General features: G+C 71.2%; 105 protein-coding genes (1 of these 105 only partly in view). 62 read left to right on the plus strand and 43 right to left on the minus strand.

Annotation, left to right across the window (positions count from 1 at the left end; translation table 11 throughout):
• Positions 1–1,347, minus strand: the 5' portion of a protein-coding gene (locus ACERZO_RS38605; protein WP_372670954.1) for a carotenoid oxygenase family protein. It extends 126 nt beyond the left edge of the window; the window shows 1,347 of its 1,473 coding nt (coding positions 1–1,347); its start codon is at positions 1,345–1,347; its stop codon lies off the left edge, out of view.
• A 139-nt stretch (positions 1,348–1,486) separates the two neighbouring features.
• On the opposite strand from ACERZO_RS38605, the gene ACERZO_RS38610 reads away from it, so the two are divergent.
• Positions 1,487–2,443 carry a winged helix-turn-helix transcriptional regulator gene (locus ACERZO_RS38610; RefSeq protein ID WP_372670955.1) on the plus strand — a complete coding sequence of 319 codons (957 nt, stop codon included), beginning with the start codon at positions 1,487–1,489 and terminating at the stop codon, positions 2,441–2,443.
• A gap of 81 nt (positions 2,444–2,524) precedes the next feature.
• Positions 2,525–2,710 (plus strand): DUF5302 domain-containing protein, encoded by a 186-nt coding sequence (locus tag ACERZO_RS38615; protein WP_086858770.1) that lies wholly within the window; start codon positions 2,525–2,527, stop codon positions 2,708–2,710.
• A 141-nt stretch (positions 2,711–2,851) separates the two neighbouring features.
• Here ACERZO_RS38615 and ACERZO_RS38620 read toward each other — a convergent pair whose 3' ends face one another.
• Positions 2,852–3,769, minus strand: a complete 918-nt coding sequence (locus ACERZO_RS38620) for an MBL fold metallo-hydrolase (protein ID WP_372670956.1) — start codon at positions 3,767–3,769, stop codon at positions 2,852–2,854.
• 84 nt (positions 3,770–3,853) lie between these two features.
• On the opposite strand from ACERZO_RS38620, the gene ACERZO_RS38625 reads away from it, so the two are divergent.
• Positions 3,854–4,798 (plus strand): LysR substrate-binding domain-containing protein, encoded by a 945-nt coding sequence (locus ACERZO_RS38625; protein ID WP_372670957.1) that lies wholly within the window; start codon positions 3,854–3,856, stop codon positions 4,796–4,798.
• Here the strand turns inward: ACERZO_RS38625 and ACERZO_RS38630 are convergent.
• The 5 genes from ACERZO_RS38630 to ACERZO_RS38650 all read right to left on the minus strand — a co-directional run bounded on the left by ACERZO_RS38630 (position 4,783) and on the right by ACERZO_RS38650 (position 9,612).
• Positions 4,783–5,586, minus strand: coding sequence for a serine hydrolase (locus tag ACERZO_RS38630; RefSeq protein WP_372670958.1), 804 nt, complete (start codon positions 5,584–5,586; stop codon positions 4,783–4,785). The genes ACERZO_RS38625 and ACERZO_RS38630 overlap by 16 nt on opposite strands.
• Positions 5,583–6,656 carry a Glu/Leu/Phe/Val dehydrogenase dimerization domain-containing protein gene (locus ACERZO_RS38635; protein ID WP_372670959.1) on the minus strand — a complete coding sequence of 358 codons (1,074 nt, stop codon included), beginning with the start codon at positions 6,654–6,656 and terminating at the stop codon, positions 5,583–5,585. The genes ACERZO_RS38630 and ACERZO_RS38635 overlap by 4 nt, the downstream gene beginning before the upstream one ends.
• 159 nt (positions 6,657–6,815) lie before the next feature.
• Entirely contained in the window at positions 6,816–8,009 is a 1,194-nt protein-coding gene (locus tag ACERZO_RS38640) for a kynureninase (RefSeq protein WP_372670960.1), read from the minus strand.
• Complete coding sequence (locus ACERZO_RS38645) at positions 8,006–8,800, minus strand: tryptophan 2,3-dioxygenase (RefSeq protein WP_372670961.1); 795 nt, start codon at positions 8,798–8,800, stop codon at positions 8,006–8,008. The genes ACERZO_RS38640 and ACERZO_RS38645 overlap by 4 nt, the downstream gene beginning before the upstream one ends.
• Positions 8,797–9,612: a PaaX family transcriptional regulator gene (locus ACERZO_RS38650; protein WP_372670962.1), complete on the minus strand. Its 816-nt coding sequence runs from the start codon at positions 9,610–9,612 to the stop codon at positions 8,797–8,799. The genes ACERZO_RS38645 and ACERZO_RS38650 overlap by 4 nt, the downstream gene beginning before the upstream one ends.
• Positions 9,613–9,659: 47 nt before the next feature.
• Between ACERZO_RS38650 and ACERZO_RS38655 the strand changes: the two genes are divergently transcribed.
• The 4 genes from ACERZO_RS38655 to ACERZO_RS38670 are packed head-to-tail and all read left to right on the plus strand — an operon-like array spanning position 9,660 to position 13,420.
• Positions 9,660–10,412 carry a creatininase family protein gene (locus ACERZO_RS38655; RefSeq protein WP_372670963.1) on the plus strand — a complete coding sequence of 251 codons (753 nt, stop codon included), beginning with the start codon at positions 9,660–9,662 and terminating at the stop codon, positions 10,410–10,412.
• Entirely contained in the window at positions 10,405–11,907 is a 1,503-nt protein-coding gene (locus ACERZO_RS38660; RefSeq protein WP_372670964.1) for a benzoate-CoA ligase family protein, read from the plus strand. Before ACERZO_RS38655 ends, ACERZO_RS38660 begins: the two co-directional genes overlap by 8 nt.
• Positions 11,904–12,596 carry an SDR family NAD(P)-dependent oxidoreductase gene (locus ACERZO_RS38665; RefSeq protein ID WP_372670965.1) on the plus strand — a complete coding sequence of 231 codons (693 nt, stop codon included), beginning with the start codon at positions 11,904–11,906 and terminating at the stop codon, positions 12,594–12,596. The genes ACERZO_RS38660 and ACERZO_RS38665 overlap by 4 nt, the downstream gene beginning before the upstream one ends.
• Complete coding sequence (locus ACERZO_RS38670) at positions 12,593–13,420, plus strand: enoyl-CoA hydratase family protein (RefSeq protein ID WP_372670966.1); 828 nt, start codon at positions 12,593–12,595, stop codon at positions 13,418–13,420. The genes ACERZO_RS38665 and ACERZO_RS38670 overlap by 4 nt, the downstream gene beginning before the upstream one ends.
• Here the strand turns inward: ACERZO_RS38670 and ACERZO_RS38675 are convergent.
• The 4 genes from ACERZO_RS38675 to ACERZO_RS38690 are packed head-to-tail and all read right to left on the minus strand — an operon-like array spanning position 13,417 to position 16,800.
• On the minus strand, positions 13,417–14,328 hold the full coding sequence (locus tag ACERZO_RS38675) for an SMP-30/gluconolactonase/LRE family protein (protein WP_372670967.1): 912 nt from the start codon (positions 14,326–14,328) through the stop codon (positions 13,417–13,419). The genes ACERZO_RS38670 and ACERZO_RS38675 overlap by 4 nt on opposite strands.
• A 10-nt stretch (positions 14,329–14,338) precedes the next feature.
• The gene (locus ACERZO_RS38680) at positions 14,339–14,995 is read right to left on the minus strand and encodes a histidine phosphatase family protein (RefSeq protein ID WP_372670968.1); all 657 of its coding nucleotides are present in this window, start codon (positions 14,993–14,995) and stop codon (positions 14,339–14,341) included.
• Positions 14,996–16,051 (minus strand): phosphotransferase family protein, encoded by a 1,056-nt coding sequence (locus tag ACERZO_RS38685; RefSeq protein WP_372670969.1) that lies wholly within the window; start codon positions 16,049–16,051, stop codon positions 14,996–14,998. It lies immediately after the preceding gene.
• A complete protein-coding gene (locus tag ACERZO_RS38690; protein ID WP_372670970.1) occupies positions 16,048–16,800 on the minus strand; it encodes an SDR family oxidoreductase in 753 nt (250 codons plus the stop codon). The genes ACERZO_RS38685 and ACERZO_RS38690 overlap by 4 nt, the downstream gene beginning before the upstream one ends.
• 367 nt (positions 16,801–17,167) lie before the next feature.
• Between ACERZO_RS38690 and ACERZO_RS38695 the strand changes: the two genes are divergently transcribed.
• On the plus strand, positions 17,168–18,085 hold the full coding sequence (locus ACERZO_RS38695) for a hypothetical protein (RefSeq protein ID WP_372670971.1): 918 nt from the start codon (positions 17,168–17,170) through the stop codon (positions 18,083–18,085).
• 6 nt (positions 18,086–18,091) lie between these two features.
• On the opposite strand, the gene ACERZO_RS38700 is transcribed toward ACERZO_RS38695, so the two are convergent.
• Together ACERZO_RS38700 and ACERZO_RS38705 are read right to left on the minus strand one after the other, a co-directional pair.
• Positions 18,092–18,670, minus strand: coding sequence for a hypothetical protein (locus tag ACERZO_RS38700; protein WP_372670972.1), 579 nt, complete (start codon positions 18,668–18,670; stop codon positions 18,092–18,094).
• A 62-nt stretch (positions 18,671–18,732) separates the two neighbouring features.
• Entirely contained in the window at positions 18,733–21,660 is a 2,928-nt protein-coding gene (locus ACERZO_RS38705; protein WP_372670973.1) for a helix-turn-helix transcriptional regulator, read from the minus strand.
• Between the two features lie 75 nt (positions 21,661–21,735).
• Between ACERZO_RS38705 and ACERZO_RS38710 the strand changes: the two genes are divergently transcribed.
• Positions 21,736–22,026 (plus strand): nuclear transport factor 2 family protein, encoded by a 291-nt coding sequence (locus tag ACERZO_RS38710; RefSeq protein ID WP_372670974.1) that lies wholly within the window; start codon positions 21,736–21,738, stop codon positions 22,024–22,026.
• On the opposite strand, the gene ACERZO_RS38715 is transcribed toward ACERZO_RS38710, so the two are convergent.
• Positions 22,021–23,655 (minus strand): acyl-CoA synthetase, encoded by a 1,635-nt coding sequence (locus tag ACERZO_RS38715; RefSeq protein ID WP_372670975.1) that lies wholly within the window; start codon positions 23,653–23,655, stop codon positions 22,021–22,023. The two genes, ACERZO_RS38710 and ACERZO_RS38715, sit on opposite strands and share 6 nt — an antisense overlap.
• 139 nt (positions 23,656–23,794) lie before the next feature.
• Between ACERZO_RS38715 and ACERZO_RS38720 the strand changes: the two genes are divergently transcribed.
• Positions 23,795–25,483, plus strand: a complete 1,689-nt coding sequence (locus ACERZO_RS38720) for a bifunctional 3'-5' exonuclease/DNA polymerase (protein WP_372670976.1) — start codon at positions 23,795–23,797, stop codon at positions 25,481–25,483.
• A 40-nt stretch (positions 25,484–25,523) separates the two neighbouring features.
• On the opposite strand, the gene ACERZO_RS38725 is transcribed toward ACERZO_RS38720, so the two are convergent.
• From ACERZO_RS38725 to ACERZO_RS38750, 6 genes are all read right to left on the minus strand, one after another.
• On the minus strand, positions 25,524–27,293 hold the full coding sequence (locus ACERZO_RS38725) for a sialidase family protein (RefSeq protein ID WP_372670977.1): 1,770 nt from the start codon (positions 27,291–27,293) through the stop codon (positions 25,524–25,526).
• Between the two features lie 110 nt (positions 27,294–27,403).
• Entirely contained in the window at positions 27,404–31,291 is a 3,888-nt protein-coding gene (gene hrpA / locus ACERZO_RS38730) for an ATP-dependent RNA helicase HrpA (RefSeq protein ID WP_372670978.1), read from the minus strand.
• Positions 31,292–31,406: 115 nt separating this feature from the next.
• Positions 31,407–31,721 carry a hypothetical protein gene (locus tag ACERZO_RS38735; protein ID WP_372670979.1) on the minus strand — a complete coding sequence of 105 codons (315 nt, stop codon included), beginning with the start codon at positions 31,719–31,721 and terminating at the stop codon, positions 31,407–31,409.
• 116 nt (positions 31,722–31,837) lie between these two features.
• A complete protein-coding gene (locus ACERZO_RS38740) occupies positions 31,838–33,001 on the minus strand; it encodes a lactate 2-monooxygenase (protein WP_372670980.1) in 1,164 nt (387 codons plus the stop codon).
• Positions 33,002–33,049: 48 nt separating this feature from the next.
• Complete coding sequence (locus tag ACERZO_RS38745; RefSeq protein ID WP_372670981.1) at positions 33,050–33,616, minus strand: GNAT family N-acetyltransferase; 567 nt, start codon at positions 33,614–33,616, stop codon at positions 33,050–33,052.
• Positions 33,613–35,070: an APC family permease gene (locus ACERZO_RS38750; RefSeq protein WP_372670982.1), complete on the minus strand. Its 1,458-nt coding sequence runs from the start codon at positions 35,068–35,070 to the stop codon at positions 33,613–33,615. The genes ACERZO_RS38745 and ACERZO_RS38750 overlap by 4 nt, the downstream gene beginning before the upstream one ends.
• 174 nt (positions 35,071–35,244) lie before the next feature.
• On the opposite strand from ACERZO_RS38750, the gene ACERZO_RS38755 reads away from it, so the two are divergent.
• The 4 genes from ACERZO_RS38755 (at position 35,245) to ACERZO_RS38770 (ending at position 40,359) form a co-directional block, all read left to right on the plus strand.
• Positions 35,245–35,880, plus strand: coding sequence for a GOLPH3/VPS74 family protein (locus ACERZO_RS38755; RefSeq protein ID WP_372670983.1), 636 nt, complete (start codon positions 35,245–35,247; stop codon positions 35,878–35,880).
• Between the two features lie 142 nt (positions 35,881–36,022).
• Positions 36,023–37,183 carry a saccharopine dehydrogenase family protein gene (locus ACERZO_RS38760; protein ID WP_372670984.1) on the plus strand — a complete coding sequence of 387 codons (1,161 nt, stop codon included), beginning with the start codon at positions 36,023–36,025 and terminating at the stop codon, positions 37,181–37,183.
• Positions 37,184–37,304: 121 nt separating this feature from the next.
• Entirely contained in the window at positions 37,305–39,392 is a 2,088-nt protein-coding gene (locus ACERZO_RS38765) for a M4 family metallopeptidase (RefSeq protein WP_372670985.1), read from the plus strand.
• A 76-nt stretch (positions 39,393–39,468) separates the two neighbouring features.
• Positions 39,469–40,359 (plus strand): hypothetical protein, encoded by an 891-nt coding sequence (locus ACERZO_RS38770; protein WP_372670986.1) that lies wholly within the window; start codon positions 39,469–39,471, stop codon positions 40,357–40,359.
• A gap of 40 nt (positions 40,360–40,399) precedes the next feature.
• On the opposite strand, the gene ACERZO_RS38775 is transcribed toward ACERZO_RS38770, so the two are convergent.
• Together ACERZO_RS38775 and ACERZO_RS38780 are read right to left on the minus strand one after the other, a co-directional pair.
• A complete protein-coding gene (locus ACERZO_RS38775) occupies positions 40,400–41,206 on the minus strand; it encodes an SDR family oxidoreductase (RefSeq protein WP_372670987.1) in 807 nt (268 codons plus the stop codon).
• On the minus strand, positions 41,187–42,665 hold the full coding sequence (locus ACERZO_RS38780) for a flavin-containing monooxygenase (RefSeq protein WP_372670988.1): 1,479 nt from the start codon (positions 42,663–42,665) through the stop codon (positions 41,187–41,189). Before ACERZO_RS38780 ends, ACERZO_RS38775 begins: the two co-directional genes overlap by 20 nt.
• Before the next feature lie 66 nt (positions 42,666–42,731).
• Between ACERZO_RS38780 and ACERZO_RS38785 the strand changes: the two genes are divergently transcribed.
• From ACERZO_RS38785 to ACERZO_RS38795, 3 genes are all read left to right on the plus strand, one after another.
• Positions 42,732–43,322: a TetR/AcrR family transcriptional regulator gene (locus ACERZO_RS38785; RefSeq protein WP_372670989.1), complete on the plus strand. Its 591-nt coding sequence runs from the start codon at positions 42,732–42,734 to the stop codon at positions 43,320–43,322.
• 266 nt (positions 43,323–43,588) lie between these two features.
• A complete protein-coding gene (locus tag ACERZO_RS38790; protein WP_372670990.1) occupies positions 43,589–44,434 on the plus strand; it encodes a chitosanase in 846 nt (281 codons plus the stop codon).
• 35 nt (positions 44,435–44,469) lie between these two features.
• On the plus strand, positions 44,470–45,111 hold the full coding sequence (locus tag ACERZO_RS38795) for a L,D-transpeptidase family protein (protein ID WP_372670991.1): 642 nt from the start codon (positions 44,470–44,472) through the stop codon (positions 45,109–45,111).
• On the opposite strand, the gene ACERZO_RS38800 is transcribed toward ACERZO_RS38795, so the two are convergent.
• Genes ACERZO_RS38800 through ACERZO_RS38810 form a run of 3 tightly spaced genes read right to left on the minus strand, consistent with a single transcriptional unit; the run spans position 45,101 to position 47,250 of the window.
• Positions 45,101–46,087 (minus strand): PHP domain-containing protein, encoded by a 987-nt coding sequence (locus ACERZO_RS38800; protein WP_372670992.1) that lies wholly within the window; start codon positions 46,085–46,087, stop codon positions 45,101–45,103. The genes ACERZO_RS38795 and ACERZO_RS38800 overlap by 11 nt on opposite strands.
• A 9-nt stretch (positions 46,088–46,096) precedes the next feature.
• A complete protein-coding gene (locus ACERZO_RS38805; RefSeq protein ID WP_372670993.1) occupies positions 46,097–46,600 on the minus strand; it encodes a metallophosphoesterase family protein in 504 nt (167 codons plus the stop codon).
• Complete coding sequence (locus ACERZO_RS38810; protein ID WP_372670994.1) at positions 46,597–47,250, minus strand: GntR family transcriptional regulator; 654 nt, start codon at positions 47,248–47,250, stop codon at positions 46,597–46,599. Before ACERZO_RS38810 ends, ACERZO_RS38805 begins: the two co-directional genes overlap by 4 nt.
• A gap of 77 nt (positions 47,251–47,327) precedes the next feature.
• Here ACERZO_RS38810 and araD point away from each other — a divergent pair, with 77 nt between their 5' ends.
• The 3 genes from araD to ACERZO_RS38825 all read left to right on the plus strand — a co-directional run bounded on the left by araD (position 47,328) and on the right by ACERZO_RS38825 (position 52,160).
• Positions 47,328–49,040: an L-arabinonate dehydratase gene (gene araD, locus ACERZO_RS38815; RefSeq protein ID WP_372670995.1), complete on the plus strand. Its 1,713-nt coding sequence runs from the start codon at positions 47,328–47,330 to the stop codon at positions 49,038–49,040.
• A gap of 87 nt (positions 49,041–49,127) precedes the next feature.
• Entirely contained in the window at positions 49,128–50,909 is a 1,782-nt protein-coding gene (locus ACERZO_RS38820) for a VanW family protein (RefSeq protein WP_372670996.1), read from the plus strand.
• 51 nt (positions 50,910–50,960) lie between these two features.
• Entirely contained in the window at positions 50,961–52,160 is a 1,200-nt protein-coding gene (locus tag ACERZO_RS38825) for an MFS transporter (RefSeq protein WP_372670997.1), read from the plus strand.
• A 136-nt stretch (positions 52,161–52,296) separates the two neighbouring features.
• Here the strand turns inward: ACERZO_RS38825 and ACERZO_RS38830 are convergent, their stop codons facing one another.
• Entirely contained in the window at positions 52,297–52,542 is a 246-nt protein-coding gene (locus ACERZO_RS38830) for a hypothetical protein (protein ID WP_372670998.1), read from the minus strand.
• A gap of 208 nt (positions 52,543–52,750) precedes the next feature.
• Here ACERZO_RS38830 and ACERZO_RS38835 point away from each other — a divergent pair, with 208 nt between their 5' ends.
• The 3 genes from ACERZO_RS38835 to ACERZO_RS38845 all read left to right on the plus strand — a co-directional run bounded on the left by ACERZO_RS38835 (position 52,751) and on the right by ACERZO_RS38845 (position 57,245).
• Positions 52,751–54,025: a diguanylate cyclase gene (locus ACERZO_RS38835; RefSeq protein ID WP_372670999.1), complete on the plus strand. Its 1,275-nt coding sequence runs from the start codon at positions 52,751–52,753 to the stop codon at positions 54,023–54,025.
• A gap of 203 nt (positions 54,026–54,228) precedes the next feature.
• Complete coding sequence (locus ACERZO_RS38840) at positions 54,229–55,023, plus strand: hypothetical protein (protein ID WP_372671000.1); 795 nt, start codon at positions 54,229–54,231, stop codon at positions 55,021–55,023.
• A complete protein-coding gene (locus ACERZO_RS38845) occupies positions 55,020–57,245 on the plus strand; it encodes a hypothetical protein (RefSeq protein ID WP_372671001.1) in 2,226 nt (741 codons plus the stop codon). Before ACERZO_RS38840 ends, ACERZO_RS38845 begins: the two co-directional genes overlap by 4 nt.
• Positions 57,246–57,334: 89 nt before the next feature.
• On the opposite strand, the gene ACERZO_RS38850 is transcribed toward ACERZO_RS38845, so the two are convergent.
• Positions 57,335–58,687, minus strand: a complete 1,353-nt coding sequence (locus tag ACERZO_RS38850; RefSeq protein ID WP_372671002.1) for a TrpB-like pyridoxal phosphate-dependent enzyme — start codon at positions 58,685–58,687, stop codon at positions 57,335–57,337.
• A gap of 65 nt (positions 58,688–58,752) precedes the next feature.
• Here ACERZO_RS38850 and ACERZO_RS38855 point away from each other — a divergent pair, with 65 nt between their 5' ends.
• The 6 genes from ACERZO_RS38855 (at position 58,753) to ACERZO_RS38880 (ending at position 62,434) form a co-directional block, all read left to right on the plus strand.
• Positions 58,753–59,610 carry an arginase family protein gene (locus tag ACERZO_RS38855; protein WP_372671003.1) on the plus strand — a complete coding sequence of 286 codons (858 nt, stop codon included), beginning with the start codon at positions 58,753–58,755 and terminating at the stop codon, positions 59,608–59,610.
• Complete coding sequence (locus ACERZO_RS38860) at positions 59,607–60,281, plus strand: dienelactone hydrolase family protein (protein ID WP_372671004.1); 675 nt, start codon at positions 59,607–59,609, stop codon at positions 60,279–60,281. Before ACERZO_RS38855 ends, ACERZO_RS38860 begins: the two co-directional genes overlap by 4 nt.
• Positions 60,278–60,979 carry a phosphatase PAP2 family protein gene (locus tag ACERZO_RS38865; protein ID WP_372671005.1) on the plus strand — a complete coding sequence of 234 codons (702 nt, stop codon included), beginning with the start codon at positions 60,278–60,280 and terminating at the stop codon, positions 60,977–60,979. Before ACERZO_RS38860 ends, ACERZO_RS38865 begins: the two co-directional genes overlap by 4 nt.
• A 161-nt stretch (positions 60,980–61,140) precedes the next feature.
• Positions 61,141–61,473, plus strand: a complete 333-nt coding sequence (locus tag ACERZO_RS38870) for a GntR family transcriptional regulator (protein WP_372671006.1) — start codon at positions 61,141–61,143, stop codon at positions 61,471–61,473.
• Complete coding sequence (locus ACERZO_RS38875; RefSeq protein ID WP_372671007.1) at positions 61,470–61,961, plus strand: hypothetical protein; 492 nt, start codon at positions 61,470–61,472, stop codon at positions 61,959–61,961. Before ACERZO_RS38870 ends, ACERZO_RS38875 begins: the two co-directional genes overlap by 4 nt.
• Before the next feature lie 11 nt (positions 61,962–61,972).
• Entirely contained in the window at positions 61,973–62,434 is a 462-nt protein-coding gene (locus tag ACERZO_RS38880; RefSeq protein ID WP_372671008.1) for a phage tail protein, read from the plus strand.
• Here the strand turns inward: ACERZO_RS38880 and ACERZO_RS38885 are convergent, their stop codons facing one another.
• The gene (locus tag ACERZO_RS38885; protein ID WP_372671009.1) at positions 62,435–63,082 is read right to left on the minus strand and encodes a TetR/AcrR family transcriptional regulator; all 648 of its coding nucleotides are present in this window, start codon (positions 63,080–63,082) and stop codon (positions 62,435–62,437) included.
• A 55-nt stretch (positions 63,083–63,137) separates the two neighbouring features.
• On the opposite strand from ACERZO_RS38885, the gene ACERZO_RS38890 reads away from it, so the two are divergent.
• Positions 63,138–63,683 (plus strand): ester cyclase, encoded by a 546-nt coding sequence (locus ACERZO_RS38890; protein WP_372671011.1) that lies wholly within the window; start codon positions 63,138–63,140, stop codon positions 63,681–63,683.
• Positions 63,684–63,752: 69 nt separating this feature from the next.
• A complete protein-coding gene (locus ACERZO_RS38895; protein WP_372671012.1) occupies positions 63,753–64,382 on the plus strand; it encodes a glyoxalase in 630 nt (209 codons plus the stop codon).
• Here the strand turns inward: ACERZO_RS38895 and pdxR are convergent.
• Positions 64,368–65,780, minus strand: a complete 1,413-nt coding sequence (gene pdxR, locus ACERZO_RS38900) for a MocR-like pyridoxine biosynthesis transcription factor PdxR (RefSeq protein WP_372671013.1) — start codon at positions 65,778–65,780, stop codon at positions 64,368–64,370. The genes ACERZO_RS38895 and pdxR overlap by 15 nt on opposite strands.
• Before the next feature lie 47 nt (positions 65,781–65,827).
• Here pdxR and ACERZO_RS38905 point away from each other — a divergent pair, with 47 nt between their 5' ends.
• Complete coding sequence (locus ACERZO_RS38905; protein ID WP_372671014.1) at positions 65,828–66,982, plus strand: MFS transporter; 1,155 nt, start codon at positions 65,828–65,830, stop codon at positions 66,980–66,982.
• 249 nt (positions 66,983–67,231) lie between these two features.
• Complete coding sequence (locus ACERZO_RS38910) at positions 67,232–68,029, plus strand: Fpg/Nei family DNA glycosylase (protein WP_372671015.1); 798 nt, start codon at positions 67,232–67,234, stop codon at positions 68,027–68,029.
• On the opposite strand, the gene ACERZO_RS38915 is transcribed toward ACERZO_RS38910, so the two are convergent.
• Entirely contained in the window at positions 68,026–68,493 is a 468-nt protein-coding gene (locus tag ACERZO_RS38915; protein WP_372671016.1) for a DinB family protein, read from the minus strand. The genes ACERZO_RS38910 and ACERZO_RS38915 overlap by 4 nt on opposite strands.
• Before the next feature lie 74 nt (positions 68,494–68,567).
• On the opposite strand from ACERZO_RS38915, the gene ACERZO_RS38920 reads away from it, so the two are divergent.
• Positions 68,568–69,362 (plus strand): PIG-L family deacetylase, encoded by a 795-nt coding sequence (locus ACERZO_RS38920; protein WP_372671017.1) that lies wholly within the window; start codon positions 68,568–68,570, stop codon positions 69,360–69,362.
• A 182-nt stretch (positions 69,363–69,544) separates the two neighbouring features.
• On the opposite strand, the gene ACERZO_RS38925 is transcribed toward ACERZO_RS38920, so the two are convergent.
• A complete protein-coding gene (locus ACERZO_RS38925) occupies positions 69,545–69,940 on the minus strand; it encodes a RidA family protein (RefSeq protein WP_372671018.1) in 396 nt (131 codons plus the stop codon).
• A gap of 47 nt (positions 69,941–69,987) precedes the next feature.
• On the opposite strand from ACERZO_RS38925, the gene mtnA reads away from it, so the two are divergent.
• Complete coding sequence (mtnA, locus tag ACERZO_RS38930) at positions 69,988–70,953, plus strand: S-methyl-5-thioribose-1-phosphate isomerase (protein WP_372671019.1); 966 nt, start codon at positions 69,988–69,990, stop codon at positions 70,951–70,953.
• Here mtnA and ACERZO_RS38935 read toward each other — a convergent pair.
• Both ACERZO_RS38935 and ACERZO_RS38940 read right to left on the minus strand, forming a co-directional pair.
• Positions 70,950–71,165 carry a ferredoxin gene (locus tag ACERZO_RS38935; RefSeq protein ID WP_372671020.1) on the minus strand — a complete coding sequence of 72 codons (216 nt, stop codon included), beginning with the start codon at positions 71,163–71,165 and terminating at the stop codon, positions 70,950–70,952. The genes mtnA and ACERZO_RS38935 overlap by 4 nt on opposite strands.
• Before the next feature lie 2 nt (positions 71,166–71,167).
• Positions 71,168–72,358, minus strand: coding sequence for a cytochrome P450 (locus ACERZO_RS38940; protein WP_372671021.1), 1,191 nt, complete (start codon positions 72,356–72,358; stop codon positions 71,168–71,170).
• Positions 72,359–72,473: 115 nt separating this feature from the next.
• On the opposite strand from ACERZO_RS38940, the gene ACERZO_RS38945 reads away from it, so the two are divergent.
• Genes ACERZO_RS38945 through ACERZO_RS38960 form a run of 4 tightly spaced genes read left to right on the plus strand, consistent with a single transcriptional unit; the run spans position 72,474 to position 74,989 of the window.
• Positions 72,474–72,983, plus strand: a complete 510-nt coding sequence (locus ACERZO_RS38945; RefSeq protein WP_372671022.1) for a PadR family transcriptional regulator — start codon at positions 72,474–72,476, stop codon at positions 72,981–72,983.
• Complete coding sequence (locus tag ACERZO_RS38950; RefSeq protein WP_372671023.1) at positions 72,980–74,194, plus strand: cytochrome P450; 1,215 nt, start codon at positions 72,980–72,982, stop codon at positions 74,192–74,194. The genes ACERZO_RS38945 and ACERZO_RS38950 overlap by 4 nt, the downstream gene beginning before the upstream one ends.
• 5 nt (positions 74,195–74,199) lie before the next feature.
• Positions 74,200–74,394: a ferredoxin gene (locus ACERZO_RS38955; RefSeq protein ID WP_372671024.1), complete on the plus strand. Its 195-nt coding sequence runs from the start codon at positions 74,200–74,202 to the stop codon at positions 74,392–74,394.
• A gap of 37 nt (positions 74,395–74,431) precedes the next feature.
• A complete protein-coding gene (locus ACERZO_RS38960; protein ID WP_372671025.1) occupies positions 74,432–74,989 on the plus strand; it encodes a TetR/AcrR family transcriptional regulator in 558 nt (185 codons plus the stop codon).
• On the opposite strand, the gene ACERZO_RS38965 is transcribed toward ACERZO_RS38960, so the two are convergent.
• A complete protein-coding gene (locus tag ACERZO_RS38965; RefSeq protein ID WP_372671026.1) occupies positions 74,990–77,725 on the minus strand; it encodes an FAD-binding and (Fe-S)-binding domain-containing protein in 2,736 nt (911 codons plus the stop codon). It lies immediately after the preceding gene.
• 84 nt (positions 77,726–77,809) lie between these two features.
• Between ACERZO_RS38965 and ACERZO_RS38970 the strand changes: the two genes are divergently transcribed.
• The 8 genes from ACERZO_RS38970 (at position 77,810) to ACERZO_RS39005 (ending at position 85,444) form a co-directional block, all read left to right on the plus strand.
• A complete protein-coding gene (locus ACERZO_RS38970) occupies positions 77,810–78,949 on the plus strand; it encodes a GAF domain-containing sensor histidine kinase (protein WP_372671027.1) in 1,140 nt (379 codons plus the stop codon).
• Positions 78,946–79,569: a response regulator gene (locus tag ACERZO_RS38975; RefSeq protein WP_372671028.1), complete on the plus strand. Its 624-nt coding sequence runs from the start codon at positions 78,946–78,948 to the stop codon at positions 79,567–79,569. Before ACERZO_RS38970 ends, ACERZO_RS38975 begins: the two co-directional genes overlap by 4 nt.
• 13 nt (positions 79,570–79,582) lie before the next feature.
• Positions 79,583–80,395: a PHP domain-containing protein gene (locus tag ACERZO_RS38980; RefSeq protein WP_372671029.1), complete on the plus strand. Its 813-nt coding sequence runs from the start codon at positions 79,583–79,585 to the stop codon at positions 80,393–80,395.
• A 197-nt stretch (positions 80,396–80,592) separates the two neighbouring features.
• Positions 80,593–81,402 (plus strand): ABC transporter ATP-binding protein, encoded by an 810-nt coding sequence (locus ACERZO_RS38985; protein WP_372671030.1) that lies wholly within the window; start codon positions 80,593–80,595, stop codon positions 81,400–81,402.
• Entirely contained in the window at positions 81,399–82,172 is a 774-nt protein-coding gene (locus tag ACERZO_RS38990; RefSeq protein WP_372671031.1) for an ABC transporter ATP-binding protein, read from the plus strand. Before ACERZO_RS38985 ends, ACERZO_RS38990 begins: the two co-directional genes overlap by 4 nt.
• Positions 82,169–83,047 carry a branched-chain amino acid ABC transporter permease gene (locus ACERZO_RS38995; protein WP_372671032.1) on the plus strand — a complete coding sequence of 293 codons (879 nt, stop codon included), beginning with the start codon at positions 82,169–82,171 and terminating at the stop codon, positions 83,045–83,047. The genes ACERZO_RS38990 and ACERZO_RS38995 overlap by 4 nt, the downstream gene beginning before the upstream one ends.
• A 7-nt stretch (positions 83,048–83,054) precedes the next feature.
• Entirely contained in the window at positions 83,055–84,197 is a 1,143-nt protein-coding gene (locus ACERZO_RS39000) for a branched-chain amino acid ABC transporter permease (RefSeq protein ID WP_372671223.1), read from the plus strand.
• A complete protein-coding gene (locus tag ACERZO_RS39005; protein ID WP_372671033.1) occupies positions 84,194–85,444 on the plus strand; it encodes an ABC transporter substrate-binding protein in 1,251 nt (416 codons plus the stop codon). Before ACERZO_RS39000 ends, ACERZO_RS39005 begins: the two co-directional genes overlap by 4 nt.
• Here ACERZO_RS39005 and ACERZO_RS39010 read toward each other — a convergent pair.
• Positions 85,386–86,447, minus strand: a complete 1,062-nt coding sequence (locus ACERZO_RS39010) for a Glu/Leu/Phe/Val dehydrogenase dimerization domain-containing protein (protein WP_372671034.1) — start codon at positions 86,445–86,447, stop codon at positions 85,386–85,388. The genes ACERZO_RS39005 and ACERZO_RS39010 overlap by 59 nt on opposite strands.
• A gap of 80 nt (positions 86,448–86,527) precedes the next feature.
• On the opposite strand from ACERZO_RS39010, the gene ACERZO_RS39015 reads away from it, so the two are divergent.
• From ACERZO_RS39015 to ACERZO_RS39025, 3 genes are all read left to right on the plus strand, one after another.
• Positions 86,528–86,983: an Lrp/AsnC family transcriptional regulator gene (locus ACERZO_RS39015; protein ID WP_372671224.1), complete on the plus strand. Its 456-nt coding sequence runs from the start codon at positions 86,528–86,530 to the stop codon at positions 86,981–86,983.
• Between the two features lie 138 nt (positions 86,984–87,121).
• Complete coding sequence (locus ACERZO_RS39020) at positions 87,122–87,379, plus strand: hypothetical protein (protein WP_372671035.1); 258 nt, start codon at positions 87,122–87,124, stop codon at positions 87,377–87,379.
• Between the two features lie 40 nt (positions 87,380–87,419).
• Complete coding sequence (locus tag ACERZO_RS39025) at positions 87,420–87,995, plus strand: GNAT family N-acetyltransferase (protein WP_372671036.1); 576 nt, start codon at positions 87,420–87,422, stop codon at positions 87,993–87,995.
• 42 nt (positions 87,996–88,037) lie between these two features.
• Here ACERZO_RS39025 and ACERZO_RS39030 read toward each other — a convergent pair whose 3' ends face one another.
• Together ACERZO_RS39030 and ACERZO_RS39035 are read right to left on the minus strand one after the other, a co-directional pair.
• Positions 88,038–90,746, minus strand: coding sequence for a GH92 family glycosyl hydrolase (locus ACERZO_RS39030; RefSeq protein WP_372671037.1), 2,709 nt, complete (start codon positions 90,744–90,746; stop codon positions 88,038–88,040).
• Between the two features lie 245 nt (positions 90,747–90,991).
• Positions 90,992–91,621 carry a YigZ family protein gene (locus ACERZO_RS39035; protein WP_372671038.1) on the minus strand — a complete coding sequence of 210 codons (630 nt, stop codon included), beginning with the start codon at positions 91,619–91,621 and terminating at the stop codon, positions 90,992–90,994.
• 532 nt (positions 91,622–92,153) lie between these two features.
• Between ACERZO_RS39035 and gltB the strand changes: the two genes are divergently transcribed.
• Positions 92,154–96,725: a glutamate synthase large subunit gene (gene gltB, locus ACERZO_RS39040; RefSeq protein WP_372671039.1), complete on the plus strand. Its 4,572-nt coding sequence runs from the start codon at positions 92,154–92,156 to the stop codon at positions 96,723–96,725.
• Positions 96,718–98,166, plus strand: a complete 1,449-nt coding sequence (locus ACERZO_RS39045; protein WP_372671040.1) for a glutamate synthase subunit beta — start codon at positions 96,718–96,720, stop codon at positions 98,164–98,166. Before gltB ends, ACERZO_RS39045 begins: the two co-directional genes overlap by 8 nt.
• A 57-nt stretch (positions 98,167–98,223) precedes the next feature.
• Here the strand turns inward: ACERZO_RS39045 and ACERZO_RS39050 are convergent, their stop codons facing one another.
• The gene (locus ACERZO_RS39050; protein ID WP_372671041.1) at positions 98,224–99,096 is read right to left on the minus strand and encodes an SDR family oxidoreductase; all 873 of its coding nucleotides are present in this window, start codon (positions 99,094–99,096) and stop codon (positions 98,224–98,226) included.
• Positions 99,097–99,179: 83 nt separating this feature from the next.
• Here ACERZO_RS39050 and ACERZO_RS39055 point away from each other — a divergent pair, with 83 nt between their 5' ends.
• Complete coding sequence (locus ACERZO_RS39055; protein ID WP_372671042.1) at positions 99,180–99,752, plus strand: TetR/AcrR family transcriptional regulator; 573 nt, start codon at positions 99,180–99,182, stop codon at positions 99,750–99,752.
• Here ACERZO_RS39055 and ACERZO_RS39060 read toward each other — a convergent pair.
• On the minus strand, positions 99,749–100,735 hold the full coding sequence (locus tag ACERZO_RS39060) for an ArsR/SmtB family transcription factor (RefSeq protein ID WP_372671043.1): 987 nt from the start codon (positions 100,733–100,735) through the stop codon (positions 99,749–99,751). The two genes, ACERZO_RS39055 and ACERZO_RS39060, sit on opposite strands and share 4 nt — an antisense overlap.
• Positions 100,736–100,992: 257 nt before the next feature.
• Here ACERZO_RS39060 and ACERZO_RS39065 point away from each other — a divergent pair, with 257 nt between their 5' ends.
• Positions 100,993–101,625, plus strand: a complete 633-nt coding sequence (locus ACERZO_RS39065; protein WP_372671044.1) for an RICIN domain-containing protein — start codon at positions 100,993–100,995, stop codon at positions 101,623–101,625.
• Between the two features lie 215 nt (positions 101,626–101,840).
• Positions 101,841–103,238 carry a Dyp-type peroxidase gene (locus ACERZO_RS39070; protein ID WP_372671045.1) on the plus strand — a complete coding sequence of 466 codons (1,398 nt, stop codon included), beginning with the start codon at positions 101,841–101,843 and terminating at the stop codon, positions 103,236–103,238.
• 79 nt (positions 103,239–103,317) lie between these two features.
• On the opposite strand, the gene ACERZO_RS39075 is transcribed toward ACERZO_RS39070, so the two are convergent.
• Positions 103,318–104,214 carry an ROK family protein gene (locus ACERZO_RS39075; RefSeq protein ID WP_372671225.1) on the minus strand — a complete coding sequence of 299 codons (897 nt, stop codon included), beginning with the start codon at positions 104,212–104,214 and terminating at the stop codon, positions 103,318–103,320.
• Positions 104,215–104,504: 290 nt separating this feature from the next.
• Here ACERZO_RS39075 and ACERZO_RS39080 point away from each other — a divergent pair, with 290 nt between their 5' ends.
• From ACERZO_RS39080 to ACERZO_RS39090, 3 genes are read left to right on the plus strand one after another with little or no spacing between them, the layout of a single operon-like run.
• A complete protein-coding gene (locus tag ACERZO_RS39080) occupies positions 104,505–104,714 on the plus strand; it encodes a CbtB domain-containing protein (RefSeq protein WP_372671046.1) in 210 nt (69 codons plus the stop codon).
• An 18-nt stretch (positions 104,715–104,732) separates the two neighbouring features.
• The gene (locus ACERZO_RS39085; RefSeq protein WP_372671047.1) at positions 104,733–105,491 is read left to right on the plus strand and encodes a CbtA family protein; all 759 of its coding nucleotides are present in this window, start codon (positions 104,733–104,735) and stop codon (positions 105,489–105,491) included.
• Positions 105,492–105,545: 54 nt separating this feature from the next.
• On the plus strand, positions 105,546–106,181 hold the full coding sequence (locus ACERZO_RS39090; RefSeq protein ID WP_372671048.1) for a DUF4190 domain-containing protein: 636 nt from the start codon (positions 105,546–105,548) through the stop codon (positions 106,179–106,181).
• 3 nt (positions 106,182–106,184) lie between these two features.
• Here ACERZO_RS39090 and ACERZO_RS39095 read toward each other — a convergent pair whose 3' ends face one another.
• Entirely contained in the window at positions 106,185–107,666 is a 1,482-nt protein-coding gene (locus tag ACERZO_RS39095; RefSeq protein WP_372671049.1) for a cobyric acid synthase, read from the minus strand.
• Positions 107,663–108,721, minus strand: a complete 1,059-nt coding sequence (locus tag ACERZO_RS39100; protein ID WP_372671050.1) for a cobalamin biosynthesis protein — start codon at positions 108,719–108,721, stop codon at positions 107,663–107,665. Before ACERZO_RS39100 ends, ACERZO_RS39095 begins: the two co-directional genes overlap by 4 nt.
• Before the next feature lie 105 nt (positions 108,722–108,826).
• Here ACERZO_RS39100 and ACERZO_RS39105 point away from each other — a divergent pair, with 105 nt between their 5' ends.
• The 4 genes from ACERZO_RS39105 (at position 108,827) to ACERZO_RS39120 (ending at position 112,382) form a co-directional block, all read left to right on the plus strand.
• On the plus strand, positions 108,827–109,552 hold the full coding sequence (locus ACERZO_RS39105) for a bifunctional adenosylcobinamide kinase/adenosylcobinamide-phosphate guanylyltransferase (RefSeq protein ID WP_372671051.1): 726 nt from the start codon (positions 108,827–108,829) through the stop codon (positions 109,550–109,552).
• Between the two features lie 13 nt (positions 109,553–109,565).
• Positions 109,566–110,579: a nicotinate-nucleotide--dimethylbenzimidazole phosphoribosyltransferase gene (gene cobT / locus ACERZO_RS39110; RefSeq protein ID WP_372671052.1), complete on the plus strand. Its 1,014-nt coding sequence runs from the start codon at positions 109,566–109,568 to the stop codon at positions 110,577–110,579.
• A 370-nt stretch (positions 110,580–110,949) separates the two neighbouring features.
• A complete protein-coding gene (locus ACERZO_RS39115; protein ID WP_372671226.1) occupies positions 110,950–111,663 on the plus strand; it encodes an adenosylcobinamide-GDP ribazoletransferase in 714 nt (237 codons plus the stop codon).
• 32 nt (positions 111,664–111,695) lie between these two features.
• Entirely contained in the window at positions 111,696–112,382 is a 687-nt protein-coding gene (locus ACERZO_RS39120; RefSeq protein WP_372671053.1) for a helix-turn-helix transcriptional regulator, read from the plus strand.
• Here ACERZO_RS39120 and ACERZO_RS39125 read toward each other — a convergent pair.
• Positions 112,366–112,722 (minus strand): VOC family protein, encoded by a 357-nt coding sequence (locus ACERZO_RS39125; RefSeq protein WP_372671054.1) that lies wholly within the window; start codon positions 112,720–112,722, stop codon positions 112,366–112,368. The two genes, ACERZO_RS39120 and ACERZO_RS39125, sit on opposite strands and share 17 nt — an antisense overlap.
• Positions 112,723–112,727 lie beyond the last annotated feature (5 nt).

Raw genomic sequence — 112,727 nt, forward strand, 5'->3', positions numbered from 1 at the left:
CAGTTCCGAGCGTCCCTCGCGCTCGTCCTGCACGAACGTCACCAGATAACCGTCCGCCGAATCGACGGATGCGCCATCGCGGGGTGCGAAGGGCGCCTCACTGCCCCACCGGCCGGGACCGAACCGGTATTCGGTCTTGGAGCCGGCAAGATTGTCGTAGCGCACGAGCCCGTCGAACTTCAGCGTCGACTCGGGCGAGATGTGCACCGCGTAGGAGTACCGGTTCGTCCGGCCGACGCTTCGGGAGTCGACGGTCGGGAACTCGGTGTTGTCGTCGTCGAGCGGGGCCTCGCGGCACACGCCGGTCCGCAGGTTGAAGCGGTAGCGGTGCAGCTGGGCGTCGAGCCGCAGGTAGGAGAGCATCTTCGCGAGCGGCGTGTGCGCGTCGGCCCGCGGGGCCGGCTTGCGCACGCGGCAGACGTCGAGGACGACCTCTTCGCCGGACTCCCACGCGTTGACGACGTGGTAGATGTAGCACGGACTCGCTTCGAACCACCGGATCTGGCTACCGTCTCCGTAGCGTGGCATGACGCCGAAGCGGCTCGGCATCGAGCGGTCGAAGTGCAGCTTGTGCCGGCCCAGCTTCGCCGCCTCGGCGTCCTGGACCAGCGGCAGGTCCATCAGCACCGCGTAGTGCTCGGTGATGGCCATGTCGTGCGGCAGGCGCGGGCCCGGCAGCTCGATCTCGGTGGTCCTGACGACCTGGCCGTCCGCGCTGATCACGCCGTAGCGCAGGTAGGGCGGGCGCGGGCCGTAGTCGAACCAGAACAGCTCGCCGGTCTTTTCGTCCACCTTCGGGTGGGCCATCATGTCGCCGACCAGCGTGCCGAGGAAGTCTTCGGCGCCGAGCGTCTCCAGCGAGAGCGGGTCGACCGCGTACGGCGAGCCGCACAGGTACCAGGTCGCGAGGATCCGGCCGCGGTGGAAGATCACGTCGGTGTTGGCGTTGTCCTTGAGGCCCAGGCCGTGGCTGTTGCCGAAGGGGTTGTCCGCCGGGTTCTCCATGACGCCGGTCCAGAGGCCCTGGCCGGCGTCGGACTCGGCCTTGAAGGCCTTCGTGCGGACCCAGCGGTTGCGGTAGCGCGCCTTGCCGTTCTCGAGGTGGACGGCGTGGATCATGCCGTCGCCGTCGAACCAGTGGTAGCGGCCTTCCGGGGCGAACCGCGGGTTCGGGCCGTTGCGCAGGTAGACGCCGTTGAGATCCTTCGGGATTTCTCCGATGACCTGCAGGTCTTCCGCGTCGATCTCTTCTTCGACGGGTGCGTAGACGCCGAGCAGGTAGGGGTTGGCCTCGCCGGTGTCCGCCGTCCGGGCCACCATCAGCGGCTGTTCGGAGGTGCTGGTCATCGGGCTGCTCCCTGGCTCTCGGGCTCACCGCGCTGGCTGATGGGGATGAGACTATGATTTGTGTACCCAGGTGTCAATAGGCTTCTTTAGATGTAGTCAGGTGCTACTCTGAAGCCTCAGGTAAGAGGGGGATTTGGTCTTGGCCGAGGCGACTGCACAGCGCGTCCGACCCGCGGGGGATCCGCTCCGCAGGGCGCTCGAGCTGGTCGGCGACCAGTGGACGTTGCTGATCCTGCAGAGCCTGTTCCTGCGCTTCCGGCGGTACGAGGAGCTGCGGCTGCGGCTGGGCATCTCGCCGACGGCGTTGTCCGGGCGGCTGCGGGACATGGTGGACGCGGGCATGCTCACGCGCGTGCCGTACCGCGACGCGCGTCGCACGCGGCACGAGTACCGGCTCACCGAGCGCGGCCTGGAGCTGTGGCCGCTGCTGATCTCGATCTGGGCGTGGGAGCGCGAGTGGGTCGAAGGCCGCCGCGAGGTGCTGCCGACGCTGATCCACCTCGACTGCGAGCTGGCTACATCAGCGCCGCTGGGCTGCGGGGCGTGCGGCCGCCGCGTCGACGCGCGGGACGTGCGGGCGTCGCGGCTGGACAGCACCGGTGTCGCGGCGGCGACGGCGTCCAAGCGGTTCCGCCGCAAGGACGCGGAGTCCCTGGCCGGCGACCCGATGATGTTCTTCCCCGACACGATGGAGCTGCTGGGCGACCGCTGGTCGACGGGCCTGCTGGTGTCGGCGCTGCTCGGCTGCCGGCACTTTTCGGAGTTCGAGCGCGAGCTGGGGATCGGGCCGAGCGTGCTGTCGGCCCGGCTGAGCAAGCTGGTCGAGGTGGGCGTGCTGCGCACGGGCACGGCGGCGACCAGGACCGACGCGCGCGACTACCGGATGACGGCGAAGGGGCTGGCGTTCTTCCCGGCGCTGGCGTTCATCGCGGAGTGGTCGCGCGGGTTCGAGGTGACGGGCCAGGAGCCGGACATCACCCTGCACCACGTGGAGTGCGGCAACCGGCTGCGGCCGATCCTGCTGTGCGACCACTGCGGCCGCCCCCTGACGCGCAAGTCGGTGCAGTTCGGCGGAGTTCCGTCCCCGAAACGCTGAAATCGACTCGCCAAGCGGGTTCCCGGCTGCCAGGCTGGAGTGGTCACACGTCGTCGTTTTTCGTCGTTTTCGGAGGTAGTCATGAGTGAACCGACCCCGTCGCCCAGCGGCGAGGAGGACGACGTCAAGCGCAAGTTCCGCGAGGCACTGGAACGCAAGCAGGCGCACGCCCGCTCAGGAGCGTCGCACGAGAACGGCGGCGGCAAGAACCAGCACGCCCACGGCCCGGCGGCCAACAAGCGGACGTTCCGCCGCAAGAGCGGCTGAGGCTCCGGGAACCGGAGGCGCCCCCGCCCTTCCCTTGGGGGGCGTCCCCGGTCCCAGTTTACCGGCCCCCGCCGACAAAACCGGCCGGGAAGCCGAGCAACAGCCGGCTTGTCCACATCACGGCGAGCCTGTGGACAAGCCCTACGGCGTGAACTCCCCCAAGTGGTCCAGGACCACGAACTCACTCCCCGGGCTCGCGGAAGCCACCGCCTTGCGCAGCACCTCCAGCCCACCGTTCGGGTCGTGCGCCTGGCCCAGCGGCAAATCGAAGTCATCCCAATGCGTCGCCGCCACGTACCGGGGGTGGCCCAGGATCGACAGCAGCCGCGGGACGTACCTCGTCACCTTCGAGCCGCCCACCGGCAGCAGCACCGCGTCCGGCCGCAACGCCGTCAGCTCCGACTCCACGTAGTTCGAGCCGCCGAAGTTCAGCACGCTTGCCCCGCCGCCCGTGACCGCGTAAGCCAGCGTCCCACCCTCCAGCAGGTCCGAAATGACCCGCGGCCGGTCCCGGCGGGACAACGGCCGCGACCCCGGGAACGGCACCTGCGCCCGCGCGCCCACCGCCGAGTGCAACGACCGCAGCACGCGGATCGAGTAGCCGTCGAACGTCAGGTCCTCGCCGCCGGTGGCGAGCGACAGCTGGTCCTCCGGGGCGCCCAGCGCCGCCATGAGACTCAAATGCGTCTCGGTCCCCAGCACCGTCGCTCCGGTGCGTTTCGCCAGGTAGGGGACGTCGGTGAGGTGGTCGTAGTGGCCGTGGGTCACCAGGATGTGGTCCGCGTGCAGGAAGCCGCGGTCGAGGTAACCGTCGATCAACGCGCGGTTCACCGACAGCGGCGTGCCGGGGTCCGCGCCCGCCGGGGTGTACGTCCCCGTCCTGAAGCGGGTCAGCCACGGGTCGATCAGGATCGTCTTGCCGCCGACGCGGATCTCCCAGCCGTTGTTCCCCCACCACCGCAACGTCATTCCCGACGCGCCCCAAGCAACTGGCGCGCCCGCCAGGATCGCCGCCGCCGCCGCGCCCGCGCCGAACAGCCCTCGTCTGCTGAAGTCCATACCGGGCACCAGACCACGAACGCGGCGGCGCTGTCCAAGATCGAGACGTCGGCATGTCGATATGCGGACGGGTATCGTCGCAGCGTGGACCACCTCCGTTCGCTGCGGTACTTCCTCGTCGTCGCCGACGAACTGCACTTCGGGCGCGCCGCCGACCGGCTCGGCATCGCCCAGCCGCCGTTGAGCCAGCGCGTGAAGCGGCTCGAAGCCGAGCTGGGCGCGAAGCTGTTCGACCGCGGCCGGCGCGTCACGCTCACCGAAGCCGGCGAAGTGCTTCGCGCCGAAGCCCGTGACGTCCTGAGCCGCTGGGACCGCATGACGACGCTCGTCGCCAAGGCCGGCCGCGGTGAGCTGGACGCCCTGCGCGCGGGCGTGCCACCGGAGCTGCCCGGCCCGGTCCTCGCCGCGATCCTGACGAAGTTCGCCGGCGAGTGCCCGACGGTCCGGCTCGACCTGCAGGAGCTGACCACCGCCGAGCAGACCCGCTTGCTGGCCGACCGCGAACTCGACGCCGGGCTGCTGCAGCTGCCGGTGGACGTCGTCGGCCTGGAGCTCGGACCGGCGATCGACACGCCGCTGGGCGTGGTGCTCCCCCGCGACTCGCCGCTCGCGCGCCGTTCGGAGCTGGCGCTCGCCGACCTGGCGGGCGAAGGCTTGGTGCACGCTCCGCGCGCGGCCGCGCCGGGGAGCTACGACGCCCTGCTGCGCACGTGCTGGGACCACGGCTTCCGGCCGGCCGCGGTCCGGCACGCCCGCAACCCGGAGTTCGCGCTGGGCCTGGTGCTGGCCGGCCACGGAGTGGCGTTCGAGCCCGGCCCGCGCAAGGAACCCCGCGTGGTGTGGCGGCCGTTGACGGGCGAGGTGCTGCGGTCGCGGATGGCTTTCGCGTGGCCACCGTCGAGCCCGCACCCGCAGGCCGCGAAGCTGGCGGAGATCGCGGCCGGCGTGCTCGAGGACGACGGGGTGTCGCGGATCGTGCCGGAGCCGCCGAACGCCCGCCCGTGGGACGTCTTCTACGACCGCAGCTGATCCACCGCCGCGCGGGCCGCGTCGCCGATCGCGCGGTCGATGTCCGGCCGCCGCAACGTTTCCGCTCCGCCCACCGTGAACACCGCCACCGCGTAGGCCGCCCCGTCCGGGTACGTCACCACGCCGATCTCGTTGCGGATCCCCGGCATCGTCCCCGTCTTGGCCGCCACCGCCACCGTCGGCGGGAACCCCGCCGTCAACCGGTGCCAGCTCACCTGGGCCGACATCCACGCCAGCACCTGCGCGCCCGGGCCGGGGTCACCCCACATCGCCGACAGCAACGCAGTCATCTCGCGAGGTGTCGTCGAAGACGTCCGAAGTGGATCCAACGCCCGCAACGGAACCCCGGCGGCCGTGTCCTCCATGATCGTCCGCAGCAGCTCACGCGGAGGGCCGATCACGGACGTCCGCGACAGGCCCAATTCCGCCAGCAACGACCGCACGTTCGCCACACCGACCCGGTCGAACAGCAGATCCGCGGCCGTGTTGTCCGACACCGTCAAAGCCAACAACGCCGCGTCCCGCAAGCTGTACGAGACGTCGTCCGCGAAGCCCGCCGAACCGCTGCCGCCCAAGCGGTCCGCCGCCGACGCTCGCACCCGGTCGGTCGGGTCCAGCAGCCCCGCCGCGACCTGGCGGGCGAACTCGTACGCCAGCGGCACCTTCACCACCGACGCCAGCACCACCGGCGCGTCCGGGTCGAGGCCGACGGAGGAATCGGAACCGAGGCGGCGGGCGTGCAGGAACCCCCGCACGCCCACCGCCTCGAACACAGCGGCAAGACTCACCCGGTCATGATGGACCGCAGCCGCCCGACCTCCGCCATCCGGCGCTCCGCCAGCCGGTCGGCCGCCGTCGCCGGGGGCACGCCGTCGGCGTCCGCCAGGGCGAACACCGCCTTCGTCGTGTCGTAGATGGCCGTCGTCTTGCGCTTGGCGCGCTCGAAGTCGAAGCCGTGGCGCTCGTCGTCGACCTGGATCACGCCACCCGCGTTGACCAGGTAGTCCGGGGCGTACAGCACGCCGCGGTCGGCGAGCTGCTTGTCGATGCCCGCGTGCGCGAGCTGGTTGTTCGCCGCACCGCACACGATGCGGGCGCCCAGCACCGGCACCGTCGCGTCGTTCAGGATCCCGCCCAGCGCACACGGCGCGAAGACGTCCAGCTCGGTGCGCAGCAGGGTGTCCACATCGGACACGACGGAAACGTTCGGGTAGATCGAGCGGGTGCGCTCGATGGCGGGCGCGTAGACGTCCGTGATCGTCACCTGCGCACCGGCGTCCACGAGATGCCCGACGAGGATGTGCCCGACCTTGCCGACGCCGGCCACGCCGACGCGCTTGCCCGCCAGGTCGGGGCTGCCCCAGAGGTGCTCGGCCGAGGCGCGCATGCCCTGGAAGACGCCGAACGCGGTCAGCACGGACGAGTCGCCGGCCCCGCCGTCCTCGGGCGAGCGGCCGGTGACGTACCGGGACTCGCGCGCCACGACGTCCATGTCCTGCACGTACGTGCCGACGTCGCACGCCGTGATGTAGCGGCCGCCCAGGGACTGCACGAAGCGCCCGTACGCGCGCAGCAGCGCTTCGGACTTGAGCGTCTTCGGGTCCCCGATGATGACGGCCTTGCCGCCGCCGAGGTCGAGCCCGGCCAGCGCGTTCTTGTACGCCATGCCCTTGGACAGCGCGAGCACGTCGTCGAGCGCGTCCGCTTCGGTGGCGTAGGGGTGGAAGCGCGTCCCGCCGAGGGCGGGTCCGAGCGCGGTGGAGTAGATGCCGATGATGGCCTTCAGGCCACTGGCCTGGTCGTGGCAGTACACGACCTGTTCGTGCCCGGTGCCCCGGGCGAACACTCCTTCGGTCACGGTGGTGACTCCTTTGTCATCCGCGCCCGGTTTCGTGGCCGGGACGCGCTTCACGGGTTGGCGGGAGCCCGGCGGAGGTCGTCCGCTCGGGTGCCCGGGACCAACCTAGATCCCCGATGATCGCGAGACCAGTGGAGGTCTCGCCATACGGACCGGTAATCAGCCCTTGATCACCTTGCCGAGGGTGCGCATCGCCGTCTCGAGCTGGACGTCCGACAGGTACGGCGCCGGTCCGAAGCGCAGGTACGGCCCCCGGCTGTCGGTGCGGACGCCCTCGGCGGCCAGCGCCGCCTGCAGCCCGGACGCGTCGGCGCAGCGCAGCGAGAGGAACCCGCCGAGGCGGTCCAGCTCCACCGAACGGTCCCGCGCGACGACGTCTTCGGGCAGCGCGAGGGAGTCGAACACCGACGCGAGCAAGCCCACCTGGTGCTGCGAAACCTCGCGCAGGAACTCCGGCGTGAGGCCCTGCTCGGCGAAGAACCGCTGGACCCGGGCGCCGCGGTAGTGGCTGCCCGGGTCGTAGGTCGCGCCGGCGAACCGGTCCCCGCCGGTGGCGTAGGCGACCTTGCCCGGCTCCCGCTCGTCGGCGAGCGCGCCGAACTCGGCGTACCAGCCGGTGATCACCGGGCGCAGCTCCTGGGCGTGCGCGGGCAGCCGCAGGAAGCAGTTGCCCTCGCCGAGCTGCAGGTACTTGTAGCCGCCGCCGAGCACCCAGGCGTTGGTGAGCCCGAGGTCGTGCAGCGGGAACGGCACGACGCCGAGCGCGTGGTAGGCGTCGACGACGAGCTCGATCGACCGGCTGCGGCACGAGTCGGCGAGGTGCGCCAGCCCGGGGACCAGCCTCGACGTCTCGAAGAGCACCGCCGACACGAGCACGGCGGCGGTGTCGTCGTTCACTTCGCCCGCGACGCGCTCGGCGAGCGTGGTCACCGGGTCGAGCGGCACGCGCACGACCTCGACGCCCTCCTCCTCGAGCCGGGCGAGCTGGCGGCGCAGCGTGTGGAACTCGCCGTCGGTGGTGACCAGGCGCGGTCTTCGCGGCAGCTCCATCGCCGAGAGGAACCGCAGCACGAGGTCGTGCGTGCTCGCGCCCAGCGCGTACTCGCCGTGCGGGTCGCCGAGCAGCAGGCGGAAGCCCGCGCGCAGCTGGTCGGCCTTCGCGAACGCGCGCCCCCACTTCTCGTCGACGTCGCGGGCGGCGTCCGCGAAGGACTCCCGCAGGCCCTCCTCCGCCACGTCCGGCCACGCCTGGTGCGAGTGCCCGGACAGCAGCAGGCGCTCGGCGACGCCGAAGCGGGAGTAGTGCGGGGCGAGCGCGTTGTCGTCCGCGCGCAGGTCGTCCAAAGTGGTCACAGTCGGCTCCGTACGGCCCAGAGATCCGGGAACATCGGCTGGAAGAGCGTGGTACGCAGGTAGGTCGCGCCGGATGATCCTCCCGTCCCGGTCTTGTCGCCGATGGTGCGTTCGACCATCTTCACGTGCCGGTAGCGCCACTCCTGCATCCCTTCGTCGAGATCCACCAGACATTCGGCGACGACCGAGGGTCCCCCGTCGTCGCTGTACACGTCCAGCAATATCGCCTGCAGGGCCGGGGACGGCTCCACCGGTCGAGTGACGTCTCGGTCACACTCCACGGAATAGCCAGAAGCCTTGAGGTACGCGAGAAAAGAGTCGAACAAGGACGGTCGCGCCATCGCGTCGGCAATGCGTTTCCGCTGCTCGCCACCCTCGGGGTAGTGCGCGAACACGCGCTCGTCGCGGCGGCCCAGCACGGCTTCCAGCTCGCGGAACTGGGCCGACTGGAAGCCACTCGAAGCGTCCAAACGGGCGCGGAAGCTCGTGAACTGGCTGGGGGTCATGGTTTCCAGCACGTCGATCTGCGCGACGGCGACCTTGAGGATCGTCAGGATCCGCCGCAGGACGCGGATCGAGTGCGCGGTGTTGCCCGCGACGAGGTTCCGCTGGAGGAACTCGGCCTCGTGCAGGATCTGCTTGAACCACAGCTCGTACACCTGGTGGATCACGATGAACAGCAGCTCGTCGTGCTCGTCCGAACGCGTCCGCTGCGCGTTCAGCACCTCGTCCAGCGCGAGGTACGAGGTGTAGCTCAGGGCTTCTTGCGTGGCTTGGCTGGTTTCGGTCATCCCTTGGTCACCTCGTCGAAATGGCGCTGAGCGGCCGGAGCCAGCGCGGTGTACAGATCGTGGAACAGCTCCACCGCGGCCGCCCGCCGATCCGGTGCGGGTACCAGGTCGGCGGGCAGTTCCGGGTCGAGCGACGGGAACGCCCGGAAGGTGTGCACCAGGCGCGCGTGCACCTCGAACGCCTCGGCGTCCGGGGTCTCCTTCCCCGCGTACCCGCCGAACTGGCCGACGAACGCCGTGTAGCGCGCGGCGAGGTCGTCGAGGTCCCAGGCCCGGCCGGCGAAACGGCGGACGTCGAGCGCGGCCGACGGGCGGCCGAGCAGCAGGCCGGCGTGCTCGGTGACGTCCAGCTCGCCGAGCAGGGCGACGACCTCGGCCTCGCGGTCGTGCGGGGCGATCCAGGTGCCGTCCTGGTAGGGCCCGAAGCCGAGGAACCGCAGCCGCCGGACCAGGCGTTCCCGGGCCTGGCGGCGGCTCTCCGGGATGCTCTGCCAGAGCACGGTCCACTCGCCGGCGGCACGCTCGCGGCGGCCGAGGGAGAAGATCCGGTGGTCGCCGTCGGCGAGCAGGGCGATGGTGCGGCGGGTCAGCGAGTAGTGCACGGTGCGGCCCTCGCGGTGGCGCTGGAGCAGGCCGCGGCGCACCAGGCGGGTCAGCGCGATGCGGGCCGCGCCGTCGGAGAAGCCCAGCTCGGCGAGCACCGCGACCAGGCCGCCCGACCACACCCGCCGGGTCTCGCGCGGGTGCACGTAGCTGCCCAGCAACGTCACGACCAGCTCCTGGGGGCTGGCGTCGAAGGCGTCTCCGGGCATGCGGCAACTCTATACACCCCAGGCCGCTGCGGTGTAGCTTGATTTGCGTGACGTACTTCGCGGACCTCAGCTCGCGGCAGGTCGCTTCGCTGGTGGACGGCGACCGTGTGCCGGTGCTGCTGCTCCCGCTGGGCGCGGTCGAGCCGCACGGGCCGCACGCGCCGCTGGGCACCGACCCGCTGATCTCGCGCGGGATGTGCGAGCGCGCGGCCGACCGGCTGGCCGCCGACGACGACGTCCACGTGCTGGTGCTGCCCGAGGTGCCCTACGGCGTGACGCGGTTCGCGGCCGGGTTCGCCGGCGGCGTCCACATCGGCGAGGAGACGCTGCACTCGCTGCTCGTCGACATCGGCTCGGCGCTGATCGGCCAGCGGTTCCGCCGGATCCTGCTGGTCAACAACCACTTCGAGCCCGCGCACCTGGTCACGCTGCGGCGGGCGGTGGAGACGCTGAACTTCGCCTACGACGGCCGCGTCGCGCTGCTCGACCTGGTCCGGCGGCGGCACGCGGAACGGCTGACCGGGGAGTTCAAGTCCGGCGAGTGCCACGCGGGGCGGTACGAGACGTCGCTCGTGCTCGCCGACCGGCCCGAGCTGGTCGACCAGCCGCTGATGCGGACGTTGCCGCACGTGCCCGTCAGCCTGGCTTCGGCTCCTGCCGATGGCGGCTTCCGCGAGCTGGGCATGACCGAGGCGTACTGCGGGGCGCCCGCCGAGGCCACCGCGGCCGAAGGTGAAGAGACGTTCTCGACGTTGACCGACCTGCTGGTGGAAGCGATCCGGGAGCTGGCCCGTGAGTGAGCCGTTCAACCTCGCCACGCACTTCCTCGACCGGCACGTGGCTTCCGGCCGCGTCGCCCTGTACACCGGGGATCGCTCGGTCACGTACGCCGAACTGGCCGAGCTGGCCAACCGCGCCGGGAACGTGCTGCGCGACGCCGGTGTCCGAAAAGGACAGCGGGTGCTCTTGGCGCTGAGTGACGGCGAGGAGTTCGTCGCGACCTGGTACGGCGCGCAGAAGATCGGCGCGGTCACCGCCGAGGTCTACCCGTTCCTGCAACCGAAGGACTACGCGTACTACCTCGGCTACACCGCGGCCGTGGCCGTGATTGCGGACGCCGTCACGCTGCCCGCGCTCCGCGAAGCGGGAGCGCGGAACTTGCTGGTGCTCGGCGTCCCGGACGACGAACTGCGGCCGGGCGAACGTCCATTCCGGACGTTGCTGGACGCCGCGTCCCCCTCACTCGATGCCGCACCGACCACCGTGGACGACATCGGGATCTGGAAGTTCACCACCGGCAGCACCGGCGCGCCCAAGGCGTGCGTGCACACGTTGCGCAGTCCCAAAGAGAGCTTCGAGCGGTACGCCGTCCAGGTGCTCGGACTGCGGGAGGACGACCGGGTTCTCGCCGTGCCCAAGCTGTTCTTCGGCTACGCGCGCGATCTCGTGGCGCTGTTCCCGTTCGGCGTCGGCGCCGCGGGGATCGCGTTCCCCGAACGCAGCACCGCGGACCTGATGTTCGAGCTGATCGCCCGCTACCGGCCGACCGTTCTGGTCAACGTGCCGACCATGATGAGCGCGATGGTCGCGCATCCGGCCGCCGCGTCGCAGGACCTCAGCTGCCTGCGGATGACGACGTCGGCCGGCGAGGCGCTGCCGTCGGAGCTGCACCGGAAGTGGGACGCGGCCTTCGGGGTGCCGGTGGTCGACGGGATCGGCTCGTCGGAGGCCTACCACATCTACCTGTCGAACCGGCCGGGTGCGGCGCGGATCGGGACGCTCGGCACGCCCGTGCCCGGCTACACCGCCGAGGTCGTCGACGAGGCCGGGAACCCGTTGCCGGACGGGGAAATCGGGCCGTTGCGCGTCACCGGGCCGACGATCGCCCTGGAGTACTACGGCGATCCCGAGAAGTCGGCGGGAACGTTCGACGGCGACACACTGACGTCGAGCGACCTGTTCAGCCGATCCGGCGGGTACTTCCGCCACCACGGTCGCGCCGACGCGCTGCTCAAGGTCGGCGGGGTGTTCGTGGCGCCCGGCGAGATCGAGGACTGCCTGCTCGGGCACCCCGCGGTGGTCGACTGCGCGGTGGTCGGCCAGGAGGTCGACGGCCTGGTCGTGCCGCGCGCGTACGTCGTGGTGCGCGCGTCGGTGACCGCGGCCGAGCTGAAGGACCACGCGAAAGCCCACCTGGCCAAGCACAAGTACCCCCGTGAAGTGGTGTTCATGACGGAACTTCCCCGTACCGCCAACGGAAAGCTCGACCGGCGCGCGCTGGCGGGCCGGCCGTGAGCCGGCTGGTCGTCGTCACCGGCGGCACCCGCGGGATCGGCGCGGCGATCGCTTCGCGGTTCCGTTCCGCCGGCGACACGGTGCTCGCGCCGGGACGCGCCGAATGCGATGTCACGGACGAGGACACCGTCGCGGCGTACTTCGCTTCCGCCGGACCGGTGGACGTATTGGTGAACAACGCCGGGATCTCTTCCAGCGCACCGCTTTCGAAGACTTCGGTCGACGATTGGCGGACGCAGATCGACGTCAACGCGACGGGTGCTTTCCTTTGTACGCGGGCGGTTTTGCCGGGGATGCGGACCCGGGACAGCGGCCGGATCGTGACGGTGGCGTCGACGGCGTCGCACGTCGGCTACCGCTACACGGCCGGCTACACGGCGTCGAAGCACGCGGCGGTCGGGCTGATGCGGGCGGTGGCGGCGGAGCTGGCCGGCACCGGCGTCACGGCGAACGCGGTGTGCCCGGCGTTCGTCCGCACCGACATGACGGCCACTTCGGTGGCGCGGATCACCTCGCGGTCCGGGCGTTCCGCGGCCGAGGCGGAAGCGGCGCTGGCGGCGGCGTCCCCGCTCGGCCGGCTGCTGGAACCCGCGGAGGTGGCGTTCGCCGTCGCCTTCCTGGCGGCCCCGGAGGCCGCTGCGATCAACGGCCAGACCCTCGTACTCGACGGCGGAGGAATCCAGTCATGAGCCCGTTCCGCGCGACCGCACCGCTGACGAAGGAGTGGGAGCACTTCGAGTTCACTGTGGACGACGGCGTCGCGACCGTGACGTTCACCCGGCCGGACAAGCTGAACGCGCTGACGTTCGACGTCTACGCCGACCTGCGCGACCTGGTCCTGGAGCTGCCGCAGCACGAGGACGTCCGGGTGCTGGTGATCACCGGGCAGGGCCGCGGGTTCTGTTCCGGCGGCGACGTCGAGGAGATCATCGGCGAGCTGCAGAAGTTCGAGACGGCGCGGCTGCTGGAGTTCACGCGCATGACGGGCGCGGTGGTGAAGGCCCTGCGCGAGTGCCCGTTGCCGGTGATCGCGGCGGTCAACGGCGTGGCGGCGGGCGCGGGCTCGGTGATCGCGCTGGCGAGTGACTTCCGGCTGCTGGCGGAGTCGGCGAAGTTCGCGTTCCTGTTCACGAAAGTCGGTCTCGCCGGCGCGGACATGGGGTCGGCTTATCTGTTGCCGCGTTTGGTGGGCTTGGGTCGCGCTACGGAGCTGCTGATGCTGGGGGACAAGCTGCCCGCCGCACGCGCTTTCGAGATCGGGCTGGCTTCGCAGGTGGTGCCGGACGCTTCACTGGCTTCGACGGCGTCGGCATTGGCGCGCCGGCTCGCGGACGGGCCCGCCTTGGCGTACTCGACGACGAAGGTGCTGCTGACCCGCGAGCTGGACATGGATCTGGGCAGCGCGATCGAGCTGGAGGCGATGACCCAGGCCCTGCTGATGACGGCGAAGGACCACAAGGAGTTCTACGCGGCGTGGACCGCGGGCCGCGAACCTCGTTGGACGGGCCGCTAGATCCGGGTGACCGCGATCGCGTCCTCTTCCAGGGAACCGAAGTAGAGCTGTCCCTGCCACTCCCGCACGCCCACCAGCATGTGGAAGCCGTCGATCTCGCCGCGCAGTTCCTTCGCCACCTTGCCGTCCGGTGCGACGCCCAGGACGCCCACCTCGCGACCCGGCCGCGGCTGCAACCACGTCGGGAGGGCGCGGACCCCCGACCGGAGGAACGACGGCAGCCGGCGGACCACGTCCAACGCCGCCACGCGCGGGGACGCCTGCGTGATCCAGATCAGCCCGTCCGAGCCCGTCGCGATGTTGTCCGGGAAGCCCCACAGGTTCTCGACCAGCGCGTCCACTTGACCGTCCGACAGCCGGACGCGGGACACGCTGAACGCGCCCGTCTCCGCCACCGCCACGAACGACTCGTCCGGCGCCAGCGCGACGCCGTTCGCGAACTGGAGGCCGTCCGCCAGCAGGTCTATCGCGCCGTCCGGGGTGCGGCGAAGCAACCGGCCGCCGGCGGTCTGCTCGATCAGGTCGTCGCGCCAGTTGTCGATGCCGAAGCGGCGCGATGAATCCGTGAAGTACACCGTTCCGTCCGACGCCACCGCCGCGTTGTTGCAGAACACGAAGTCCAGCCCCAACGCCGAAGTCGCCAGGACCGAAGGGGTGCCGCCGGCCAACGGGACCACCAGCAGACCGGCCCGGGCGTCGCAGATCAGCAGCTCGTCCTCGCCGTACAGCTCCAGGCCCAGCGGGCGGCCGCCCGTGTCGGCGATGACGTCGATGTGCCGCCCGTCGGGCGACACGCGCAGGACCCGGCCGTCGTCGACGCCCGTGTAGATCCGGCCTTCGCCGTCGACCACGACGTCCTCCGGGCCGTGCCCGTTCACCGGGATGACCGTGACCTCGCCGAACCGCATCGGGTGCCTCCTACCGGTAGGTGAGCAGCGAAGCCGCGTCGGCCTCGAAGTGCGGGTGTTCGTTGAACGACAACATGGTCACGCCGCCGCGGCCGGACACCAGCTTCGTGATCCCGCCGTTGACCGTGACACGGTTGAACTTCAGCAGCCCGACCTCCGGGGTGCCCATCAGCAGCCCGCAGATCGTCGCGATCACGCCGCCGGAGGTGAACACGACCGCGTGCTCACCCTTGCCGAGCGACGCCACCAGGTCCTCCAGGGCGGCCCGGCAGCGGGCGAGGAACGCCGGCCACGTCTCGGCGCACGGGCCGTCCGCGCCCGCCGACGTCCACGCCGTCAACGCCGCGTCCAGAACTCCTTGGTACGCATGGGAGTCCTCCTGCGGCGCGCCACCGGCGTGGTGCAGCGCGATGTCGACGTGGTCGTATTCGTTCCAGCGCGGGTCCTCGACGACCGGGACGACCGTGTCGAGCGCCTTCAGCGCCGTCGCCGCGGTGTCCCGCTGCCGCGCCAGCGTCCCCGAGCGGATCTGTGTGAAGGAGACGTTGCGCCGCAGCAGTTCCGCACCGACCACAGTGGACTGTTCGAAACCGCGTGGCGACAGCGCGTCGTAGTCGGACGCGCCGAAGGAAGCCTGCCCGTGCCGGACCAGGTAGATCGCGCCCACTCAGACACTCCCCTTCGCGATGATTTCCCGGCAGCGCCAGTCGAGGTACCCGACGAACTGCCAGAAGTCCTTGAACGCCGGGTTGCGGGTGGCACCGTCGTGGTAGCGGCGGTACAGCTGCTGCAGCACCGCCGCGAGCCGGAACAGGCCGTAGACCTCGTAGAACCGCCAGTCCCCGATCGCCAGCCCGGTCTTCTCCGCGTACCGCGCGACGAACTCCTCGCGCGTGAACATCCCCGGCAGGTGCGTCGGCTGGCGGCGGCTGGCCTTCATGACGTCGTCGTCATCGGCCTGCACCCAGTACGCGAGCATGCTGCCCAGCTCCATCAGCGGGTCGCCGAGGGTGGCCATCTCCCAGTCGAGGACGCCGGTGATGTTCAGTGTCGACGGCCCGTCCAGCACGAGGTTGTCGAGCCGGTAGTCGTTGTGGATCAGGCAGATCTTGACCTCGGACGGCTGGTTGGCGGCCAGCCACGCGCGGACCTCGGCGAAGTCGCCGACGTTGTCCGTGCGCGCCGCGACGTACCGGTCCGACCAGCCGCGGATCTGCCGCCCGACGTACCCGGCCCCCTTGCCGAGACCGGCCAGCCCGGCCGCTTCGACGTCGACGGCGTGCAGGTCGACCAGCCGGTCGACGACCTTGCCCGACAGCTCGCGGGCCTGGTCCGGGTTCAGCTCGAGGCCGGCGGGCAGGTCACCGCGCAGGATCAGGCCCTCGAGCTTCTCCATGACGTAGAAGTCGCCGCCGAGCACGCTCTCGTCGTCGCCGAACGCCAGCATCCGCGGCACGTACGGGAACACCGGCTTCAGCGCGTGCTGCACGCGGTACTCGCGCCGCATGTCGTGCGCCGTCGCCGCCTTGTGCCCGGCCGGCGGGCGGCGCAGGATCAGCTCGCGGTCCGGGTAGCTCAGCAGGTACGTCAGGTTCGACGCGCCGCCGGGGAACTGCCGGACCTCCGGCGGCTCGGCGCCGAGGCCCTCGACGCGCGTGGCCAGCCAGGCGTGCACCGCGGCGGCGTCGAAGGCGTCCTCCTCGCGGACCTCGACGGTGGTCATGCGAACTTCCGCAGGATCGACGCGGGCACGACGCGCATGGCGACGCTCAGCGGGACCCACGGCCACGCGGGGACGTAGGCGCGGCGCGGTTCGGCCTCGATCGCCTTGACCAGCGCGCGAGCGCCGCTCTCGGCCTTGGCCAGCAACGGGTTGCGGCCGAGCCGGTCGTTCATCTCCGACTCGATGTAGCCGGGCCGGACGTCGGTGACGGTGATGCCCTTGCGCTTGAGCTCCAGGCGGGTGCCGTCGACGAACGCCGAGATCCCGGCCTTCGAAGCGGCGTACGCGGTGAGGTTGCCGGGCAGGCCGCGGATCGCGCTGAACGACGAGACGACGGCGAGGTGCCCGGCGCCCTGCTCGCGGAAGATCCCGGCGGCGGCCTCGATCTGGGCGGCGGCCGCGACGAAGTTGACCTCGAGGGTCTGCCGGTTGGCGTCGAACCGGCCCTTGCCGACCGGCTGCCCCTTGCCGAGCCCGGCGTTCACGATCACCCGGTCGAGGGACCCCAGCTCGGCGCGGAACTCCTCGAAGACGGTGAAGACGCTGTCGTGGTCGGTGACGTCGAGCTTGCGCGTGACGACCGTGATCCCGGGGTGCGCCGCGGTCAGCTCGCCGGCCAGCTTTTCGAGCCGGTCGGTGCGTCGCGCGCACAACGCCAGGTTGCGCCCTCTCGCGGCGAACTGGCGGGCCATGCCTTCGCCCAACCCGCTGCTCGCGCCGGTGATCAGGATGTTCTTGCGGACGGCCATGCCCGGAGCCTACCCGCTGGTAATAAGACCGGTGGCCCGGCGCTGGGGGCGTCGCCGGGCCACCGGTCATCGCGCGGCCACCCCGGCCGGTCGCACAACGCGGCCGGGTGAGCCGGAGCCGTTCGTCCACGGCTGCGGCCCGCACCCGGATGGGCCGTGAGGGGGAGGCGGAGCCACCGGCGCGGGCAAGTCATACAAGCGCGTCCGCCCAGGCCGGGGCAATGGTTCACAGTTGCCAGTACTAGCCCGTTCGCCCGAGTGGCGGCGCGGCTCCCGGCCACCGGCCGCCCCGCCGAAGGGGGTAGCCAATCCTGCTAACGTGCACCGTGTCGGGGATCGTCGGGGGACGTTACGGGGCGGGTCGGCCATGGCGGGCAGCACGGCGGGCGGTCAGCAGGGTGAGCGCACCGCGTTCGCCTCCCACCTGCGCGCGGCCATCGCGACGAGCGGGCTGTCACTCGACCGGATCCAAGCGCGGCTGCGTGCCCGCGGCGTCGTCGTCAGCGTCACCGCCCTCAGTTATTGGCAGTCGGGCAAGCGGCAGCCGGAGCGGCAGAGCTCGCTGTCGGCCGTCCGCACGCTGGAAGAAATCCTCGACATCCCGGCCGGCTCCCTGCTCGGACTGCTGCCCCCGCCCCGGCCCCGCGGCGGCGCGGGAAAGCGCCAGACCGGCGAGCCGCTGACGTTCCCGCGCGAGGTGCTGCAGCCGCTGCTGGACAAGGTCGGCGCGCCGGACGCGCTCGAGCGCCAGCACCCGCTGAAGCTGGTGGGGCTGCACGACCTGTGCGAGATCGCCGCGGACGGCGGGCAGCGCGCGGTCACCGCGCGGGCGGTGTTCCAGGCGGGCGCGGACGGCCAGGACCGCTGGCTGCTCGTCTACACCCAGGACGACCCGGCGGCGGGCCCGCCGGACCTGCACGCGGTGCGCAACTGCCGGATCGGGCGCGCCGAAGCCGACGTCACGCACGGGCTGCTCGTCGCGGAGCTGGTGTTCGACCGGCCGATCGACCGGGGCGAGACGCACCTGATCGAGTACACGCTGACCAACGGCGGGCCGCCGTACCCGGAGTGCCGCAACACGTACTACCGCGAGTTCCGCCGCCCGGTGCGGGAGTACCTGCTGGAGGTCCGGTTCGCCCCGGGCACGGCCCCGGAGCGCTGCTGGCAGTACGCCCGCAACGGCACGACGAACACCCGCCGCCCCCTCAAGCTCGACGGCGGCGACGGCGTGCACGCGGTCGCGCTGGACTTCGGGCCGGGCGTTTTCGGCATCGACTGGGACTGACCCGGCTCAGCTCCCCTTGATCCGGTCGAGGAGCTCGTCCCGGTACTCCCGCACCGCCGGGAGCTCCGGTTCGTCGCCGGTCGCCCGCTTCAACGCGCCCTCCAGGATCTTCAGCCCCTGGCGTTCGTCGCCGCGCGCGTCCGCCTGCCTCGCGGCGTTCTCCAACGCTTTGGCGAGCTTGGTCCGCGCCTCGGGTTCCCGGGCGGCCTGGTTGATCCGGATCCAGTTGCCGCCCGGATCGACGACGGTGAACCCGGTGTACCGGTCGTTGCGCAGCCGCGGCCGGGTCATCCGCGGGATGCCGGAGACGAGCAGTTTCCCGTGCACGGACCGCATCCCCGCCGCGAAGGCCTCGAACAGCTCGCCGGTGGCCGCCACGATGACCAGGCAGGTGCTGTACGACTGCGCCGGGTCGTAGCCGTCCATGCCGAAGAAGTGCAGGTTGAGGTCTTCCCGCCGCACCGCGACGTGCGGGTTCGGCCGCGTCTGCCGATAGGTGGTCTCGAAGCCGAGCATCTCGTAGAACGACGCGATCTCGTCGATGGAAGGACAGGGCAGGAGCGGAATGGTCAGTTCGTTCGCCACCGCCAGAAGCTAAGCCCGGACCGGCCGAAACGACACGGAGCTATTTGCTCGTGCGAACGACTTCACGACAAGTGGGCGGCCGCCGCGGTCGCCAGCTCCGTGCGGTTCGCGATGCCCAGCTTGGCGTACACGTGCGCGAGGTGCGTCTTCACCGTGCCGCGGCTCATGAACAGCTTCGCGCCGATCTCCGGGTTCGTGCACCCCCCGGCCGCGAGCTTCACGACTTCCAGCTCGGTCGGCGTCAGGCTGCCCCAGCCGCTCGACGGGCGGCCGCGCGCGCCGCGGGTCCGGCGGACGAACGCCACCACGTCGTCGAGGCTCATCGGCTCGTCTTCGGTCGTGAGCCCGAGGACGTCCTGCTCCGGCCGCCGCGGGAAGCCGAGTTCCGCACGGGCGCGGGAACACGAGACGAACACCCGCGCCGCGTCGGCCGAGCGTCCGGTGCGGGCGAACAGCGCCGTCAGCGCGTCCAGGCTGTCGAGGACGCCCAGGCGGAGGCCGTGGTCGAGGCGCACGGACAGGGCCTCGTGGTGCAGCTCGGCGGCCCGCTCCGGCTCGGCCAGGTACCCCTGCTGGTCCAGCGCGTCGGCCAGGGCCGACCGCAGGCCCCAGCGCCGGGTCAGCTCGACGGCCGTGGCCAGCACCTCCGCGGCTTCCGACGTCCGGCCCAGCGCACGCAGCACGGCGCCGCGTTCGGCAAGACCCTGCGACGCCATGTACGTCCCCGGAACGGCCTCACGAGCGAACCACCGCTCGGCTTCTTCGAACGAGCCGCGACGCCGGTGCAGCTCGCCCATCACCCCCGCCATGCCGGGCACGAAGACGTCCCCCGCGGTCTCGATGAGCCGCAGGAACGGCTCCATCACACGGAACCCCGCGTCGACCTCGCCGGCCAGGCAGTGCACCAGCGCCAGCCGGCACAGCGTCGTGTTGACGCGGTGGAAGTCGCCGAGCGGCGCGGCGACTTCCACCGCGTGCTCGGCGAGTTCCCGCGCCCGCGCCAGGTCCGCCGACGCGAGCGCGCTCGCGGACTGGGCACTGAGGACCGTCGACGCGAGGCCGCGGTCGCCCCGGCGGAGCAATCCTTCGGCCGCTTCGGCGAGCAACGGCCGAGCTTCGTCGTGGCGGTCCCGCGCGTGGAGGATGATCCCGCGCAGCATCAACGCGCTGTCGCGGGCGAAACCGTCCGTTCCGGCGGCCTGCTCGGCTTCGAGGGCGACGTCCCAAGCGGCGTCGAAGTCCGTGTACAGGTGCCCGAGCGCGGTCAGCGTCAGGCACCGCGCGCGCAGGCCCGCTTCGCCGAGTTCCGTCGCGATTTCCAGGCCCAGCCGCGCGGCTTCGAGGTCGAACGGCGCCGTCGTGTCCGCGACCAGACCCATCCCGGTGAGCAGCCGGGCCTGCAACGTCGACCGCTCGCCGGGGCACCGGGCGACCGCGCGCTTCAGGTACGCCAGCCCCTCGTGGCCGCGGCCGCGCAGGTTCCACAGCCACGCGACGGCGGCCGCGAGCCGGCGTCCCCGCGTGGGATCTTCCTGTGCCAGCCCCCATTCCAGGGCGGCGCGCAGGTTGTCACGCTCGGGTTCCACCCGCGCGCGCCAGGCGTCCTTGTCGCGGTCGAGGTCGGGCTCGGCGGCTTCGGCGAGCGCGAGGAAGTGGTCGAGGTGGCGGTCGCGGACGGCGTCGGTCTCCCCCGCCTCGGCCAGCCGGGCCGCCGCGTACTCGCGGATGGTCTCCAGCATGCGGTAGCGGCCGTTTTCGGCCAGTACCAAGGACTTGTCGACGAGCCGGCCGAGCACGGCCGGGCCGGCCACCGCGTCGAGGGTGAACCCGCCGGCGAAGACGGCGAGCCGGCGGAACACCGCGCGGTCCTCGCCGTCGAGCTGGTCGTGGCTCCACGCGATCGACGCCTCCAGGGTCTGCTGCCGCGCCGGCACCCCGCGCGGGCCGCGGGTGAGGAGCGCGAAGCGGTCGTCGAGACCGGCGTCGATCTGGTACGGGGTAAGGGTTCCGAGCCACGCGGCGGCGAGCTCGACTGCCAGCGGGATGCCGTCGAGCCGGGTGCACACCGACCGGACGGCGGCCGCGCTGGAACCGTCCAAGGTGAACAGGGGCCGGACCGCGCCCGCCCGTTCGACGAACAGCGCGACGGCCTCCTCGACGGCCAGCGGCGGCACCCGCCACACCGTCTCCCCCGGCACGCCGAGGGGTTCGCGGCTGGTCGCCAGCAGCGCGACTTCGGGGCAGGACCGGAGCAGTTGGACGGCGAGGTCCGCGACGCCGTCGAGGACCTGTTCGCAGTTGTCGAGGCAGAGCAGGACGCGCCGGTCGCGCAGGTGGGTCACCACCGACCGGATGGCGCCGGCGTGTGGCTCGACGGGCACCCCGAGGGTCGCGGCGACCAGCTCGGCGACTTCGGCGGGCTCGGCGTCGAGTTCGACCCACCACACGCCGTCGGGCCAGCGCCCGGCCCCGGCGGCGGCGACCTGCGCCGCCAGCCGGGTCTTGCCGCTGCCGCCGGGCCCGGCCAGCGTGAGGAGCTGTCCCCCGGCGAGCCGGCGCCCGAGTTCGGCGGCTTCGGTTGCGCGGCCGACGAAGCCGGTCAGCTGCACGGGAAGGTTGTTCGGGGTCGTGTCGAGCGAGCGCAGCGGGCCGGGGCGGCCGCCGAGCTGGAAGATCCGCTCGGGCCCGGTGAGGTCGGGCAGCCGGTGGACGCCGAGGTCGTGCAGCGGCCGGCCCGGCAGTTGGGCGGCGGTGCGCGCGGAGACGAGCGTGCGGCCGTCGGCCAGCTCCCGCAGGTGCCGGCAGCGCCGGACGGCGGGACCGGTGGGGGTGCCGTCGTCGCGGAGCAGCACGTCGCCGGTGTGGAGGGCGGCAGGTCCGCCGGTCAAGGTCGCGAGCGCCTCTTCGGGCGTCGCGAAAACCGCCGGAGGTTCGTCGCCGGCGCACAGGATCGTGACCGTGCCCGCGGGCACCAGGTTCGTCTCGCTCATCGCCCGGCCAGTCTGCCAGCCGATCTCGGCCAGGTGGCAGATGTCCGCGCCTCCGCCGCCTGCGACTTTCGACCCGTGAACACGTTCGAAGACCTGCTGGCCCGCTGGCGTGACGCCGAAACCCGCGGCGACGGCGCGGCATCGTTGTTGGCCGCCGACTTCCGCGGGGACGGCCCCGACGGGCTGGTGCTCGATCGCGACCACTGGCCCGGCCGGGCACCGGCCGGCGCGTTCCGGTGGACCCGGCTGGCGGTGACCGCCGCCGTCGGTGTCGCGACCGGGCGGCGCGACGGTGCCGCCTGCACCGTCGTCGCCGCGTGCCGGGACGGACGCTGGCTGATCGTCAACGTCCAGCGCGGCTCATGACAGCTTGTTCCGCAGCACCTTCCCGGTGGCGTTGCGGGGCAGTTCGTCCAGGAACTCGACGTCGCGGGGCACCTTGTAGCGCGCCAGGTTCGCCTTGACGTACTCGCGGACCGTGTCGACGTCGAGGTCCGAGCCCTCGGCGCGCACCACGAACGCCTTGAGCCGCTGGCCGAACTCCGGGTCCTCGACGCCGATCACCGCCGCTTCCAGCACGTCCTCGCGCTCGACCAGGAGGTTCTCCACCTCGATCGGGAAGACGTTCTCGCCGCCGGAGACGATCATCTCGTCGTCGCGGCCGTCGATGAAGAGGAGGCCGTCGTCGTCGAAGTGGCCGACGTCGCCGCTGGAGAGCAGGCCGTCGATGATCTCCTTGTGGCGGCCGTCGGTGTAGCCGCCGAAGCTGAGGCCGCTGCCGACGAACACCCGGCCGGTGACGTTCGGCTCGGTGATGCGGCTGCCGTTCTGGTCGTAGAGCGCCACCTTGCAGCCGACCGGCGCGCGGCCGACCGTGCCCGGCGCCTTCGCCCAGTCCTCCGGCGTCGCGACCGTCGCCACGGCGACCTCGGTCGAGCCGTAGAGGTTGTGCACGACCGGGCCGAACGCCTCGTTCGCGCGGTTGCCGAGGTCCGGCGACAGCGCCGAACCGGCGACGAAGATGATCCGCAACGCCGACGTGTCGTATTTGTCGCGGACGTCCTTCGGCAGGTCGACGATGCGCTGCAGCATGGTCGGCACCAGCACGAGCGCGGTGCACTTGTGCTCGGCGACGCCGCGCAGGGCCTCCTCCGGCGTGAACTTGCGCCGCATCACGACCTTCGAGCCGAGCGCGAAGGAGAGGATGAACTGCGAGAGGCCGGTGCCGTGGAACAGCGGCGCGCCCATGTAGGTGGCCTCGTTGGACCGCAGCGGAATCCGGTCGAGGAACTGCGCCGACGCCAGCGCCGAGGTGTGCGGCCGCGGCGCGCCCTTCGGGGTGCCGGTGGTGCCGCTGGTGAGCAGCACGAAACCGCCCGGCTTGGCCGGCGCGGGCCACGGCCGGTCGTCGGTGCTGGCGATGATCTCCGACAGCACCGGGGTGTCCCGGTCGGCGAGGTCGGTGTCCGGGTCGACCCAGGCCAGGTAGCGGTCGACACCCTCGGGGATGGCGTCGAGCAGGTTCGTGAACTCCTGGTCGTACACCAGCGCGGTGACGCCTTCGCGCTTGGCGACGTCGGCCAGCTGCGGCTTGGCGAACCCGGTGTTCATCAGCAGCAGCCGGACGCCGAGCTTGCCCGACGCGGCCATCGTGAGCACCAGGCCGCGGTGGTCGCGGCAGAGCGCGGCGACGACCTGGCCCGGCTGGATCCCGCGCTCGGACCAGGCCCGGGCCAGCGCGTTCGACTGGTCGTCGAGCTGCTTGTAGGTCAGCGGGCCGAGCTCGTCGACGATGCCGACGGCGGTCGGGTCGCGGCGCGCGGAGATGTGGTTCGCGCCGGCGAACGGCCCGAACTTGCGGAGCGCGACCAGCGATCGGACCCCCTCGTCGAGCCGCGGGAAGGGAACGAGTCCCGCCCGCCGCATCACGTCGACGCTGCGGGCCGTCTCGGCCACCTTGTCCGCCACCTGCGTGGCGAGCGCGACCAGGCTCATCCAGGCACCTCCGTTGCTGCGGGAACGAGCCCATGCCGACGGCGGGCGTACCGGCGGTATGGGGGCTACTGGAGAGTAAACCAACCGCGCCGCGAGCGCACGGGCCGGTTTTGTCGGTGGTGGCCGTCATGATGTCTTCGTGCAGGTGATCGCCGGGCGGGAGGAGGACGGGAGCTTCACCGTGCAATCGCCGTCGTCGACGGAGAACGGCCTGGACGAGGCCGGTTTCGCCGCGGTGGCGCGGGAGCTCGAGGCGTCGGTGCGGCCGCGCTGGGTGTTCCCGTCGGTGGAGGGCGTGTACCCGGTGCTGATGGCGGCCGGGCTGCGGGTCGAACGCTGCTACGACCTCGCGCTGGCCGAGGGGCTGCTGCTGGCGTACGAGGGCGCCGACGGGCAGTCGCGGAGCCTCCGCGCGGCTTGGGCCAGGGCGAACGGCGAGGAACCGCCGCCCGACGCGGCGGACGTGGAGCTGGCGCAGCCGACGTTGTTCGACACCCGGGCGCCGACGCTGCCCGACGGCGTGACGGTCGTCACGGCGGTCCGGCGCGTGCTCGCGGAGCAGGAGCGGCGGGTGGCCGCGGCCGAGCACCCCGACCGGCTGCGGGTGTTGCTCGCGGCGGAGTCGGCGAGCGCGCTGGCCGCGGCGGAGATGTCGGCCGACGGCCTGCCGTGGCGCGCCGACCTGCACGAGGAGCTGCTGACCTCGCGGCTGGGGCCGCGGGTCCGCCCCGGCGAGCGGCCGAAGGTGCTGGTCGAGCTGGCGGCGAAGATCAGCGAGGCGTTCGGCGGGCGGCCGGTCAACCCGGACTCGCCGCCGAGCGTGGTCCGGGCGCTGGCCCGCGCGGGCATCGAGGTGCCGGCGGCGCGGAAGTACCTGTTGAAGGGGATCGACCACCCCGCGGTCGGGCCGTTGCTGGAGTACAAGGAGCTGTCCCGGCTGTACGCGGCGAACGGCTGGGCGTGGCTCGAGGAGTGGGTGCACGACGGCCGGTTCCGCCCGCACTACGTCGTCGGCGGCGTGGTGTCCGGCCGCTGGGCCAGCCGCGGCGGCGGGGCGCTGCAGATCCCGAAGGTGCTGCGCACGTGCGTCCGCGCGGACCCGGGCTGGAAGCTGGTGGTGGCGGACGCGGCCCAGCTGGAGCCGAGGGTGCTGACGGCGCTGTCGGGCGACCGCCGGCTGGCCGACGTCGCGGCGGCGACGGACCTGTACGCGCGCCTGGGCGAGGCGTTGTTCTCGGGCGCCCGCTGGGTCCCGGCCGCCGACGACGACCGCGACGACCGGGCGCGCGCGAAGATCGCGATGCTGTCGGCGATGTACGGCGGAACGTCCGGCGAAGCGGGACCGCTGCTGGGGTTGCTGCGCCAGCGGTTCCCGGACGCGGTGTCCTATGTGGAGCGAGCGGCCCAGGCGGGCGAGCGCGGCGAACGGGTCCGGTCCCGGCTCGGCCGGACGTCACCGGCACCGTCGGCGGCGTGGCGGGCGTTGACCGGCGGGCTGGCTTCCGACGAGGCCGGCGAGCTGAAGGCCCGCCGGGCATCGCGGGGCTGGGGGCGGTTCACGCGCAACTTCGTCGTCCAGGCCAGCGCGGCGGACATGACGGCGGTGATGCTGGCAACGCTGCGCCGCCGCTTGCCGTCGCCGGCGCACCTGGTGTTCTTCCAGCACGACGAGGTCATCGTGCACACACCGGCCGAGCTGGCACCGGAGGTGGCTACCGCCATCACGGACGCGGTGACGGAGGCGGCGAGGATGCTGTTCGGCCCGGCGTGCCCGGTGCGGTTCCCGATGCAGGTGGCGGTGGTCGACACCTACGCCGACGCGAAGTGAGCCGTGCCGGCCCGGTCGGCGACCGGCACGGCCCTCTCGCCTACGGGAACATCGGCAACGTCTGCGTGCCGACGTCCTGGTTCGGCAACGTCCGGCCCGGGTTGCCGCGGAAGTCGGTCCAGGACGGGTGCAGCCGGAAGTCCGTGCCCACCACCGCTGCCGTGTAGTCGCCGATGAACACGCCCTGCAGTTCCTTGCCCGTCACCGCTCCCGTTCCGACGAACTGGACCTGCGGGTTCGCCGTCTGCGTCGTGATGCGGCGGATCGGTGCCGAGCCCACGCCGTCGCCCCAGCCCGTCGCGTACGCGTAGTCCAGCCCGATGCCGTGCGGGTCGTACGCGCGCGTGTAGAACGTCACCGCCACCCGCCCCGCCAGGGCCGCGACCGCCGGGAACACCTCGTCCGCGCCCGTGCCGATCTTCGCCGGCTTCGACCAGCCGTGGCGGCCGTCGGAGCCGCTCAGGAAACTGTCGCCGTTCGTCTTGACCGACTCGCCGTCGCGGTACGTTCCGTTGCGGTCGTCCGCCCACGTCACCCAGAGCCGGTCCGCCACGCGGTCGTACGTCAGCTGCGGGAAGCTGTTGACGCGGAAGTTCTCGCCGGTCAGCACGTTGTTGGCGACGTCCTCGTCGACCGGGAAGTCGAAGTCGAGCGCGACCTCGGTGTGCCGGAACGTGCGGCCGCCATCGCGGGAGGTCGCCACCACCACCGCGTCGTGGTCGGCCGGCTGGTCGCACGCCGCCGTCGCGCACACTGATGTCTCGTACGCGACCTGGAGGGTTCCGTCGCGGGTGACCACCGGGTTCGAGCCGCTGCCGTACGGCGTGATCCCGCCGTGGAACCCGGTCAGCGACGGCGAAATCCGGCGCATCGGCGACCACGTCCGCCCGAAGTCGCCCGACTTCGACAGCACGATCGGCGACTCGGTGAACGCACCGGAAGCGTCGTAGGTGAACTGCGTCCAGGTCACGTAGACGTCGCCGGTCACCGGGTCGGCGGCGATCCACTCCTTGTCGTTGAAGATGTTCGTCGGGGTCGGCGTGCCGGCCGCCGTGACGCCGTCGAGGTGCAGGATCGCCGGGTCCCCGAAGCTGCGGCCGCCGTCGTGGGACACCGACACGGCGATGCCGCTGGCGAGCTGCTGGTCTTCGGGCACCGCCGCGCGGCTGAACAGGAGCGTGGCGTAGTAGACGGTGTTGTGCGGCCCGAACGCGACCGCCGGGTCACCGGCGGCGTCCATATAGGACAGTGGCGCGGGCGCGCCGGTCGGGAAGTCGAGGTGCGGCAGCCGGACGTTCGCCCAGGTGCGGCCGCCGTCGAACGAGGTGTAGGCGAAGCCGCCGGAGTCGTTGCGGCTCTCGCGGGTGTTGTAGAGCCGGTAGTCGTTCGACCCGGCGACGATGTTGCGCGGGTTCTCCGGGTTGACCGCGATGGTCGTTTCGTTCTGGGCGGTGCTGCAACCGGTCTGGCTGCCGGTGGGCACGATCGTGTCGCCGTCGATGACGTCGGTGTTCGGCGCGAGCGGGCGGTACGGGTTCGGCTTCCCGAGGTAGGTCTGGCAGAGCGCGGACAGCGCGGGGTCGTCGCCGTCCTCCTCTTCCTCCTCGGCGAACCGCTCCTTGAGCAGCGGGTTGGGCACGTCGTGCCGGGGCTCTTCGGCGATCTTGTGCTTGCCGTGCAGGGGATCCACGGGCAGCGGCGAGCCCCCGGCGGCGTGCGCGGCCGGCGCGAGCAGGACGGCGAGCGGCAGGAGCAGCGCGGTACCAGCGGCGACGATTCTTCGCCTGGCGGACGAAACACCCAGGGACATCGGAAAGTCCTTTCCCAGGAAGGTCTCCAGCCGACCCAGGCTTGACGCCCGTCCGCCCGCGGTCAACCGACGGAAGTTCGAAGCCGGACATACCGGCTTTTCCGCGGCCGCTAGGCGAGAGCGTCGTCGATGGCTTTGGTGATCCGCTTCAGCGACACCGGGTGCGCCGTGCCGAGCGTCTGCGCGAAGAACGACACCCGCAGTTCCTCGATCATCCACCGCACTTCGTTCAACGCCGGTGACGACGTCCCCGGCGGCAGCGACGCCACCGCGTCGGCGTACTCGCCCTGGATCCACGCGATGTCCGCCGTCCGCTGCAGGTCGCGCGTCGGCTCGGTCGGGAGTTTCTCCAGCCGCCGCGAGATCCCCTGCAGGTACCGCACCACGTGACGCAACCGCGAAGCACCCGTCGCCGTCACGAACCCGGGATAGACCAGCGAAGACAGCTGGGCCCGGATGTCGGCCAGCGACTCCGCGGGACCACGGGAGGACGGCAGCGCCACCTCGACGTCGTTCGCCGCGCGGAGGATCTTCTCCACGTCCGTCAACACCGCCAGCACTTCCGGGTGCAGGCCCGCCCGCACGCGTTCCAGCAGCACCTTGAAGCCGGTCTCGTCGAACACCGGGCCGCCGCCCGCGGCCATCAGCGCGTCCACCGCGCAGTCGACGCAGTCCTCCAGCAGCGCCGCCACGCTGCCGTGCGGGTTCCGGTTCAGCACCAGCTTCGAGGAGTTGGACAGCGACCGCGTGATGAACTTCATCGGCGAGTTCAGGTTCAGCCGCAGCATCCGCCGCGTGCCGGCCCACATCGCGTGCTCCTGCTGGCCCGGTGTGTCCAGCAGCCGCACCGCGACCGACGCGCCTTCGTCCACCAGCGCCGGGTACGCCTTGACGTCGTGGCCGCGCTGCGTCGATTCGAACACCTTCGGCAGCGAACCGAACGACGGCTTGGTCAGCCCGGCCTTCTCGAGGCTGTTGGCCGCCTTGGAGATCGTGGCCCGGACCTTCGGGGCCAGCCGGCGCTGCAGCTCCTCGACGTCCTTGCCCTCCGCAACGCGCTTGCCGCGCTCGTCGACCACCCGGAACGTCATCTTCAGGTGGTCCGGCACCGACGAAAGGTCCCAGTCCGCGTAGGGAACCGTGATACCGCGCAAGGACCGCAGCTCGCGGCCGAGGACCTCCAGCAGCGGACCGTCCGAAGGCGACACTCGCGAAAGGACGTCCCGCGCGGTGTCCGGCGCCGGGACGAAGTTGCGCCGCAACGCCTTCGGCAGCGACTTGATCAGCTGCGTCACCAGTTCCGTGCGCAGGCCCGGCACCTGCCAGTCGAAGCCGTCCGGCGTCACCTGGTTCAGCACCGGCAGCGGGACGTGCACGGTGACGCCGTCGGCGTCCGCGCCCGGCTCGAACTGGTAGGTCAGCGGGAAGACCTGCGTGCCCTGCGTCCACGAGTCCGGGTAGTCGCCCTCGCGGACGCCGCCCGCGGTCTCGTTGATGAGCATGGACTTCTCGAACGAGAGCAGGTCCGGCTGCTCGTGGCGCGCCTTCTTCCACCAGGTGTCGAAGTGGCGCACCGACACGACGTCGGCCGGCACGCGGGCGTCGTAGAACTCGTACAACGTCTGGTCGTCGACGAGGATGTCACGCCGCCGCGCCCGGTTCTCGAGGTCCTCGACTTCTTCCAGCAGCGCCCGGTTTTCGGCGAAGAAGTGGTGCCGCGTCTGCCAATCGCCCTCGACGAGCGCGTGCCGGATGAACAGCGCCCGCGACACCTCCGGGTCGATCCGGCCGTAGTTGACGCGGCGGTCGGCGATCAGCGGCACGCCGTACAGCGTCACCCGCTCGGTCGCCATCACCGCGCCCTGCTTGCGTTCCCAGTGCGGCTCGGAGTAGTTCCGCTTGACGACGTGCTGCGCGAGCGGCTCGACCCACTCGGGCTCGATGCGCGCGTTGACCCGCGCCCAGAGCCGGGACGTCTCGACCAGTTCGGCCGACATCACCCAGCGCGGCTGCTTCTTGAACAGCGCCGAGCCGGGAAAGATGCCGAACCGGGCGCCGCGCGCCCCCAGGTAGTCGCCCTTCGCCGGGTCCTTCAGTCCGATGTGCGACAGCAGCCCGGCGATCAGCGACGTGTGCACGCGCTGCGGGTCGACCGGCGTCGTGTTCGGGTTCAGGGAGATGCCGAGCGGTTTGGCCAGCTGACGCAGCTGGCTGAAGATGTCCTGCCACTCGCGCAGGCGCAGGTAGTTCAGGTACTCGGTGCGGCACATGCGCCGGAACTGGTTGCCGGACAACGCCTTCTGCTGCTCGGCGACGTACTCCCACAAGTTGAGGTAGGCGAGGAAGTCCGACGTCGGGTCGGCGAACCGCGCGTGCTGGGCGTCGGCCGCCTGCTGCTTCTCCGCCGGCCGCTCGCGCGGGTCCTGGATGGACAGTGCCGCCGCGATGATCATGACCTCGCGGACGCAGCCGTTCTTCGCGGCCTCCAGCACCATCCGGCCCATCCGCGGGTCGACGGGCAGCTGCGCGAGCTTGCGGCCGATGTCGGTGAGGCTGCGGTCGGACCCGGTGCTCGAAAACGCGCCCAGCTCCTGCAGCAGGCCGATGCCGTCGGTGACCTGGCGGCGGTCCGGCGGCTCGACGAACGGGAACGCCGCGATGTCGCCGAGGCCGAGCGAGGTCATCTGCAGGATGACCGACGCGAGGTTGGTCCGCAGGATCTCCGGGTCGGTGAACTCCGGCCGGCTCTCGAAGTCCTCTTCGGAGTAGAGCCGGATGCAGATGCCGTCGGACGTCCGGCCGCAGCGGCCCTTGCGCTGGTTCGCCGACGCCTGCGAAACGGGTTCGATCGGCAGCCGCTGCACCTTGGTGCGGTGGCTGTAGCGCGAGATGCGCGCGGTGCCCGGGTCGACGACGTACTTGATGCCCGGCACGGTCAGCGACGTCTCGGCGACGTTCGTCGCGAGCACCACCCGGCGTCCGGTGTGGGACTGGAAGATGCGGTGCTGCTCGGCCGCCGACAGCCGCGCGTACAGCGGCAGGACCTCGGTGTTGCGCAGGTTCGCCCGGTTGAGCACGTCGGCGGTGTCGCGGATTTCGCGCTCGCCGGAGAGGAACACGAGGATGTCGCCGGGGCCCTCGGCGCACAGCTCTTCGACGGCGTCGAGGATGCCCTGGGTCTGGTCCCGCTCGTCGGCGTCCTCCGAAGGGTCGTCCGGGTCGACCAGCGGGCGGTAGCGCGTCTCGACCGGGTACGTCCGGCCGGAGACCTCGACGATCGGCGCGTCGTCGAAGTGCTTCGAGAACCGCTCGGGGTCGATGGTGGCCGAGGTGATGATGACCTTGAGGTCGGGGCGGCGCGGCAGCAGCTGCTTGAGGTAGCCGAGGATGAAGTCGATGTTGAGGCTGCGCTCGTGGGCCTCGTCGATGATGAGGGTGTCGTACTGGCGCAGCGAGCGGTCGGTCTGGATCTCGGCCAGCAGGATGCCGTCGGTCATCAGCTTGACCAGCGTGTCCTGCCCGGACTGGTCGGTGAACCGCACCTTGTACCCGACGGCGTCGCCGAGCTCGGTCTTCAGCTCGCTCGCGATCCGGTCGGCGACCGTGCGCGCGGCGAGCCGGCGCGGCTGGGTGTGCCCGATCTGGCCGCGGATGCCGCGGCCGAGCTCGAGGCAGATCTTCGGCAGCTGGGTGGTCTTGCCCGAGCCGGTCTCCCCCGCGACGATCACGACCTGGTGCTTGCCGATGGCGGCGCCGATTTCGTCCTTGAGCCTGCTGACCGGCAGCTCTTCGGGGTATTCGATCTTGGGCACGCTCTCGCGGCGCGACTGGATCCGCAGCTCCGCCTTGTCGACATCGGCGGCGATCTGCGCCAGGGCGGCGTCACGGTTGCGAGCCTTGCGGGCACCGTCGAGCCGCCGGCGCAGCCGCTGCTCGTCGCGCGGCATCAGCTCGGGCAGGCGCGCACGCAGCGCTTCGAGGGGGGATGGCGTGGACATTCTCGGACCAAGGATAGCCGTGCGTGACGACGCGGGCCTCCCAATATCCCCGCCGCGTGACCGGGCGCACGCGAAAGGCCCCGCACCGGGTGGTGCGGGGCCTTCGGAACGACCCTCAGCCCTGCTGGTTCGGGTACTGCTGCTGCGGCGCCTGGGCCGGGTACTGCTGCTGGCCCGGGAACTGCTGGCCGGGCGCCGGCGGCTGCTGGGCGAACTGCTGCTGCGGCTGCGGCGTGGACTTCGTGCGGCTGATCGCCACCGAACCGCCGATCAGCACGAGGCCGAGGACACCCAGCCCGATGCCGAACGTCGGCTGCATGTCGCTGGCCCAGGACAGCAGCCGGAACTCCATGTCGAACTGCTCGAGCACGAGCGAGCCGAAGCCGAGAACCGCGAACAGGATGCCGATGCGCATCATGATGGAAGACATGGGAAACCCCCAACGGGAAAGGGAAACAGGAGCCGGCCGCCCCCGACGGCCCGCAGTGGGACTCGAAGAGTAGCCGCCGGGTTCCCGGAAGTCCCCTGCTTTCCCGATTCGTTACCTCACCTCCGCTGGAGCGAGTCCGGGCCCAGGTCGGCGAGGGTGCGGTGGCCGGACAGCCCCATGGTCAGGTCGAAGTCCGCCAGCAGGCTCCGCAGCACGTGCCGGACACCCTCCTCGCCCGCGTGGGCCAGGCCGTACACCCACGGGCGGCCCACCAGCACCGCCCGCGCGCCCAGCGCGATCGCCTTCAGCACGTCCGCGCCCGTGCGCACGCCCGAGTCGAACAGCACCTCCAGGCGGTCGCCCACCGCCGCGACGATGCCCGGCAGCGCTTCCAGGGCCCCGATCGCGCCGTCGACCTGGCGGCCGCCGTGGTTCGAGACGACGATGCCGTCCATCCCGGCCTCCGCCGCGCGGCGCGCGTCCGCGACGTGCTGGATGCCCTTGAGCACGATCGGGCCGTCCCAGTGCTCGCGCAGGAACGGCAGCTGGTCCCACGTCCGGTCGGTGCCGGTGATCATGCCGATCCAGGTCAGGATCGCCGTGCCGCGGTCCTCCTCCGGCGTCTTCTGCAGCCGGGACAGGAACACCGGGTCGGTGAACGGGACCGCGAGGCCCTCGCCCTGCAGGAACGGCAGGTACGACTGGTCCAGATCGGACGGTCGCCACGCCAGCGTCCACGTGTCGAGCGTGACGACCAGCGCCGTGTAGCCGGCCGCCTTCGCCCGGGCCAGCAGGCTCGCGCAGACGTCCGGGTCGCCGGGCCAGTACAGCTGGAACCAGCGCGGGCCGTCGCCGTTGGCCGCGGCGGCGTCCTCGATGCCGGTCGACGACGCCGTGGACAGGATGAACGGCAGCCCCACCGAGGCGGCGGCGCGGGCGGTCGCGGACTCGCCGTCCGGGTGGACGATCGACTGGACGCCGACGGGCGCGACGGCCACCGGCGCGGCCAGCCGGGTGCCGAGCACCGTCGTCGAGAGGTCGCGGTCGGTCGCGCCGGTCAGCATCCGCGGCACGACGCGCCAGCGGTCGAACGCCTCGCGGTTCGCGCGGGCGGTCGCGCCGGAGCCGGCCGAGCCCGCGACGTAGGAGAACGGGCCGGGCGCCATGACCTCGCGGGCCGACGCTTCGAGCTTCGTCGCGTCGGTCGAGCACGGCGGCAGCACCCCACCGAGTCCCTGCAGGTAGAGCTCGTTCTGGTAGCTGCCGAAGCGTTCGGTCACGGCTTCCTCCTCGCGTTCGAGGGGGCACTGTACCCGCCGGTAACGAGCTCAGGCCGGGGCGCGCCACATCGGCTGCATCGGCGGTCCGCCGGGCGGGCGGAACGCCGGCCCGTGGTCGCGGAACCCGAGCCGCCGGTAGAGCCGCGTGCTGTCCGGCGAGCTGGCCTCCAGGTAGGTGGGCACGCCCTCGGCGTCGTAGCGGGCGAGACCGTGCCCCAGCAGCCGCGCGCCGATGCCCTGGCGCTGCCTGCCGGGCCGGACGCCGATGAACTGCGCGTGCCAGTGCGGCTCGGCGGGCTCGAGGCCGGCCATCATGCCGAGCAGGACGTCCAGCCGCTCCTGCTCGGCCGGGTCGAGCCCGGGTACCGGCTCGTCGTCGCCCGCGCTGCCGGGCAGCCAGATCACCGCCGCCGAGAGGTCTTCGGTGACGTCGACGCTGCCGACGGCGAACCCGGCCTGGGCGAGTACGCGGAAGAACGCCGGGTGCGCGACGGTCCGGCGGCGCTCGTCGCCGGGGAACACCCAGCGGCTCATCGGGTCGTCCTGGAAGGCGGCGACCAGGATCGCGAGCACCGCGTCCAGCTCGGCCGGTTCCGCGGCGCGGACGTCGCTCACCGCGTCTCCGCGAGTTCGTCTTCGCGCAACGGGCCGCCGATCGCGGCGTAGACGTCCGGCCGCCGGGTGCGCAGCGCCTCCGCCCGCAGGAACCCCACCAGGCCGGCGAGCACCAGCAGCCCGGGCAGGCCCCAGCGCAGCCACGGGATCGAGCCCGCCGGGCCGAGCAGGACGTCGAAGTTGACGACGATCAGCACCAGGACCGCGGTCAGCGTCACCGCGGCCAGCGCGGGCGCGCCCGCGCGCCGCCACCACGTCTCGCGGCCGGGGCGGCGGCGGAAGAACCCGATGACCGACAGCGAAACCGCGACCATGATGATCGTGACGCCGGTCGACGCGGTGACGCCGGTCCACGTGAAGAGGTCGGTGAACGGGTCGCGGCCGGCCAGCGCGAACACCGAGACGACGACCAGGCCGATCGTGGTCTGGACCAGCGAGCCGCCGATCGGCGCGCCGGTGCGCTTGCTGGTGCGGCTCAGGCCGTCCGGCAGCAGCCCTTCCCGCCCCAGCGCGAAGAAGTACCGCGCGACGGCGTTGTGGAGGCTCAGCAGCGCGGCGCACTGGCTGGTCAGGAAGAGCACGTACGCGGTGTCGGCGAACGCCGTGCCCAGGTATTGGCCGCCGAGCCCGAACAGCAGGCCGGGTCCTTCGGCCGCGGCCCGCTCGACGATGTGGTCCGGACCGGTCGCGACCGCCAGCCCGAGCGAGGACGCGATGTACAGCACGGCCGTCAGCCCGATCGCGATGTAGGTCGCGCGGCCGACGGTCCGGCGCGGGTCGCGGCACTCCTCGCCGTAGGTGGCGGCGCCTTCGAAGCCGAGGAAAACCGCGATGGAGAAAGCGAAAACGGCGCCGACGCCCGCCGTGAACAGGCTCGACGGCGCCAGCGGCGTCAGCGCGCTGCCCGTGGGGTGGCTGAACATGGCGACGTTCAGGACCACGAGCACCACGACTTCGAGGCCGAGCGCGACGCCGAGGACCTTCGCGTTGAGGTCGATCCGGAGCACGCCACCGGCGCCGACGACGAGCACCATCAGCAGCGCGATCGGCCACCACGGCAGGTCCGTCCCGAACGTCGTGTTCAGCCAGGTGGACACGGACAGCCCGAACAGGCCGAAGACGCCGGTCTGGATGGAGCTGTAGGCGAGCACCGTCACGTAGGCGACGGCGGTGCCCGCGGAGCGCCCGATCCCGTGCGCCACATAGGGGTAGAACGCGCCGGCGTTCGTGACGTACCGGCTCATCGCGGCGTACCCGACGCCGAACAGCGCGAGCACCGGCGCCAGCAGCACGAACGACAGCGGGACGCCGACGCTGCCGGTGACCGCGTACGTCGCCGAGACGCCGCCGGCGATCGCGTACAGCGGACCGGCCGCCGCGACGACGAAGAAGACGATCTGGGCGGCGCCGAGCCGCTTGGTGCCGAGGCCGCGCCCCGGCGTGTGGGTTCCCATGGACCTTTCCCCCGCGCCTAGGTGATCTTGGCGGCGGCGACCCAGAGTAGGGGGTGCGCGTGGGGCGGCGGTACGTCCGTTCGGGGTAACCGGTGACGGCACCGAAAGCCGGGGAACGCCGGACCGCTATCTTCGGCATCCTCACCGCGACCGCCCAGGGGGCCGTTTTCCGTCATGCGCCGGCTCACCTTGGTGGATTCGTTCTTCTTCCTCGGCCACGACGAGTTCACCGGCCGCCCGGTGCTCAGCCGGACGTCGCTGGGCATCGGCCTGGCCGGCGCGGCGTTGTGCGACTTGCTGTTCACCGACCGGATCACGGTCGAAGACCGGAAGGTGCGGGCGATCGCCTCGCGGCCGACGGGTATTCCGACGGCCGATCACGTGTTTTCCGAAATTGTTTCGGAAACGGGGACGTACAGCGTCCGCGAGTGGGTGGACCACCTGCGCGCGGAACTGCCGTCCGCGGCGGCGGACAATCTGGTGGCGCTGGGGCTGGTCCGGCGGACGCCGGCGTTGTTGCGGCGGAGGTACCGCTACCCACCGGCGGACTTGCTGGTGTCGACGGCGGCGCGCAGCAAGGCCCGGGCGGCGGTGTTCGGCATCGACCGGCCCGACCCGCACGCGGCGTGCCTGGCGCTGCTGGCTTGGACGGCGGGCGTGGACGACCTGTGCGAGCCGGAGCTGGACCGGGCGCGGGTGCGGGCGTGGATGGAGGACACGCACCACGCGCTGCCGCGCCGGATCGCGGACGTGATCGCGGGGGTGGCCGCCGTGGCGGCGGCGGTGGTCTACACGGGGGATCGCAAGTAGCCCGGCGCCCAAGTGACGTGAATGACTCATTCATGTCGCCTGACGACATGAATGACCCATTCACGTCATCGGATCGCCCGGCGGCCCCCGCTACTCGCGGGTAACCTGAGCCCGTCCGCAGCCAACGTCCCCTGGAGGAGACATGCGCGCCTACGACGTGGTCCTGTTCGGCGCCACCGGGTTCACCGGGGGCCTCACCGCCGGATACCTCGCCCGGCACGCGCCCGCGGACCTGCGCTGGGCCCTCGCCGGACGCAACCTCGGCAAGCTCGAAGCAGTCCGGGCCGACCTCGCGGCCATCGACGACCGCTTCGCCACCCTCGACCTCCTCATCGCCGACTCCGGCGAGCCCGCGTCGCTCGAAGCCGTCGCCGAGGCCACGAAAGTCGTCATCACCACCGTCGGCCCCTACCTCACCCAGGGCGAGCCGCTCGTGGCCGCGTGCGCCGCCGCCGGGACCGACTACGTCGACCTCACCGGTGAACCCGAGTTCGTCGACCGCATGTACCTCGCCCACGACCGGCGCGCCCGCGAGACCGGGGCGCGGCTGGTCCACGCCTGCGGCTTCGACTCCATCCCGCACGACCTCGGCGCCTACTTCACCGTCAAGCAGCTCCCCGAAGGCGTGCCCCTCGAGGTCGACGGCTACGTCCGGGCCAGCGGGATGCCCTCCGGCGGCACGTTCCTCAGCGCCCTGACCATCATGTCCCGCCTCCCCGCCGGCGCACGCGTCGCGAAGGAGCGCGCGGCCGCCGAGCCGCGGCCCGCCGGACGCTTCACCCGCGCGCCGCTCGGCCGGCCGCACCGCGTCGCCGACGCCGGCTGGTGGGCGGTTCCGCTGCCCACCATCGACCCCGACGTCGTCCGCCGGTCGGCCGCCGCGTCCGACCGCTACGGGCCCGACTTCACCTACCGGCACTTCGCCGCCGTCAAGCACCTGCCCGTGCTCGCCGGCGGCGTGCTCGGCGCCGGCGCGCTGCTCGCCGCGGCGCAGGTGCCGCCCGCGCGACGCGGGCTCTCCCGGCTGCTGGCACCCGGCAACGGCCCGAGCCCGGAACGCCGCGCGCGGTCGTGGTTTTCCGTGCGGTTCATCGGCGAGGGCGGCGGCGAACGCGTCGTCACCGAGGTCTCCGGCGGCGACCCCGGCTACGACGAAACGGCGAAGATGCTCGCGGAATCGGCGTTGTGCCTCGCGACCGACACCCTCCCGGAAACCGCGGGCCAGGTGACCACGGCGACCGCGATGGGCGACGCGCTCATCGACCGGCTCACCAAGGCCGGCCTGCGTTTCCACACCCTCTGACCGGTTTCACACCGCCGCGGCGTGAAAGTTCGCCGCTGTGATGAATCTTCTGCCGCTCCCGCACCGCGATTAGCGTCGATCGGGTTCTCCCTTCCCCCATCGCGTTTTCGCAAGGAGCGTCATGAGATTGCCCCAACGGTTCGCCGCGCTCGGCGGGGCGACGGCGGCGGGCATGGTGGTGGTCGGCATCGCCGTCGCCGCGCCCGCGCAGCCCGTCCCCGAACCACCTCCGTCCGCCGCACAGGCCCAGGCCAACGCCACCAGCGCCGCGGCCGGCCTGGTCGCCACCCGGCCCGCCGCCCTGCACGCCGGCGCGCACGACGAGTTCGTCCAGCGGGACGTGCGATCCGCGGCCGGACTGTCGTACGTCGTCTACGACCGCACCTACGACGGCCTGCCCGTGATCGGCGGCGACCTCGTCATCGCCACCGATTCCGCCGGCACCGTCAAGACCACCTCCGTCGCGCAGCAGCAGGCCCTCGGCGACCTCGACGTCCACGGCGCGAGGCTCACCGCCGCGCAAGCCGAAGCCGTGGCGCGCAAGCAGGTCCGCGGGCCGAAGAGCCTGCCGGGCGGGAAGCTCGTCGTCGTCGCCGACGGCAGCGGGCGGCTCGCTTACGAGAGCAACGTCGAGGGCACCGACGAACACGGCGAGCCGAGCAGCCTGAGCGTCTACGTCGACGCCGTGGACGGACGCGTGCTGCGGACCGTCCAGCACGTCGCCGCGGGCACCGGCACCGGCAAGTGGAACGGCCCGGCGCCGCTGCCGCTGAACACGACGAAGTCCGGCAGCACGTACTCGATGGCCGACCCGAACACGCCGAACCTCGACTGCCGCAACTACAGCAGCGATTCCGTCCTGACCGGATCGGACGACAGCTGGGGCAACGGCACCGGCACGAACATCGAAACCGGCTGCGCCGACGCGCTGTTCGTCGCGCAGACCGAGAAGAAGATGCTCACGGAATGGGTGGGCCGCAACGGGTTCACCGGCAACGGCGGCGCGTGGAAGATCCGCGTCGGCCTCGACGACGAGAACGCGTACTACTACAACTCGCGGCCGGCGTACGTGAACCTCGGCCACAACCCGAGCGGCGAATGGGTCGGCTCGCTCGACATCCTCGGTCACGAGATGGGCCACGGCATCGACGACTACTCCGGGTCCGGCGGCTTCTCCGGCGGCGGCACGCAGGAGTTCATCGCGGACACGTTCGGGACGGCGACGGAGTTCTACGCGAACGAGCCGTCGCAGTACGACCCGCCGGACTACGCGATCGGCGAGGAGGTCAACCTGGTCGGCACCGGCGCGATCCGGTACATGTACGACCCGTCGAAGGTCGGCGACCCGAACTGCTACTCCAGTTCGACGCCGAACGCGGAGGTCCACAAGGCGGCCGGGCCCGGCGACCACTGGTTCTACCTGCTCGCCGAGGGCAGCAACCCGACCAACGGGCAGCCGACCAGCTCGACGTGCAACAACAGCACGGTGGCCGGCATCGGCATCCGCAAGGCGATCAACATCATGCACGGGGCCGTGCAGCTGAAGACGTCGGGCAGCAACTACCTGCGCTACCGGACGTGGACGCTGCAAGCCGCGAAGAACCTGTACCCGGACAGCTGCGCCGAGTTCGACGCCGTGAAGGCGGCGTGGAACGCGGTGAGCGTCCCGGCGCAGTCCGGCGACCCGACGTGCACCGGCACGCCGCCGACCACGACGACCACCCCGCCGACGACCACGCCCACGACTCCTCCGGGCGGCTGCAGCGGGCAGCTGGTGCAGAACCCGGGCTTCGAGTCCGGCAAGGCGTCGTGGACCGACCCGAACACCACCATCGGCCAGTGGGGCAGCCAGGCGCCGGCGCGCTCGGGCAGCTACGACTCCTGGCTCGGCGGCTGGGGTTCGGCGCACACCGACACGCTCACGCAGTCCGTCACGATCCCGGCCGGCTGCCGGGCGAGCCTGACGTTCTGGTTGCGCGTGTGGACGGCCGAGACCGAGAACGTCGCCTACGACAAGCTCGTGGTGTCCGCCGGTTCGGCGACGCTGGCGACGTATTCGAACCTCGACCGCAACTCCGCCTACGTCCAGAAGACGCTCGACCTGTCAACGTATGCGGGCCAGACGGTCACGCTGAAGTTCGCCGGCACGGAGGACCAGTCGCTGCAGACGTCGTTCGCCGTGGACGACACCGGGGTCACCGTGAGCTGACCCCCGCGGGGCCTGCCACCTACTTTGGTGGCAGGCCTCGTTGCGCCCGGTGCGTCCGGTATTCATGCTTACCCGGATGGAGGCGTTATCAGCGTCGGCCCCGTTCGCCGAGGCCTTCGACCTGGCGATCCGGCAGCGCGGCCTGAGCCTGGAGGCCCTGCAGCGACGGATGGCGATGCGGGGCGCCCAGGTCAGCCTGGCGACGCTGAGCTACTGGCGCCGGGGGCGGCGTCATCCGGAAGGACCGCGCTCGCTGCACGCGGTGGGCGTCGCCGAAGGGTGTCTCGGCCTGCCCGCGGCCGCGTTGACCAGCCTGGTGGCGCGTCCCCGGGTGCGCCGGGCGGAGCCGTGGCCGGGCGGGGTCAGCCTGGCCAGCGCGCTCGGTTCCGAGCCGACGGAGCTGGCGTCGTGCGACGGCATCGACCTCGACGGCAACGCCCGGCTGGCGCTGGCGTCGGTGCACCAGCGGGCGACGCTGGGCGCGGACCGCACCGAGCGGTCGGTGCGCACGGAGCTGGTGGTGACCAGCCGCGAGGACGGCGTCGACCGCTGGGTGTCGTTCTTCCGGCCCCAGACGGGCGGCGGCCACCGGCCGGTGCTGCGGTCGGCGCGCTGCTGCCGCCCGGGCCGCGTCCGTCGCGACGCCGCGTCCGAGCTGGTGGCGCTGGAGCTGCGGTTCGACTACCCGTTGCGGGCGGGCGAGACGTACGTGTTCGACTTCGAGTTCGCTTACGACGGCACGCCACCGGAGACGAGCTACCTGCAGTTCGGGGTGAGGGCCCCGGCCCGGCAGATCGTGCTGCAGGCGTGCTTCGACCCGGCGGCGGTGCCGGTGCGGTGCTACCGGTACGACGGCGAGGCTTCGGCCGAGCGGCCCGAGCTGCCGGTGGGTCCGAGTTCGACGAGCCACATCGCGGTGCTGGACGCCCAGCCCGGCGTCTACGGCCTGTGCTGGGAGTGGGACTGACCGCGGTCGTGAGTGAGAAACAGTGTTCCAACCCTGTTTCTCACTCACGACCCACTTGCGCCGCGATTCGCCTGGTGTAGGCGGAGCGCGCCTCCGGGTCGAGTTCGGTCAGGGCGCGGTCGTCGCCGATCAGGCCGCGCGCCCAGGCCATCACCGGCTCGGGCGTCACCGCGGCCAGGAGGTCCCAGCCGGCGAGCCACCGGGGGACCGGCGTCTCGGCACGGCGAGTTTTCAAGGTGCCGGCGATGGCTTTCGCGACGACCTCGGGGTCCACCGTGGGCAGTGCGCCGCCCAGCCGGACCCCGGACGCCAGCTCCGTGCGGACCGCGCTCGGGAGCACCGCGCTCACGCTGATCCCGGTCGCGGCGTACTCACGCCGCACCGCCGCGGTGAGCCCGACCGCGGCGAACTTGCTCGCGTTGTAGACCGCCATGCCGGGCAGCGCGATCTTTCCTGCCATCGAGGCCACGTTCACGACGTGCCCGCGGCCGCGCGCGATCATCCCCGGCAGCACCGAGCGCAACCCGTGGACCAGCCCCCGCACATTGACGTCCAGGGTCGTGCGGCCGACGTCGTCCGGTTCTTCGAGGAAGCCGCCGAGCGGCATCACCCCCGCGTTGTTGACCAGGACGTCGATCCGCCCGTGCCGGTCGGTCACCGCCGCGGTGAACGCGTCGAACGACTCGCGGACCGTGACGTCGAGCGGGAGGTCTCCCCCGTCCAGGTCCCCGACGCAGACGGTGGCACCGCGCGCCCTGAACTCGGCGGCCGTCGCCCGGCCGATTCCCCGGGCACCGCCGGTGATCGCGACCACCGCGCCCCGGACCTCAATCGCCGGATACCGCATGGACCCTCCCGATTTCGTAGTCCGCCTCGTCGAACGCGCCCACCCGTGACCGCAGCCGGCCCGTCGAAAACGGCCAGCTGAAACTGTTGCGCCCGTTGGCATCCGTGTAATAGCTCGAGCACCCGCCGGACTGGTACACCGTCCCCGGCAGCGCGGCCTGGACCTCCGCGTTGAACGCGTCCTGCGCCGACGGCCGCACCGACACCGACGTCCACCCCGCGCTCAACGTCCGCGTCACCGCCGAAACCGTGTGGCGCAGCTGCGCCTCCAGGATCATGAACGCCGACGAATGCCCGGTACCGAGACTCGGGCCCAGCAACAGGTACAGGTTCGGGAACCCCGCCACCGTCGTCCCCGCGTACGCCTGCGGGCTGCCCTTCCAATGGTCGTCCAGGCTCCGCCCGTCGCCGTCGAAGACGCGCGACGACACCGGCATGTCGAGGATGTGGAAGCCCGTGCCGAAGATGATCGCGTCGACCCCGGCGGACGAACCGTCCGCGCCGAGCACCCGGCTGCCCTCGAGAGCGCGCACCGCCGTCGGGTGAACGTCCACATGGGACCGCGTCAACGACCGGTAGTACGTGTTCGACATCAGCAACCGCTTGCAGCCCAGCGTGTAGTCCGGCGTCAACGCCCGGCGCAGCGCGGGATCCCGCACCGACAGCCGGAGGTGCGCGAGCCCGATCTTCTGCACCTGCCGCAGGAGCCACGGGTGCCGGAACCCGAAGCCGAGCGTCTCCATCGCCCCGTACTCCGCGCTGCGCAACGCCCGTTGCAGCGCCGGGAACCGCCGCAGCAGGAACCGTTCCACGCCCGGAACCGCGTGGTCCGGCTTCGGCAGCACCCACTGCGCCGTCCGCTGGAACAGGTGCAACCCGGCCACCGAAGGCACGATCCGCGGGACGAACTGGACCGCCGACGCACCCGTGCCGATCACCGCGACGCGCTTGCCGCTCAGGTCGTAGCCGTGGTTCCAGCGCGCGGAGTGGAAGACCTCGCCCGGGAAATCGCCGAGCCCCGGCAGGTCCGGGATCAGCGGCTCGTGCCACGGCCCGGTGCCGGCGACCAGGACCCGCGCCGAATACGGGCCACGAGTCGTCTCCAGCTCCCAACGGGACTCCTGGGGGTTCCACTGCGCCCGCGTCACCTCCACGCCGTAGCGGATCTTCGAGGTGACGCCGAAGCGCGACGCCGTGTCCGCCAGGTACGCCCGGATCTCGGCCTGCCCGGCGAACGCCCGCGTCCACCCGGGATTCGGCGCGAACGAGTACGAGTACAGCGCGGACGGGACGTCGCAGGCGCAGCCGGGATACGTGTTGTCGCGCCAGGTTCCGCCGAGCGAGCCGGCCTTCTCCAGCACGGCGAGGTCGTCGACGCCGGCCTGGCCCAGCCGGATGGCGGCCCCCAGCCCGGACGCGCCGGCGCCGACGACGAGGACCGCGAAGTGGCGTTGTTCCATTTTCGGAGACTAGCAGTATTCGAATACCAGCGGTACCCCGATTCCGCACCCGACTAGAGTGACCCCATGGCCCGACTCACCCGCGCGGAAAGCCAGGCGCGCACCCGCGAGCAGCTGGTCGAGACCGCCAAGCTGCTGTTCCTGCGCGACGGCTACTCGGTGACGTCGCTGGAGAAGGTCGCGGACGAGGCCGGCTACTCGAAGGGCGCGGTGTACTCGAACTTCCGCAACAAGGACGAACTCTGCCTCGCCGTCCTCGACCGGATCCACGACGAGCAGGTCGCGCTGATCGCGCAGGCGCTCGTCGGCGCCGAGGGCGTGGAAGACCTGCTGGCCGCGTTCCAGACGTGGGCCGAGCGCAGCATCGGCGACGAAGCCTGGACCGCGCTGGAGGTCGAGTTCGCGACGAACGCGCGGCGGAACCCGCAGGTGCGCGCCGAACTGGCCGCGCGGGACAAAGCGATCCGCGACAGCATCGCCGGCCTGCTCAGCGGGTACGCCGAGCGGTTCGCGATCACCCTCCCGATGTCGGCCGACGACGCCGCGACCGCGTTGCTCAGCCTCGGCATCGGCCTCGGCGTGCAGCGGGCGATCGACCCGACGATCCCGGTGAACGTGCTGCCGGACGTCATCCGCATCTTCACCGGGGCCCGCTGACCGCCCGGCAGACGTCTTGAATGAGTCATTCAGGTCGCCGGAGGTCCTGAATGACTCATTCAAGACGGCGGGAGGGCCGGGCCGGGCCGGAACCGTCCTCAAAGGACCCGCCGCGGTGGTCTGGACCGTTCACGAACATGAACGAATTCCGCCTCTTGTGGAGCCTGCTGACTCTTCGCTACCGTGTCGCTACGCCGCAGCTCCACCCGCCTCACCCGTACCGCCGTGATCCCCCACGGCGCACCCCGCGGAAAGGGTCTCCACCCATGAGCAAGAAGTTGCGGCCGGTCGTCATCGGCGCGCTCGGCGCGGCCTCCGTCGCCGCCCTCGTGATCACCACCCCCGCGCTCTCCTCGGCAGCGCCCGCGCCGCTCGCGGCGCACAGCGCGACCGCCCTCGCCGTCGGCGACCTGTCGGCCCCGGCGAAGAAGGAGATCGCGATGAAGCTGGTCTCCAGCGCGGAAAACTCGTCGCTGGACTGGAAGGCGCAGTACAAGTACATCGAGGACATCGGCGACGGCCGCGGGTACACCGCCGGCATCATCGGGTTCTGCTCCGGCACCGGCGACATGCTCGAACTCGTCGAGGCCTACACGGACTCCGTGCCGGACAACCCCCTCGCCAAGTACCTTCCCGCGCTGCGCAAGGTGAACGGCACCGACTCGCACGCCGGCCTCGGCTCGGCGTTCGAAAGCGCCTGGAAGCAGGCCGCCGCCACCACCGCGTTCCAGACCGCGCAGAACAACGAGCGCGACCGCGTGTACTTCAACCCGGCGGTCAGCCAGGGCAAGTCCGACGGCCTCAGCAACCTCGGCCAGTTCGCCTACTACGACGCGATCGTCATGCACGGCCCCGGCGACAGCTCCGACAGCTTCGGCGGCATCCGCAAGGCCGCGATGAAGAAGGCGAAGACCCCGGCCCAGGGCGGCGACGAGGCGACGTACCTCAAGGCGTTCTTCGCCGCCCGCAAGGTGATCATGAAGCAGGAAGAGGCGCACGCCGACACCTCGCGCGTCGACACCGAGCAGCTGGTGTTCCTCAACGCGGGCAACTTCGACCTGCACACCCCGCTGAAGTGGAAGGTCTACGGGGACTCCTACACGATCAACTGACGCACCGGCGGCGTGGCACCGTTAGGCTCTCCGGCATGCGCAGGAGATCCCTCGGTGCCACGCTGGCCGCGGCCGCGCTGCTGACCGGCGGGGCCGCCTCGCCGGAGCCGGAGCAGCCGGAGCCGCAGCAGCGGATCACCGTGCAAGCCGACTCGGCGGGCGCGACCACGGCCGTCCTCACGGCGTGGCAGCGCACCGGCGGCGAGTGGGCGAAAGCGTACGGCCCGGTCCCGGCGCACGTCGGGCGGAACGGCGTCGGCACGGCGAGCGAGTCGACGTCCCACACCCCGGCCGGCGTCTGGCCGCTCACCGAAGCGTTCGGCACGCGGCCCGCGCGGACCCGGCTGCCCTACCGCGAGGTCACGACCTCGGACTGGTGGGTCTCCGACGTCGATTCCCCTTACTACAACACGCATTTCTCCTGTGCCCCCGGCACGTGCCCGTTCGACGAAGCCGCCGGCGAGAACCTCGGCGCGGCGGGCGCGGTCTACGCCCGGGCCGTCGTCATCGACTACAACCGGACGCCGGTCGTGCCGGGCGCGGGCTCGGCGTTCTTCCTGCACGTCACCGACGGGAAGCCGACCGCGGGCTGCGTCGCGATCGCCGCCCAGGACCTCGAAGCGATCCTGCGCTGGCTCGACCCGGCCCAGCACCCCGTCATCGAGATCAACGGCTGAGCAGCTCCTCCGCGGTGCGGGTGTTGATGATCCGCTCCGGCCCGATACCCGCCTTGACCGCGCGTTCGCACCCGTAGGGCTGCCAGTCGAGCTGACCCGGCGCGTGCGCGTCGCTGTCGATGGCGAACTCGCAGCCGATCTCCGCGGCCAGCTTCAGCAGCCGCATCGGCGGGTCGAGCCGCTCGGGACGCGAGTTGATTTCGACCGCGACGCCGTTCTCGCGGCACGCGGTGAACACCGCCTCGGCGTCGAACTCCGACTCCGGCCGGCCCCGGCCGACGACGAGCCGCCCGGTGCAGTGCCCCAGGATCCGGACGTGCGGGTTCCGGACGGCGGCGAGCATCCGCCGGGTCATGTCCTTCGCCGGCATCCGCAGCTTCGAGTGCACGCTCGCGACGACGAGGTCCAGCTGCCCCAGCAGCTCCTCTTCCTGGTCGAGGGCGCCGTCGTCGAGGATGTCGACCTCGATGCCGTGCAGCAGCCGGAACGGCGCCATCAGCTCGTTCGCCTTGGCGACGATCTGCATCTGCGTCCGCAGCCGGTCCGGCGACAGCCCGTTCGCGACGGTCAGCCGCGGCGAGTGGTCGGTCAGCACCATCCACTCGTGCCCGACGTCCCGGCCCGCGACGGCCATCTCCCCGATCGAGCTGCCGCCGTCCGACCAGTCCGAATGCGTGTGGCAGTCACCCTTCAAAGCCGAGCGCAGCGGTTCGCCGTCCGGCAGCTTCTTCTCGACGATCTTCGAGCGGTACGCGGGATCACGGCCGGCCAGCGCGTCCTCGATGACGCCGGCGGTGGCCTTCCCGATGCCGGGCAACGAGGTCAGCGTGCCGTTCTCGGCCATCGACGACAGCTGCGAAGCGTCGGTCTTGTCGACGGTCGCGGCCGCGTTCCGGAACGCGCGCACGCGGTAGGTCGGTTCCCCCGCGCGTTCGAGCTGGAACGCGATCTCCCGCAACGCCCATGCCGGATCCATGGACTCTTCCTACCCCCTCCGGGGCAGTTCGTGCAGCTCGACGTCCGTCAGCACACCGTTCTCGACGCGGGCCGTCTGGTACGTGCAGAACGGCTGGCGACGGCGGTCGGTCGGCGAACCGGGGTTGAGCAGCCGCAGCCCGGCGGGGGTCGTCGTGTCCCACGGGATGTGGCTGTGCCCGAAGACGAGCACGTCGGTGTCCGGGAACCGCGCGTCGCACCGCTGTTCCCGGCCCTGCTTCGAGCCGGTCTCGTGGATGACGGCCAGCCGGACGCCGTCCAGGTCCGCGCGCGCGATCTCGGGCAGCCGCGCGCGCAGATCGTCGCCGTCGTTGTTGCCGTAGACCCCGATCAGGCGCTTGCTGCGTTCCTCCAGCTCGTCGAGCAGGGCGGCCTCGACCCAGTCGCCGGCGTGCACGACGACGTCCGCCGCCGCCACCTCGTCCCAGACCTGCTCCGGCAGCACGCGGGCGCGCGCGGGCAGGTGGGTGTCCGAGATGAGCAGCAGCTTCATCCGATGGCCTTGAGGACCCGTTCGAGGAAGCCGCCGACGTGGTCTTTCAGCAGTGCCGCGGCCCCCTCGGCGTCGCCCTTCTTCGCCGCCGTGAGAACCGCCTTGTGCTCGGTCCACTCCTTCTTCCAGCTGGGGTTGGCCTCCCAGCCGACGACGCTGATCAGGGCCGCGCGATCCTTGAGGTCGTCGAGGATGCTGACCAGCAGCGGATTGCCGCAGCCGCGGTAGAGAGCGCGGTGGAACCGGCGGTTGAGCAGGCTCAGCGCGGCCTGGTCCTTGTCCGCGATGGCCGTCGACGCTTCCTTGAGCGCCTCGGCCGCGTCTTCCAGCAGTTCGGGGTCGCGCCGCTCGACGGTCCGGCGGACGGCTTCCGGTTCCAGGACCATCCGCACGTCGTAGACGGACTTCGCGAGCTCGGCGTCGACCGTGACCACCGAGGCGCCCTTGTACGGGCTGAACGTCACCAGGCCCGAATTGGACAGCACCTTGAGCGCCTCGCGCACCGGCGTCTTCGACACGCCGAGCCGCGCGGCCAGCTCCGCTTCGACGAGCGGCTGGCCGGGCACCAGCTCCCGGGTCAGGATGCCGCGGCGGATCTCCTCCAGGACCACTTCGGTCCGGGAGGCGGGCAGGCTGAACGTCCCGGTCATGGTCGCTCCCTCGCATCGTGTCGGAACCCATTCAACCAGGCCCACGCGATCATATATCAGATGCCATACTGGATCGCATGAAAGCACCCGAGGAACTCCGCAGCCACCGGTGGTTCGGCGGCGACGAGCTGCGCAACTTCAGCCACCGCGCCCGCAGCCGCCAGCTCGGCTACAACCCGGAAGAGCACCTCGGCAAGCCCGTCATCGGCATCCTCAACACGTGGTCGGACATCAACCCGTGCCACCTGCACCTGCGCGAACGCGCCGAGCAGGTCAAGCGCGGCGTCTGGCAGGCCGGCGGGTTCCCGCTGGAGTTCCCGGTCGCGACGCTGTCGGAGACCTACCAGAAGCCGACGCCGATGCTCTACCGCAACCTCCTGGCGATGGAGACCGAGGAGATCCTGCGGTCCTACCCGATCGACGGCGCCGTCCTGATGGGCGGCTGCGACAAGACGACGCCGGCGCTGCTGATGGGCGCGGCCAGCGCGGACCTGCCCGCGATCTTCGTGCCGGCCGGGCCGATGCTGCGCGGCCACTGGCGCAACGAGGTCCTCGGCAGCGGCACCGACATGTGGAAGTACTGGGACGACAAGCGGGCCGGGCTGATCAGCGACGCCGAAATGTCCGAACTGGAGCGCGGCCTGGCCCGCTCACCGGGGCACTGCATGACGATGGGGACGGCGTCGACGATGACGTCCGCCGCCGAGGTGCTCGGCATGACGCTGCCGGGCGCGGCGTCCATCCCGGCCGTCGACTCGGCCCACCACCGGATGGCCGCGGCGAGCGGCGCGCGGATCGTCGGCATGGTCTGGGAGGACCTGACGGTGGGCCGGATCCTGGACAAGACCGCCTACGAAGACGCGATCACCACCGTGCTGGCGCTGGGCGGGTCGACCAACGCGGTGATCCACCTGATCGCGATGGCCGGGCGCAGCGGGATCCCGGTGAGCCTGGCCGACTTCGACGCGATCGCGCGGCGCGTCCCGGTGCTCGCGAACATCCGCCCGGGCGGCGACTGGCTGATGGAGGACTTCTACTACGCGGGCGGCCTGCCCGGCCTGCTGTCGCGGCTGACCGATCTGCTGCACACCGATCGGGTGACCGTCACCGGCCGCACGCTCGGCGCCGACCTCGAGGCCGCGCGGGTGCACAACGACGACGTCATCCGGCCGCGCGACAACCCGGTGGCGGCCGAGGGCGGCGTCGCCGTGCTGCACGGCAACCTGGCGCCGTCGGGCGCGGTGATCAAGCACATCGCCGCCGAAAAACACCTGCTGACGCACACGGGCCCCGCCGTCGTCTTCGAGGACTACGCGGACCTCAAGAAGCGGATCGAGGACCCGGCGATCACCGCGGACTCGGTGCTGGTGCTGCGCGGCTCCGGCCCGCTCGGCGGCCCCGGCATGCCCGAGTACGGGATGCTGCCGATCCCGAAGCACCTGCTCGAACAGGGCGTGCGGGACATGGTCCGGATCTCCGATGCGCGGATGAGCGGCACGAGCTACGGCGCGTGCGTGCTGCACGTGGCCCCCGAGTCCCACGTCGGCGGCCCGCTGGCGCTGGTCCGCGACGGCGACCCGATCACCCTCGACGTGCCTTCGCGCGTGCTGCGGCTCGAGGTGTCCGATGAGGAGCTTTCGCGGCGCCGTGCGGAATGGACCGAGCCTGCACCACGCTTCGAGCGGGGTTACGGTGCGCTCTACAGCGAGCACATCACGCAGGCCGACGTCGGCTGCGACTTCGACTTCCTGGCCCGCGCCGGGCACAACCCGGAACCGGACGCGCGGTGACCGGTTCATCCCCCGTTAGGGCGAGTCGTACGGCTTGTCCGGGTGCCCCGTACGCTGACCCCCGTCACGCGTTGAAGGGGTGGAGAGTTGCCGTACGAACCGCGCTGGCCCGAGTCACACGGTGAGCAGACGGATGTCCTGCCGGTCGTCCGGCCCGAACCGGACCCGCAGCCCCCGAAGAAGCGCGACCTGCGCAAGGCCGGCTGGATCGCGGGCGGGGTCTTCGGCCTGCTCGTCGTGGTCTACGGCGTCGACCTGCTGGTCAGCCAGGGCAGCGTCCCGCGCGGCGTGACCGTGGCCGGCGTCGACGTCGGCGGGATGGACCGCGCCGCGGCCGAGCAGGAGCTGCGCGGGCAGATCGAGCCGCGGCTGACGCGGCCCCTCGCCGTCACCGCGGGCGACGTCCGGGGCACCCTCTCGCCGACGGCCGCCGGGCTGGGCCTCGACTGGCCCAAGACCCTCGACCAGGCCGGCGAGCAGCCGCTGAACCCGTTCACGCGCCTGGCGTCGCTGTTCTCCAGCCGCGAAGTCGGCGTCGTCAGCCACTCCGACGACGCCAAGCTCGCCGCCGCGCTCGACGGCCTCCGCGGCCAGGTCGACCGCGAGCCGACCGAAGGCACCGTGAAGTTCGAGGGCGTGAACCCGGTCGCCGTGCCGCCCAAGCCCGGGCAGAAGCTCGACGTCGAAGCCGCCAAGGCCGCGGTCGTCGAGAAGTGGGCGAGCGGCGGGACGCTGGCCTTGCCGGTGACCGGCACGCCGGTCCGCACCACCGCCGAAGGCGTCCAGGCCGCGCTGGACCAGTTCGCGCGCCCGGCCGTCTCGGGCCCGCTGGTCGTCAAGGGCGAGGGCAAGAACGCCACCGTGAAGCCGGAGGCGATCGCCGCGGCGATCACGTTCGAACCGGCCGAGGGCGGCGGGCTGACCCCGAAGATCGACAACGCGAAGATCGCCGAAGCCGCCGGGCCGCAGCTGAAGTCCACCGAGAAGGAGGGCAAGGAGGCGACCATCGTCTTCGAAGGCGGCAAGCCCACGGTCGACCCCTCCACCGACGGCCGGACCATCGACTGGGACCCGAGCCTCAAGCCGCTGCCCGAGGTGCTGAAGAAGACCGACGGCCGCGAGGTGCCGGCGATCTACAAGGACGCCCCGGCGAAGGTGACGACCGAGCAGGCGAACCAGCTGGGCGTGAAGGAGGTCGTCGGCGAGTTCACCACCGGCGGCTTCGCGCCCGACTCCGGGACCAACATCCGCGTGGTCGCGCAGAAGGTCAACGGCGCCATCGTCAAGCCCGGGGAAACCTTCAGCCTCAACGGGTTCACGGGCCCGCGCGGCAAGCCGCAGGGGTACGTCGAAGCGGGCGTGATCAAGGACGGCGCCCCGGGCCGCGAGGTCGGCGGCGGCATCTCGCAGTTCGCGACGACGCTGTACAACGCGTCCTACTTCGCGGGCATGAAGGACGCGGGGCACAAGGAGCACAGCTACTACATCAGCCGCTACCCCGCCGCGCGCGAGGCGACGGTGTTCCAGAACCCGAACGGCTCCAGCGTCATCGACCTCAAGTTCACCAACGACTCGCCGACCGGCATCGCGATCCAGGCGATCTGGACGCCGTCGTCGATCACCGTGAAGCTGTGGGGCACCAAGCGCTACACCGTCGAGTCGATCCCGGGGGGCCGCTCCAACCCGAGCGACCCGCAGCCCAAGGCGGGCCCGGCGGAGAACTGCCACGCGTCCAACGGCGCGCCGGGGTTCACCACGACCGACACCCGCGTGCTCAAGGACGCCGCGACCGGCCGCGAGGTGAGCCGGTCGACCCGGACCGTCCACTACAACCCGCAGCCGAAAATCACCTGCGGGCCCCCGCAATGACCTCCTAACGGCCGTTCACGCTGGGCGTCCGCGCCGGTACCGTGGGTCGCCATGGCGGTGCGCGCGGTCGGCTTCCGGGACGTCCTCGCGGTGGCCGAGTTCCGGGCGCTGTTCTCCGCGCAGCTGGTCTCGGTCACCGGTGACCAGCTCGCGCGGGTCGCGCTGTCGATCCTGGTCTACGACCGGACGAACTCGCCGGGCTGGGCCGCGCTGACGTACGCGCTGACCTTCCTGCCGGACCTCGTGGGCGGGCCGCTGCTGTCCGGGCTTGCCGACCGGCACCCGCCACGCGCGGTGATGGTGTCGGCCGACGTCCTGCGCGCGCTGGCGGTCGCCGTGATGGCGTGGCCGGGCCTGCCGCTGCCGGCGGTCGCGGCCCTGCTGGTCGGCGTCCAGCTGCTCAACCCGGTGTGGAACTCCGCGCGCGCGGCACTGCTGCCGCAGGTGCTGCCCGGCGAGACGTTCGTGCCGGGGATGGGCCTGCTGATGATGCTGGTGCAGGCGGGTCAGGTCGCCGGGTTCGCGCTGGGTGGGCTCCTGGTCGCGGCCATCGGCACCGGCGGCGCGCTGCTCGCGGACGCGGCGAGCTTCGCGGTGTCAGCGCTGTTCCTGGTCGCCGGCGTCCGGTCCCGGCCGCCGCGCGAGTCGTCGGGCGTCCGCTGGTGGCAGCACGTGCGGGCGGGCTGGACGGTGGTCGTCGGCGACCGGCGCCGGCTCGCGCTGGTGGCGCTGGGGTGCGTGTCGGGCTGCTACATCGCGGGCGAGGCGGTCGCGGCACCGTACGCGGCGGAGCTGGGCGGCGGCGCGGTGGTCGTCGGGCTGCTGCTCGGGGCGTACGCGCTGGGGAACGTGCTCGGGATGGCGGCGTTGTCGCGGATCCCGCCTCCTCAGCGGGCCCGCTTGCTCGGACCGCTGGCGGTGCTGGCGTGCGCGGCACTGCTCGGCTGCGCGCTGCGGCCGGACCTGGAGGGCACGCTGGCGCTGCTGACGCTGTCCGGAGTGGCCAGTTCGTACAACTTGATCGCGAACACGACGTTCGTCCAGCTGACCCCGGACGCCCAGCGCGCGCAGGCGTTCGGCTTCGCGTTGACGGCGTTGCGGGTGTCGCAGGGGCTGGGCGTGGTGCTCGCCGGGGTGGCCGCCGAGCGCGTGGCCGCACACGGCGTGGTGGCCGGCGCGGGCGCGATCGGCGTGGTGGCGGCGTTCGGGGCGGCGTTGTTGTGGCGACGGGCGCAACCGGAGTCCCGGTGACCGGCTTTGCGGCCGGTCACCGGGTTTTGCTCAGGACTGGGTCCAGTGAGGCTTATTCAGCCGTCGGCCGCCGCATGCCTTTTGCTCGAACCCGGCGGCGTGCGGTCGGGCCGCGGCGGCCTAACCAGAATAAACCTCAGTCCGTCGGGCACTGCGGCAGCGCTGGCGAGACGCCGGGGCGGGTCCAATCGGTCGGGAGCTCGCGGACGGTCCAGTCGGTGGGCAGTTCGCGGGCCGTCCAGTCGGTCGGCAGCTGCCGCGGCGTCCAGTCCGTCGGGATCGCGCGGGTCCAGTCGGTGGGGAGCTGCCGGGTCCAGTCGGTCGGCCGCTGCGCGCGACGCCGGGACGGGACGATGTTGGCGTTGGGCAGGAAGTGCGACATGATTTCTCCTGTTCGTGAGGGATCTTGCACGGTGCGTGACCGGACGGTAGCCCGACCAGCCTAGTGACACACCGCGTTCATTCGATTACAGTGACGATTTCCGCGAAGAGTTCCGTCCTGAGAAGAGGGGCGTTTCGTGGGATTGTCCGGGTCCCAAGGGCGAAAGCCCAGCTCAGAACGTCCACGATCAGGTCTCCGAACGTGGGCGATGTGGAAGCTCGGCACTCCGGTGCTCGGCTACGTCCTCATCGTCGATGCGTTGGCGTTGATCGCGGTCGTCGCCACGGCTTCACTCGTGCCGATCACCACCCAGTCGTTGCTCTGGTGTGGACTGATCCTCGCGGGTGAGATCGTGCACCTCGAAGCGGCGCAACGCATCGAGCGCATCCGCGAGCTGGCCGCGGACGGCCGGCCGCACATGCACCTGCAGTCGATCTGGATCTTCGCCGGGCTGCTCCTGCTGCCCCCGCCGTTGGCCACGCTCGTCATCGTCGTCAGCTATGCCCATTCCTGGGTGCGCGTGTACAAACGACGCGGTGTGATTCACCGGAAAGTGTTCTCCGGGGCGACGGTGATCCTCGCGTGTTTCGCCGCGGGCGCCGTGCTGTCGGCCGGCACCGGGCACTTGGCGCCGTACGTGCCGTACCTGGACGGGTTCGGCGGGATGACCGCGCTGCTGCTGTCCGGGATCGTCTACTTCGGACTCAACTACGTGCTGGTGATCCTGGCGATCCTGATGAGCAACCCCGGCAAGCCGCCGCGGCAGGCGTTCGGGAACCCGTCGGACGTGCTGATCGTGCTGGCCGCGGTCGGCGTCGGCTGCGGGATCGCGCTGGTGATGACGGTCCGGCCGTGGCTGCTGCCGGTGCTCATGGTGACGCCGGTGGCGCTGCACATCGGCCTGCTGCTGCCGCAGTTCCAGGCGGCCGCGCGCACGGACTCCAAGACGGCGCTGCTCGCGCCGGAGTTCTGGGTGCAGCTGGCGCGCAACGAACTGGCCCGCGCCGCCGAGCTGGCGTCGACGGCGGGCGTGCTGATGATCGACATCGACCACTTCAAGGCCATCGACGACGGCAACGGCCACCTGGCGGGCGACGAGGTCCTGCGCGCGATCGCGGCGGCGATCCAGCACTCGGTCCGCGGCGGCGACTACGTCGGCCGGTTCGGCGGCGACGAGTTCGTGGTGCTCCTGCCGGGCGCGACGAGCGCGGAGATCGTGTCCATCGCGGACCGCATCCGCGCGGCGATCGCCCGCATCGAGGTGCCGGTCCCGGTGATCCGCCCGGGCAAGCCCGAGGTGATCGACGGCCTGACGGCGTCGATCGGCGCGGCGGTGTACCCGGAAACGGCGCGGGAGTACACGATCCTGCTGCAGGCGGCGGACGACGCGGTGTTCGCGGCGAAGGCGGCGGGCCGCGACCGGGTCGTCCTGGCCGGCCCCCACACGGAACTCATCCGCCCCGAAATCCCCGACACGCTCTGACTTCTCCACCTCGACAGGTCAACCAGTACGGCAACCGATGAACCCCACCGCTCTGGCCGACCAGAGGGGCAAGACACCGGCACAAGAGCGAATGTTACGAATCTAAGGCCAGAAGCGATCTAAGGTACGCCAGGCCAGCGGGCACGGACCGGATCGATGGGGCACAGTTGACGGAGTCATTCGCAGAGTATCGAGATATCAGCGTGACTGATCCACTTCGGCAGGGCGACGTCCTCGAAGCGACTGACCCCCTCGCGTCGAAGTGGCAGCGGCACCTTCTCGTGATCACAGCCGACTGCGATTTCGCATACGACAAGCATCAGGGCCGCGTCACCTGCATTCCGCTGCTGACCGCACCGGAGTACCTATTGGAGCTGCAACTTCCTCGCATTCGCGAGAGGTATGTCACCAGAACCATCGGGGCACTGCGTGAGGTGCTGACTCCCGAGCACGGTGGGAACATTTCCAACGATCGCCTTAGAGAATGGCCCTGCGAGACAGAACCTACCGACATCCTGGCTACGCTCCGCCTCACCGGCAAAGACGCCGAAGTCGCCAAAGCGGCTTTGCTTTCCATACGTCTCATGAATCGAGAAGTCGGGACACTCGATGAAGCGGTCGAAGCAGTTGTCGAGGCGCAACTCGCGGCACCCAATCCGAAGAAACGTGCAAACGTTATTCGAGAGATCGCCGCGTCACTTAAATCCCCGTACGCGCACCCTCCTGGCGATGCACTTTTCCTATCCGCGATCGCCCCAAAAGAGCTGGCAGGATACTTCGCCTACTTGAGACACCTGGAGCAGATCCGGGAGGCCGATATTGCGATCGGTCCTACCAGACGGACGGTCAGCTATCACCGAATATCGCGACTTCAGGATCGATACATTTACGCTCTGGCACAGCGCTTCGCGTTGGTCTTCATGTCCATCGGCCTGCCGAAGGAATATGAAGAGACCCGTGACCTGCACTCCGAAGTTTTTGAAGAGAGCTACAAATGAAACCGCTCGTGACCACCGTGCGCGCCCTGAAGGAGCTTGCGACCGGACTTTCTCCGGAAGCCGTCTCATCCTCCCCATTGTTGTTCGAAGATGTCTCCGGCAGTGTCGACGTATTGCTGCACGTCGACGACAAGGTCGACGATCAGCGGATCATCCTGGTTCGAAGTTCGAACACAAAAGAACGCTACGTCCCCGAACACCTCGCAGATCTTCGACGCGACGTCCTCAGTCGAATGGCGTCGTTCGCAGAGCGCGCCTATTCCAATTGGCCAGTAACCTTGCCTCGCGGCTGGCACCAGTACAAGCACAATAACTTGATTGCCTTCTTCGCCATCCCCCGAGGTGACGCTCAGATGAGCCGGTGGATCGCCGAGATTCTACCGGGAAAACGTTCAGACATCGTGTACTGGACTACCACGACGGCAAACCAAAAGGAAAGTCTTGAGGATTTTGAATCATCGAAGCCCAGGCTGCCGCTCGACTGGGAGAATGCTTGGGATGCCGCATCCGCGAAGGCTGCTGGTCACGTCGAACGAGCACGGCGCATCCAGCCGTCCGACGTGGAGATCTCCCTGACGCAGTTCGAGCAGTCAGCGACGAAGGGCTGGTCTTATGAGCAGTGGCTGAAGACCATCAGCGACGATCAACGCTCCTTCGTCGAAGCAAGCACCGAAAAGTCGATTCGCCTAAGAGGACCAGCAGGGTCCGGCAAAACTTTGACCTTGACACTCAAAGCCATAAGAGAGGTGCTGAAGGCGCGGGAATCAGGAGTCGACCTGAGGGTTCTCATGGTTACCCACAGCTGGTCACTGGCGACCGACATCTCGAAGTCATTAGACTCAATGGGCATCGGGCTCATCAACGAGATCGACACGTTCCCCCTCCTGGAGATCGCGAGAACGATCTCCCCGCAGTATGTAAATGACGATTCTGGCTTCACTTTGGTCGGCGACGACAGCTTCAGCGGCAAGCAGGCTCAGCTGGATGAGATCTACGAAGTCCTGGACGACTTCATATCCAGTGATTGGATCACATACGAAACAGGTGTCACCGATAGTCTGCGAGTCAGGTTCAACTCAGAGGATACCGACGACCGGTTCGCATTGGCCTGGGATCTCCTGGTTGAATTCGGCTCCGTGATCGGAGCGGCCGGAATTTTTCCGGGAGCCGGGGCGGAGTCACGTTACTTTCAGCTGCCCCGAGCCTCCTGGATGCTGCCCCTACAAAGCCGGAACGACAAGCGAGTCACTTTTGCCATTTATCAGAAGTACATAGAGAACCTTGACGCCCGCGCATTGCTGACATCAGACCAGGTGCTGGCCGACCTTCTAAGCCACCTCGTGACACACGCCTGGAACCGCGCCAGAAAGACCCAGGGTTACGATCTAATCTTCGTCGACGAGTTCCACCTCTTCAGCCCGTTGGAGAGGCAAGTTCTCCACTACCTGTCTCGCGATGTCAGCGTCTATCCACGAGTTTTTATGGCCGTCGACCCGCGGCAATCACCCTCTGCGGCATTTATCGGCGTGGCGGCGGACGAGACGCTGTCTTCATCCGTCACCTCGGAGGACGGCCTTGGCGACATCGACAACTTCGAACTGGCTACCGTCCATCGATTCACCCCCCAGATCCTCGATCTGATCAAGCACGTCCATCACGAGTTCCCGACCCTCGACCTCGGGCAGGAGTGGGACATCAACTTCAGCGCGGTGGAATCAGCGCAGAAACCTGGACCTCTCCCGCGGTTGACGGTGTCGGCGTCACGCACCGGCGAAGAGGACGACATCGTCAAGGCAGTGCACGAGCTATACCCCTCCGGGCGCCTGGCAGTGGCTGTCGTCGACGACAGGCATTGGCGGCGCTTCAGTGACCTCGCCTCCCGCATCGGCAATTCGGGAAAGTTCCACGTGTCGACGATCTCCGGGCGAACCGACGTCGACGGTCTCGGGTATCGCCGCCGCGGGCTGGTCGTGGGGCCCGCCGAGTACCTGGCCGGACTGCAGTTCGACGTCGTCCTCGTCACCGGCATTCCAGACATGGAAGTCAGTAGGACACCCGTCAGCGAGAGGACTCGTCTACTCTCGCTCCTCTACCTCGCGCTGAGCCGCGCCCAGCGGGAGGTACGCGTTTTTGTGAACGACGATGACGGTGGTGTAGCCGAAGTACTCACTCGAGCGGTCGCCAACCGCCTGATGACACGGGAACGAGGCAGCTTGGTGTAAAGCAACCTCGCCGTACAACAGCTCGGATTTCAGTGCAGCGTGGCGGTCGACGACCGATACATCGGCCGCCACGCTGGGCTCGTAACGAGTTACGGCAGGGTGGCGAGCGAATTCTCGAGGGTGGCCGCGGACAGCTCGTTGTCCACCATGTCCCCCGCCAGGTAGGCGCCGTACGCCGGCAGGTCCAGGTGCGCGTGGCCGCACAACGCCGTGAGGATCACCTTCTCCTCGCCCGTTTCCTTGCACCGCAACGCTTCCTGGATGCAGGCGGCCAAAGCGTGCGTCGGCTCCGGCGCCGGGATGATGCCCTCGGACCGCGCGAACCGCACGCCCGCCGCGAAGCACTCCTGCTGCCCGATCGCGATCGCCTCGATCAGGCCCAGCTCGTAGATGTGCGAGATCAGCGGCGACATCCCGTGGTAGCGCAGGCCGCCCGCGTGGATCGGGTCCGGGATGAACTCGTGGCCGAGCGTGTGCATCTTGAGCAACGGCGTGAGCCCGGCCGTGTCGCCGAAGTCGTAGGCGTACTTCCCCCGTGTGAGCGACGGGCACGCGGCCGGCTCGACCGCGCGGATCACCGGGTCCATCCGGCCGGCCAGCTTCTCCCGCAGGAACGGGAACGCGAGGCCGCCGAAGTTCGAGCCGCCGCCGGTGCAGCCGACCAGGACGTCCGGGGTGTCCCCGGCCAGCTCGAACTGCTTGAGCGCCTCCTCGCCGATGATCGTCTGGTGCAGCAGGACGTGGTTGAGCACGCTGCCCAGTGCGTACCGCGCGTCCGGGTCCTGCGCCGCCTGCTCGACCGCTTCGCTGATCGCGATGCCGAGGCTGCCGGTCGAATCGGGGTGCTCGGCGAGGATCGCCTTGCCGGACTCGGTCAGCTCGGACGGGCTCGGGTGGACCGTCGCGCCGAACGTCTCCATCATCAGCTTGCGGTAGGGCTTCTGGTCGTAGGACGCCCGGACCTGCCAGACCTCGCACTCGAGGCCGTACTGGGCGCAGGCGAACGCGAGCGCGCTCCCCCACTGGCCGGCACCGGTCTCGGTGGTCAGCCGGGTGACGCCTTCCTGCGCGTTGTAGAACGCCTGCGGCACGGCGGTGTTCGGCTTGTGCGAGCCGACCGGGCTGACGCCTTCGTACTTGTAGTAGATCCGCGCCGGCGTGCCGAGCGCCTTCTCCAGCCGCCGCGCCCGGTACAGCGGCGACGGCCGCCAGAGCCGGTAGACCTCCCGGACCTCCTCCGGGATGTCGACATAGCGATCAGTCGTCACTTCCTGGGCGATCAGCGCCTGCGGGAAGAGCGGCGCGAGGTCCTCCGGCCCGACGGGCTCGCGGGTCCCCGGGTGCAGCGGTGGCGGGGGCGGCTCCGGCAGATCGGGGATGACGTTGTACCACCGGGTCGGGAGATCGTCTTCGTCCAGGACGTACTTGGTCTTCTCGGCCATCGAGCCTCCTTGGTCGGCACCTCAACTTAGGACGCTCCCGGCCGCGGAGCCAGTACGGTGACCGGGTGGGGAACTACGTCCTGATCGACGCACCGTCCAACCTGGGCCTCCGCCCGCCGGCCGAGGGCGCGGTGCCCGGCTGCTACAAGACGCCCGGCGTGCTGCGCGACCTCGGGATCCTGGACCGCCTGGGCGCGTCCGACGGCGGCGTCGTGACGCCGGGGCGGTACGTCGGCACGTGGTCGCCGGGCGACGGCGTCCGCAACGCGGCGGCCATCGCCGCCTACACGCGTGCCCTGGCTTCGCGGATCGCGTCGATCCGGTCGTCGGGCGGCTTCCCGGTGGTCCTGGGCGGCGACTGTTCGATCTCGCTCGGCGCGATGCTGGCGCTGCGCCGCACCGGCCGTTACGGCATCGCCTACCTGGACGGCCACGACGACTTCCGCCACCTGGGCATCGCCGGCCACGTCGGCGCGGCGGCGGGCGAGGACCTGGCGATCATGACCGGCCGCGGCGCGGACGGCCTCGCCGACATCGACGGGCTGCGGCCGTACGTCCGCGACGGCGACGTGCGGGTGCTCGGCGTGCGGACGGCGGAGTCGGCCCAGCTGGCCGCGGCGGGGATTTCGTTCGTCACTTCGGAAGAGCTGATGACGTCCGGGGTTTCCCTGCCCGCGTTCCCGGACGTGGACGGGTTCTGGGTCCACGTCGACATCGACGTCCTCGACCCGGAATATGTGTCCGCTGTGGACAGTCCCGACCCGGGCGGCCTGGACCCCGACACGCTGGTGTCGCTGCTGCGCGGGCTGCTGGCGCTGCCGGGCGCGGCGGGGTTCGAGCTGACGGTGTTCGACCCCGACCTCGACCCGGACGGCCGCCAGGCCGAACTGGTCGCCGACATCCTGGAGAGGACCTTCCGATGACGAGCGTGCTGACGGATCTCCCGGTGTGGCACCCGCCGTCCGGCCGCGGCCCGGGCCTGGTGCTGGTCCAGGAGATCTTCGGCCTGGACGACTACCTGCGTTCGGTGGCGGCGGACCTCGCCTCGGCGGGATACGTGGTGGCGATCCCGGAACTGTTCTGGCGCACGGCACCCGGCTGGTCGTCGACGCACGACGAAGCCGGGGTGGCGGCGTCGATGGAGGTGGCGTCGAAGTTCGACCCGGTTTCCGGGCTTTCGGACGTGCTGGAGACGGTGGCCCACCTGCGTTCTTCGCCCGGGGTGACGGGCGGAGTGGGCGTGCTGGGTTTCTGCTTGGGCGGCTCGCTGGCGTTCGCGGCGGCGGCCGCGGGCGACCCCGACGTGGCGGTGTCGTTCTACGGCTCGACGGTGGCGGCGCGGATCGCGGATCTCGCCCGGGTGACGTGCCCGATCCAGTTCCACTTCGGCGGGCAGGACCCGTACATCCCGCGCGCGGACGTGGCGGTCGTCGAGGCGGCGGTGGCCGGGCACCCGGGAGCGGAGATCCACGTGCAGGAGGAGGCGGGGCACGCGTTCCACAACAACGTGGCCCCGATGTTCCACAATCCCCCGGCGGCGGCGCGCGCATGGGACCTGACAACGGAGTTCCTGCGGCGAACCCTGCCGACGTGACCTTCGCCGGGCGACGTGCGGTCGTCGTCGAGGTGGTCTTCCTGCTGCTGTGGTTCGTGCTGTTCGCTCGCATCGCCGCGTTGCTGGGAACGGATGTCGTGGCCGCCAACGCCGATGCCGCGGCCGTTCAGTCCGCTGAGCACGCGGTGCACCTCGACGTCGAGCTGAGCGCGAACCGTTGGCTGGCGGGGAATCCGTGGCTCGCGCAGCCGGCGGTGTATGTGTACCGGCTGTACTACGTGGCGGTCGCGGGCGTGCTGGTGTGGGTGTTCGTCCGGCACACCGAGGTGTACCGCAAGGTCCGGCGGACGATGGTGGCGATGATGGCCTTGGTCCTGCCGGTGTACTGGGCGGTACCGCTGGCCCCACCGCGGTCGGCGCTGCCCGGTGCGGTGGACATCGTGGCCCGGTACGACCCGTTCCACCAGGAGAGCTGGGTGCATCCGACCCACTACACGGCCATGCCGAGCATGCACGTGGGCTGGTCGTTGTGGTGCGCGTATGCGGTGTGGACCGCGCTTCGGGGTACGCGGTGGGCATTGTCGGCGTGGTTGTTCCCGGTGCTCATGGTGGTCGTCGTGATCACCACGGGGAACCACTACGTGCTGGACGTCGTGGGCAGCGTGGCGCTGCTGGCTGCGTCGACAGCGGCGGCGTGGGCGTGGGGCCGCCTCACGGCCCGGTCAAGCCCAGTTTGACCGAGACGTCCCGTCACAGTATGGGGCCCCCACCCAGGGGCGATCATGACATCGAGCCGCCTCGCGGAGTGCGTCTTGGCACAAGCGTTGACACTTCACACGATGGTGCTAATAATACTAGCACCATGAGATGGACAGTCGATCATTCGTCGCGGGAGGCCTTGCCTCTCCAGATCGTCGCGTGCGTGCGCCGGGGTGTCGCCTCGGGAGAACTCACCGTCGGTGAACAACTCCCTCCCGCGGCCGAACTCGCCGTCGCCCTGTCGGTCGATCGCAACACCGTTCTCGCCGCCTACCGGCAACTGCGCGAAGAAGGCGTCCTGGAGTTCCGACGCGGCCGCGGCGCCCGGGTCGCCTCCGCCGTCACCGAACCCGCCCCCGTCACCGAGGCCGCGCAGGCCCTGGTGGCCGTTGCCCGCCGGCACGGTGTCGGGCGCCATGACCTGCTTCGGCTCATCGAGAAGCTGACACCTCGAGAGGACGGTGCCCGATGACGGCATCCGCGCGGTACTCGATCTACACCGGACGGTCGACGAACTGGCCGCTGGCCGTCACGCTCGCCGTCGCCCTCATGCTGCCGCTGGTGCTCCTGGGCACGCTCTCGCCCGGCAGCTGGCTCGATCCCGCCGGTCCGGCGATTCCGCTGCTCGTGGCCGCGGCCGTGGTGCTCGTCGCCGTCCTCACCGGGCTGAGCGTCCGGACGGCCACCGGGCCCAACGGCGTCTCCGTCCACTGTGGAATGTTCGGGTGGCCGCGGCGCACTTACCACCTGGCGGACATCGAACGCGCCGAGGTGACCGACCTCAAGCCGTCGCTGTGGCGCGTTTCCCTCGGCTACTGGTGGACCCCGAGCCACACCTACTTCGCCGTCCGGACCGGCACCGCCCTGCGGCTGACCCTGCGCTCCGGCCGGAGCGTGACGATCACCGTCCCGGACCCGCACGCCGCGCTCGCGATCATCCGCGAAGCCGAAACCTCCTGAAGGAGAACGCCATGCCGCACACCGTGGACTTCACCACCGTCTCGACCGCGGGCCTGGAGTCGTCGCCCGTCTCGGCCGCGCTCGCCGGCCTGCGGGCGAACGAGGCCCGGTACTTCAAGAACAAGTACGACCACGTCTTCACAGTCGACCCGGCCGCGGACGCGCAGTCCACTGTCGACTGGGTGCACCGGATCCTCGAGGAGGAACGCGGGATCGTCATCGCGGCCCGCCCGCTCGAGGCGACGGCGTTCCAGGTCGAGAACATCCGGATGGCGTACGTGTTCTACGAGAACGGCCTGTCGATCAACGTGATGTACACAGTGGACGACGGCGGGAAGCGCGCGGTCGGGTTCAAGCTCTCCGACGGGATGGAGGTGCCGGCGGAGCTGGCGGCGTTCAAGTTCGCCCGCCAGAAGTCCAAGCTGGCCGGCACCATCCGCGGTTCCTACTTCGTCATCAAGGGCGAGTACTGACTAACCGATCAGCTGCGCGGTCAACGTGCTCGCGAGCCACGACTCGTACTCGTCGTCGGTCCACCCGCGCGTGCCCACCAGCAGCTGGTAGACCTGCGGCGAGTTCAGCGTCCACACGATGTCCCGGGCGCGCTCGAAGCCGAGCCCGGCGCGCAGCCCGCCGATTTCGGTGAGCGCCCGGACCACCGCCCCGGCGCCCACGAGCCGTTCCCCCTCGATCGTGTCGGCGAACGCCGCCAGCTCGGGGTTGCCCGAGCGCGCCGCCGACAGCAGCAGGGCCAGCAGCGGGCTGAGCCGGACCGACAGCATGCGGCAGACCGCCGCGTACTTGTGCAGCTTTTCGACCGCCGACGTCTCGGCGGCGAACTCACGCCAGACGGGACGCTCCATGAGCGGCGTCGGCTCGTCGTCGCCCGCGAGCACCACGTCGTAGACGCCCTTGATCAGGTTTCCCTTGGTGCCGAAGGCTTTGTACACGGTGTCGATCGACACCCCGGCTTCGCCCGCGACGGCTTTGATCGTGGTCGCCGCGTAACCGTTCTCGAGCAGCAGGCGGTAGGTCGCGTCGAGGATCCGCCGCCGGGTCGCTCGCGCCTGCTCGGCCCGCGTCGAGTTGTCGTAGCGCTTCTTGACGCCCTCTCGTGGCATTGCTTATAGTCTCCCTAGATTCAATCTACCTCTACTATAACCAAGGAGAGGTGTCATGGACACCACGACCCGCGGTTCCACCGAAAGACCCGGTACAGCGAACGACGAAGCCATCGCGCTCTGCGTGCGCGCGATGCACTTGATGGGCACCGGCAGCCTCGCCGACCTCCACACCGTCATCCACCCCGACGCCACCAACCGGGAAGGCAAGGACGAGCCCGCGGCCTGCCGCGGCCGCGGTGCCGAAGCCTTCTACGCGACGGCTTTGTGGCTGCGCGCCGCCTATTCGGACCTGCACTGGGAAATCCACGACGCCGTCCACGCCGGCGACCTGGTGGTGCTCCACACCAGCATGGCCGGCCGGCAGACCGGGCCGTTCGTCACCTACGACGAGCGCGCCGCGGTCAAGCAGGCGATGCCGCCCAACGGAAACGCCTTCAGCGTCACGCAGTCCCACTGGTTCCGGGTGGCGGACGGCAAGGTCGTCGAGCACTGGGCCAACCGCGACGACCTGGGCTTGGCCGAGCAGCTTGGCTGGATCCCGCCGACCCCGAAGTACCTGCTCCGGATGGCGCTGGCCAAACGCCGCGCCGCCCGCTAGCGCGCCCCCGTCCCAACCGATCAGGAATCGAGAAGCGCTGGTCACGGCGCCGGACCTAGCGTTACCGGCATGACGAACATCGACTCCATCACCCTCGAGGTCACCGACACCGCCGCCGCCGAGCGCTTCTACGCCGACGCCTTCGGCCTCACCACGCAGCTCCGCTTCCGGACCGCGCAGCAGCCCTCGAGCGGGTTCCGGGGCTACACCCTCTCCCTCACCGTCGCCCAGCCCGGTGACGTCGATTCGCTCATGGCCAGCGCCGTGGAAGCGGGCGCCACCACGCTGAAGCCCGCCGCGAAGTCCATGTGGGGCTACGGTGGCGCCGTCCAGGCTCCCGACGGCGCCATCTGGACCCTCGCCACCTCGAACAAGAAGGACACCGGACCCGTCACGCGGGAGTTCGACGCCATCGTGCTGCTGCTCGGCGTCGCCGACATCGCCGCCACCAAGAAGTTCTACGTCGACCGCGGGCTCGCCGTCGCCAAGAGCTTCAGCCGCGTGTACGTCGAGTTCGAAGGGGGCGAGAGCGCGATCAAGCTGGCGCTCTACCGCCGCAAGGCGCTCGCCAAGCAGGCCGGCGTCGCCCACGAAGGCAGTGGCTCGCACCGGATCGCCGTCAATCACGCGTCCGGGGCGTTCACGGACCCGGACGGGTTCGCCTGGGAAGTCACGTCGGCCCAGTCACTCGACGCCTGACAGCAGGTCCGCGACCGCGGCGATCCCCGCTTCGATCGAGCGTTGCGGCGTGTCGCCGAAGCCCAGGACGAGCCGCGGTGCCGTCGCCGACGGCGTCGCGTGCATCCGGGCCAGGCCGTACAGCCCGACGCCGCGCTCGGCCGCGCGGGCGATCACCTGCTCCTCGTCGGCGCCCGGGGGCAGGTGCAGGATCGCGTGGAACCCCGCCGCGAGCCCGGTGACGCGGATGCCGGGGACGTGCGCGGCCAACGCCGTGAGCAGGGTTTCGCGCCGGGCCGCGTACTCGACGCGGGCGCGGCGCAGGTGCCGGTCGTAGCGCCCGGATTCGATGAGCAGGGCCAGCGCCAGCTGGTCGAGGCCGGGGCTCCCGCGGTCGGTGACGTGCTTGCCGCGCGCGAGAGCCTCGAGCAGCCGGGCGGGCGCGACCAGCCAGCCCAGCCGCAACGCCGGCGCCAGCGACTTGCTGACCGTCCCCAGCGAGACGACGCGGTCGGGGTCGAGCCCCTGCAGCGAGCCGACCGGGTCGCGGTCGTAGCGGAATTCGGCGTCGTAGTCGTCCTCGATGACGACGCCGTCACGCCGCCGCGCCCACTCGAGCAGCTCCTGGCGGCGGTGCCCGGCGAGCACCACGCCGGTGGGCCACTGGTGGGCCGGGGTCACCAGCACGGCCCGCGCGCCGCTGCGGTCGAGCGCGGCGACGTCGACGCCGTCCTCGTCGACCGGGACGGGCACGGCGGCCAGCCCGGCGGCGTTCGCCTGCTCGGTCGTCGTCCGGACGACGCCGGGGTCCTCGACGGCGATCGTGCCGATGCCGTCGGCGGCGAGCGCGCGCAGCACCAGCCCGAGGGCCTGGGCCATGCCGGTGCAGACGACGAGCTGGTCGGCCGTCGCCACGACCGCCCGCACCCGCCGCAGGTACGCGGCGAGCACTTCCCGCAGCTGCCGGGCGCCGGCGGGATCGCCGTAGTCGAAGGCGCTGTTCGGCGCGGTGCGGCAGACCTCGCGGACGGCCCACGCCCAGTCTTCGCGGGGCGCGAGGCGCAGGTCCGGGACGCCGTGACGGAAGTCGGCGACGTCGTACTCCGGCCGCTCGGGCGCACTCACCCGCGGCGGCTCGGCGGGCCGGGCGACCGAGGCCACCCGCGTCGCCGACCCCGCGCGGCTGGTCAGGTAGCCCTCGGCCTGCAGCTGCGCGTAGCAGTCCTGCACCAAACCACGCGACAGGCCGAGGCCGCGGGCCAGCTCGCGCGACGACGGCAGCTTCTCCCCGCCTGCCAGCCGGCCGCCGCGGATCGCGTCGCGCAGCTGGTCCTCCAGCTGGGTGCGCAGGCCCGCGCCGCTCTCGCGGTCGATCGTGAACAGCAGCTCCGGACTCAAACCGGCCCACTCCACAGCCATGGAACTGGACCTTACCGGTGACCCAGTTCGCTTCTACCGTTCTAGTCATGACCGCTGACCTGCAAATCCGGCCGAGGCTGGTATCCCGCGCCCTGCTCATCCGGTTCGTCTCGATCTTCGGGTCGTCGATCGGCTTCTACCTGCCGCTTTCGGTGGTCCCGCTGTTCGCGAAGCAGGCCGGCTCGGACAGCGGTGCCGGGCTCGCGACGGTCGCGCTGCTGCTCGCCACGGTCGCCGCCGAGCTGGTGACGCCGCGGCTGGTCGCCCGCGTCGGCTACCGGTGGGCGCTGGCCACCGGGCTGGTCCTGCTCGGCGCGCCGACGCTGCTGCTCACGGTCAGCTCGGACGTCTGGGTGATCGTCGGGGTCAGCGTGGTCCGCGGGATCGGGTTCGCGATCGCGGTCGTGGCCGGTGGCGCCGTCACCGCCCTGCTGATCCCCGCGGACCGGCGCGGCGAAGGCCTCGCGCTGGTCGGGATCGTCGGCGGGATCCCCGGTCTGCTGGCGCTGCCCGCGGGTGTCTGGGCGGCGGCGCACTGGGGCTTCACGCCGGTGTTCGTGGCGACGGCGGTGGCCACCCTGCTCGCCCTGCTGTCGGTGCCGGGCCTGCCGCGCTACTCCGCGACGCCCAAGGAAGACGGCGGCCACGGCGTCGTCGCCGGCCTGCGCAACGCGGTCCTGACCCGGCCCGCGACGATCTTCGCGGTGTCCGCCGCCGCGGTCGGCGTCCTGGTCACGTTCCTCCCGCTCGCCGCCTCGGACCAGCCCGCGTGGGTCGCCGCGAGCGCGTTGCTCGCCCAGCCCGCGGCGGCCACCGCGGCCCGCTGGGTCGCCGGCCGGCTCGGCGACCGCCACGGCCCGGGCGTCCTGCTGGTCCCGGGTGTGGTGCTGTCGGCCGTGGGCATGGCGGCGATCGCGGCCACCGGCACGCCGTCGCTGGTGATCGGCGGCGCGGTCGTGCTGGGCGCGGGGTTCGGCGCGCTGCAGAACGCGACGCTGACGCTGATGTACGCCCGCGTCCCGGCGGGCGGCGAGAGCGCGGTGAGCGCGATCTGGAACGCGGCCTACGACCTGGGCATGGCGGCCGGCGCGCTGGGCGCGGGGCTGGTCATCGGCTCGGTGGGCTACCCGGTGACGTTCGTCCTCGCCGCCGTGGTGATCGTCCCGGCGCTGGCCCTGGTCCGGCGGGACCGCCGCCCCTGACCGGCGGCCGCCGCGGCGGTCAGGTCACGACGCGGCGGCCGTCCTCCACCGGGTCACCCGCCCGGCAGCTCGATCACGGTGCCGGGTGCGCGCCGGGAACCCGTCGTGGCACGCTGGCGGCCGCCCGGTGCTCGGCCCGGCGAACCAGGCCCACCTGCGCCGCCCTGACCAACCGCGGGCACCGGCTCTACGAGTGGCCGCGGCCGGAGTGATCTGCGGCCGGGCGCCGGACTCGGCAGACTGGTCGGCGTGCCGGAACTGCCCGAAGTGGAGCTCGCCCGCCAGGTCCTCGCCGACGCGCTCGGCCGGGAAATCCGCGACGTCGACGACCACGACGACTGGGTCTGCCGTCCGCACGCGCCCGGGGACATCGCCGCCGCGTTGCGGGGCGGCCGGCTCACCGAAGCCCACCGGCGCGGCAAAACACTGTGGTGCGAAACGGAGAACGCCGACGGCGAGCCCGGCCCGAACCTCGGCCTGCACCTGGGGATGGCCGGGCAGCTGCGGTTCGCGGGCCGCAGCGGGCCGCCCGGGCCGCGGCGGTTCCGCGGCCGCGACGAGAAACCCGAGTGGTTCCGGTTCGGGATCACCTTCGCCGACGGCGAACAGCTGCGCCTCTTCGACACGCGCCGGCTCAGCCGGGTGCGGCTCGACCCCGACCTCGACGCGCTGGGCCCGGACGCCGGCGAGGTGTCGCGCGCGGACTTCCGCACGCGCGTGGGCCGCGGGCGGGCGCCGGTGAAGGCGCGGCTGCTGGACCAGTCCGTGCTGGCCGGGATCGGGAACCTGCTGGCCGACGAAACCCTGTGGCAGGCGGCGGTCAGCCCGGCCCGCCCGGTGCACGAGCTGACCGGCGAGGAGCTCACGGACCTGCACAAGGCGCTGCGGAAGTCGTTGCGCGCGGCGATCAAGCACGGCGGCGTGCACACGGGCGAGATCATCGGGCACCGCCGGGCGGGCGACCACTGCCCGCGCTGCGGCGCGGAGATGGCGCACGGCACGGTCGGCGGCCGGTCGACCTGGTGGTGCGCGAAGGAACAGGCCTAGCGCGGCCCGAGCCCGGTGCGCCCGTCGAGCAGCTCGCGGGCGACGTCGAGGTGGCCGGCGTGCCGGGCGGTCTCTTCGATCATGTGCAGGACCACCCCGCGCAGGTCGGCGGTGATCGCGGTGGGTGTCTTCGGCGGCGCGGACAACGGCGTCGCGGCGAAGATCTCGTCGGAGCGGCGGCACTGTTCGCGGTAGAAGGCGAAGACGACTTCGGCGGACCGGGGTGTCCGCAGCGGCTCGTGGTCGTCGTCCGGCCAGGGCACCGGGTCCGCGGTGCCGGTGACGACCTCCTGGAACCAGTGCCGTTCGGCGTACCCGAGGTGCTCGACCATGCCCAGCGCGGTCCAGCCGGACGGCAGGACGGCGGTCGTCAGCGCGTCCTCACCGAGCCCGTCGAGGATCGCCAGGACCACGGCGCGCTGGGCGTGCAGGAACGACAGCAGGGTGCTCTTCTCGTCGGCCACGACCGGGGACCCTAACGGCAGGTGCGCACCCTGGCGGGCGGTTTTTGTCGGTGGTGTTGGGTAGCTTGGCGGACATGGCAACACTGGTCACCTTCCACGCCCACCCGGACGACGAATGCCTGCGCACCGCCGGTGTCATGGCCAAAGCCGTCGCCGAGGGGCACCGCGTCGTGCTCGTCGTCGCCACCAAGGGCGAGGTCGGCGAGGTTCCCGAGGGCTTTCTCGCCGAGGGCGAACAACTGTGGGAGCGGCGCGTGCGGGAGTCGCACGCAGCCGCGGAGATCCTGGGCGTGGCCCGCGTCGAGTTCCTGGGCTACCGCGACTCCGGGATGATGGGCGAGCCGACGAACGACGAACCGGGCTGCTTCTGGCAGGCGGACGTCGAAAAGGCGGCGAGGGAGCTGGCGGAGATCCTGCGCGCGGAGTCGGCCGACGTGCTGACGGTGTACGACGACAACGGCGACTACGGCCACCCGGACCACATCCAGGTCCACCGCGTCGGCATGCGCGCGGCCGAGCTGGCGGGCACGCCCCGCGTGTTCCAGGCGACGTTCAACCGCGAGTTCATGCAGCGCGGCTTCGAGGAGGCGGTGGAGCAGGGGCTGATGCCCGAGGAGGCGGCGCCGAAGCCCCCGGAGAACGTCGAGTTCGGGAAACCGGAGGCCGAGATCACGGCGGCGGTGGACGTGTCGAAGTACGTGGGAGTCAAGCGGGCGGCCATGCGGGCTCATCCGAGTCAGATCAGCGAGGACATGTTCATGCTGGCCATGCCGGATGATGCTTTCGCGTTCGCCTTCGGGACCGAGTGGTTCATCCGGGCGGGGCAGGGGCCGGGGATCACGGAGACGGATTTGCTGGCCGGGTTGTAGGCCGGGGAGCCGACCCCAGCATTCCTGCACCGGCGCGACCGCTCGCGCGCGTCGGCGCAGGACGCCGGGTTCGGCGCGGCTCCAGCCCGCGGCCGACGCCGTGCGGGTGCCCCGCCGCCAAGCGGGAAGCGCCATCGCGCCTCGGCAGCCCGACCCCGCGGCCGGCGGCCGGCCGGCCTTCCTCAGTCCAGCGCTGCCGTTACGTCCAGCTCCACCAGCTGGCCCGGGAACCCCAGCTGAGCCACCCCCAGCAGCGTGCTCGCCGAGGTGAACGCCGCTCCGATCTCCGAGTCCGTCAGCCGGTCCCATACCTCGGCGAGCGTCGAGCGGTCTGTCGTCACCACGTAGATCACCGTCCGGACCACGTCCGCCGGGGCCGCTCCCGCGAACTTCAGCGCCGTCGCCGTGTTGGCCACCACCTGGTCGACCTGGGCCGCCACCCCCTCGGGCACCGATCCGCCGGCCGTCAACGGGCACTGGCCCGCCAGGTACACCGTGCGCCCGGCCGAGACGGAAACCACGTGGTGGTAGCCCGGTGGCGTGTGCAGTCCGGGCGGGTTCTGCCGTTCAATGGTCACCGTCGCATCTTCGCCGGGCGCGCAACCCGATTACCCAGGGAGGGCACGTGCGCAGGACCATCGACTGGGCCGACGACGCCGTCGTCGTCATCGACCAGACCGCCTTGCCCGGCGAGTTCCGGCTGCTGCACCTGCGGACCGTCGGCGAGCTCGTCGACGCCATCAAACGGCTCGCGGTCCGCGGCGCGCCCGCTCTCGGGGCCGCGGGCGCCCTCGGGGTCGCCCTTGCCGCGCGGACCAGCGACGACGTCGAGGCCGACGCCGAACTGATCGCCACCGCTCGGCCCACCGCCGTCAACCTCGCCTGGGGCGTCGAGCGCGCCCTCGCGAAGCGGCACGAAGGTCCCGAAGCCGTCCTGCAGGAGGCGAAAGCACTTCTCGACGAGGACGAACAACTCAACAAGGCCGCCTCGAAGCACGCCGCCGAGGTTGTGCTCCACGAATGCCCGCGCCGGCCGTTGCGACTGCTCAGCCACTGCAACGCCGGGCGGCTCGCCACCGTCGGGTGGGGCAGCGCGCTCGGTGTCGTCTGGCACCTGCACGCCCGCGGGCTCGTCGAGGAAGTCCTCGTCGACGAGACCCGCCCTCTCCTCCAAGGCGCCCGGCTGACCGCGTGGGAACTCGCCCAGGAAGGAGTCCCGTACCGGGTGCAGCCCGACGGCGCGGCCGCCGCGGCGATGGCGAACGGGATGGTCGACTGCGTGCTCGTCGGGGCCGATCGGATCGCCGCCAACGGCGATGTCGCCAACAAGATCGGTACCTACGGCCTCGCCATCGCCGCCAAGCACCACGGGGTGCCGTTCGTGGTCGTCGCGCCGTCGTCCACTGTGGACACGACACTGGAGACCGGCGCGGGTATCGCCATCGAAGAGCGCGATGCCCGCGAACTCACCCACTACGCCGGGACGCCGGTCACGCCGGACGGAACGCGGGTCTTCAACCCCGCGTTCGACGTCACCCCGCACGAGCTCGTCACGGCCGTGGTCACCGAACACGGCCGCTTCGAACCCTAGGGCCGCGGGCCGATCTCGCGGCCGCCGTCGGTCACCGTGATCGCCATCGCCGGGCACGAGTCCGCCGCGTCCAGCACCGTCTCGTCGGCCTCCACCTCAGGCGCCGCCGTCTGCGCCACCGCGCCGTCCAGGACGAACACCTCGGGCATCAGCGCGGCGCACATGCCCGAGCCGATGCAGGTGTGTTCGTCGACTTCCACGTGCCACGTCATGGTCACCATCCGATCGGCATCGACCGCGGTCCGCGGACGAGCATCTGCGTCTTCCACACGATATCGCCGGCCAGGTGCAGGCCCGGCAGCTCGGTGACCAACGCGCGCAAAGCCTCCTGCAGTTCGAGCCGGGCCAGCGGCGCGCCCAGGCAGTGGTGGACGCCGTGGCCGAAGCCGAGGTGGTGGGTGTCCCCGCGGTCGAACCGCAGCCGGTCGGCGTCGTCGAACTGCAGCCGGTCGCGGTTGGCCGCGCCGACCGCCACCAGCACCGGCTCCCCCGCCTTCACGAGCACGCCGCCGACCTCGACGTCTTCGGTGGCGTAGCGCGCGAAGCCGGCGCCCGCGCCCAGCGGCACGAACCGCAGCAGCTCCTCGACGGCGGCCGGGATCAGGTCCGGGTCGTCGACCAGCCGCTGCCACTGCCCGGGCTGGTCGAGCAGCGCGCAGACGAAGTTGGGGATCTGGCTCGCGGTGGTCTCGTGGCCGGCGACGAGGATGCCGACGCACAGGTCGACCAGCTCCAGCTCGGTCAGCCGGTCGCGGGTGTCGCGCGCCTCGATCAACGCCGTCATCAGGTCGTCCTGGGGCTCCGCGCGGTGCTCGGCGATCAGGCCGCGCATGTAGTCGCGCAGCTCTTCGCGGTTGCGCTCGAACTCCTCCGGCGTCAGCCCGCTGGTGGACAGCGCGGCGTCGCTCCAGACGCGGAACTTCGGCCGGTCGGCGACCGGGACGCCGAGCAGCTCGCAGATCACCGCGACCGGGATCGGCAGCGCGTAGAGGTCGACGAGGTCGGCGGGCGGGCCGACGGCCTTCATGTCCGCGATCAGCCCCGCCGCCAGCGAGGCGACACGCGGCCGGAGCAGCTCGACGCGGCGCATGGTGAACGCCTTGGCCACCAGCGTCCGCAGCCGCGTGTGGTCGGGCGGGTCCATCTGCAGGATGCCGCCTTCGCGCTGCACGGGCGAGCGCCGCGGCGCGTCCTTCTCCTTCTCCATCGCCCGCGAGAACCGGCGGTCACCGAGCACGAGCCGGGCGTCGGCGTAGCGGGTGGCCAGCCACGCGGGCTCCCCGTACGTCATCTTGACCCGGACCATGCCCTCGGCTTCGCGGGCGGCCGCGTAGGCCTCGTTGAGGTCGAGTCCCGCCTCCTCGTTGAAGGGGTACGAGAGCGGCTCGGTGTGGGTGACGGTCATTCGGAAAACCCCCGTGCTCGGTTGTAAGCAGCTGCTTACAAAGCTACACAGTTTCTTCCCACCTGTCACGATCCGCCATTGCCCAGTCACGGAATCCTAGGTTACGGTGACCTAGGTGTGGATCGAGATCCTCTTGCTGTCGAGGCTGGACCGCGAACCGATGCACGGCTACGAGCTGCGCAAAGCGGTCGAAGCGTCGACCGGGCACACCTTGTCGAACAACTCGCTCTACCCGACCCTGCGGCGCTTCGTCGACGCGGGTGCGGTGAGCCGCAGCGCCGAAGAGCAGGAGGCCAAACCGCCGCGGCACGTCTACACGATCACCGACGTCGGGCGGGAGCTGCTGCACGACATGCTTGCGGACTTCCCGGCCGAGCTGGCGCTCAGCCAGGAGGAGTTCCTCGCGCGCGTCGGCAGCTTCAGCCGGCTGCGACAGGAAGAACGCGCCCGCGTTCTCGACGTGCGCAAACAGGCGCTCACCACCGAGCACACCCGGCTCACCGGGCTCGCCGCCGGGCAGGCCGACCCGTGGAGCCGCGCCGCGCTGAACCACGCCATCGGACGGCTCGACGCCGAGCTCCGCTGGCTCGCCGACCTCGAAACCGAACTGAGGAGAGACGCATGACCACCACCGAAGAGACGCCTCGCCTCCCCTTCACCCGGGCGAACGCGCTCGCCATCGCCCCGGACTACGAAGCCCTCCGCAGCCGGGCGCCGATCAGCCGGGTGCTGACCCCGGCCGGCGACCCGGCGTGGCTGGTCACGTCGTACGAAGAGGCCAAGGAAGTCTTCCGCGACAAGCGCTTCGGCCGTTCGCACCCGGCGCCGGAGCAGGCGTCGCGGATCTCGAACGCCGCGATCCAGGACGGTCCGAGCGGAGACTTCGAAACCGAGGAGGCCGAGCACAAGCGGATGCGCCGGATGCTCGCGCCCGCCTTCTCCGCGCCGCGCATGCGCGCCCTCGGCGACCGGATCGCCGAGCTGACCGACCGCTGCCTCGACGACCTGCAGGCCGCCCGCGACGCGCACCCCGGCGAGCCGGTCGACCTCACCGACTTCCTCGCGTTCCCGCTGCCGGTGCTGGTGATCTGCGAGCTGCTCGGCGTGCCGTACGCCGACCGCGAGCACTTCCGCGGCCTGTCCGAGCGGATCGCGAGGATGGACGGCGGCGAGGACGCGCAGGCGGCGATGGCCGAGTTCAAGGCCTACATGCTGAAGCTGGCCGAAGCGAAGCGCGCCGACCCGCAGCCGGACGTCATCTCCGACATGGTCGCCGTGCAGGCCGACGATCCGACGTTCACCGACGACGACCTGGCCCGGATGGGCGCCGGCCTGCTGTTCGCCGGCCACGAGACCACGTCCACCCGGATCGCGATGGGCACGCTCTTCCTGCTCAGCGACACCGCCCGCCGCGACCGCTTCGCCGCCGATCCCGACGGCGAGGTGAACCAGACCGTCGAGGAGATCCTGCGGCTGACCGCGACCAGCGGCACCGGCCTGCTGCGCTACGCCCACGAGGACGTCGAGATCGCCGGGACGCGGATCCGGCGCGGCGACGCGGTGCTCATCTCCAGTGACGCGGCCAACCGGGACGCTTCGGTGTTCGCCGACCCCGACGAGTTCGACCCGGACCGGACGCCGAACGTCCATCTCGCCTTCGGCACCGGCGCGCACGTCTGCATCGGCGCCAACCTGGCCCGCACCGAGCTGCGGACGGTGTTCCCGAAGCTGTTCCGCCGGTTCCCCGGCCTGCGGCTGGCGGCCGGGATCGACGACATCCCGGTGCGCGTCAACCGCGTGGCCGGCGGGGTCGACGCCGTGCCGGTGACGTGGTGAGCCCGGTGAAGATCACCGCCGACACCGACGCCTGTGTCGCGTCCGGACAGTGCGTCCTGCTCGCGCCGGGGACGTTCGACCAGGACGAAGAGGCCGGCACGGTCGTCCTCCTCGCCGACGAACCGGCGGCCGGTGAGGAGGACGCGGTCCGCCAAGCCGAGCTGACGTGCCCGGCCGCGGCGATCCGGCTGACCGGGTAGGAGCGCGCCTGTCCTGTTTGCCGGTTAGCCTGCTCCCGTGACGGAACAGGCCGGCCGGCGGCGGGACGCGGCGGCGACGCAGCAGGCGTTGCTGGACGCCGCCGCGAAGCTGTTCGCCGAGCGCGGCTTCGACCGGACGACGGTGCGCGACATCGCGGGCGAGGCCGGAGTCAACCAGGCGCTGCTGTTCCGCTACTTCGGCAGCAAGGAAGCGCTGTTCGAAGCGGTGATCGCCCGCGACGGGCGCGAGCAGCTGGCCAGCACGCCACCCGAGCGGCTCTTCAGCGCTTCCCTGCGCAGCATCCTGGCGCCGGAGGGGAACCGCACGCTCGAGACCTATCTGCGTTCGTCGGGCAGCGACGGCGTCGCGGCCGGGATCCGCCAGGAGATCGGCGAGGAGTACGCGCGGGTGCTGGCCACGCTGACCGACGCCCCGGACGCCGAGCTGCGCGCGGACCTCGCGCTCGCCTGGCTGATGGGGATCGCGCTGGTCCGCGAGGTCAGCGGCAAGGAACCCCTGGCCAGCGCGGACCCCGAGCACGTCGGCCGGCTCGTGCACACGGCGGTCCGGACGTTGCTGGAGCGCAGCGAGTAGTCACGGCAACGCGCGGCGCAGGAGTTCGGCGAGGTGCACCGGGCGGCGGCCCGACTCCTGCTCGATCTGGGTCCGGCAGCTGAAGCCGTCCGAGACCACGACCGTGTCCGGAGCCGCCGCGCGGATCGCCGGGAGCATCCGGTCCTCCGCGACCGCCTTCGACACCTCGTAATGCCCGCGCTCGAAGCCGAAGTTGCCCGCCAGGCCGCAGCACCCCGAGTCCAGCGTCGTGTTGCGCACCCCGGCCGCCGCGAGCGCCGACTCGTCCGCGCCGAAGCCGAGGACCGCGTGCTGGTGGCAGTGCACCTGCGTGATCGCGTCGACGTCGAGCGCCGCGAACGGGATCGGTGCCCGCTCCAGCAGCTCCGCGAACGTGAACGTCCGGGACGCCAGCAGTTCCGCGCGCGCGTCCCCCGGCATGAGCGCGGGCAGGTCGCCGCGGAACAGGGCCGTGCAGCTCGGTTCCAGCCCCGCCACCTCGTAGCCGTCTTCCAGGTACGGCGCCAGCACGGAAAGCGTCCGGTCCAGGACGCGGCGCGCGACGCCGAGCTGGCCCGTCGACACCCACGTCAGTCCACAACAGACTCCGCGGTCCGGCAGCACGACGTCGTAGCCGGCCGCGGTGAGCACTTCGTGGGCGGCCTCCAGCACCGACGGCGTCAAGTAGTTGTTGAACGAATCCGGCCACAGCACGACCCGGCGCTTCCCCGATACCTTACGCCGGAGATCCGCCCGAGCGCGCGTGAACGGGGAAGCAGCGAACGAAGGCAGCGAACGCTCCGGCGCGATCCCGCCCAGCCGTTTCACCAGGCCCGCCAACCGGGATCGTCCGACGGCATTGGCCAGCCGCGGCATCCGCGCGCTGACCCGGAGCCACAGCGGCAGCCAGCCCATCGAGTAGTGCGACGCCGGCCGCAGCCGCCGCCGGTAGTGGTGGTGCAGGAACTCCGCCTTGTACGTCGCCATGTCGACGTCGACCGGGCAGTCCGACAGGCATCCCTTGCAGGACAAGCACAAATCCAGGGCGTCGTGCACTTCGGACGAACGCCAGCCGTCCGTGATGACCTCGCCGTTGATCATCTCCGCGAGCAGGTGCGCGCGCCCACGTGTCGAGTGCTGTTCTTCGCGGGTGGCCCGGTAGCTCGGGCACATCACGCCGCCGCCGCTGGTGTTGCGGCACTTCCCCACCCCGACGCAGCGCCGCATCGCTTGGCCGAAACTGCCCCGGTCCTCCGGGTAGCCGAGGAAGACACTGTCCTCGAAGGACGGCGAAGTGGCCCGGACGCGCAGGTCCGCGTCGATCGCCCGCGGCGCCACCAGGATGCCGGGGTTCATCCGGCCGGCCGGGTCGAAGATCGCCTTGAACCGGGCGAAGACGTCCAGCATCTCTGGGCTGTACATCCGGGACAGCAGCTCGGACCGCGCCTGGCCGTCGCCGTGCTCGCCGGAGAGCGAACCGCCGTGCGCGGCCACGAGGTCCGCCGCCTCCTCCAGGAACCGCCGGAAGTCCGCGATCCCGCCCGGGGACAGCAGGTCGAAGTCCAGCCGCATGTGGAGGCAGCCTTCGCCGTAGTGGCCGTAGACGACGCTGCGCCGCCCGTGCGCCCGCATGAGGTCCTTGAACTCGCGCAGGTACGCGCCGAGCCGTTCGGGCGGGACGGCCGCGTCCTCCCAGCCCGGCCAGGCCTCGGAACCGTCCGCGAGCCGGGTCGCGAGCCCCGCGCCCTCCTCGCGGATGCGCCACAGCCCGCGTTGCGCGGCCGGGTCGTCGACGATCGCGAACCCGGTCAGGTCGAGCGACGCGGCCAGCGCCCGGGCCCGCGCGGCCGGGTCGTCCCCCGCCAGCTCGACGAACAGCCACGCCCCGCCCGGCGGCAGGTCGCCCGCGCGGCCGGGCAGCATCGCGACCAGCTCGGCGTCCACGCCTTCGACGGTCAGCGGGGACCACGGCAGGATCGACGGCACGGCGTCGGCCGCGGCGACGTCGGACGGGAAGCCCAGCACCGCGAGCACGCGCTCCCGAGGCAATTCGGCGAGAGAAACCGTCGCCTCGAGGATCGTGACGCAGGTGCCTTCCGAGCCGACGAGCGCCTTGGCGACATCGAAGCCGTTCTCCGGCAGCAGGTGTTCGAGCCCGTAACCCGACACGCGCCGCGGCCACGTCGAAAGTTCCTTGCGCAGCAACGCCAAGTTGTCGCGCACCAGCGCGCGCAGCTCGTCGAAGATCCGGCCCTCAGTGGGCTCGTCGCGACCCACCCGCAGCCGCGTGCCGTCGTAGAGCAGGACGTCGAGCGAGCGGACGACGTCGACCGTCCGGCCCCACGCCACCGAGTGCGAACCGCACGCGTTGTTGCCGATCATCCCGCCGAGCGTGCAGCGGCTGTGCGTCGACGGGTCCGGCCCGAACCGCAGCCCGTGCGGCGCCGCGACCGCCTGCAGGTCGTCGAGCACCGTGCCGGGCAGCACGCGGGCGAGCCGCGTGGATGGGTCCAGCGAGAGCACGCCGCCGACGTGGCGCGAGGTGTCGATCACCAGGCCCGGCCCGCACGCGTTGCCGGCGACGCTCGTGCCGCCGCCCCGGGCGATCACCGGCAGGTCACGATCGCGGGCGGCCGCGACCGCGGCGACGACGTCGTCGACGCTCCCCGGCAGCACCACCCCTTGGGGCACGTGGCGGTAGTTGGACGCGTCGGTGGTGTACAGCGCGAGCGTGGCGGCGTCGGTGAGGATCTCCACGCCCCCATTCAAGTCGACCGGACGCTCCCGTACCTCTCCAGCCGGGTATGTCCGAAACCACAGTCCGTGTGCGATCGTGGGCGCGTGACGGCACAGGAGCACGTCGCCGAGTACAGCGCCGTGCTGGGCGAGCTGCTGCGCGAGCGGGAGAAGCTGCTCGGCACGCTCGACCGCGTCGCCGCGCTGCACGGGACCGCGCGCCTGGTCCGGGACGCCGTCGGCGCGAAAGCCGGGTTCGTCGGCGAGCTGACCGAGCCGGGACTGGCCGTGATCCGCTGGATGTCCGGCAACCGGACCGACGCGCTGCAGGACCTCGAGGTGCCGACCGGCCAGGGTGTCGGCGGGCGGGTGCTGGCACTGGGCCGGCCGGTGAAGGTCACCGACTACGTGAGCGCGCCGACGATCACCCACCACTTCGACGTCCAGGTCCGCGGGGAGGGCCTGGCCGCGCTGCTCGCCGTCCCGATCGTCGCGCGCGGCGAGACCGTCGCCATCGCCTACGCGGCCATGCGGGAGCCGGCCGACTTCGGTGACGACGCCATCCGGCGGATGGAGGAGGTCGCCTGCCAGGCCGGTGCGGCGCTCCACCTGGCGACGGTGGCCGAGACCGACCGCACGGCCGCGGTGGCCGGCGAACGCCTCCGCATGCAGAGCGCGCTGCACGACTCCGTCGGGGCGCTGCTGTTCTCCATCGGCGTCCAGGTGCGCGACCTGCACGCGGACCTGCGCGAGCTCCCCGGGCTGGAGGCGCGGCTGCGGCGGCTGGAAGGCGACGTCTCGGCGGCCGCGGGCGCGCTGCGGGAGTCGCTGCTGGCGCTGTCGGAGAGCAGCCCCGAGCGGGCGTTGCCGGTGGAGCTGGCCGAGCACTGCCGCTCGTTCCAGGCGCGCTGCGGCGTCCCGGCCCGGTTCGTGCAGCTCGCGGCGGTGCCGCCGCTGGACGCCGAACGGACCGCGCTGCTGGTCGCCGCGGTCCGCGAAGGGCTGCTCAACGTCGAGAAGCACGCCGGGGCGTCGTCGGTGATCGTCAGCCTGCTGCCCAGCGACGACGGGGTCCAGGTGGTCGTCGCGGACGACGGCAGCGGCGGCGAGCCCGTCCCCGGCACCGGGATGGGCCTGCGGACGCTGAGCGGGCGGGCCCTGCGGCTCGGCGGGCGGATCAGCCTGGTCCGGGACGACGACGACGGCTGCACGCTGCGTGCCTGGGTGCCGCTGGTGCGCCGGTGACCGCCGCGACCGTGTTCGTCGTCGACGACCACCCGGTGGTCCGCGACGGCGTGACGCTGCTGCTGCGCTCGGACCCGTGCCTGAGCGTGGTCGGCTCCGCGGAGTCCGGGCGGCTGGCGATCGAACGGGTCGCGGCGCTGGCGCCGGACGTGATCCTGCTCGACCTGCGGCTGCCGGACATGCTCGCGCCGGAGGTCGTCACGGAGCTGCGGCGCGTGCACCCGGACGGCAAGATCGTCGTCTTCACCGCGCACGGCGACCACCAGGGCGTGCTGGCCGCGCTGGAGTCGGGAGCGCACGGCTGCCTGCTGAAGGACGCGGCCGGCGCGCAGCTGGTGACCGAGCTGCGGCGGGTGCTGCGCGGCGAGCGCGTCGTCGACCCGCGGATCCTGCCCGACGCCGGGCAGCGGTCGGACGCGCTGGCCCGCAGCGGCCTGACCCGCCGCGAGTACGAGGTGCTGCGGCTGGCCGCGCAGGGCCAGACGAACCCGGAGATCGCGGAGTCGACCGGGCTGGCGCGCAACACGGTCAAGACGTACCTGCAGTCGGCGCTGCACAAGCTGGGCGCGCGCAACCGCGTCGAGGCGATCGGGAAGGCCAGCGAGGCCGGGCTGCTGTGAGATCCTCGGCCGGGTGACGATCGACCTTCACGCGCACAGCACGGCTTCGGACGGGACGACACCGCCGTCGGAGCTGCCGCGGCTGGCCGCCGAAGCCGGGCTGACCGTGCTGGCCCTCACCGACCACGACACCCTGGACGGCCTGGCCGCGGCTTCCGCCGCGTCGGACATCGAACTGGTCCCCGGTGTCGAGATCTCTTGCCGCCTCGACGAGTTCGAGGTGCACCTGCTCGGCCTCTTCGTCGACCCATTGTTCGCGCCGCTCGCGGACGAGCTGGAACTGATCCGCACCGACCGGGAGCGGCGCGCGGTGCGGATGGTCGAGCGCTGCCGCGAGCTGGGCGCGCCGATCACGCTCGACCAGGTGCGCGCGATCGCGGGCGGCGCCCCGCTCGGGCGTCCGCACATCGCCGCCGCGCTGGGCGCGGTGGGTATCAGCGATGCCTTCACCGCCGACTGGATCGCCGACGGTGGGCGGGCGGACGTGCCGAAGCACGTCTTGTCCACTGTGGAGGCGATCTCGCTCGTGCGCGCGGCTGGTGGGGTCGCGGTGCTGGCGCATCCGCGGTCGGTCAAGCGGCGCGCTTCGGTCTCCGACTCGCAGTTGGCCGCCCTCGCTTCGGCCGGTCTCGCCGGTGTCGAGGTCGACCACCCGGAGCAACCACCGGAAGTCCGGGCTCGGCTGAGTGAGGTGGCTGCGGAATTGGGGTTGCTCGCTACCGGGTCCAGCGACTTTCACGGGGAGCGGAAGGCGGTTCGGCTCGGTGAGTGCACTACCTCGGCTGAGGTGTTGGCGGCTCTGCGGGAGGCCGCCCAAACGACATGAATGACTCATTCATGTCGCCTGACGACATGAATGAGTCATTCACTACGTCGGGCGGACCCGTGCCGTGTCCGTTTCGTAGCCCGCGGGGTCTCCAGGTGGGGGTGTCCGGGAGCCGCGCCTGATCGCAGGATGACCGCCACCGACCGTGACTCACGTCACACGAGTGGAGGAGGCCTCTTGCGTCCTGGAGTGAGTCCGTGCTGACCGTGCGTGGCCTGCGGGTGCGCTACGGCCGGTCGACACCCGCCCTGCACGGCGTCGACCTCGACGTTTCCGCCGACGGCGTCCTCGCCGTGCTCGGTAGCAACGGCGCCGGGAAGTCGACCCTGCTGCGAGCCGTGTCGGGCACGCTCCGGATGCACCGGGGCGCCGTCGACGCCGGCGAGATCCGCTACGACGGCCACGCGCTCGGCAAGCTCGACCCCGCGCGGATCGTCCGGCTCGGCGTCGTCGGCGTGCCCGAGGGACGGCAGGTCTTCGCGCGGATGACCGTCGAAGAGAACCTCCGGGCCGGCGGCATCGGCGCCCGGACCGCCGCCGAACGGACCGAAGCCCGCGAGCGGGTCGACGCCCTGTTCCCCGTGCTCACCGAACGCGCCAAGCAGCGCGCCGGCCTCCTCTCCGGCGGCGAACAGCAGATGCTCGCCATCGGCCGGGCGCTGATGTCCGCGCCGAAGCTGCTGCTGCTCGACGAGCCGTCGCTGGGCCTGGCGCCGAAGATCGTCGAACAGATCGGCCGGACCATCCGCGAGATCCACGAGCAGGGCACCGCCGTGGTGCTGGTCGAGCAGAACGCCGTGATGGCGCTGAACGTCGCCGACCACGCCGTGGTGCTGGAGGTCGGCCGGGTGGCGCTGGCCGGGACGGCCGCCGAGCTCTCCGCCAGCGAGGACGTCCGGCGGCTCTACCTCGGCGGGCACGCCGAGTCGCAGGAGACCGCCGACGCCGAAGCCGAGCAGGCGCGCAAGCAGCTGGCCGGCCGGACGCTGTCGAGGTGGGCCGGATGACGCCGCCGGAGCTGCGGGTCGAGGACGTCTCCCTGCGGTTCGGCGGGATCCGGGCGCTGGACGAAGTGAGTTTCACCGTCGCACCAGGGTCGCTGCACGCGCTGATCGGGCCCAACGGCGCCGGGAAGTCCAGCTGCTTCAACGTGATCAGCGGCCTCTACCGGGCGAACGCGGGCCGCGTGCGGCTCGGGGACACCGACCTCACCGGGCTCGCGCCGCACAAGCTCGCCCGCCTGGGCGTCGGGCGGTCGTTCCAGAACGCGGCGCTGTCGCCCGGCTCGACGGTGCTGGACAACGTCATGCTCGGCCGGCACGCGCTCACCCGCGGCGGGTTCCTCGAAGTCGGGCTGCGGCTGCCGTGGACGGTCCGCGCCGAACGCCGGCACGCCGAACGCGCCCGCGAGATCTGCGCGTTCCTCGGCCTCGGCGCGGTCGTCGACGCACCCGTCGGCGCGCTGCCCTACGGCGTCGTCAAGCGCGTCGACCTGGCCCGCGCGCTCGCCGTCGAGCCGGTGCTGCTCCTGCTCGACGAGCCCGCGGCCGGGATGAACGCGGCGGAGACCGCGGAACTGGCCGGCACGATCAGCGGGATCCGCGCCGAGCTGGGCATCTCGATCCTGCTCGTCGAACACGACATGGGCCTGGTGATGGGCATCGCCGACCGGGTGACGGTGCTCGACTTCGGCAAGCGCATCGCCGACGGCACGCCGGCGCAGGTCCAGTCCGACCCGGACGTCATCAAGGCCTACCTCGGCACGGAGGCGGCGTGAACACCTTCCTGCAGCTCACGGTCAACGGCCTCGGCAAGGGCGCGGTGTTCGCCCTGCTCGCGCTGGGGTTCGTGATCATCTTCAAGGCCACCGAGGTGGTCAACTTCGCGCACGGCTCGCTCGTGCTCTTCGGTGGCTACCTCGTCGTCGTGACGCGGGACGCGCTGGGCTGGGTCGGCGGGTCGCTGGTCGGCATCGTCTCGGCCGGGCTGCTCGGCCTGGTCGTCGAGCGGCTGCTGCTGTCGCGCTCCCGGCACGCCGACGCGAACAGCCTGGCGCTGCTCACCATCGGCGTCGACGTGATCGTCACCGAGGAGATCGTCCGCCGCCTCGGCGTCACGCTGCCCTTCCTCGGCGACGCCTGGGACGCGAAGCCGTTTCAGCTCGGCGGGATCACGCTGTTCCGGACGCACCTGGTCGCGCTCGTCGTGGCCGCGGTGCTCATCACGGCGTTCTGGCTGGCCTTCAAGTACTCGAACTGGGGCGTGGCCATGCGCGCCCAGGCGGAGAACCGGGAAGCCGCCGCGCTGATGGGCATCCGCAGTTCGCGGGTCACCGCGACCGCGTGGCTCGTCGCCGGGCTGCTGGCCGGGGTCGCGGTGCTGTTCATCGCGACGCAGGACTTCTCCGGCGCCGGCCTCTCGCGCGGGACGCACTCGATCGCGCTGGCCGCGTTCCCCGCCGCGATCCTCGGCGGCCTCGACTCGACGGCGGGCGCGGTGGTCGGTGGCCTGGTCGTCGGGATCGTGGAAGCGCTGTCGGCGCAGTACGTCTCGTTCGACTTCTCGAAGAGCGCGGTCTTCCTGGTGATGCTGGTGGTCCTGGTGGTGCGGCCCTCGGGGCTGTTCGGCACGAGGGAGCGAACCCGTGTCTGACAGCGCCGTGTCCGAAGTGGACACCCCACCGGCCGTCGCAGCGACGCCGCCGCCGCGCCGCGACTGGCGGAAGCTGGTGCGCACCGCGGCCTGGCTCGCCTTGCTGGTCGTCCTGCTCGCCCTGCCGCTCTACCTCGACGCCGCCTGGCTGAAGGCCGGGCAGTACATGATGATCGGCGCGGTCGGCGCGATCGGGCTGACGCTGGTGGTCGGGCAGGCCGGGCAGCTTTCCCTGGCCCACGCGTTCTTCCTGCTCGCGGGGGCCACCGCCTACACCGTGCTGTCCGGGCCGTCGGGCGACGACCGCGTGGTCGGCTTCGGCCTCGACCCCGGCCTGTCGCTGCTCGGCGCGGTGGTCGTCGCGGCGCTGCTGGGCCTGGCCTTCGCGCCGGTCGCCGGGCGGCTGCGCGGGATCTACCTCGGCGTCGCCTCGCTGGCGCTGGTGTTCCTCGGGCTCTACTTCGGACAGTCCGCCGAGGAGCTGACCGGCGGGACGTCGACCGGGCGCGCGCCGGCGCCGTTCTCGCTGTTCGGCTTCCCGTTCACCAACGACGGCCCCGAAATCACCGTGCTGGGCGTGCCGATCCGGCAGGCCGAACGCACCTGGTACCTGTTCCTGCTGCTGACCGTGCTGGCGTTCGTGATCGCGCGCGGCGCGGTGCGCGGCCGCGTCGGACGCTCGTGGCGGGCCGTGCGCGACAACGAAGCCGCGGCCGCGGTGATGGGTGTCAGCGTGCTGCGCGCGAAGGCGGGCGCGTTCGCCGTCTCGTCGGCCTACGGAGGCCTCGCCGGCGCGATGACCGTGCTGTGGTTCGACATCCTCAAGCCGGACGAAAGCGAGTACGGCACCTACGGCATCAACGTGTCCATCGCCTACCTCGCGATGGTCATCATCGGCGGGCTCGGCTCGGTCTCCGGCGCGCTGGTCGGCGCGCTGATCGTCAACGGGCTGCCGCAGGTGCTCGCCCTGTACTCGGCCGACCTGGGCTGGTTCTCCGGCACCGGCGACGGCGCGCTGACCCCGATCCTGGTCAGCTCGTTCGTCTACGGCGCCGCGATCATCCTCGTCGTCCTCTTCGAGCCGGGCGGGCTCGCCGCGATCGGCCGCCGGCTCACCCGTTCCCGCCGTCAACCCCCGGAGGAACCATGAAACGCACACACCTGGCGGCGGCGCTGGCGGCCGTCCTCGTCCTCTCCGCGTGCAGCACGAAAGCGGGCGACTCGGGCTCGTCGGGCTCGGACAGCTCCGGCGTCAAGACCGGCAAGGGGGTCACGGCGAGCGAGGTGACGCTCGGCGTGATGACCGACAAGTCCGGCGTCTTCAAGAACCTCGGCCTCGGCGTCACGCAGGGCAACGAGCTGTGGGCCAAGGACTTCAACGCCGCCGGCGGCGTCTGCGGCCGCCAGGTCAAGCTCGAAGAGGTCGACCACGGCTACAAGGCCGACACGGCGAAGACGCTGTACCCGCAGATCGAGCCGAAGGTGCTCGGGTTCGTGCAGCTGCTCGGCTCGCCGGTGGTGGCCGCGCTGAAGCAGAACCTGGCGTCCGACAAGGCGGTCGCCGCGCCCGCGTCGTGGTCGTCGGAGCTGCTCGACAACCCGTACGTGATGATCGTCGGCACCACGTACGACCTGGAGATCATCGACGGCCTCTCGTACCTGCAGGAGCAGGGGCTGCTCAAGGACGGCGACACGATCGGGCACGTGTACATCGACGGCGAGTACGGCAAGAACGGCCTGCGCGGCTCGCAGTTCTACGCGAAGAAGCACAACCTGACGGTCAAGGAAGTGAAGATCACCTCGACCGACAGCGACCTCACGAACGTCGTCACCGGGCTCAAGGGCGCCGGGGTCAAGCTGATCGCGCTCACCACCACGCCCGCCCAGACCGGGTCGGCGGTCGCGGCGAACAAGGCGCTCGGGCTGAACGTGCCGGTGCTGGGCAACAACCCGACGTTCGACCCGGCGCTGCTGAAGAGCCCCGCCGCGGGTGCGCTGGACAAGCTGACGGTCGTCGCGAGCAGCGTGCCGTTCTCGGCGGACATCCCGAAGGCCAAGGACGTCGCGGCGAAGTACAAGGCGGCGTACAAGGAAACCCCGAACGGCGGCGTCCCGTACGGCTACGCGGTCGGCGAAGTGTGGGGCGCGGTGCTGAAGAAGGCGTGCGATAACAAGGACCTCACCCGCGACGGCATCTCCGCGGCGTTGAAGCAGACGACGTCGGCGAACACGGACAACCTGGTCGCGGCGCTCGACTTCTCGAAGCCGGGAACGCCGGCGACGCGCCAGGTGTACGCGGCCACCCCGGACGCCTCGGCCGAGGGCGGCGTCAAGTACGTCAAGCCGCTGTTCGAGGCACCGGAGGCCAAGGAGTACGTGGCTCCGCACCAGAAGTGAGCCGGCGCTCGGCCAGCGCGGCCGCCTCGTGCAACGGGGTGGTCGCGTTGGCCTTCGCCGCGCTCAGGAGGTCCCGGACCGTCTGCTCGATCGTCTCCACCCGAGCCAGCGCACCCTCGTGGTCGAGGCCCTCCGCTTCGCGGGACAGCGTGTACAGGATCCCGCCCGCGCTCGCCACGTAGTCCGGGACCCACAGGATGCCGCGGGCCGCCAGTTCGTCCGCGACGCCGTCCTCGGTGAGCTGGTTGTTCGCCGGGCCGACGACGAGCGGCGTGTCGAGCCGGGCGACCGTCTCGGGGCTGAGCACCCCGCCCACCGCCGCCGGGATCACCACGTCGGCCGTCAGGGTGAGCGCTTTCTCCGGCTCGACCCACGTCAGCCCCTGGTTCTCGGCGCCCGCCCGCTTGGCCGGGTCGATGTCCGAGACGACGACGTCGGCACCGTCCGCCTGGAGGCTCGCCGCGAGGTGGGCGCCGACCGAGCCGTAGCCGCTGATCACCACCCGGCGCCCGGTCAGGTCCGCCCCGCCGGTCGCCGCCCGGAGCGCGGCGAGCACGCCCACCGCCGTCGGGCCGCTGGACGAGCCGGTTCCGCCCGCGGACTCGGGGGTGCAGAACGCGAACGCCGAGACCTCGCGCAGCACCAGCATGTCGGCCGGGCCGGTGCCCACGTCCGGGCCGGCCAGGTACGCGCCGCCGAAGTCGGCGACGAGGTCGGCGTGGTCGAGCAGGACGTCCCGGCGCTCCGCCGGCGAGAGGACGCGCCCGGGCTCCGGGGCGATGACGCTCTTGCCGCCGCCGAACGCGAGCCCCGCGACGGCGCACTTCGCCGTCATGGCCGCCGACAGGCGGAGGACGTCGCCGACGGCTTCTTCGAGCGTGCCGTACGGCTTGAAGCGGCAGCCGCCGACGGCGGGGCCGAGCGCGGTCGAATGGATGGCGACCATGGTGGTGATGCCGGATCGACGGCCCCGGCGGGCCACGAGCTGCTCATGTGCGGTCATGCCGACCGAAGTTAGAGTGAACATCGGCGGTGGTGAGCCACCGCCGAACGAAATTCGGCGGCGACCCGGAGGACAGCGTGCTGGACGAACTTGATTCGGCGATCGTGCGGCACCTGCAGGAGGACGCGCGGCAGACCAACCGGGACATCGCCCGGAAGGTGGGCATCGCGCCCTCGACGTGCCTCGAACGCATCCGGTTGCTGCGTGAACGCGGCGTGATCCGCGGGTACCACGCCGACATCGACCTGCCGAGCCTCAACCGCGGCGTCCGGGCGCTCGTCGCGGCGCAGGTGCGGCCGTTGAGCCGGGCGGTCATCGACGAGTTCCAGCGCTCGATCGCGGAGCTGCCGGAGGTGCTCTCGGTGTACGTGACCGCGGGGAGTGACGATTTCCTGATCGAAGTCACGACACCGGACATCGACGCGCTCCACGCGTTCCTCACCGACCGGCTGGCGTTGCGCCGGGAGATCGTCGGCTTCCGCACGTCGATCGTTTTCCGGCACCTGCGCAAGACGACGATTGAACCGCTCGCGTAGGGGTATCCGGGGATCACCCGGAAAGGACGCGACACACCTCTAAGTGAAACCCTCGAAATACCCCTGTTCGCACGCTGAGAGGCGAAAACTGTCGGTGGTGAGCGGTCTAATGGGTCACGACGGGAAGGAGGCTCCGCCATGACAACGGAACTGAACCACCGTGAGCGGGCCACGTTGAGAGCCGTGGCCGGGGGCCACGCCGAGATCAGCTGCAGCTGCGAGCCCGACCTGTTCATCGACGGCCTGAGCTGCTGCGACCAGTCCACCGTGCACCGCCTCGCGCGGCTCGGCCTGATCGCACCCGCCTGTCCCGGCAAGTGCGGCGAGCGCGTGCTCGCGGTGCTCACCGAGGCCGGCTCGCTGGCGCTGGGCGAGGTCTTCGCCGCCGCCGCGTAATCGCGTTGCCACGCACTGGGGTTACTGCCAGCATCACCCGATGCACGTATTCCTCGAAACCGAGCGGTTGATCTTCCGCCGGTTCACCGAGAACGACGCCGACGCACTCTTCGAGCTCTACGACGACCCGGCCGTGATGAAGTACCTCAATGGGGGCCGGCCGGCGGACCGCACCGAGATCGTCACCCTCGACCTCCCCGCGTTCCTCGGTTACTACGAGCGTTTCCCCGGTTACGGGTTCTGGGCGGCGACCGAGAAGAGCACCGGCGATTTCCTGGGGTGGTTCCATTTCCGCCCGCGCCCGCAAGATCCACCGGACGAGCCGGAACTGGGGTACCGGCTGCACCGGAAGGCGTGGGGCAAGGGCTACGGGACCGAAGGCTCGGCGGCGCTGCTCGCGAAGGGCTTCACCGAACTGGGGGTCACCCGCGTGACGGCGTTCACCATGACGGTGAACGAGCGGTCGCGCCGGGTGATGGAGAAACTGGGGATGCGGTTCGTCCGCACGTACTTCGAGGAGTTCCCGGAGCACGAGCGCGCTCCGGGCAGCGAGCACGGCGAAGTCGAGTACGCCATCACCCGCGAGGAGTGGTCTGCCGCGGCCGGTCGTGAGTGAGAAACAGTGTTCTGACCCTGTTTCCCACTCACGACCGGTGGGTCAGCGGTAGACCTCGAACTCGTAGATCCGCGCCGCGCCGTCGCCGTTGTTGGTCGGCGTCGTCAGGTTCAGCTTCACGTACCGGGCCGATCTCGTCGTGATCGGGCTGTACGTGCGGCTGGCCCGCGAACCGCTCACCGAAGCGACCGTCGTCCACGTGCTGCCGTCGGTCGACGTCTGGATCGTGAACGCGCCGGTGTTCCAGCCGGTCGTCTCACCACCCAGGCCCGCGTGCTTGACCACGAACGACGACACGTTCTGCGCCGACCCGAGGTCGACCTGGAGGTACTTGGTCGCCGCGAGGGAGCAGAACTTGCTGTTGTTCGCCAGGCTGCCGTCGACGGCGAGGGCCGGCGCCTCGGCCGAGTTGCACGGCGCCGAGCCCGTGGCCGCCTTGCCCTGGGCCAGGTTCGTGCCCAGCTCCGGCGCGGCCGCCGGCGGCGTGAACCCGTCGTTGTACGACGGCGGGACGTCCGCGGTGCTCGTGCCCCACGCGCTCGCCGACGAGCCCATCGTGTAGTTCAGCGTCGACGCGCCCGCGATGTCGCCGTAGCGGATCCACGACTTGGTCGTCGCGGTCCCGTTGACGCTCAGGCTCTGCACGTACTGCGAGCCCTGCCCAGCGCCGGAACCGGTGATCTGGATCGTGCCGCTCGGCCGGACGATCGAAGCCGCCGGGAACAGCGGGCCGTGCAGGGCCAGGACGTCCGCGCCCGGCGTCGCCGGGTACATCCCCAGCGCGGCGAAGACGTACCACGCCGACGTCGCGCCGAGGTCGTCGTTGCCCGGCAGGCCACCCGGGCCGGTGGTGAACGACTCGTTCATCACGCGCCGCACGGCCGAGCTGGCGCCCTGCGGGTGGGCCGCGTAGTTGTACGCCCACGGCACGCCGTGCTCGGGCTCGTTGCCGATGTAGAAGTACGGCTGGGTGAGGCCGCCGTTGAGCTGGGTGAAGTGGTGGTCCAGCCGCTGGACGGCGGTCTGGCGGCCGCCCATCAGGTTGATCAGGCCCTGGTAGTTGTAGGGCACCATCCACGTGTACTGCGACGGGTTGCCCTCGGTGTAGCCGCTGTTGCTCGACGGCACGACCGGCCACGCCCAGTTGCCGTCGCTGCCGCGCGGCTGGATGTAGCCCGAGTCGGTGCCGAACACGTTCTGCCACCACTGGGCGCGCTGCATGTACGTGGTGTACTTCGTGGTGTCGCCCACGGCTTTCGCGAACTGCGCGACCGCGAAGTCCGACGCCGAGTACTCGAGCGAGTCGGACGGGTCTTCGTAGACGTAGTGCCGGCTGACGTACCCGGACTGCCGGCCGCGGATCGCCTGCCCCTGCGCGGTTCCGCCGTTGGAGCTCTTGTCCATCAACGTCAGTGCCGCCGCGGTGTCGAAGCCGCGGACCCCGAAGGCGTACATGCTGCCGACGATGATCGGCCCGGGGTCACCGGTCATCACGAAGTGCTCGTTGCTGTTGTGCGACCACTTGGGCAGCAGCCCGCCCTGCTGGCCGTCGAGCACCATCGACTTCGCGATGTCGCTCGCTTCGTTCGGGGCGACCAGCCCGATGAGCGCGGCCCACGACCGGTAGATGTCCCAGCCGGAGTAGTTCTGGTAGACGGTGTGCGACGCGGTGTGGACGGCTTGGTCGAACCCGCGGTACTGGCCGTTGGTGTCGCTGGCGATGTTCGGGTTCTGGAAGACGTGGTACAGCGCCGTGTAGAACTTCTGCAGGTCCGCCGTCGCGCCGCCGGTCACCTGGACGCGGTTGAGGACGCCGTTCCAGCTCGTGTCGGCCGCGCCGCGGACGCCGGCGAAGTCGAAGCCGGAGTTCTCGGCGGCGAGGTTCGCTTGCGCGTTGGCCAGGCTGACGAACGAGATGCCGACCTTCGCCTGCACGGTCGTGTTGCTGGAGGTGTCGAAGGTGACGTAGCCGCCGGAGTTCGTGCCGCTGGTGCTCGCGGAACCGGCGGTCACCGTGCCGCCGAGCCAGGTGCCGAACCCGCTGGGCGCGCGGTCGAACTGGATCACGTAGTAGATCTGGTAGGTCTTCGACGAACCGCAGAAACCGCCGCCGGTCACCGAACCGGTGAGCTGGCTGCCGCTGATGGAGATCGCCCCGTTGCGGTTTCCGGTGGCGCTGCGGCTGATGTTGACGAGCAGCCGCGCGGAAGTCGTGTTGGGGTAGGTCAGCTTCATGAAGCCCGACCGCTTGGTCGCGGAAAGCTCGACGGTCGTGTTGTAGTTGTCGAGCTTGTTCTTGTAGTAGCCGGGCGCGGCCGACTCGTTGGTTTTGGTGTAGCGGCCGGCGTACCCGGTCCAGCCGGTGCCCGGCGAAGTCCCGATCGCGCCGGTGATCGGCAGCAGGCCGAGGTCTTCGTTGTTGGCGCAGCCGGCGCCGTTGAAGTGGGTGAGGCTGAATTCTTCGATGCTCGTGTCGCTGTAGCGGTACCCGGACGGCGACGCGGTCGGGGTGTCCGGGCTGAACTGCACCATCCCGAACGGCACGACGGCGCCGGGGTACGTGCTGCCGCCGGCCCCACCGGGAACGGGGTTCGGGGAGTTGCTGTTGTCCGTGCCGATGAAGGGATTCACGTACTGCGTGAGGGCGAGCGTGTCGGCCGTGGCGGGCGGCGCGACGAGCCCCGTTCCCCCGGCGACGACGGCGGCCGCGAGCACGGCCGCGCGCAGCCGTCTGGCGAATGGTCCGGACATGAACCTTTCCTCTCTTGCCGCACGCGCTTTCCGCTGGGCGACAACGTTGTCGGGCGGGCGAAGCAGGTGGTGACAACGTTGTCAGCTTGGCGCAGGCGACGCCGGCAACGTTCTGGTGATCGAGGTGGTGCCGGAACTGGAGTGGCACGACATGGTGCCACGGAAGAACCCTCGGGCGGAAGCGCCGAAAGTTCGTTGCGCGCCAAGCGGTTCCGCGACCGGACCACGCGGCCGCGGTGGACCACTCAGCCGGCGGTGACCCAGTGGTCGCCGAGTTCGGTCGTCGACGCCTCGCCGTTCGTCAGGTCCGCCAGCCAGCTCTCGAAAGCCGGCGCCTCCCCCGGCGCCAAGCCGATCTCGAACCGCGCCAGTTCGTCGAAGCGGGTCGCGTGCACCAAGTGCGGCGACGCGCGCAGGTCGTTCTCCAGCCGGCCCGCGCGGTCGTAACTCACGGCGACTTCGACGAGCCTGAGACGCCGGTGTTCTAGTACACCAACCACTTCCACCGCGTCCGAAACGGACTGACCGTACGCGCGGATCAACCCGCCCGCCCCCAGCAGGACTCCGCCGAAGTAACGCGTGACGACCGCGACCGTGTCGGTCAGCTCACGCCGCCGCAGCACCTCCAGCATCGGCGTGCCCGCGGTGCCGGCCGGCTCACCGTCGTCACTGGACCGACGGGTTCGCCCATCAGCGCCCAAAACGAACGCGTGGCAGTGGTGCCGCGCCCCCGGATCGGCCCGGCGGCGGGCCGCGATGAACTCGCGCGCGGCCTCCTCCGACGTCACCGGAGCGAGCGCGCAGAGGAACCGGGAGCGCTTGATCTCGAGCTCGTGCACCCCGGAACGAGCCACGGAGAGATAACGATCAGTCATCGGACGGGTCCGCCATGCAGCCAGCATCGCACCCCTGACCAGCGTCGCGACACGTGCCCCAGACCACTTGGGACAGACGTTTCCGCAGGTCAAAGGCGATAATGACCGACCTTCGGGAGCGACAGCCCGACATATGGGACTACCCTGGGCCTCGTCAACGCAACCGTGGCATTTCCCACCCGGGCGCAACGACGTATGTCGATAACAGCGAATTCACACTATCGTCATAAGACCCGGCGAACCCGGGAGTAACACCGCGCGCTCCGACCGGCCCCCACCACAGTGGCCGGTCTGTGCGCGCACGCAGCACCCGACATGTTCGGCTGCCCAGTGTTGTGCGGCCTCCCAGATGACCGCGTCCGGTTTCCGAGCATCGGCGCTCGGCCGGTACCCCACGGCATCTTGCACCTCGACAACAGCAACTGTTCTCGACTGACCATCGCGGTACCGGACCACTTCGTTAACCGGTTCAGCTCGAACCACTCGATGAGGTGAGTACCGGTCGCGCCAACGCCTTGGGAGGCGGCCAGCCGTGACCCACCGTGCCCGTTCCCTGCCCCCCGCGGGGCAGCAGCTCAGCAACGCCGAGGCCGAGGGCCTCTACCGGAGCGACTACGAACACGACGCCTGCGGTGTCGCCTTCGTGGCCGACCTGACCGGCCGCCGAGATCATTCGATCGTCGCCAAGGCCCTGGTCGCGTTGCGCAACCTGGAACACCGCGGGGCGCGGGGCGCCGAACCGGACACCGGCGACGGCGCCGGGCTCCTGATCCAGATCCCGGACGAGTTCTACCGCGAGGTCGTGGACTTCGAGCTCCCCGAGCCGGGTACCTACGCCGTCGGCACGGCTTTCCTGCCCCAGGACGAAAAGCGCCGCGGCCGGGCCATGACGACCATCGAGCGGATCGCCGCCGAGGAGGACATGCGCGTCCTCGGCTGGCGCGAGCTGCCGGTGCACACCGAGCACTGCGGGCCGACCGCGGCCGAGACCATGCCGCACTTCACGCAGCTGTTCCTCACCGCGCGCCGCCCGAAGCCGGAGCACTCGGACCCGCTGCACATCGAGCGCAGCGCGTTCTGCGTCCGCAAGCGCGCCGAGCACGAGCTCGTCGAGGACGACGTGTACTTCCCGTCGCTGTCCTCGCGCACGATCGTCTACAAAGGAATGCTCACCGAGCCGCAGGTCGAGCGCTTCTTCGCCGACCTCACCGACGAGCGCGTCACCAGCGCCATCGGCCTGGTGCACTCCCGCTTCTCCACCAACACCTTCCCGTCGTGGCCGCTGGCGCACCCGTACCGCTACGTTGCGCACAACGGCGAGATCAACACCCTGCGCGGCAACCGAAACTGGATGGACGCCCGCGAGGCCCTCCTCGAAACCGACCTGATCCCGGGCGACCTCAAGCGCGTCTACCCGGTGATCACGCGCGGCGCCAGCGACTCGGCCTCCTTCGACGAGGTCCTCGAACTGCTGCACCTCGGCGGCCGCTCGCTGCCCCACGCGGTGCTGATGATGATCCCGGAAGCGTGGGAGAACCACCAGGAGATGGATCCGGCGCGACGCGCCTTCTACGAGTTCCACTCGACTTTGATGGAGCCGTGGGACGGCCCGGCGCTCGTCGCGTTCACCGACGGTTCCCAAATCGGCGCGGTGCTCGACCGCAACGGCCTGCGCCCCGGCCGCTACTGGGTGACCGACGACGGCCTCGTCGTGCTCGCCTCCGAGGTCGGCGTGCTCGACATCGACCCGGCGACGATCGTCCGCAAGGGTCGTCTCGAGCCCGGACGGATGTTCCTCGTGGACACCGCCGAGGGCCGGATCGTCGAGGACGAAGAGGTCAAGACGGAGCTGGCCACCGCGCACCCGTACGACGAGTGGGTCGAGGCCGGTCTCCTGCACCTGGAGGACCTGCCCGAGCGCGACCGCGAGGTCCCGCTGCACGCCGCGCTCGTCCGCCGCCAGCAGGCGTTCGGCTACACCGAGGAAGAGCTCGAGGCCATCCTCGAGCCGATGGCCCGCACCGGCGCGGAGCCGATCGGCTCGATGGGCAACGACTCGCCGATCGCGACGCTGTCCAGCCGGCCGCGGCTGCTGTTCGACTACTTCATCCAGCTCTTCGCCCAGGTGACGAACCCGCCGCTGGACGCCATCCGCGAGGAGCTCGTCACCGCGCTCGGCACGCAGATCGGCGCCGAGCCGAACCTCCTCGAAGGCGACGCCTCGTCGTGCCGCCGGATCGTGCTGCCGTTCCCGGTGCTCGACAACGACCAGCTCGCCAAGCTGGTGCACGTCAACGACGACGGCGACCTGCCCGAGTTCCAGGCCGTCACCGTGCTCGGCCGCTACAACGTCCACGGTGGTGGCGAGGCGCTGGTCAAGCGGCTCGACGAGATCCGCGCCGAGGTGTCGGAAGCGATCGAGGACGGCGCGCGGCTGATCGTGCTGTCCGACCGCGGGGTCGACGAAGACCACGCGCCGATCCCGTCGCTGCTGCTGACCGGCGCGGTGCACCACCACCTCGTCCGCGAGAAGACGCGCACGCAGGTCGGCCTCATCGTCGAGGCCGGCGACGCGCGCGAAGTGCACCACATCGCGCTGCTGATCGGCTACGGCGTCGCGGCGGTGAACCCGTACTTGGCGATGGCGACCGTCGAGGAGATGGCTCACCAGGGCCTGATCCCCGGGGTCACGCCGAAGGAAGCGACGTACAACCTGATCAAGGCGCTCGGCAAGGGCGTCCGCAAGACGATGTCCAAGATGGGTGTCTCGACCGTCGCGTCCTACACCGGCGCGCAGATCTTCGAGGCGATCGGGCTCGGCGAAGAGGTCATCGACAACTGCTTCACCGGCACGACGTCCCGCCTCGGCGGCGTCGGCTTCGAGACCCTCGCCGACGAGGTCGCGAAGCGGCACAAGTACGCGTTCCCGGCCGACGGCTTCCGCGCGGCCCACCGCGAGCTGGAGACCGGCGCGGACTACCAGTGGCGCCGCGAAGGCGAGCCGCACCTGTTCAACCCGCAGACGGTGTTCAAGCTGCAGCACTCCACGCGGTCCGGGAAGTACGAGATCTTCAAGGAGTACACGAAGTCCGTCGACGACCAGGCCGAGAAGCTGCTGACGCTGCGCGGGCTGTTCGACTTCAAGTACGGCAAGCGCGCACCGGTGCCGATCGAGGAGGTCGAGCCGGTCTCGGAGATCGTCAAGCGGTTCGCCACCGGCGCCATCTCCTACGGCTCGATCTCGATGGAGATGCACCAGACCCTCGCCATCGCGATGAACCGCCTCGGCGGCAAGTCGAACACCGGTGAGGGCGGCGAAGACGCCGAGCGGCTGTATGACCCGGAGCGCCGCTCCGCGGTCAAGCAGGTCGCGTCCGGCCGGTTCGGCGTCACGAGCGAGTACCTCGTCAACGCCGACGACATCCAGATCAAGATGGCGCAGGGCGCGAAGCCCGGCGAGGGCGGGCAGCTGCCCGGCGCGAAGGTGTACCCGTGGATCGCGAAGACGCGGTTCTCGACGCCGGGCGTCGGTCTGATCTCGCCGCCGCCGCACCACGACATCTACTCGATCGAGGACCTGGCGCAGCTGATCCACGACCTCAAGAACGCCAACCCGAACGCGCGCATCCACGTGAAGCTCGTGTCCGAGGTCGGCGTCGGCACGGTCGCGGCCGGCGTGTCCAAGGCGCACGCCGACGTCGTGCTCATCTCGGGCCACGACGGCGGGACGGGTGCGTCGCCGCTGTCGTCCATCAAGCACGCGGGTGGCCCGTGGGAGCTCGGCCTGGCCGAGACGCAGCAGACGCTGCTGGCCAACCGGCTGCGCGACCGGATCGTCGTGCAGACCGACGGCCAGCTCAAGACCGGGCGGGACGTCATCGTCGCGGCGCTGCTCGGCGCCGAAGAGTTCGGCTTCGCGACCGCGCCGCTGGTGGTGTCGGGCTGCATCATGATGCGCGTCTGCCACCTCGACACGTGCCCGGTGGGCGTCGCGACGCAGAACCCGAAGCTGCGCGAGAAGTTCAGCGGCAAGGCCGAATACGTCGTCAACTTCTTCGAGTTCATCGCCCAGGAAGTGCGCGAGTACCTGGCGGAGCTGGGTTTCCGGTCGATCGCCGAAGCGGTCGGGCACGCCGAGTTCCTCGACAAGCGCAAGGCGATCGAGCACTGGAAGGCGGCCGGGCTGGACCTGTCGCCGATCTTCCACGTGCCCGACATGGCCCCGGCCGGGCTGCGCCTGCAGCAGACGCTGCAGGACCACGGCCTGGAGAAGGCGCTGGACAACACGCTGATCCAGCTGGCCGAGGGCGCGTTGAACTCGGGCGACAAGGTGCGGCTGGAGCTGCCGGTCCGCAACGTCAACCGGACCGTCGGCACCATGCTGGGCTCGGAGCTGACCAAGCGGTGGGGCGGCGAAGGCCTGCCGGACGACACGATCGACGTCACCTTCACCGGCACCGCGGGCCAGTCGTTCGGCGCGTTCGTGCCGAAGGGCATCACGCTGCGGCTCTACGGCGACGGCAACGACTACGTCGGCAAGGGCCTCTCCGGCGGCCGGCTGATCGTGCGCCCGCCGAAGGAGGCCCGGATCGCCGCCGAGGACCACATCATCGCCGGCAACGTCATCGCCTACGGCGCCACGAGCGGCGAGATCTTCATCCGCGGCAAGGTCGGCGAGCGGTTCTGCGTGCGCAACTCGGGCGCGCTGGCCGTCGTCGAAGGCGTCGGCGACCACGGCGGCGAGTACATGACCGGCGGCCGGATGGTCGTGCTCGGCCCGATCGGGCGCAACTTCGCGGCCGGCATGTCCGGTGGCATCGCCTACGTGCTGGACCTGCCCGCGCACCGCGTCAACCCGGAGATGGTCGACCTCGACCCGCTCGACTCCGAGGACGCGGACTTCCTGCGCGAGACGCTGGAAAAGCACTACGACGAAACCGAATCCGCCGTCGCGCGGGAGCTGCTGGCCGACTGGGACGCGGGCGTCGACCGCTTCGGGAAGGTCATGCCGAAGGACTACAAGCGCGTGCTCGCGGCCCAGGTCCAGGCCGAACGGGACGGGCGCGACGTGAACGAGGCGATCATGGAGGCCGCACATGGCTGACCCCAAGGGCTTTCTGACCACCACCCGCGAAGAGCCGAAGCGCCGCCCGGTCGACCTGCGGCTGATGGACTGGCGAGAGGTCTACGAAGACTTCGCCACGACGAAGCTGCAGAAGCAGGCCGGCCGGTGCATGGACTGCGGGATCCCCTTCTGCCACCAGGGCTGCCCGCTCGGGAACCTCATCCCCGAGTGGAACACGCTGACCTGGCGCGAGGACTGGCAGCAGGCGATCGAACGGCTGCACGCGACCAACAACTTCCCGGAGTTCACCGGCACGCTGTGCCCGGCGCCGTGCGAAACCGCGTGCGTGCTCGGCATCAACGACGATCCGGTGACGATCAAGCGCGTCGAGATCTCGATCGTCGACCGCGCCTTCGACGAGGGCTGGGTGACGCCGCAGCCGCCCACCACCCGCACCGGGAAGAAGGTCGCGGTCGTGGGCTCCGGCCCGTCGGGACTCGCCGCGGCGCAGCAGCTCACGCGCGCGGGCCACAGCGTCGTGGTCCTCGAGCGGGCCGACAAGATCGGCGGGCTGCTGCGCTACGGCATCCCCGAGTTCAAGATGGAGAAGTCCCGCCTCGACCGGCGCCTGGCGCAGATGGAGGCCGAGGGCACGGAGTTCCGGACGTCGGTGAACGTCGGAGTCGACGTGCCCGTCGCGGAGCTGCTGGATTACGACGCCGTGGTGCTGGCCGGTGGCGCGACCGACTGGCGTGATCTGCCGATCCCCGGCCGCGAGCTCGACGGCATCCACCAGGCCATGGAGTTCCTGCCGCCGGCCAACCGGGTCGCTTCCGGGGACCTCGAGAAGTCACCCTTCGACGCTTCCGGCCTGGACGTCGTCGTGATCGGTGGCGGTGACACGGGCGCGGACTGCGTCGGGACGTCGCACCGCCAGGGCGCTCGTTCGGTGACGCAGCTGGAGATCATGCCGAAGCCACCCGAGTCGCGTTCGGACGCCCACCCGTGGCCGACGTACCCGATGATCTACCGGGTGTCTTCGGCGCACGAAGAGGGCGGTGAGCGGCTGTACGCGGTGAACACGCAGGAGTTCCTGGGTGACGACGCCGGCCGGGTCCGTGCGTTGAAGCTGGTCGAGGTGCGCAACGAGGGCGGCAAGTTCGTCCCCGTCGAAGGCTCGGAGCGCGAGCTGCCCGCGCAGCTCGTCCTGCTGGCGATGGGCTTCCTCGGGCCGCAGAAGAAGGGCCTGGTCGAAGACCTCGGCGTCGAGCTGGACGCGCGCGGCAACGTCGCCCGCGACAAGGCGTTCAAGACCAGCCTGGACAACGTGTTCGTGGCCGGTGACATGGGCCGCGGCCAGTCCCTGATCGTGTGGGCGATCGCGGAGGGCCGCAGCGCGGCGGCCGGCGTGGACGCCTACCTGACCGGGCGGGACGTCCTGCCCGCCCCGATCGCGCCGACGGACCGGCCGATCGCGTAGAACCCGGCGCCGGCGGGGGTGTCACTGTCGCCACCTCCGCCGGCGCTGTCCCACTTCTCAGCCGTAGTAACCCTTTTCGAGGTCGTCGAGCAGCCCCGGGCGCTCCGGCCGCCAGCCGAGCAGCGCCTGCGTCCGCTCGCTGGACGCGGGCTGGTCGATCGCCAGGAGCTGTCCCAGGAAGCCGAGTTCGCCGGCCTCGACGGACGTCGGCGGCAGGCCGAGGCGGCGTCCGGCCGCTTCGGCGATGTCCCGGATCGCCACGCCTTCGTCGCCCACCGCGTGCAGCACCGAGCCCGCCGGCGCTTGCTCGAGCGCGAGGCGGAACAGGTGCGCGGCATCGGCCACGTGCACCGCGGGCCAGCGCTGCGAGCCGTCGCCGACGTACGCGGCGATGCCCTTCTCCCGGTCGAGGCCGACCAGCCGCGCGATGAAGCCGTGGGCGTCCCCTTCGCCGTGCACCGACCGCGGCAGCCGCACGACGGACGCGCGCACGCCGCGTTCCGCCGTCTTCAGCACCGAGCGGGCGACCTCCGCGCGGCCCGCGACCGACCCGAAGCCGGCCGGATCGTCCTGCTCGGTCACGGTCTCGCCGGGCACGATCGGCGTCCCCGAGGCGGCGACGAACGCCTTGCCGTCGAGCACCTCGCCCAGCGCCTCGACGAGTGCCGCGTCGGTGCGGATCGCCTCTTCGATCCGGCTGAAGTCGTGGCCGAAGGCGAGGTGGACGACCCCGTCGGCGTCGGCGGCGCCCTTCCGGAGGGTTTCGAGGTCGGCCAGGTCACCGCGAAGCACGTCGGCACCCGTTTTCGCGACGATCTCCGCCGAGGCGTCCGATCGGGCGAGCCCGATGACGTCGTGGCCGGCGTCGATGAGTTCGGGGACGAGGGTGCGGCCGATCCAGCCGGACGCCCCGGTCACGAAGACACGCATGAGAACCTCCCTGTGATGACACCTGGTGCCATCAAACGTAGCACGCGTGATGACACCAGGTGTCATCGCTTAGGCTGGAGGTCATGAGCCGCTGGGAGCCGAACGCACGCGAGCGGCTGGTGCGCGCCGCGGTGGAGTCGTTCCTCGAGCGCGGCTACGACGCCGTGACGGTCGCGGAGATCACCGAGCGGGCGGGCTTGACGAAGCGGACGTTCTTCCGGCATTTCGGGGACAAGCGCGAGGTGCTGTTCGCGGGCCAGGACATCCTGAGCGGCCTCCTCGCGGACGCGATCACCGCGGCCCCCGAGGCGGCCACACCGATCGAGGCGATCTCGGCGGCGCTGACCGCGGTCGAGGCGGTGTTCGACGCGGAATGGCGGGAGTGGGCGGCGAAGGTCCAGCGGGTGGTCGCGGGCCAGCCGGACCTCCGCGAGAGGGAGTTGCTGAAGCGCGCGAAGCTCCGGGGCGCGATGGCATCGGCGTTGCGCGCTCGTGGCGTCCCGGACCCGGCGGCGAGCTTGGCGGCGGAGATCGGCGGGTTGGCGTTCACGACGGGCTTCGCGCGCTGGGTGGAGCCGGCCGACGAACGGGGTTTCGGCGAACTGGCCCGGGAAGCTTTGGACGAGCTGGTGAAGGCCGCCGGCGCGCTGAGCTAGCTGTCCAGGAGAGCGCTTCCCAGCGGCGTCAGCGAATGCAGCACCGTGTTCCGCTCCCGGTGCGTGGTGATCAGCCCGGCCCGCCGCAGCACCGTCGTGTGCTTGCTGACCGCCGACGGCGTGACGCCCAGCCGCGCCGCCAGCTCCGACGTCGAGCAGCCCACCGCCAGGACCGCCAGCGCCGCCGCGCGGGTCGGGCCCAGCAGGTCGGCCAGTGCCTTGCCCGACGCCCGGTACGCGCCGCGGCCGAAGCCCGCCGGCGGGGCGGCCTGGCGGACGCACGGGTAGTGCAGCCGCGGGGTGCCGCCCGGGGCCGCCGGGACCAGGCCCGGGCACACCGAGAAGTACGTCGGCACCAGCAGCAGGCCCGTGCCCTCCGACGGCACCGTGCCGGGGATCCGGTCGTCCGTCTCCAGCTCGGGCGCCTCCCAGCGCACCAGCGGGCGGAGGCCGGTCAGCAGCGCGTCGACGCCGCCGTGGAGCAGCAGCTGCGTGCGCATCCCGAGGTCGGCGTCCACCTGGCCGGACACCGCCTCCCAGCCGGGCGCGATCGCGAGCTCGTGGTAGTCGCGCATGGCCTGGACCAATCGCGGGAGGCCCGCGGTGTCGCCGTCGGCGAGCGCGGCGGCCCACGACGGCAGGTCGTGCCCGGCCGGCGCCGTGCGCAACGCCGTCTTCAGGCTCAGCGGATCCGTGTTCAGCACCGCCGCGAGCCCGGACTCCAGCTCGTAGCGCCCCGCCGCGGGCAGCAGGAACCCCGGCAGCGGCGCGTCCGGCCGGCACAGCCACATCAGCACCGCGGCCGAGTCGGGCAGGCTCTGCCACACGCGGTACCGCCACCGGTTGAACGCACCCGATGCGGCGGTGCGACCGCCGTCGCGGCGTTGCAGGACCTGCAGGCTCGAGGCGAGCTCGCCCATCGGGTCGGCCGCCGCCGCGAGCCCGACGCGGACGAGGTCGGGCAAGGTCAGCTCGATGCGCACGCCACTCCCCCCGGGTCTGCCCGTCTATCGGCGCCGGTTCCGTTCCGTTACACGCCTGACGTGCGTTTTGGCCCCTCGCGGAAATGACCTCGACGACGACGGGACCGCACTGAATGATGGTCCGAGAGACCGCTTTCGGGGGTTTGACGGTCTCGACGAGGGGGATTCGCCGGCACGACCACGCGCCGGGTCCACACGGGCCCGGAGCCGGGTGGCGCCCTTTCGTCACCACGGGTGAACCGACGAAAAGGGGAAGCATGACCAAGATGAAGCGGCTGATGGTGACGGTCGCCGCGGCGGCGGGCCTGTTCGGCCTCGTCGCCGTTCCGCAGGCCGGCGCGGCGCCCGCCGACGGCAAGGGCACCGCGGTCTCGGCGCTCGCCGGCGGCATCAAGCTGCGGCCGGCGAAGGTGGGGGCCGCGCACAAGTCCACCGCCGGCGTCGCGGGGGCGCAGGTCGCCGAGGCGGACGCGTACCTGATCGAGTCGGCCGCCTTCGGCCGCTGCTGGGACGCCGACCTGGGCACGATCGGCGGCAACGGCACGAAGATGCAGCTGTGGGACTGCGACGTGTACGCCGCGAACCAGGCGTTCTACGTCACCCGCATCCCGGAGGGCTACCTGCGCTTCCAGAACGTGCAGAGCGGCCGGTACCTCGACGCCGACCTCGGCACGGCCGGCGCCAACGGCACCAAGGTCCAGCTGTGGGACTACCGCGCCGGCGCCAAGAACCAGTGGTGGGCCGACACCGTGAACCCGGAGGGCTACCTGCGGCTGCAGAGCCCGCAGAACAGCCGCTACCTGACCGGCGAAGGCTCGGTCGGCTCCAACGGCACGCGGCTGCAGCTGTGGAGCTACATCGCGGGCGGCAAGTCGCAGTGGTGGTTCTGACCACCGTTCTCTGACGGACACGCGGGTCCCGCTCCGGGGCCCGCGTTTTCGTTGCGGGCGAACGGTTCTGCGTTCAACTTAATCTTTCGTGTGAATGCCGGGAAATGGGTGGCACGCGGCACCGCGGCGACGGCAGCCTGGTTCCAGGGGGCACGACCGGCGAGGGGGAGCTTCGGTCCGGTCGTGCGCCCGTTCACACGGGAGGGGAGCCCGCAATGAGTGTCGATCTGTCCACCACGTTGTCCTGGACCACCGCGACCGGGGACGCCGAGGTGATGCTCGGCGAACTGCAGCCGAACATCCTCAAGGCCCACGTCCGCGACCATCTTTCCGCGCTGCTGCTGGGATTCGGCGACGCGGCGGAGGCCCGGGCGTTCCTGGTGTCGCTCACCGGGAAGATGAAGTCCGCCAAGGCGCACCTCGAGGAGGTCGGCGCGTTCAAGGACGCCGGCGCGGCGGGCACGCCGTACGTCGGCGTCGGGCTGACCGCGGCCGGGTACGGCGTCCTCGGCGTCGAGAACTTCCCGGCGGACGAGTCGTTCCGGCGCGGGATGGCCGCTTCGGAGACGCGGCGGCGGCTGAACGACCCGCCGCGCTCGACGTTCGATCCGGGCTACCACGGCGAAATCCACGCGGTCGTCCTCGTCGGCGACGCGACGGACAAGGCGATGACCGCGCGGCGCAACGAAATCCTCGGCCTGCTGCCGGACTCGGTCACGGTGCTGGCGGAGGAAACGGGTCTCGGCCGCGTCAACGCGCGCGGCGAGGGCATCGAGCACTTCGGGTACGTCGACGGCCGGAGCCAGCCGCTGTTCCTCACCGAAGACGTCGACGCGGAGAAGAACAACACGGACGGCATCAACGTGTGGAACCCGGCGGCGCCGCTGTCCCAGGTGCTGGTGCCGGACACCGCGGCGCCGGATCCGGGCGTGCACTTCGGCAGTTACTTCGTCTTCCGCAAGCTGGAGCAGAACGTACGGCGGTTCAAGCAGGCGGAGTCGGACCTGGCCGACACCCTCGGGTTGACCGGCGACGACCGCGAGCGCGCGGGTGCGATGCTGATCGGCCGGTTCGAGGACGGAACCCCGTTGACGACCCAGCGCGAAGACGGCGCGGAAAGCCCGGTGTCGAACAACTTCACGTACGACAGCGACCGCGCGGCGCTGAAGTGCCCGTTCCAGGCGCACATCCGCAAGACGAACCCGCGGGGCTCGGGTGGCGCGGAGGACTCGGCGGGCGAGCGCCTGCACCTGATGGCGCGCCGCGGTGTCACGTACGGCGAGCGCCCGGACGACCCGAACGCGGAGGTACCCCCTTCGGCGCGGCCCAGTGGCGGCGTGGGGTTGTTGTTCATGGCGTTCAATTCGGTGCTGGGCAACCAGTTCGAGTTCACGCAGGCGGTGTGGGCGGACAACCCGGGCTTCCCGATCGTCGAGGGCGTGACACCGGGGCTGGACCCGGTGATCGGCCAGGGCGAGCGCGGAACGTCGGAGTACACGGTGGAATGGGGCGGATCGACCCAGCGGACGGCTGAACCGGTGCCGCAGGCGGTGAGTTTGCGGGGCGGGGAGTACTTCTTCATGCCGTCGTTGGCATTCCTGCGGTCGCTCTGACGGCTTGCCGTCAAAAGCCGTGAATGCCACATCGGGGACAAACAATCCTGCGCTGTGGCATTCACGGCCTGGCGGCGAGTCAGTCCTTCAGCAAGTCGAGCGCCAGCAACCCCGCCCCCAGCCGGCCGGCCTCGTCACCCAGTTTCGCGATCCGCAGCTCCGGCATCCGCTGGAACGTCAAGTGCGCGGCCAGCCACTCGCGAACCGGTTCCAGCACGTAATCCGCCGCTGTGAACAAGCCGCCGCCGAGGACGATCACCTCCGGGCCCAGCAACGTCAGCAACGTCCGGATCCCGTGCCCCAGACCGTCCAGCGCGTCCTGGACCACCGCCACCGCCACCTCCTCGCCGTGGCGGGCCAGCTCCACCACCTCGCGGGCCCCGTCGGCCGCGCGGCCCGTTCTCTCCGTGTACCGGCGGGCGATCGCCGCCGCCGAGGAGATCGCCTCCAGGCAGCCCGTCGCGCCGCAGCCGCACTTGCCCGGGTGACCCACGTCGATGTGGCCGACTTCGCCCGCCTGCCCGTGCGCGCGGTGGATCCGGCCGTCGAGCAGCAGCGCCGCCGCGATGCCGGTGCCGACCGGGATGAACGCCGCGTTCGTCGCGCCCTGGCCCGCGCCCACGCGGAACTCGGCGATGCCGCCCGCCGTGACGTCGTGGCCGAACGCCACCGGCAGCCCCAGCCGGCCCTCGAGCAGCTCGCCGAACGGGACCTCGCGCCAGTCGAGGTTGGCCGAGAAGTGGCAGACGCGGGTCTCCTCGTCGACGATCCCGGGCACGACCACGCCGACCGCCGACGGCCGCCCGGTGCCCGCCTGCTCCGCCAGCGCCGTCACGATCTCCGCGACCTGCGCGGCCAGCGCCGTGCCGTCCGCGCTGCGGGCCGTCTCCGCCCGCAGCGTCGCCTTGGGCTGCAGCTGCTCGTCGAGCAACGCCGCCTTGATCGTCGTCCCGCCCACATCGAGGGCCGCCACCATTCGAGTCACCGCGGCATTGTCACATTTGAGGCTTATTCTGGTTAGGCCGCCGCACCCCCCGCGCAGGTCGTGGGCCACCACGGATGCCATGCGGTGGCCGACGGCTGAATAAGCCTCATTGACGCCGCCCGAACGGCGGACCTACGCTCAACCGGCCAGACGAGGAGATTCCGGAACGCGGTGCAAGTCCGCGCGGTCGCGCCACTGTGACCCCCGCCAGGGGGAAGCCAGACCCGGATCCCTTCGTGCAGTCCCCGATGAGGCCGCGAAAGCCCGAGGAGGCCACACTCATGTCCCACACGGCAGCTCCCGCCGTCCCGCTCCCGATCCGCATCCCGATCCGTGAGATCGTGCCGTGGGCGGTGTTCGTGGTGCTCCTCGCCCTGATCGCGCTGTACTTCGTCAGCGCCGAGCAGGGCGCCACCTCGGTGTTCGCGAACATGTACGTCCACGAGTTCGTGCACGACGGCCGGCACCTGCTGGCCTTCCCCTGCCACTGAGCGGCGGCACGACCTCCCATGATGAAGACCCTGCTGGTCCGCGGCATGCTCGCGGGCCTGATCGCCGGCGTGCTCGCGTTCGGGTTCGCCTACGCCTTCGGTGAGCCGTCGGTCGACACCGCCATCGGCCTCGAAGACTCCGGCGGCCACTCCCATTCCCACGACGCGGGCGCCACGCCGGCACCGGCCGAAGAACACGAGGAAGAGCTCGTCCCGCGGGACATCCAGAGCACGGTCGGGCTGCTGACCGGCGTGCTGGTCTACGGCGTCGCGATCGGCGGGCTGCTTTCGCTGGCCTTCGCGTTCGCCCAGGGCCGCCTCGGCAACCTCCGCCCCCGCGTGATGGCGTTGCTGCTCACCGGCGGCGCGTTCGCGGTGGTGTTCCTGGTGCCGTTCCTGAAGTACCCGGCGAACCCGCCGGCGGTCGGCCAGCCGGGCACGATCGGCTCGCGCACCGAGCTGTACTTCGGGTTCGTCGCGGTGTCGCTGCTGGTGGGCATCCTCGCGACGGTGTCCGGCCGCAAGCTCGCGGACCGCTTCGGAGCGTGGAACGGCTTCCTCCTGGCCGCGGCGGGCTACCTCGTCGTGATCGGCGTGGTGGCCTGGCTGATGCCGGTGGTCGACGAGGTCCCGGCGGACTTCCCGGCCTCGACGCTGTGGAGCTTCCGCACGGCGTCGGTCGGCACCCAGGTGACGCTCTGGCTGGCGCTGGGCCTGGCGTTCGGTGCCTTCGCGGAGAAGGCGCTGAACAAGAAGACCGCCGTCGCCGCATCGTGATCTCGGGTCTCTAGAGTTCCCCCGGCCGGGTCGGGGGACTCCGGAGGGGACCCATTGTTCGACGAAACACGCTCCACGTTGTCCAGCCATGACCAGACGACCGTCCGCGGACCCGTCGAGTCCCCCGGGACCGACGGGTTCGCGATCACGGCGTTCGTCCTGGGACTGTTGGGAGTGGTCCCGCTCGCCGTCGGCTTCGGGATCCGCGCCCTGATCCGGGTCGGCCGCACCGGCCGGGACGGCACCGGCCTGGCCATCGCCGGGCTGGTGCTCAGCGTGCTTTGGATCATCGGCGGCTTGGTGGCGATCACGCCGCAGCAGGCCAAGCACGCGGCCGCGGCCCCGGACTACCTCGACACCATGGCGATCGGCGACTGCCTGGACTTCGACGCGGACAGCGCGCAGGTCATCCGGGTCGCCTGCGACCTGCCGCACGACGAGCAGATCGCCGCGCGGGTCGACGTCAGCAACGGTTACGAGACCTACCCCCGCGGCACCGCGCTGCAGGAGCTGGCGCAGCCGTTGTGCCGGATCGCGGCGGCCGCGTCCCTCCCCGGGGGCACCACGCCGCCCGGCATCGATTTCGTCGCGCACGTCCCGACCGAGTCGTCCTGGAGCGCCGGGGCCCGCGAGGCGGTCTGCACCGCACGGCGGGTCAGCGGGAAGCTCACCGGCTCCGTGCTGCCCTGATCGTCAGGGCGCGCCGGGCGGGACGAACGGCAGGGCTTTCGGGGCGCCCAGCTCCAGCAGGGTGCTCAACGCCGCCGTGTCCAGGTGCTCATCGACCGCGTCGGCGAGCTTGTCCAGCATCTGCTCGCGCAGGTCGGCGAAGCCGGGGGCATCGGGCGCCGGGGTCCACTCGACGCCGGACCGGGCCGCAGCTTCCGTGAGCCAGGCGCGGCGGAACGCGTCGTTCTCGAAGGCTCCGTGCCACATCGTGCCCCAGACCGCGCCGTCGCGGACTCCGTCCAGAAAGGACTCCAGGGGCGCCCGGGTCGTCACCGAGCCGTGGTGGATCTCGTACGCCTCGACGGGCGCGCCGCGCCACGTGCCCGTCGGGCGGGCGAGCACCTTCTCCTCGTCGAACGTCACCCGGGCCGGCAGCAGGCCGAGGCCGGGCACCTCGCCCGCACCGGACTCGACGTCGTCCACAATGGACTCGGCGAGCATCTGGTAGCCGCCGCAGATGCCGAGCACCGGGCGGCCGGCGGCGGCGCGGGCCGCGACCGCCGTGTCGAGCCCACGGTCGCGCAGCCAGTCGAGGTCGGTGACGGTGGCGCGCGACCCGGGCAGCACGACGACGTCGGCATCCGCGACCACGTCCGGGTCGGCGGTGAGCGTGACGGTGACGCCGGGTTCGGCGGCGAGCGCGTCGACATCGGTGGCGTTGGACGCGCGCGGGAACCGCACGACGGCCACCCGCAGGCCGCGGCCGTGGGCCTCCCGGCGCCAGCCCGCGGCGGCGAGGGCGTCCTCGGAGTCGATCCAGACGCGGTCGAGCCACGGGAGCACGCCGAGCACCGGCCGGCCGGTCACCTTCTCGAGGCTGTCGAGGCCAGGGCGCAGCAGGCCGACGTCGCCGCGGAACTTGTTGACCACCCAGCCGGCGACGAGCGCCTGGTCTTCGGCCGACAGCAGGGCGAGGGTGCCGAACATGGCGGCGAGGACGCCGCCGCGGTCGATGTCGCCGACGACGAGCACCGGCAGCCCGAACCGCCGGGCGAGCCCCATGTTGACGTAGTCCCCGCCGCGCAGGTTGATCTCGGCGGGGCTCCCGGCCCCTTCGCAGACGACGACGTCGTAGCGGTCGTTGAGGTCCCGGAAGGCACCGAAGGCGATATCGGCCAGCCCGGCGCGCCCGGTGGCGTACTCGCCGGCTTCGAGGGTGCCGAAGGGTTTCCCGAGCGCGACGACGTGGCTGCGCCGGTCACTCCCGGGCTTGAGCAGGACGGGATTCATGGCGGCTTCGGGTTCAACGCGGGCGGCGCGGGCCTGCAGCCACTGGGCGCGCCCGATCTCGGCCCCGTCGGCGCAGACCATGGAGTTGTTGGACATGTTCTGCGCTTTGAAGGGCGCGACGCGCACACCGCGGCGGGCCAGCCACCGGCAGACCCCGGCGGTGACGAGGCTCTTGCCGGCGTCGGAGGTGGTGCCGGCGACGAGCAGGCCGCTCACCGCGCGGTCCGCGAGTTGTCCACAGCCCGCACCGCGCCGGCGCAGTAGTCCACAGATCGCCGAGCGGCCCTTGCCCGGCGCGCCGAGCCGATAGACTGGACAGGGGACGCCCCCCAGGGAGTGGTGGGGGCTGCGGCGGCGGCGATGGCTGCTGCTGCTACACCGATCAGGCGCGACAACCTCACTGCTCGGCGCAGGTCCACTGGTTGCGGGTCACGGCCCTCGCCCAGCCGCGCGCGGCTCTCCACTTCGCCTCCGTAGCTGTTCGTTCCGCCCAGTCTGATGTTCAGCGCTCCCGCGAACGCCGCCTCCACCTGGCCCGCGTTCGGGCTGGGGTGGCGGCTGCCGTCTCGGCGCCAGATCCGCCATGCCTCGCGCGCTCGTCCTCCCGCCAGCGGTGCGCACGCCGCCGTCAGCGCCGCACCGATCCGGGACGGCACCAGGTTGGCCACGTCGTCTGCGCGGGCCGCCGCCCAACCGAACCGCCGGTACCGCGGTGACTTGTAGCCGACCATCGCGTCCAAGGTGTTCAGCGCCCGGTAGCCCAGCAGCCCCGGCAGCCCGGCGACCGCGCCCCAGAACAGCGGCGCGACCACGGCGTCCGACGTGTTCTCCGCGATCGACTCGGTCGCCGCGCGGGTGAGCTCGGCGGAGTCGAGCGTCGTCGCGTCGCGCGCGCAGAGGTGCGAGAGCCGCGTACGCGCCGAAGGTACCTCGCCCGCTTCGAGCAATCTGGCCATTTCGGCGCCTTCGGCGGCGAGGCCGCGTCCACCGAGGACTACCCACGTACATACGGCCGTGAGGGCGAAGCGTGCGAAGGGGCTTCGCCGCGTCGCCGTCTGAAGCGCGACTCCGAGGCCGACGGCGCCGAAGGTGCACAACCCCGCGTACGCCGCTCCGCGCGGCTTCGAGTCCGCCCACACGAGACGTTCGAGGCGCACCGCCGCCGAGCCGAACAGCGCGACCGGGTGCCCCCGTCGGGGGTCGCCGAACAGGGTGTCGGCGGCGTATCCGGTAACGAGTCCGGCAGCGGTTGTCCCTAGACGGAGTGGCACGTGGCGCACGGTAGCGCGTGCACCACAATGCCGGGTATGACTGTGCCCAACGCCGCCTCCGCGGGAAAGAGTACGTCGGCAGAGCCCAACGCCTCTTCCACGGGAATGAGTACGTCGGCGGAGCCCAACACCTCTTCCGCAGGAAAGAGTACGTCGGCGGAGCCCAACACCTCTTCCGCAGGAAAGAAGACGCCGGCAGCGGCCACCGCCTCCGCGGGGAAGAAGAAGCCGGCGAGGCTGACGGCCCGCCTCGCGGGCTACCTCGAGACCCTGGCCCGCGCCCTCCGCCGGTACGGCCGCGACGAAGGCAAGGTGCTGGTCCTCGGCGGCGTCCGCTCGGGGAAGTCGCGGCACGCCGAACGGCTCGTCGCCGGCCACTCGCACCTCGTCTACGTCGCGCCCGGCCTTCCCGCCGGCGAAGACGACCCCGAATGGGCCGCGCGGGTGGCCGCGCACCAGGCGCGGCGGCCCTCGCACTGGAAGACCGTCGAGACCACCGACCTCGCCGGCACCCTCCGGAAGGCGACCGAGCCGCTGCTGATCGACTGCCTCGGCACGTGGCTGTCCCGCGTGCTGGACGACGTCGGCGCGTGGAAGCAGAAGCCGGGCTGGGAACACCGGCTGGACGACCGGCTCGAGGACTTCCTCGCCGCCTGGGCCGCGGCGCGGGTGCCGGTGGTCGCGGTCAGCAACGAGGTCGGCAGCGGTGTGGTGCCCGCAACGTCGTCCGGACGCCTTTTCCGTGATGTGCTGGGCGCACTCAACAACCGGGTGTCCGCCGACGCCGACCGGGTCGTGCTGGTCGTCGCGGGCCGGGCGCTCGACCTGTAGCCAGGAGGCGCCCGTGTTCGACGTTCCCGTCCCCGACCCCGCCGCCCGCGCCGCCGCACAGGAGCGGCTCGACGGCCTGGTCAAGCCGCTCGGCTCGCTCGGCAGGCTGGAGGAAATCGCCGCCTGGCTGGCCGCGGCGCACGGCAGCGTGCCGCCGCGCCCGCTGGACGACGTCCGGGTGGTCGTCTTCGCGGGCGACCACGGTGTGTCGGCGCTGTCGGCGTACCCGCGCGAGGTGACCGCGGCGATGGTGCGGGTGTTCCTGGCCGGCAAGAGCGGCGTCAACGTGCTGGCCGCGCAGGTCGGCGCGAAGGTGCGCGTGGCCGACCTCGGCGTCGACTGGGACGGCACGGACGTACCGCCCGAGGTCACCGCGCACAAGATCCGCCGCGGATCGGGCTCGATCGACGTCGAGGACGCGCTGCTGCCGGGTGAAGCGCGGGCGGCGTTCGAGGCCGGCCGGGCGATCGCCCGCGAGGAAGCGGACGCGGACGTGCTGATCCCGGGCGACATGGGGATCGGCAACACGGCGATGTGCGCGGCCCTGGTGGCGGCCTCGCTGGGACTGCCGGCCACCGAGGTGGTCGGCACCGGGACCGGAGTCGACGCGGACGGCCTCGAGCGCAAGACAGCAGCGGTCGCGGCGGCACTGACGCGGACGGCGGGCCGGACGGAGGACCCGTTCGACCGGCTGACGGCGCTGGGCAGCGCGTGCGTCGCGGCGACGGCCGGCTTCCTGGTCGAGGCGGCGGTCCTGGGGATCCCGGTGCTGCTCGACGGCGTGTTTTCGGGCGCGGCCGCGCTGGTCGCGCGGGACATCGCGCCGGGCGCGGAGCAGTGGTGGCTGGCCGGGCACCGGTCGACGGAACCTTCGCAGGCGTTCGCCCTCAAGGCGCTGGGCCTGGAGCCGATCTTGGACTTCGGGCTGCGGCTCGGCGAAGGCAGCGGCGCGGTGCAGGCCGTCCCGACGCTCCGCGCGGCCCGCGCCATCTTGGCCGACATGGGTCTGCTGGCGGACCTGGCATGAGAGCAGCCCCCGCCACTCCCTGGCAGGGTTCCGGCAAAGTCGGGTGGGGCGATGCTCCGCCCGGCACCACCGCCCGCGGAACGCCGGGCCGAAGAGGCGCTTCAGCGGGACGCCGAGCTTCGATGGTCATCAACGACTCGTTCATCGCATCCGGCGAGGTAAACGACTCGTTCATGACGTCACCGGCTCCCGGACCGGCCGCACCGATCCGACTTTGCCGGGACCCCGCCACTCCCTGGGGGGCGTCCCCGCTCCAGTCTATCGGCCCCGACCGGGCAAAAACCTCCGCTCGGCGATCTGTGGACAACTCCGCCGGGTCCGCTCACGCTGTGGACAACCTGACGTGAGCCGCTTGACGGACTCCGCGCGGATGGCCGTCGGGACGTTGACCACCCTTCGCGTCCCGGCGCCACGCGTCATCGATCGGCGGGTTGCCGGTGGGGCCATGGTGCTTGCTCCCCTGGCCGCCCTGCCTCTCGCCGTGGCTGCCGGTCTTGTGGTCGCTGCCGGGCACGCTCTTCACCTCCCTTCACTCGCTACCGCCGCTCTCGCGCTCGGGGTTGTCGCCCTAGGGAGCCGGGGGTTGCACCTCGATGGGCTCGCCGACACCGCCGATGGCCTCGGTGCGTCCTACGACCGTGCCAAGGCCCTCGACGTCATGCGCCGCGGGGACTCCGGGCCGACCGGGGTCGCGACGCTCGTGTTCGTCCTGCTCGTCCAGGTCGGCGCGCTGACCGCGGCCGGCCCGGTCACCGCGGCCGCCGGAGTCCTCATCGGCCGGTGCTCGCTCTCGCTGGCGTGCGCCCGCGGCGTCCCCTCGGCTCGGTCGGAGGGTCTCGGCGCCACCGTCGCGGGCTCGGTGCCCCGCACCGCGGCGGTCGCCGTCGGCCTTGTCGCCGCCGGGCTCACCACCCTGCTGCCCGGGCTGCCATGGTGGCGCGGACCACTCGCGGTCGTCCTCGCCTACGCCGTCACCGGAGCGCTCCTGTGGCGGTGCACCAAGCGCCTCGGCGGCGTCACCGGCGACGTCCTCGGCGCCGGCGTCGAAGTCGCCGTCGCAGCCGCCCTACTCGCGCTCGTCTGAAACTGTCGTACCCCCTTCCTAGAGTGCAGCGCGTGAACCGAACCGATCGGCTGTACGCGCTCGTCGAAGAACTCCGTGCTGTCGCCCCTCGCCCGCGCAGCGCGCGCTGGCTCGCGTCCCGGTTCGAGGTGAGCGTCCGCACCGTCGAACGGGACATCAGCGCACTGCAGCAGTCCGGCGTGCCCATCTACGCCGAGACGGGCCGCACCGGCGGGTACTGCCTCGACAAGGCGCACACGATGCCGCCGGTCAACCTGACACCCGGCGAGGCCGTCGCCATGGCACTCGCGCTGAGGCACCTCGACGGCACCCCCTTCCAGGCGGACGGGCGCTCGGCGCTGCGCAAGCTCGTCGCGGCGATGCGGCGGGAGGACGTCAAAGCCGCGCAGGACCTCGCCACCTGTGTCCACCTGCTCGGCAGCGGCCCCATCCCGCCGATGCCCGCCGTGCTCGGCATCCGCCGCGTTCTGCGCATCCGCTACACCGACCGCGCCGGCACCGCCACCCGGCGGGAGGTCGAACCGCTCGGCTACGTCGGCAAGCCCGAACACTGGTACCTCATCGCCTGGTGCCGGCTGCGCCGGGAGATCCGGGCTTTCCGCACCGACCGCATCGCCTCCTTCTCCGTGCTGGCCGAGGTACCGCCGCTGCGCCGGCTGCGGCCCGAGGACCTCGACATCCCTTACGGCGACGTAGAGCAGCTCACTTTGGCGGGGTGAACACGGAGAAGTGGTTGCCGGCCGGGTCGAGCACGTGCGCGAACGTCACGCCGACCGGGTTGACGCTCGGTGGCCGCTGCACCCGCCCGCCGGCTTTCTCGACCTGGCGGCAGGTGGCGTCGACGTCCTCCACCAGCACGGTGAAAATCGCGTAGTTCTCCTGGCCGGTGAACAGGCCGCCGCGCGAACCGCCGGTGTCGATCACGCGGTAGGCGGTGTCGGTGCTCGCCGTGTCGTCCTGCCCGACCTTCCAGCCGAAGACGTCGCCGTAGAACCGTTCGGCGGCCGCCGGGTCGTCGGTGCCGATCTCGAACCAGGCGACGTCGTTGAATCCGGGCATGTCGT

The sequence above is a fragment of the Amycolatopsis kentuckyensis genome, assembly GCF_041679295.1.
GTDB lineage: Bacteria > Actinomycetota > Actinomycetes > Mycobacteriales > Pseudonocardiaceae > Amycolatopsis > Amycolatopsis kentuckyensis_A.

What these genes read in the sequence shown, in the direction of transcription:
- ACERZO_RS38615 (WP_086858770.1), top strand. Translation starts at nt 2,525, where the DNA reads ATGAGTGAACCGACCCCGTCGCCCAGCGGCGAGGAGGACGACGTCAAG.
- ACERZO_RS38620 (WP_372670956.1), bottom strand. Translation starts at nt 3,769, where the DNA reads ATGGACTTCAGCAGACGAGGGCTGTTCGGCGCGGGCGCGGCGGCGGCG.
- ACERZO_RS38645 (WP_372670961.1), bottom strand. Translation starts at nt 8,800, where the DNA reads ATGACCGAAACCAGCCAAGCCACGCAAGAAGCCCTGAGCTACACCTCG.
- ACERZO_RS38650 (WP_372670962.1), bottom strand. Translation starts at nt 9,612, where the DNA reads ATGCCCGGAGACGCCTTCGACGCCAGCCCCCAGGAGCTGGTCGTGACG.
- ACERZO_RS38670 (WP_372670966.1), top strand. Translation starts at nt 12,593, where the DNA reads ATGAGCCCGTTCCGCGCGACCGCACCGCTGACGAAGGAGTGGGAGCAC.
- ACERZO_RS38675 (WP_372670967.1), bottom strand. Translation starts at nt 14,328, where the DNA reads ATGCGGTTCGGCGAGGTCACGGTCATCCCGGTGAACGGGCACGGCCCG.
- ACERZO_RS38685 (WP_372670969.1), bottom strand. Translation starts at nt 16,051, where the DNA reads ATGACCACCGTCGAGGTCCGCGAGGAGGACGCCTTCGACGCCGCCGCG.
- ACERZO_RS38690 (WP_372670970.1), bottom strand. Translation starts at nt 16,800, where the DNA reads ATGGCCGTCCGCAAGAACATCCTGATCACCGGCGCGAGCAGCGGGTTG.
- ACERZO_RS38695 (WP_372670971.1), top strand. Translation starts at nt 17,168, where the DNA reads ATGGCGGGCAGCACGGCGGGCGGTCAGCAGGGTGAGCGCACCGCGTTC.
- ACERZO_RS38705 (WP_372670973.1), bottom strand. Translation starts at nt 21,660, where the DNA reads ATGAGCGAGACGAACCTGGTGCCCGCGGGCACGGTCACGATCCTGTGC.
- ACERZO_RS38715 (WP_372670975.1), bottom strand. Translation starts at nt 23,655, where the DNA reads ATGAGCCTGGTCGCGCTCGCCACGCAGGTGGCGGACAAGGTGGCCGAG.
- ACERZO_RS38725 (WP_372670977.1), bottom strand. Translation starts at nt 27,293, where the DNA reads ATGTCCCTGGGTGTTTCGTCCGCCAGGCGAAGAATCGTCGCCGCTGGT.
- hrpA (WP_372670978.1), bottom strand. Translation starts at nt 31,291, where the DNA reads ATGTCCACGCCATCCCCCCTCGAAGCGCTGCGTGCGCGCCTGCCCGAG.
- ACERZO_RS38735 (WP_372670979.1), bottom strand. Translation starts at nt 31,721, where the DNA reads ATGTCTTCCATCATGATGCGCATCGGCATCCTGTTCGCGGTTCTCGGC.
- ACERZO_RS38750 (WP_372670982.1), bottom strand. Translation starts at nt 35,070, where the DNA reads ATGGGAACCCACACGCCGGGGCGCGGCCTCGGCACCAAGCGGCTCGGC.
- ACERZO_RS38755 (WP_372670983.1), top strand. Translation starts at nt 35,245, where the DNA reads ATGCGCCGGCTCACCTTGGTGGATTCGTTCTTCTTCCTCGGCCACGAC.
- ACERZO_RS38760 (WP_372670984.1), top strand. Translation starts at nt 36,023, where the DNA reads ATGCGCGCCTACGACGTGGTCCTGTTCGGCGCCACCGGGTTCACCGGG.
- ACERZO_RS38765 (WP_372670985.1), top strand. Translation starts at nt 37,305, where the DNA reads ATGAGATTGCCCCAACGGTTCGCCGCGCTCGGCGGGGCGACGGCGGCG.
- ACERZO_RS38770 (WP_372670986.1), top strand. Translation starts at nt 39,469, where the DNA reads ATGGAGGCGTTATCAGCGTCGGCCCCGTTCGCCGAGGCCTTCGACCTG.
- ACERZO_RS38775 (WP_372670987.1), bottom strand. Translation starts at nt 41,206, where the DNA reads ATGCGGTATCCGGCGATTGAGGTCCGGGGCGCGGTGGTCGCGATCACC.
- ACERZO_RS38780 (WP_372670988.1), bottom strand. Translation starts at nt 42,665, where the DNA reads ATGGAACAACGCCACTTCGCGGTCCTCGTCGTCGGCGCCGGCGCGTCC.
- ACERZO_RS38785 (WP_372670989.1), top strand. Translation starts at nt 42,732, where the DNA reads ATGGCCCGACTCACCCGCGCGGAAAGCCAGGCGCGCACCCGCGAGCAG.
- ACERZO_RS38790 (WP_372670990.1), top strand. Translation starts at nt 43,589, where the DNA reads ATGAGCAAGAAGTTGCGGCCGGTCGTCATCGGCGCGCTCGGCGCGGCC.
- ACERZO_RS38795 (WP_372670991.1), top strand. Translation starts at nt 44,470, where the DNA reads ATGCGCAGGAGATCCCTCGGTGCCACGCTGGCCGCGGCCGCGCTGCTG.
- ACERZO_RS38800 (WP_372670992.1), bottom strand. Translation starts at nt 46,087, where the DNA reads ATGGATCCGGCATGGGCGTTGCGGGAGATCGCGTTCCAGCTCGAACGC.
- ACERZO_RS38805 (WP_372670993.1), bottom strand. Translation starts at nt 46,600, where the DNA reads ATGAAGCTGCTGCTCATCTCGGACACCCACCTGCCCGCGCGCGCCCGC.
- ACERZO_RS38810 (WP_372670994.1), bottom strand. Translation starts at nt 47,250, where the DNA reads ATGACCGGGACGTTCAGCCTGCCCGCCTCCCGGACCGAAGTGGTCCTG.
- araD (WP_372670995.1), top strand. Translation starts at nt 47,328, where the DNA reads ATGAAAGCACCCGAGGAACTCCGCAGCCACCGGTGGTTCGGCGGCGAC.
- ACERZO_RS38825 (WP_372670997.1), top strand. Translation starts at nt 50,961, where the DNA reads ATGGCGGTGCGCGCGGTCGGCTTCCGGGACGTCCTCGCGGTGGCCGAG.
- ACERZO_RS38830 (WP_372670998.1), bottom strand. Translation starts at nt 52,542, where the DNA reads ATGTCGCACTTCCTGCCCAACGCCAACATCGTCCCGTCCCGGCGTCGC.
- ACERZO_RS38835 (WP_372670999.1), top strand. Translation starts at nt 52,751, where the DNA reads ATGTGGAAGCTCGGCACTCCGGTGCTCGGCTACGTCCTCATCGTCGAT.
- ACERZO_RS38845 (WP_372671001.1), top strand. Translation starts at nt 55,020, where the DNA reads ATGAAACCGCTCGTGACCACCGTGCGCGCCCTGAAGGAGCTTGCGACC.
- ACERZO_RS38850 (WP_372671002.1), bottom strand. Translation starts at nt 58,687, where the DNA reads ATGGCCGAGAAGACCAAGTACGTCCTGGACGAAGACGATCTCCCGACC.
- ACERZO_RS38860 (WP_372671004.1), top strand. Translation starts at nt 59,607, where the DNA reads ATGACGAGCGTGCTGACGGATCTCCCGGTGTGGCACCCGCCGTCCGGC.
- ACERZO_RS38875 (WP_372671007.1), top strand. Translation starts at nt 61,470, where the DNA reads ATGACGGCATCCGCGCGGTACTCGATCTACACCGGACGGTCGACGAAC.
- ACERZO_RS38880 (WP_372671008.1), top strand. Translation starts at nt 61,973, where the DNA reads ATGCCGCACACCGTGGACTTCACCACCGTCTCGACCGCGGGCCTGGAG.
- ACERZO_RS38885 (WP_372671009.1), bottom strand. Translation starts at nt 63,082, where the DNA reads ATGCCACGAGAGGGCGTCAAGAAGCGCTACGACAACTCGACGCGGGCC.
- ACERZO_RS38890 (WP_372671011.1), top strand. Translation starts at nt 63,138, where the DNA reads ATGGACACCACGACCCGCGGTTCCACCGAAAGACCCGGTACAGCGAAC.
- ACERZO_RS38895 (WP_372671012.1), top strand. Translation starts at nt 63,753, where the DNA reads ATGACGAACATCGACTCCATCACCCTCGAGGTCACCGACACCGCCGCC.
- pdxR (WP_372671013.1), bottom strand. Translation starts at nt 65,780, where the DNA reads ATGGCTGTGGAGTGGGCCGGTTTGAGTCCGGAGCTGCTGTTCACGATC.
- ACERZO_RS38905 (WP_372671014.1), top strand. Translation starts at nt 65,828, where the DNA reads ATGACCGCTGACCTGCAAATCCGGCCGAGGCTGGTATCCCGCGCCCTG.
- ACERZO_RS38920 (WP_372671017.1), top strand. Translation starts at nt 68,568, where the DNA reads ATGGCAACACTGGTCACCTTCCACGCCCACCCGGACGACGAATGCCTG.
- ACERZO_RS38935 (WP_372671020.1), bottom strand. Translation starts at nt 71,165, where the DNA reads ATGACGTGGCACGTGGAAGTCGACGAACACACCTGCATCGGCTCGGGC.
- ACERZO_RS38940 (WP_372671021.1), bottom strand. Translation starts at nt 72,358, where the DNA reads ATGACCGTCACCCACACCGAGCCGCTCTCGTACCCCTTCAACGAGGAG.
- ACERZO_RS38950 (WP_372671023.1), top strand. Translation starts at nt 72,980, where the DNA reads ATGACCACCACCGAAGAGACGCCTCGCCTCCCCTTCACCCGGGCGAAC.
- ACERZO_RS38990 (WP_372671031.1), top strand. Translation starts at nt 81,399, where the DNA reads ATGACGCCGCCGGAGCTGCGGGTCGAGGACGTCTCCCTGCGGTTCGGC.
- ACERZO_RS39005 (WP_372671033.1), top strand. Translation starts at nt 84,194, where the DNA reads ATGAAACGCACACACCTGGCGGCGGCGCTGGCGGCCGTCCTCGTCCTC.
- ACERZO_RS39010 (WP_372671034.1), bottom strand. Translation starts at nt 86,447, where the DNA reads ATGACCGCACATGAGCAGCTCGTGGCCCGCCGGGGCCGTCGATCCGGC.
- ACERZO_RS39020 (WP_372671035.1), top strand. Translation starts at nt 87,122, where the DNA reads ATGACAACGGAACTGAACCACCGTGAGCGGGCCACGTTGAGAGCCGTG.
- ACERZO_RS39025 (WP_372671036.1), top strand. Translation starts at nt 87,420, where the DNA reads ATGCACGTATTCCTCGAAACCGAGCGGTTGATCTTCCGCCGGTTCACC.
- ACERZO_RS39030 (WP_372671037.1), bottom strand. Translation starts at nt 90,746, where the DNA reads ATGTCCGGACCATTCGCCAGACGGCTGCGCGCGGCCGTGCTCGCGGCC.
- ACERZO_RS39035 (WP_372671038.1), bottom strand. Translation starts at nt 91,621, where the DNA reads ATGACTGATCGTTATCTCTCCGTGGCTCGTTCCGGGGTGCACGAGCTC.
- ACERZO_RS39045 (WP_372671040.1), top strand. Translation starts at nt 96,718, where the DNA reads ATGGCTGACCCCAAGGGCTTTCTGACCACCACCCGCGAAGAGCCGAAG.
- ACERZO_RS39050 (WP_372671041.1), bottom strand. Translation starts at nt 99,096, where the DNA reads ATGCGTGTCTTCGTGACCGGGGCGTCCGGCTGGATCGGCCGCACCCTC.
- ACERZO_RS39055 (WP_372671042.1), top strand. Translation starts at nt 99,180, where the DNA reads ATGAGCCGCTGGGAGCCGAACGCACGCGAGCGGCTGGTGCGCGCCGCG.
- ACERZO_RS39065 (WP_372671044.1), top strand. Translation starts at nt 100,993, where the DNA reads ATGACCAAGATGAAGCGGCTGATGGTGACGGTCGCCGCGGCGGCGGGC.
- ACERZO_RS39070 (WP_372671045.1), top strand. Translation starts at nt 101,841, where the DNA reads ATGAGTGTCGATCTGTCCACCACGTTGTCCTGGACCACCGCGACCGGG.
- ACERZO_RS39075 (WP_372671225.1), bottom strand. Translation starts at nt 104,214, where the DNA reads ATGGTGGCGGCCCTCGATGTGGGCGGGACGACGATCAAGGCGGCGTTG.
- ACERZO_RS39080 (WP_372671046.1), top strand. Translation starts at nt 104,505, where the DNA reads ATGTCCCACACGGCAGCTCCCGCCGTCCCGCTCCCGATCCGCATCCCG.
- ACERZO_RS39085 (WP_372671047.1), top strand. Translation starts at nt 104,733, where the DNA reads ATGATGAAGACCCTGCTGGTCCGCGGCATGCTCGCGGGCCTGATCGCC.
- ACERZO_RS39105 (WP_372671051.1), top strand. Translation starts at nt 108,827, where the DNA reads ATGAGTACGTCGGCGGAGCCCAACACCTCTTCCGCAGGAAAGAGTACG.
- ACERZO_RS39115 (WP_372671226.1), top strand. Translation starts at nt 110,950, where the DNA reads ATGGCCGTCGGGACGTTGACCACCCTTCGCGTCCCGGCGCCACGCGTC.
- ACERZO_RS39125 (WP_372671054.1), bottom strand. Translation starts at nt 112,722, where the DNA reads ATGCCCGGATTCAACGACGTCGCCTGGTTCGAGATCGGCACCGACGAC.